We start from the raw sequence: 105,137 nt of genomic DNA on the forward strand, positions 1-105,137 counted from the left end.
GTTATATTTTAAGTGGGTATTCGCCTGTTTTCAAATATTCTGCATATTGATTAGGGGAGAGCTTTGCTAGTTTCCATTGGTACCGGTCATTATTATAGTAATCTATGTAGTTATCAACCTCCTGACAGAGCTCCGTATAACTACCACAGTTTTTCAAATTGATTTCATCCTTCATATGTCCGAAAAATGATTCCTGCGGTGCGTTGTCCCAGCAGTTACCACGTCGGGACATGGATTGTCTAAGTTCTTTATCTTTTAACAGTTGCCGGAAAGAGATGCTTGTATAATGACATCCTTGGTCAGAATGGACGATGGCATCGGTTTTTAAGCTATCACCGTGGGTTTCTAGTAGGATTTTGATTGTTTCTAATACAAAATTGACTTCAAGTGACTCACTTGGAACATATGCCAGCACCTGTTTTGTGAAGCCATCCTTTATGACGGAGAGATAAGCCTTACGGCCATTATTGTAATAAAGATATGTTATATCTGTAAGGAGTATTTTCCCGGGACCATGCTTTTCAAATTCCCGATTTACTATATTTTCTGATATGGTATCTGTCTTCAATGCTTTAGCCATTCTTCTATAGGGGTTCGCTTTTCTGATTGGACAAAACAAATTGAACCTTTTCATTATGCGGCTGATTTTCTTTTGATTCATCCTTATGCCCATATGCAGAAGGCGCATATATATACCGCGTCTACCTTTGTCATATCCACGAAATTGATAAGCTTCCAAAATTAATTCAAAGTCCTTTTTATCCTGCTCATCTTTATTTCTGCGTTTATCTGCGGATTTAAGCCAGTTGTAATAACCACTTCTAGACACACCTGCCATTTCACAAAGCCAATTGATATTAAGCTCATTATTATCTCGCAGAGTCATTTCTTCGATGAGCCTGAATTTTTCTTCTGGCGTTGCTTCTGATTTACCTTCCATTCTGCCTGTCTGTCTAAAAATTCTGTTTTTTTTAGAAATTCATTCTCTTGTTTTAGGTACCTTATTTGATGTTCCAAACGTTTTATTCGATCTGTATCTGATAATTCCTTAATGGAATGACGACCAGAATTTTTACCTCTCATGTCTTGATAGCCATCTATTCGTTCTTCATAAACATTAACTCTTCGAACTAAACTGTCCTTTCTCCTTTTACCTAAAAGAGTCGGATCAATTCCCATATCACGCAGAATAGCCGATGGTCCCTTTCCAAGATGATATTCCTTATAAAAACGTTCTTTAAATTCTTTTGTGTAAGTAATACTTGTTTCACTAACTTTCTCGATGAAAGGATTGGACCTTAGCTGTTTTTGTTGTTCTTCTGAAAATTTATTTTTCCCCATTTTGCAACCTCACCTGTTTGAATACTTAAAATATAACAAAAAAAAGACCCTGTAAAACAGAGTCAGTTCAAAATTAAAGGGCAAGCCTCTTTTTTAAAACTGTCTATTTTACAGGGTCCATTTTATAAAAGGATTGTGCTTTTTTATGGTAAATATATTCCAGTAAATATTTGGGTTATTGTGGTAAAATTAGTATGTTATTTTAATCTTTAACTTAGAAGGTGAGGCTATAACGTTGGAAAATAGACTTACGCTCTTAGAACAAATTTGTTCTATTGCATAGCTTGGATTACGTTATGCAAATAATCCATATGATATAGAAAGACATGAGGAACTTTTAGTATTCGCATCTAAAGAATACTCTGAGATAAGTACTATATAAGAAAGTTTAATTATTGAAAAATTCAAGGGTGAACTAGGGCATATAACTCCTAAAGTTGGTGTAAACGGAGTAGTCTTTTCTGCAGATCGAAAGATATTATTAGAACGTCGTGGATGAATACGCCCTATTGTTTTGTTGGAATAACTTTTAAAGAAGAATGAAATACCAAAATGATATTATTTAAGATTTGATTTTTAAAAGAGAAAGGATGATTTTATGAAATATATATTGGATAGGTCGTATGCAAAAGAATTACTCGAGTGGGCATATCAACAAAACCCAGGTCCTTGGTTCGAACATTCAATTAATGTTGCCAATGCAACTGAAAAAATTATTGTAGAACTTATCAAAAATGGGTATGACCTAGATACTGACATAGCATACAATGCTGCTCTGCTTCATGATATAGGAAGGTATAAAGGGGTTACTAAGTCTGTCATTCATTCCTATGATGGTTATATTTATATGAATGATTTAGGATTTACAGGAAACGCCATTATTTGTGTCACTCATTCGTTTCCTTGCAAAAATGAACACATTGATATTGCTGCAGATTGGAGCCTTGTTCCCGATCATATGGAAAGTAGGTTGGTTGAAATATTGAATGAACATAGTGATTATGACTTATATAATAAAGTGATTACCCTTTGCGACGCTATCGCTGACGCAGAAGGCTTTACTACTCTTGAAAAAAGATTGATTTCAGTTGGTTTACGTCATGGAACAACCACCCACACAACTTTACATTGGAAGGGATTCTATTCAATTAAGAAAGAATTAGAAACTTTAATTGGTAAGAGCATATACACACTTCTCCCTGATGTAGAAAATTCAATATATACCAATATCCAATATTAAAATAAACACACAAAAAAATAGTGCCTTTCTGGAGGGGTTACAGCTTTTTCTACTTTAAAGCCAGAATTGGAATAGAACAATTAGAAATGGAAAAGAATTGTGAAGTGTTTAACATAACTGGCAGGTTAGATAAAAAGATCTTTATTAATAAGGCAAATCAAAAGGAGGAGAGAGTTATATTAGTCAAGAGTTTTAGAGAAATAGGTGTAATGAATTGTATTTTAATAGCAACAATTATATTTTTGTGGATTAGTGTTTTTTTATTAATGGCTTAATCGGTGCTTATGCTTGGGCTTTACTTAAAATGATACTTCCTATTTTATTTTAGGGATCTGTGGTGTATTTATAAATATCTTTCTGTTTATTTTTTGTCTTGTAAAAAGGAAAAAATATAATAAATTATTAGTGAATTTCATTTTGAATTTGGTATTAATTTTCCCTATTCTAATGACCATGAATATTATCCAATTCATCTATCCCATTGATATAGAGCGTGTTGAACCTTCTATTACAATAAAATGGCCATTTGCTGAAGAAACCATTGTCGTTTGGGGTGGTGATTCGATCAAAGATAATTTGATACATGTCACATGGCCCTCGGAAAGATGGGCTTACGATTTAGTAATGGAACCTTATGATATAGGGAGTAAAAATAACGAGGAATATGGGATTTGGGATAAAAAGGTTTATTCTCCTATTTCGGGTGTTGTGATTGCTGCTTACGATGGTGAAAAGGACATCGATCCTGGTTCAGAAGATTTCACTTTACTAGAAGGTAACCATGTTTACATCAAAGTTGATGAAACCGGTACGTACCTTTTACTCAATCATTTAAAAGAAGATAGTGTGACTGTAAAAGAAGGGGATCGGGTAAATCCAGGGGATGTAATCGGACGTATAGGAAACAGTGGCTCAACATCAGAACCTCATTTGCATATTCATCATCAAAGACAAGACCCCACAAAAGTCCTGCATCCTATTTTAGCAGAGGGTCTGCCATTATATTTTGAAGGGATTAATGGAGAGGCTATGCCGAAAAAAGGAGATATTATATTACCTGATACTCTGATAAATTAGTTGGAATTATAGAAGTATCACTAGTATTGGAGGTTTAGTTATGCTAAAAGAAAGAGCGACATTAAAAGAATCAGGTATTGTTGATGCTCGTACATTAAAGACTTCACATAAAAGGTTGGCGGAAATATTACAACCTGGAATGACTGTGCTCGATGTTGGGTGTGGAACAGGGGCTATTACTTCTGGAATTGCAGAAATGGTAGGTCCAAATGGGAGTGTAATCGGAATCGATAACAATCCAGAGTTAATTGAAAAGGCCCGTCAAAAATATAAAAATATTCCAGGACTAACCTTTGAGATTGCTGATATTTATAATCTTCCATTTTATAGTGAGTTTGATATAGTTACTTCCGCAAGGGTTCTTCAATGGCTTGAAAATCCACAAACTGCTTTACATCAAATGGTTAAATCAACGAAACATAATGGTCAAGTTTTAGTGCTTGATTATAATCATACAAAAATATCCTGGGAACCCAAGATTCCTTAAACTACGCAAAGCTTTTACGATGCATTTTTACAATGGCGTTCTGATGCAGGTATGGATAATGAAATAGCTGACCATCTTTCAAAGATGTTTGAAGAGTCTGAGCTTACAAATTTAAAAGTTACTGATCAAAGTGAAACGACAAAACGTTCAGATAACGACTTTCAAACACATATTACAATCTTGGCTGGAGTTGCTTCATCTATCACTGAAAGCCAACGGGCAAGAGCTGAAGGTGATTTTAGGAAATGGATATATGAAAGTGCAAAATCACAAACTATGTATTTATTAGCTGTAGAAGGAACTAAAAAAAGTAATTGAATTTAAAACTATCAAGTGAGTTAGTTTTTACCAAAAGTAATAAAGCGTGTTTGGATGATCGCGCTTTTTTACATTTACATGTATCTGATAGGAGATGGTAAAATAAGTATATAATAATAAATGTTAGGGGGAGAGGTTAATTTATATAAAAATAATGAGCTTCATAACTTTATATATAGTTGTAGGTTTAGGATTATCTTTTCTTCTATCATACAATCCTGACTCAGCTCCACTCGTTTTTTGGGGAGCAGTAATATTATTGGGGATTTGCTTTGGGTATTTAATAGTCCATTACGGAACAATAATTAAAAGAAAGTTAACTAGATAACACATTTGTTATGTAGTCTGTAACAGGAGAGCTAACAGAAAGAAAGGATTAGAGGTTAAGTATGAATAAATGGAAAACATTAAAATCAAAGTATATACATAAAAGCCCTTTCGGAAATATCAGAAAGAATCATTGTAAATTGCCAAATGGTATAGTTATAGACGATTATTATGTTAACGAATATTCTGATTAGGTAAATGCGGTTGTCATATAAAAGAAAATAAAATTGTGTTGGTTGAACAATATCGACATGCAGGTGAAGGGTTTTTCTTGGAAGTTCCTGCTGGAAAAAGGGAAGGTAATGAAACACACGAAGAAGGACTGCTTAGAGAAGTTAAAGAAGAAACAGGTTACATCTCATTAAGTAAACCGATCTTACTAGGTGAATTTATGGTTAATCCAGCAACGCAAAATAACATGGTAAAGACTTATTTAATACAAGATGCATTTAAAAGGCATGATCAAGACTTAGATGATACAGAAGATATAAAAGTGAAGTTATATGAATTTGATCGTTTCGGTGACTATATACTAACGAATAAAATAAAAACACAATTATTTACTGTTAATGCTTATTTATTGGCAAAAAATTTCATCTTAGAAAAACAACAGCTGTAGAATATCAATAAAACTTATACAATCTTAACAAACGAAGCGTTGTTCTTGAAGAATTACGCTTATTAGGTTGAATCTTGAGCTTCCACACAGGGATATACTTTTTAAACAAAGAGTTGGAGGTAGAGTTATGTTTTACGATTTACAAGGTAATACGGATATGACACCAATCGTGGGAATGTTATTTTCAGCTGTAAAAGAAAATAGTCAAAGGCTACAATATATAACGAATGGTATGTCACAAGAAGAAGTAGATTACAAGGGTCCAAATGACAAATTTAACAGTACAGCTCAGTTGATAAAACATATCATGTATGTTGATCTTAATTGGGTTTATAGAATAAAAGGAAAACCACTTCCTGCTTCTTTAGAAAAACAATTTGGTCCAATGATAGATGAAAATGATAGGCTACCGATGATCAAAGGAAAGTCTTTGGACACACTTTTGGATGACTATCAAGAAGTATTAAATATGTTGAAAGATATATGTGCACAATTAACAGATGACGATTTAGATTTGATTGTCTCTTTTGGACATGAGAATGAAAAGAAAGCAACCATTCGATGGGGACTTTGGCATATGGCTGATCATAATCGCTATCATCAAGCTCATATCAATCAACTAAGAAAATGGTATAAAAAAGAATAGATTTAATTTCATTGTCTAACTTAAAATAAAGCGCTGTTAGCTGCTTTATAAATATAAGGCAATATTGCGGAACAACAACCGGTTGGATTGATAAATGATCTGAAGAAGGAACTTGGCAGGGAGAGCTTAATATTAAGCAAATATGATGAAGGGCTCAAATTTAAAACAATAACGTAAATAATAAGATAATCCGTGAGTCTAGATTGCTTGCGGTTTTTTGTTATTTTTAAAGATTAATATCATGAAAACCTAAGGAACGCTTACGATCTTATATTCAACACAGATGAATTATGTATATGTTACTTACATAGTTTTCCGGTTGAAATATTTGAAAGGGAAAGTTATAAAGCATTTGTTTGTTGACAATTTGCATAATTTGGTATATTATAGTATTGATTTAATATTCGATAGATGTTTATTTTACATTCTTACAATAATGATGGCTTTAGCATTCTTTTAATATTTTCATATTGATTGGATGAAAAAGCTTTATAAAGTATATGGACGAAAAAGTAACGTAAATCGTTATATTTCATAATTTAGGATGTAAGATTAGAGATATACCGATTTTTAAAAAGAAGAATAATTATAAGTACAATTTATTTTTGAACATAAAAAAGGTAGTTCTTCAAAAAACTTCGTTGAAGTTAGTTGAAGTAAAACCGACAATTTTCAAGATTCAATGATTTTAAATCATCATTGAATCTTGAAGTTGTCGGTTTTTTTTATTTAATAAATACAATTTATTCAAATAATCGTAAAGAGCAAATAAAATGTATAACTTTTTAGGAAAAATATATGAAAATACTTTAATGACTTTTAATAAATCATTTTTATATTTAGGGGAGAATTTTTTATGTTTGTTTCACTGAGTTTATCATCATTGTTAGCATTATTTTTTATTATGCTGATTGCCTCTGGTCTAAGTGGACTATTGTTTTTACACCCACGAGTACCATTGAATTTTGTTCGCATTCATATCGGTATCGTTGCTTTACCTCCTTTAGTTTCTTTATTGGCTCTCGTTAATACTAGTGGGAATGAAGTTGTTGGGCTTTGGTACCTAGACACTTTAGCTTGGTTAATGGCTTTCTTTGTTCTTTTAATTGGTTTCATCATTCAGCGTTTTTCTGTACGTTACTTATTGGGAGATCGTTCTTATCGTAAGTATTTCACACTATTTACATTCACTACAGGTGTTGCTTCAATAGCATGGTTAAGTGGCGATCTCCGCTTGATGATCATTTCTTGGGGAGCAACTCTCGTCGGGTTAACCCTACTTATAAGTTTAAACAGTGGGTGGAAAGTAGCTAGTGAAGCAGCCAAGGTTTCTGGTCGCTTATTTACATTAAGTTGGTTTTCATTATTATTCGCTGTGATTTGGCTTTTTCAAGGTACAGGTCAATGGCAGTTATCATTTGCTCTAACAAATGAAAATTTAGCTCAACTTGAAGCATGGGAGAGAACAGGGATTAATTTATTGATTGTATTAGCAGTGATAATTCCTGCAGCTCAATGGCCATTTCAAAGGTGGTTAATTGAATCTGTTGTTGCTCCGACGCCTGTTTCTGCGATTATGCACGCAGGTTTAGTAAATGCAGGTGGGATTATGTTAACTCGATTTTCACCCCTTTTTAGTGGTGATCTAGCTTCAATTATTTTACTTATTCTTGCAAGTATTTCTGTATTGATTGGGTCTGGAATTAGTTTAGTCCATGTTGATTATAAACGTCAGCTAGTAGGCTCAACAATTGCACAAATGGGGTTTATGCTCATTCAGTGTGCTTTAGGTGCGTATTTAGCAGCCATAATTCATCTTATTTTACATGGTTTGTTCAAAGCTACGCTGTTTTTACAGGCTGGTTCGGCATTAAGTAGTTTCAAAGTATCGACTCGCGTTAATGAAAGGTCATCTTATTTATGGATCATGGCTGGGCGTACTTTAGGCTTAATTGTAGGAGTTGCTTTTTGGATCATGGCTCCTGGAGAAGGTTATCAATTGATTAGTGCGCTCATCTTAGCGTGGTCATTGTCCGTTTCTTGGACACAGCTCATAGCTTTAGGAGAGGGGAGAATTGGTCGAATTGCCGGCTTATCATTTTTAGGAGGAGCTGCCATCGTATATTTTATCATTCATAACCTCTTCTATGAGTTGTTGCATACAACTGTTTATCAAAGTGTTCAGCCTCCCATGTCAGTTGTGGTCCTTGTCGTATCTCTCTTACTACTTGGAAGTGCTATAGGTATGTGGGCTGCCCATAATCGTTCATCTGTTTCCTTCGCAGTACTCTATCTTTGGTTAGTACAATTAGGTGAAGCAAAAACAAAGTCAGTAGAAAGTCATCCAAACTACCTTAAACAATATTTATCTCAAGGAGGTAACCAGTGATGAGCAGAACATCTGTCTTAACAAAAGATAATGAAAAACTGGAAGATATGAATATTAATCTTCAAAAAAGTGATATTAACACTTTAATTGAAGCTGCTAGCCGAGTAATTGCACCTCTTTGGCCTATTTCTACATTTGCAGCACGTAATCCGTGGATGGGACTTGAAAATCAATCTTTTGACCAGGTTGCAGGTTGGTTAAAAAATAATCGAGATGTTGATATATACCCTAGTGCGTCTATGATCCTGTCAGCAAAGAGTAAGGGTGAGATTGATGAAGATTTTGTGAAAATGAGTCTACATCGTTGGCTTGATTCACATTCCTTTCATATCCCAAGGGACGTCCAGGAGCGATTTTGTCATAATGCACTAAAATTAGATCCAGTACCTTCTAACCTCTTTTCATCACATAAGCTGGAAAAATTGACACATGAACTTAGTGGACTGAATACGGACAGCATCGAGAATACTCCAATGCAACCATTAAGTTCGCATATAGAGAATCAGGATGGGGAAAGGTTAGTCAATATACTCGATCATCATGTCATCAAGTGGTGTAAATTATATCTTGATGACTCTCAGGCAGGTTGGACAATGCCAAATCGTGAGGAAGGTTTTTATCGTGCGTGGCAGCGTCTTATTCAATATGATCCGGCACTGAGTAAAAAGCAACGGAAAAGTTTAAAAGGTTGGCCTAAAGATGCACATATGGCTTTACAAGAAGCGTTATCCGCACTAGAAATCCCTGAAACAGAAATCCAACCTTATCTTGAAGGTCATTTGCTCTCCTTACCTGGGTGGGCCGGGATGATGCTTTGGCGGTCCCAACAATCTAGCCATGAACATGCACTCCTAACAGAATATTTAGCAGTAAGGATTTCCATGGAGTGTGCTCTTATAAAGCCTTATTTGCCTCTGACCAATCAACAATCTGAGAAAAAAGTTTCGATTACTCCTCTTTTAGCATCATGGATTCATTGTGGGGAACTTACAATTGAGGAATGGTCACAGATGTCAGCTGCTGAACAAAACGAATATTTATCATTTGCCTACAGCTTTGATGAGAAGCTTTGTAGGAAGCTTTGGTTAGAAGCTTGGGAACAAACACACACAGATCGATTAAGCCAGAAGATTAACTCTAAACAACAAGAGACCAAAGATAAAAAAACGGTATTAGCTCAATTGGCATTTTGCATTGATGTACGATCAGAACCTTTTCGTCGTCAACTTGAAAAAGAAGGTCCATTTGAAACGATCGGAATTGCTGGTTTTTTTGGCTTACCGATTGCGACTAGTGAACTCGGGAGTAGTAACAGTCATGCTTCCTTGCCGGTTATACTAAAGCCTCAGCACAAAATTAAAGAGTCCTCAGATGAAAATGAACTGAAATTATATCAACAACGTAAGCAGGCAGTAGATTCCTTAAGTAATACATTTAAAACGATGAAACAAAATGTACTTGCGAGTTTACTTTTACCTGAGCTAAGTGGACCTTGGCTTAGTCTACAAATGGTAGCACGTAGTTTTGTACCAAGAGGAACCGGTCGTTTCATGCGTCATCTTCGTGAGAATTGGTTACGTAAACCTAATACAAAGCTCTTGCTTAATCATGTTCATAACACAGAAGCGGAGATACCTGTTGGTTTTTTTGAAGAAGAAAAAGTGAATTATGCGCACCAAGCTCTAAAAATGATGGGGCTAACAGAGAATTTCGCACCCTTAGTCGTCATATGCGGACATGGTAGTCAAAGTACTAATAATCCTTATGCCGCTGCTCTCGACTGTGGTGCCTGCGGTGGAGCGGCAGGTGGATTCAATGCAAGGGTTTTAGCTACATTATGTAACCTTCCAGAGGTTAGAGAAAGGCTATCTTTTGAAGGTATTAAAATCCCTGAGGACACTGTTTTCACAGCCGCTGAGCATAAAACAACGGTGGATGAATTACATTGGATTTATGTTCCTGAACTTACCAAATCTGCACAAGAATCATTTGATCGTATTGAAGCTATTATGCCGAACGTAAGCCAAAATGCAAATGCGGAACGTCTAGTCCAATTACCGAATGTTCAATCGCAACTTAAAAATCCTAAGGCAGAGGCACACCGATTTGCAGAAGATTGGAGTGAGATACGTCCGGAATGGGGATTAGCTCGTAATGCCGCTTTTATTATCGGCCAACGTGAACTAACTCAGGATTGTGACTTGGAAGGAAGAGCTTTCCTTCATAATTATGATTGGAAGCAGGATGAAAGTGGTGATCTTCTAGCTAACATTATTGCGGGACCAGGAACGGTGACCCAATGGATTAATCTACAATACTACGCTTCAACGGTTGCACCTAATTATTATGGTAGCGGAAATAAAGCAACTCAAACTGTTACAGCAGGTCTCGGTGTTATGCAGGGAAATGCAAGTGACTTGTTAGCCGGACTACCTTGGCAATCCGTCATGAAAACAGATTTTGAGGCTTATCATTCTCCTCTTCGTTTGCTAATTGTCATTCAAGCACCTAGAGAATATATAGAACGGTTATTAAATAATGATTCAGCATTTCGAGGAAAAGTTCAAAATGGATGGGTTCGACTGGCTAGTGTTGATCCAGAAGGACGTTGGGAAAACTGGTAACTTCTAAAAATAACATTTATCAAATGATTTGTTACTAAATCAATGAATTCATAAAAATAAAGAAGGGGTGTACGATATGAATTTAGATGAAAATAAAAAAGCATTATTTTTAACGGACATTGAAAACAGGTTGGAACCTATTTTACAAGAAGTGACTAATATTCAACCAGAAAATATGTTAATGTTACAAAGCTATGGTACCGTAATCTCACATCCTTATGGAGATATAATGAGGTCTGTTATTACTGCCATTTATCATGAAAATGTTGAGGAAATTTTTGTTGTAGGAACAAAAGATAATCGGACACCCAAAATTAATGTTCAAACTCAACTTGAATCAATGAAAGGCAAAATAGAAACATTGGATTATCTTTTTCAAAATTGCAGACCTGAATTTTCAGGTGGTACGGTCAATGAATGGCTAAATGGAAAAGAATATGGTAGTGACAATATCCAAAATAGTGTTAATATCATTCGTCATCATCCATTAGTGCCGTCAGATGTTAAAGTTCAAGGTTTAATGGTAACTAATAAAGATGGAAAAATCTCAAATGTTGAGGTTTTTAATAACTAAATCAGAGTCAAACTTTACCTAATAATCACTTGTCATTTTGGAATGGAAGGTAGGGCATTCAATGCACCTTAATATATAAATAGTTTTCAACTTAGGTGAACAATCTTTTCTATTTGAATAAGGGGGATGAGGTTTATCCTATTTAAAGGAGAGTTTAATGAAAACTAATTTAACTGATTTTGTCATTGAAACAATAAAAGAAATTAGTAATTTTGATTATGAAAATGTAGAATGCATTAAAAGAGTAATTAGAAAAGCAATTGATATTTATCATTTAAAATCTTATGAAGAAGTTGAGGAAACTCAAACAGGTGTTATTAGATTTTTACATATACACTCAATGTTGGAAGAAAACATTTTGTCCAAAATTGTAGAGGTCTCAAGAAACAGTGAAACTACATTGGATATTGAAAGTGTGTATGAAGGTCATGTGATTAGAGATTATTAAATTTAAGCTAGAAAAATTAGTCTTGTCTATCTAACCCATGTATTTAGTGGATTTTTTTTGAATGGAGGATTTACGACTGGCACTAATTTTTTAAGAATAAATATCGTCTCACATATTAAAAGCATATGGGGATAAACTAATTTAATTGTTTGCTAGGAGATGTATTAAATATGAAAATATCTAAAGGGTCTTGTGAATCCGAGATAAGTAGGGCAATTACACAATGGGAAAAGGACTTTCTAGGGCGTGGATCTGTATCAGTTAAGACAGATATAGTACGGGATATGATAATTGTAAATCTACAAGGGGTTTTAACACCAGCTGAATATGCCGTTTGTGAAACAAAAGAGGGAATGTTAACGATAAAGAAAACTCGTTCAGAGTTAGTTGAGTCAGGTATAGAAGATCTTATAGATATTATACTAACTATAACTGAAGAAAAAGTGAAAAGTTTTCATACTGATATTAGCACCCGTACAGGTGAACGAGTGATGATATTTAAATTATTTAATGATCTCGAGAAAAAATTTTAATATAAAAAAATCAATAAAGGGAGATCTTTAAAAGACTTAGGGTCAGTTAATTAAAAAAACCGACAATTCAGGATCAGTGGTTTAAAGCCACTTTAATTCCGAATTGTCGGTTTTTTAATTAGGCATTGCAATATGTAAATCAGAGTCACTACAGTTAGTGACTGAATATTTTGTTGCATTTACAATAAAAGTTGGTATATAGTTAAGGTAACCTATATTTGTTGCATTTACAATAAAAAATAAGCTAAGGAGTATGTTATGAAGGAAATTCTTCGTGAAATTGGAATGATAGCAAGAGCTTTAGATTCTATAAGTAATATAGAATTTAAAGAGTTTGAGCTTACAAAAGGGCAATACTTGTACCTTGTGAGAATATGTGAAAGCCCAGGAATCATTCAGGAAAAGCTAGCTGAAATGATAAAAGTAGATAGAACAACAGCGGCACGTGCTATAAAAAAACTTGAAATAAATGGTTTTATTGAAAAGAAGAACGATGAACATAATCAAAAAATAAAAAAACTTTTTCCAACAGAGAAAGGGAAAAATCTTTATCCCTTTATAAAAAGAGAAAATGAACATTCTAATAGTGTTGCATTAGAGGGGTTTTCTGAAATTGAAGTGGAGACTATTTTTAATCTTTTACAAAGAGTAAGGGAAAATGTGGAAGTTGATTGGGAGTTCGTTAAGAAAGGAAACAAGAGAAATTATTGACATAAGGAGCGATACATAAATGACTATAAATATAAAAAAATGCACCCTTGAAGATCTACGTACACTTAAAGAAATATGTTACGAAACCTTTAATGAGACTTTTAAGCATCAGAATACACCCGAAAATATGAATGCTTATTTGGAAAAGGCATTTAACTTTAAACAGCTAGAAAAAGAGTTAGCTACTATTTCTTCACATTTCTTCTTTATTTATTTTAATCATGATGTGGCAGGATATTTAAAAATTAATACCAATGATGCTCAGTCTGAAGAAATGGGTGATCATTCACTTGAAATTGAGAGAATATATATCAAGAGCAAATTTCAGAAACATGGGCTTGGTAAATATCTGTTAAATCAAGCTTTGGAAATTGCAGTGGAGCTAAATAAACAGAATATCTGGCTAGGTGTATGGGAGAAAAATGAAAATGCGATAGGTTTTTATAAGAAAATGGGGTTTGTTATAACGGGATCACACTCTTTTTATATGGGGGATGAAGAACAAATGGACTTGATAATGACCAAAACACTCAAATAACATTTCTTGAAAGGTGGCTTACGATGTATATTCCAAAATATTTTAAGATTACAGATGAAAAGATGGCTCACGACGTTATAAAAGAACATAGTTTTGCGACTCTTTTTTCTCAACACAATGGAATGCCATTTGCAACACATTTACCGTTAATTTTAAACAAGGATAATTCTTACTTATATGGGCACTTTGCTCGTCCAAATCCTCAGTGGCAGGATATTAAAAATCAAACAGTTTTAGCTATTTTTCATGGTCCTCATTGTTATATCTCACCATCTTGGTATGAGACGAATAAAGCAGTACCAACATGGAATTACGTGACAGTTCATGTATACGGAGAAGTTGAACTATTAGAAGATGATAATGAGTTAATAGGTTCTTTACATGATATGGTATTAAAATATGAAACTCCTGAAAGTACATATAGATTGGAGGATGTAGATGCTGAGTTTCTTGCTGGTATGAACAAAGGAGTTCAAGGTTTTAAAATAAAGATCAATAGGATAGAAGGAAAAGTTAAACTAAGTCAAAACCATTCATTACAGCGACAAGAGCTAGTTATTAATCAACTTGAACAAAAATCCAATACAGATGAGCAACAGATCGCTAAATTAATGAAAGTAAATGTAAAAAATTTAGATGTTCAATAACTAACTTCAATAAGGCTCAATAGATGAAAAAGATGTGCTATTATGGCTGTTTTGTTCTTTATTTTCTTCAGCTAATCGCAGAATAGTTTAATAAGTCTCTTTTTCAGCCTATAGCTCGATCAAATTGCCAAAGAGTGCAGCGTACACAATTAATAGAAGGAAAGGTTGGGCAGGATTTCCTTTGATTTTAAGTGCTCTTTACAAATCTCGAAATGCTGCCTCAACGATACTACTACTACCTAGCTCAGCTTTTGTACGTCTTTCACATTTAGTAAGCAGTAAATACAAGCGAACGAAGAATAATTTTCTTTCCATCTGCATCTTTAAAAGAATCTCACATTAAAATGAGATATGAGCAAGTATAAACAATAGCCGCTTCTTTATTTCTTTTTTGTTTTAGCAATTTCAATGTTATCAATGGAAGAAGGCGGCTTTTCAATCCATTTATGTTCAATCATAATATTTGCACCATCCTCCGCATATTGAACAGCTTCCATCGTAATACGCATAAATTTAGAACCTAAATCACGTCTTGAAACCGTACCTAAAGCTACACCATAATATCCAAGTGACATTCCAGATAATAGGGATACTTGAAACATCATGAGTTTATCTGAAAAAGGAGGAGTGGTTGATTTTAAGACGTCTGAATCCATCGTTGGCGTTTCTGAAAGATTTTCTTCAGATAGGATATGAGCCATAAACTCTACAACTTTGCTTGCAATATGAGCACCTCTAACCATAAAGTTTCTTACTTCTTCTAAGCTAGCTGTTTGAGCAAAACCTAGCAACAATGCTTTGCCAAGGGCATTTCGCTCCATATTGTTATAGAAATGCATAATTTCAATAGCATTCATCGGACGTCTTTCTCCGAACCATCCTGTTAAATAGCCCTGTTTTTCTATAAACTCCACTTTATCGGGTATTGGAATAGAAGCAGCTCTGGAGTATAATCCTTTTTCTAATAACACACTTAATGACTTGTTATATAAATCTCTTGTCATGTCAATTGCTTTGGAGTTAAGTTCCTTTACATCTGAACGAGCACATCCAGCGAAAGATGCTCCGTAGGATGTCATCCCGTGTCTTGCCATATTATGAACAAACTTCAGATGGAATGTATCCGAATATAGTGCAGGTGCATTAAGGTTTAAATCTTCTTTCTCGTTAAAACCAACAGGTATAGCATGGTTTTCTTTTTCGTAAATTTCTGTTATATCTTTAATCATTGTTTCTGAAATTTCTATTGCAAGATCTAGTACTGAACTAATTTCTGTATCTTGTGTTTTTGCTTTAAAATATTTTAGTACGCATTTAGACATACTGTTATTCATATATGCTGTCCAAAGTGAAGCTAATTCTGATGAAGTGAGACGAATATTGTGGTTAATTACCATAAAAATAACCCCCAACTATTAATTGATATATCTAATTTCTCCTAAAGTAAGAAAAATATAAATGTAAGTGAAGAGTGGAATTATTATTACTAGGGGTAGCGGTGGTTTATATCGAAAAAGATTGGTAAAAAGCAATAGGATACTTCTCCATAGTAATGGTTAATGGTAGCTACATAATATTTGTTTTAAAGTCGATCACTTTTGTATGATCCGTTTAACGTTTTTGACTGAATAAGCGTAACAAGATGGTGAAAGAAATGTAATTTTTAGTAAGTAATACACTATTGAAACATAAATACTTAATGTACCTTCTCATCTTTGGAGCTAACATAAGTACCAATTAACATAAGTAAAATCATGAGTATTCCTACTGTGATCATGGGCATTGGGATATATCTACCATATAAGACACCAAATGTCCCTACTAAACCAGATAGACAAAAGTAAAAAGCAGAGTTTTTATTATATTTTGCTTCAGCATTTATAACTGAATCATATATAAAAAACACATATAACCCTGGATAAAATAAAACATATTCATAATTAAGAATTTGTAAGGCTTCCTGATGGTTTCCATTAAAGCTAAGCATGAGTCCTGTATTTAAATGGGAAAGACGGTTTATTGTATGTTCGATAAATAGCAAGACAATAGCTTTAAAAAATTGTTTGTTAAACAGCTGTCCTAATCCAGGCATAAGAATTGATAAAATAGCAGCACAAAACCTATTTTTCACATTAAACACTCACTTACCTTTTTAGAATTTATCAATAAAGTGACGTATTAAACCAAATCTCCTCGTTTCGATATTTTCAGAATAATATACCTTAAAGTGAATCCAAGAATTAATCCAGGTATGACAAAGAGCATAGGCATAAATACTGGTCCAATTAAATGACCAAATAACTTTAATTTACTACAATAAAATAACCCCACTGTAACCAAATAAGCTGAAAAGACGAATGGAAGAAAAGAAAGCTGTTCTTCTGGAGGCATTGCGGTTCTGTAACCATCCCACATCGCAAAAAAGTATAAACAAGAATAAAATAATAACCACTGATAATTTGTAACTGAGTATGCCTTTTCGAATTCCCCTAAGAAACTAAACATAATTGCAAGATTAAAATGACTATTAAGGTTAATGATTACTTCTGAAAGAATAAATAAAATGCCTTTTATATAATGGCCAGTTAGTATTTGGCTGAATCCAGGCAATGCTATATTCCACATAATTGATTCTAACTTCCCTACATTTTTCATGTCTCATCCATCCTTATAGCTGATAAAGCTAGTTTGTTTAAGGGAGTTAAAATTAATTCATAAAAGATTTAGGTTTAATAAGAACCTTTATTTTTTTCGTTTGAAAACGATGTAGTAGGTTGAACAGGGAGTTAATCGTAATTAACAGAAGCATATTATTTTTTAGCAAAGAAGATATTATAGATAAGCTTTGTTATTATAATTGGGCTTGCAGTTATCATTTTTATTACAAGTATGTACAAGAAAAGTGACCCTACTTCTTGAGTCAGTAATACAAGTACTCTATGTCATAAAATAACCAAATAATTAATCAATAGTGATTTTCATATAATCATAGCACCCTGTATCGTAGATGGTTGGGTGTGTCATAAAAGGAGGTTGTTATATTTTGAAGACTAACAAATGGAGCTTGAGGTTAATGTTTATAGTACCTTGGTTATCGTCACCACTACTTGGCCAAAAAACTTGAACATAAATGAAAAATTGGATAAACAAATACCTCAACAATTATTTAATGAAGGTATATCCTGTGGTATTGATGAATGTTAATTGATTATATAAATAAATTTAAGCATACATATATATGTTTTTGAATTTGTAAGGCGTTTAAATTATGCAAAAAAAATTTCTTATGCACGCAGGGGCATTGTCACTAGGGAATCGCAATTGAAATGAATAAATGATAAAGGTGGAGAGGATTAAAATGAATGGAATGTTTGATTTAACTGGAAAAGTAGCAATCATTACAGGAGCAGGTAGAGGTATTGGAAAAACACTTGCTGAAGGTTTGGCTAGAGCTGGAGCAGATGTTGCCTTAGTTGCTCGAACAGAAGAAGAAGTGAATAATACGGCAAGTGAAATCACTAAAAGCACAGGTCGTAAAACACTAGCAATAGTGTGTGATGTTACAGAAGCAGAATCTGTGCATAATACCGTGAACAAAGCGTATAAGCATTTTGGACATCTTGATATTTTAATTAATAATGCTGGGACAAGTGTTCGAGAAACAACCTTAAATTTATCCGAGGAAGACTGGGATAAGGTTGTGGATGTTAATTTTAAATCAGTATTTTTAATGTCCAAAGCTGTTGGGAAATATATGATTGAACAACGTTCTGGAAGAATCATTAATGTGGCATCTGTGGCATCTGCATTAACGTTATCATCCGGAACACCATATGGGCCGAGTAAAGCAGGTGTCGTTCAATTAACTCGTCAAATGGCAAACGAATGGGCGACAAAAGGTATTACAGTTAATGCTATAAGCCCTTGGTTTTTTAAAACATCATTAAATGCAGCTGCGTTAGAAAACGAGGAATTCCGTAGCTTATTAGAAAGTAGAACACCTATGAAACGCCTCGGTCAATTAGAAGAACTTATTGCTCCGGTTGTTATGTTTAGTTCAGATAGTGCAAGCTATATTACAGGTCAAAATCTTTTTATTGATGGTGGAGTAACTAATTATGCTTTTTAATCTTGGATCTAAAAGAAAGGTTGGTAAATATTTAAAATAAGCAAATGTCCCATTTCATATAATGAGGTGGGGCATTTATTCGTTTATCAAGTCAGTTTATTTTTTAAAACAGCGTAATGTTGCTAAACTAATTGTAATATAACAAGTACAGATTGGGGCTACTTATTATGAATAAAGCATTGTTTACGCTTTTCGTAACCATTACTACAGGTTTAATGGGATCCTCTTTTGCAATAGGTAAGATTGGTTTGAACTATGTTTCACCCTTATTTCTAGTCGGATTGCGCTTCACGATTGCTGGTTTATTAATGAGCGCTATTGTTATTCTATTAAAAAGGTCCCATCCAAGAGCTCCGAAGGAATGGCTTCAAATCTTAGTTGTTGGTATTTTTCAAACAACTGGGGTTATGGGTGCTATCTTTTTGAGTTTACGAACAATCACAGCAGGCGAGTCCTCCATTTTGACTTTTACCAATCCTTTGCTGGTTGTTATTTTTAGTACATTATTCCTTGGAACAAAATATCGTTTAGTTCAATGGTTAGGAGTCTTAGTTGGATTCTTTGGTGTATTTATTACGCTGGGTGCAAAATTAGATATACAACAATTTGGCACCTTTTTGGGTATTTTCAGTGCCGTCTCTTGGGCAATTGCAACATTATTATTAAAAAAGTGGGGTTCTTCTTTTGATACTTGGGTCTTAACTGCTTATCAAATGCTTTTTGGAGGTATTTTACTACTATTGGGTAGTCTGATGTTCGAAGAAGTAAAACTTAATTTAACTGCCTTATCAATTTTTATTATTTTATGGTTGGCAATTATGGCTTCTATTGTCCAATTTGCCATTTGGTTTTTTCTGTTACAAAAAGAAGATTCAGGCAAGGTTAGTTCCTTTTTATTCCTCGCACCATTCTTTGGCGTAATCTTTGGATGGATTTTACTAGATGAAACACTACATTTATCGACATTAATAGGTGGGTGTCTCATCTTAGTGGGGATCTATTTAGTTAATAAACCGAAAAAACAATTTAAAAATCAAACTAAATAACCGCAAAGATTTTAAGGGGGAATTTTATAGTAAACCAGAAAGAAGTTGCTTCTCCCCTGAAAAAATAATCTCGTTGCAGAATCAGAATCTACTTATCTTAATAGGACAAAAAAAACTAACCCCACAAGTTAAGTTAAAGAGGAGAGCTAATAACCTTATAGTGGATTTAACTACTGAAAGTACCAGGTTATCACTCAAAGCGCTATTTATAATTAGAATATGCCTCTTTATCCAAATCTAAGGCTAGATTATTAATTATATATATTACTATTTATTTGTATGAATATTAGTATTTATGTATTATTATTCTGTTGAGGGGTGATGAAAATGGTCATTCGTTTTGCTACAACTTCAGAAGCAGCAGTAGTTCATGATTTAATGATTAAGGCATTTATCGAATATAACAATGAAAGCCCGCCATCAAGTGCTTTAGATGAAACTGTTCACTCAGTTTTAGACGCATTAGAAAAAGGGGAAAAAGCACTTATTGCTTTTGATGAAAATAGACCTGTTGGTATGGTGCGATTTCAACTTAAAAATGAAGGTTTATATTTTTATCGTCTATCAGTTATACCAGAAAAACAAGGAAAGGGTATTGGTAAAAAGATATTAAGCTCCATAGAGGACTATGCAAATAAAGTTGGTGTATCTACAATTCTATGTAAAGTCCGTATGACAGTACCTAAGAATATAAATTTATATAGTTCCATAGGTTATAGTGTTTATGATGAAGAGGTTGTACATAAACCCAATAGTGTAAATGTTAAGGTTCTCTCAATGAAAAAAGAGCTTTGGTCATAATCGAAAGTAAAGGATATCTATAGTTCTATAAATATACGTATTTCATTATGGAGGAATATATGATGCTAGAGGACGATCAAACACTTTGGATAAATAATGATGGATTTACTATAAGTACAAATAAAAGTTATCTGGATATAGAAGTGATTCATGATTTCCTTAGCAAGGAATCATACTGGAATAAGGGTATTGCTAAGGAATTAGTAATAGCATCAATTGAAAACTCAATTCTTTGCTACGGAATCTACGAAGGGAACCCTACTGACGGTTCTGCTAAAATGGTTGGTTTTGCACGTGTTGTGTCTGACCTTGTAAGATTTTCTTGGCTAGGTGATGTTTTCGTACTTACTGAATACAGAGGACGTGGACTTAGCAAATGGCTAATACGTGTAATCACCGACCACCCTAAATTATTAGGAACGAGTTTTCAACTTGCTACACAAGATGCTCACTCTCTTTATGAACAATATGGTTTTAAGTCAATAGGGCAAATTGAAAATAGAATGGCTAGACCTCTTGATTGGGAAGCGGTATATAAAGGGTATAAACTAAGCAAATAATCACCTAGTCTTAATCAATAACTTTTATGATCTTCAGCAACAATAAAGGCTTAATTCATACAAATGAATTGAGCTTTTTTGCAGTTAAATAAAGGAATTAGAAAAACAAAAAGCGAATAACATCTAATCTAAAAAAACAAGGAGAAATTTAATGGAGATTTATTCATTTAAAAAAAGTGTCGAGAAAAGAATAAACCAATTTCATTCTGACTTTATTATGTCACGTGTTATTAACACACTCAAACCTGCTCATATAGGAGGTATGTATTTAGAGGAGAATGGTGTAATAGGATTTCATCAAGCTGTGATTCCTCAACTTTTAATTATTGTAAACGGCAAGGGTAGCGTTAGAGCTAATAATGAAGAATACATTGAAGTACAAGCAGGAGAAGCTGTGTTTTGGACAAAAGGAGAATGGCATGAAACCAAGTCTGAGACAGGATTAACGGCGATTGTCATTGAGAGTGAAGAATTGACCCCAGGATCTTTCATGGCATTAACACCGAGATAATTATAACATTATTTAATTGAAGGAGAAGGTTATGAAAATAAGAGCTGCTGAAATAAGTGATGTTATTCCTATGTCTAGGGTTCATATAGATAGCTGGAAAACAACATATAAAGGCTTGTTATCAGATAAATACTTAGAAAGTCTATCATACAAAAAGAAGGAACAATTATGGAAACAGGTTATCCCTAACGGTGGAGTATTTGTTGCTGAAAATGAAAGTGGGGACATTATTGGTTTTGCTTCTGGAGGCAAAGAAAGAACAGGAAATTATGATCAATTCAAAGGAGAATTGTACGCTATTTATCTACTTGATCAGTATCAAAGAAAAGGAATCGGCAGGAAACTTTTCAAAGCAGTAGTCCATTTTTTGCAAGTCCAACATATAGATTCTTTAGTTGTATGGGTAGTAGAAGGAAATAAATCCTGTTTATTCTATGAAGCAATTGGCGGTATAATTCTAGATTCAACTGAGGTGGAGATGGGCGGAGCTAAGGTAAAAGAAATTTTGTATGGTTGGAATGATATAAAATATCTCTAACTAATAGCTATTAGCATATTTAGGAGGATAGAATCCATGGTGTTACAAGAAAAAGAGATAAAAGTTGTTCTTGGAGCGGGTGAATATAATAATAATCCAGGATGGATACATACTCAGGAAGATCAACTAAATTTATTGGATCATTCCACGTGGGAAAATAGCTACAATGAAAATTCTTTATCAGCGATTCTTGCGGAACATGTTTGGGAACACCTTACTTATGAAGAAGGAATTGCTGCAGCAAAGCTTTGCTATATGTATCTTAAAACAAATGGATATATTCGTTGTGCAGTTCCAGATGGATTTTTTCGTGATGATGAGTATCAAAATATAATTAAAATAGGTGGTCCTGGTCCAAAAAACCACCCAGCTGCTAGTCATAAAATCGTTCATAATTATAAAACTTTATCTAGAATGTTTGAATCAGCGGGATTTGAGGTTAACATTCTTGAATATTGTGATATTAATGGTATTTTTCATTGTAAAGATTGGGATGGATCTCAAGGAGTCATTTTTCGTTCTAAAAAATATGATCCACGAAATCAAGGAGAAAGAATGGTTTTCCCATCTTTAATAGTCGATGCGATAAAGAGGTAAAAATAAACAATCATCAACAATCAAAGCACTATCTTGAATAAAGGTAAGTGCTTTGATTGTTGATGACCCAACTTGCCAAAATCCAATTTCAATGAATTGAAGGTTCTGTAAGAGTACACTTCAACAATCGAAAGTTGAATCCAAAGGGTGTAACAATATTTGGATAATTATGTTAAAATTTCGAATAGGGCATTTTATAGGAGATATAAAGATGACACATAACAAATGGAAGTTTGGTTGCTTTTCTATTTTATTTGGATATTTTTATGGGCTACTTTATCTAGGTTACATCCTTTTTATTAGTTTTGCACATTCTTCGTATAGTTATATAAGTGTTCCTGCTATTCTCATACCATTTATTCTATTTCTCTTAACTATATTCATTATAAGGAAACGAGTCGATATAAAAAATGATAGGAAAGCAAAGCAGAACCTCAACTTTATAATAATTATGGGTACTATTCCTTTTATCGTCTGTACGGTGATGTTAGGGATAAATGAATATAAAACGAACTTCACAACAAAAAAATGGGTTGGAAGTATGTCAGAAAGAGTGTACATAGTTGATGACTTACTAAGCACGTATAATTTAAAAGGAATGACTAAAAGTGAAGTTATAACATTGTTAGGTCCGCCAACTGACACAGAATATTTTAAAAATGAGAAAAATATTGTGTATTATCTTGGAGATGAAAGAGGGATTATTTCTATTGATAGTGAATGGTTAGTCATTGATTTTGATAAGCATGAAAAAGTAACGGATTATGTTGTGCGTACAGATTAGGAGGTTATGTTTTGGGTCAATAAGAATCATCAAAGGAGTTGTCTTTGAGGCAACTCCTTTTGGCAAAGGGTATATTATCATTCGATATCAAACTCTAGCTTATTAGAATATATATGATCCAGTTTATATTTTTCGATATACCTTTTTTTCTACTTTGTTTAAGAAGATACTAGAAAAGGTAATCATATATATAATAGAAATTAAAATAACAATCATTCCTAGGACTGCGAAGATGTTACTATAAATTAAACCCTTTGAATTGATTAAAAGAGGATTTAACTGAATAGTATCTGTTTCTTTTTCAACTGCTACACTAATCAAAGTAGTAGCAATGGAACCCGCAATAAAATTTGTCATCATAAAAATTCCCATCCCAATGCCAGATTGATCTTTAGACAGGGTACTAGATACAGTATTCGCAAGACCTATTTGTATGAAAGTTTGGCCTGTACAAGCAAATACTAGGACAAGCATTATAAAATAGGTTGATAGCCCAGAAAGTGTGGAAAGAAAGCAGTATCCGATGAAAAAACATGATAATGCTGTGTATATTAAGTATGTATTGCCTTTATAGTCAGCTAATTGTCCGCCCTTCTTTCCTAATAATGCTGCTGTAAGCGCTCCGGGGAACATAATTAATCCACTCATAAATGGAGAAATTCCGTTAACATTTTGTAAAAGTAGAGGTGTTAAATAAGGAATTCCAAAGCCTATACCAGTACTTAATGCTGATATTAATATTGCTATTGAGTACTCCTTGTTTTTAAATACTGAGGTTTGGATAAATGGTTGTTCTGCTTTTCGTATTCTCCAAATAAACAGAACTAAAAATATTATACCAGTGGCTGCGAACAATACTGTTTTTTGTGTAATAGTTAGAAGAAGTAGTGAGAGTGTACCAGCAAGTAAAAAAGCTCCAAGCATATCGGTTTTTACATGTGGTTTTTGTATTTCGTCTTTTAGATATTTTCTAAATAAGGGCAAAGTGATTAATGATAAAAGTGAAATAACAAATAAATACCGCCAGTTGATAAAGCTTGTTACAAGCCCTGCTACTATAGGCCCGATTGCAGTTCCTAAAGCTGTACCAGCTGATACAATTCCTAAGGCACGCCCCCTTGTTTCGGGAGTGAAGTACCTTGATGGAATGATCAGGGATGTAGCTGGCATCACAGAAGCACCGGCTGCTTGCAATATTCTGCCGAAAACGGTGATTTCAAAATTGACTGCAGTAAACCCAATGATTGAGCCAATCGCAAAAAGACTTAGTCCAAACGTTAGCAAATTCTTCAACTTAAATTTGTCAGAAAGCTTGCCGTACATAACTGTTCCAATTGCATAGACCACTATATATCCTGTTATAATCCATCCTGCTTCAGAAGGCTGTAAGTTAAAATCTCTCGTTATCGTAGGGACTGCCATATTAAACATAGTAGAATTCATAACTGAGATAACTAATGTAAAAGAAAGCAAGAAAATGAGCTTCTCGCTATCTGAACCTTTAAGTCTAATCATATGTACCTCCATTTATTTGGCTATGGAAGGGAGGGGTGAAATCACATTTTCCCTTCCAGTAATTCGTATCTTTAGTTAAATTGACAGATCCTTAGCGATCTTTAAATCTAGCATGTCAATATTTTGTAATACTCGATCAAATCTCAAGGGTTTAGGTTCACTAGGGAATATATGATGCTCATAAGGGTCACCTAAAATTCGGAAAAAAGGTTCAAATAATCCAGAAGCTAATAACCCAATCACTTTCGTATAATGAGAATCTAATCTATAAGAGTGGGTAGTAAAAGCAGGTACATGTAGGAAATCACCTGGATTCATTCTTATTTCCTCTCCATTTGCCCACATAGTCATCTGACCTTCAAGACAGAAAAATGTCTCAGTATGATGCTCGTGATAATGATCTACAATTCTTTCACCCATAGGACCCTCAGAGGAAACTAAAATAAATTGTCCATCAGTATTCTTTTGAGTTGCAATAATCCTATGTAGCTGATCACCAGTCAATAGGCGATCTCCTTCTCCGTTTTCTAAAACATATGGAGCCAACTTACTAGGAACTACATTATTCTCCACAAGCTTTGCATTTCCACCATGTTTCATCTCAAAGAAAAATTCAATATCAGTCATTATCGTAGCGTCTTGAAATTTTTCATTTGGAATTTCACTTTTTACATGTGGTGGATATTCAACCTTGTCATATGGTTCACCAATAATCGAGTAAATATTGGCAAGATTACCTTTTGTAGTATAGGAGACAAACTTTGTTCTATGACTCTTCATGCAATAACTATGTATTGTATTAGGCGGAATATGAGCATAGTCACCAGGCAATAGGAGATGCATTTCATCATCAATTGAAAGTTCAAGTTTCCCTTCTAGTACTAATATACCTTCAAAAGTTTTATTGTGTTTGTGGAAAGGGAACGTATCTCCTTTTCCTCCAGAAAGTAAGACCATCTCAAAAATGTGATCTGTACTTAGAGCATCTGCCATCACAGTAGCAACTTGTCTTCCAAACAAATATCTTTTACCTTCTCCATTTTTTAACAAGTAAGCAACTTTTTTTTTTGGTATTCCTTGAAATAATTGTGTAGTCATTATTGTTTCTCCTCTCGTTAACTAAAATAGACCGGTCTGTCTAATTGTAGGGTAAAGAGGGAGAACATTCTACAGGACATTCTACCCCTTTTTTGAGAAAAGTAATGGGATTGCTTCTGCTATTGCTATAAGTGGGCGAGGGTCCTTGTTTGTAATGGATTGCATAATACCGCCCCCAGTTAAAGAATTAAAAAGAATCCCAGCTTTCTCAGCTAACTCCTGCTTATAACCCGCTTCTTTAAACTTATTCACAATCAATTGCTCCCAGTTATGAAATGCGTTCATACATGCTAGTCTTAAAGGCTCATTTATTAAAGCTGTTTCACATGCAAGTAAACCGATAGGAATGCCTTTAATGTCCTCAGGTTTCCTAAACTGGTTTGCAGTATCAATAATAAAAGATTGCATAGCCGCTATTGGATCTGACTCATTTTCAAAAAAAGATATAATTTTTTCCTCAATATACAAACTAGTATATTTTACAGCTTCAATGGCCAATTCTTCCTTCCCGTTAGGAAAATGATGATAAAGTGAACCTTTTGGTAAGCCACTTTCTTTTATAATTTGGTTTAAACCTGTTGCATGATACCCTTGTAATTGAAAAAGCCTTGAGGCAATTTCAAGGATTTTTTCTTTAGAATCTTTTTTTATCATATATAGGAATGCCTCCTAAGTTTTTTATTAAATTATAAAAAATATAGTTAAAAAATATAGGTAGTATGGAACTGTACACTTCTACTTAACTATACCATTTTAAATTGTATAGTAGCTATTAAATGGTGTAGTCAGTTTCACACGCATTAGGGTATGGGGAAAAGCAATCTTTTTTTAGTAAAATCCAAAGAAGAATAGGATATATATGGTAAAATATAATTGTGAGAAATTTTGAGATAAAGTAGACACGGAAGGATGACTATGGAATTTTTTATTATTTTTTGACATGAATCTTCGTTACTACTATTCATGAACTTGGTTATGCTCTGATAACTATTCTATTATTTAATTTACATTGTGCCTTTTAGGGTAACTAGATAGGATGTGTTGAATGGGAATTAAGAAATTACGTCTAATTTGTTTGCTAATCGTATTATTTATTTCTATATTGATTGCCTATTCAGCGTATACCATATGGTCTTTTAGTCAGGAGGATCAATTGGTTCATTCTGATGCAGCTATTGTACTGGGTGCAGCTGTGTGGGGAGATCAACCTTCACCAGTATTCAGAGAGAGAATAAATCATTCTATTTCGCTTTATAAGAATGGATACGTTAAAAAAGTTATATTTACTGGTGGTAAAGGAAGTGAAAATGATTATACTGAAGCAGAAGTTGCTAAAGATTATGCAATTGAAAATGGTATAGAAGAAAAGGATATTTTAATAGAAACAAGATCGAGAATTACCGAAGAAAATCTTATATATGCCTATGATATTGCGTTATTTAACAAACTGAAAACATTTACTATTGTAAGTGACCCATTACATATGAAACGTGCTATCTTTATAGCAAAAGATATTGGTATGCAAGCATATTCCTCACCTACCCCAAGTACGCAATATAAGTCCTTTAAAAGCCAAGCCCCTTTTTTATTTAGAGAGGTATTTCTTTATATTGGATATATATGTAGTTCACCATTTAGAAATAGTCATATTTGAGCATGTTCAAAGCACAAATGTGTAATGTGTTTTAGTGTAACAGGCAAAATTGCTGATCAAAGCAATCTGTTAATTTGGATATATATGTTAAAGTATAATAAGTATTATAAAAGATAACCACTAAAATCAACTTGGTAGAAGAGTTTATGTTATAGGGGAATTGGGGTGTAAATTCTGATGGATAGAAAAACTAAAACAAGTAGTCATTCTGTAATTTCCTTATCCATAGGTATTCTTTCCATACTTTTACCATTTCTTGGCTTAGTGTTGGGGGTTATCGGGATTGTTATAGCAAGAAAGGCTCTAAAAGAAATAGAAAAAACAGGTTACATCGGAGGAGGATTAGCAACTTCGGGTTTGATTTGTAGTTCAGTTGGATTTATTATTCAATTGTTTGGCGTGTTAGGGATTATTTCTTTTTATTCTGTATCTAACGTAGGTTAAAAACATTAGGATATTAGAAAAACTTATTTGGAAATGTACATAGACCTTAAACGGTCAAGATAAAATGCAAAATGAAGTGGAGGTTAATGATGAAAGAAACTTCAAATTTAAATAGGTTTGATTTTATGTTAGGTGCTATTAACAATCTTACAGAAGAGGATGCTGAAAATAACTTATGGTTTTGTTAATACAGCTATTACGGGAGAAGGTGGGAATGAAGTTAAATTAGAGATTTTAAATAAGCTATCAGGTATTTATAAGCATATTCCTGAATTAAACGATTTACGTAATAATAACAATAGCTGATTAGTATATGATATTTGAATAAGTAGTTTCTTAAATAAAGGGGTTGCTTTACCTAAATCACGATCACAGATAACAAAAGAGTGTATGTTCAGTGAAAGAATATAACAGTCTACTTTTGAATTAAGTGTATATTAGAACTTAATCGTTTTTTTAGGTGTTTTGTTTGGAATATCTATCAGTCTTGCAACTTTTTTACCTTTATTAAACCTTACTTTGTTAAGCCAATACACAAAAGCATCTGCATTGAAACAAACTCCATAAAACTCATTTCCCTCTTCGTCTATATAAGCTAATTCCCAATAAGGATGATTGCATTCTCTGTTATATAGCCATTTATCAAAATCACTTTGTAATTTTCGGAGGTTTTTCCCTATTTTTGAAGGGCAAGTCATATACTCTGTATCGGTTTCATAATTAAATTCAATTTTAACAATCATTCCTTTCACCCTTTCACTTTTCGGAGTCTTTGTACTTTGTCTAATCAAATTTATACTGTTGAGTGAAACTACCTGTTCAAGATTTTTGGAGGTTGCTTTTAATAGGGTATATGCAAAAAATGACACATGGATAATTATGTTAAAAAAAGGATGAATTTGTGAAGAAATACAATTAAACTTCCGGGCGAAGTAAATAAGTTGAAATTAGAGTTATTAAACTAATTATAAACATACGAGGGGACTGATTACCAATATGTTTGTAAAGAGCATTAGCTTTCCTTTAGTACATTTTGTAATCTTGACTACTTGGCAATTAATAGTGAATAAAGAGATTAAGTGGATAGACAATATAGGTATTTGTTTTATCATGTTCTTGATTTTTTTGTTTTATTATTGGGCGAAGGAACCATACGAATATAAGAAGGAAAATAAAAAATAATACGATCTTACAAAAGTTGCTATGTACTGAAGAATTGCGTGGACAGATAGTAACAGCAATACTTAACAATGGGAGAGAAATAAATGATTATTGCATCTCTATATAGGCTGGTTTTTAATGCCTATATTGTGCATCATATTTTGTTTGAATTTAGTAACGATAATGAAAAAGGTTCAGAATGAAGAAAAAACTGCGGTTAATACATTTTGGCTTACGATTTCTTTTACACTTATTATGTGGTGCATAGCCGTAATAGCATCGGCAAGTGTTTATTAAGTTAATGGTTATAATTGTGAGGTAACAGTTTTATTCATGATGGTTTTTTAAAAGTGTATTTTTTGAGGGGGGATTGATACCCTCAAGAATTCATATCTTTGAATGCAGGATGTTCTTTTAAAAAGCTTTCTAGGGGGGATATTCTGAAAACTAGAAAAGGTCGTCTCATTTGGCTGAGTTTATATTTCTTAATCTTCCTCATATTAACTTGCCTTTATTATTTATCTAATGATTTTTTTACATTAAAACAAAATTCCCAGATGAGTAATTTAATACAATATGTATTTTTAACATTCGTAATCGTTTTGTTGGCGGAGTGGTTCGGTACTTTTGATAAGAATAGCCCAAGGTATAAGATCTGCATTTTTGGAGGAATATCAGTTCTATGGTTCATATTTTTGTACGTATTTTTTGGTGGTTTTTTAAACATTTTTTGGCTAAGTTAGTTTACATCCTGAGTAATCTGAAACAGAAAAGTTCATTCTTTTCCATGCGACAATATCAGCAGTTAACTCTTTAACTTGATCCCACGTTCCTGCACTTTGGCAGCAGTACTGCATCAGACACCCAACCGAATAAAACAACTTCCTTTTTTTACGGTATTTCATCAAGTTGCTCATTTATATTTATCTGATTTATAGATTAAGTATCGTTTTGTGTCAATAATATACAAGTAAATAGGAGAATCTAAATATTGTTGCTAATTACTTAAGCTAAAGGGTGATATTTATGGTTTTTGCTATCTATTTTTTTGTATCTTGGATTATAACGTTCATTTTCGTGCTCATGCCAAAAAACCTTTCGTTTATGCAAAATTCTTTTGTTTTTCTCCTTACTTTAATAATCAGTATGAATTGGTCTTGGATTATATATGAGGAATTGAAACTAATTAAGCTGTCAACTAACCCAATGGACTATACATCATTTCTAATTAATAGAAGCATAGCTGTTCCATTAATTGTTGTTATCACGATGAATTTGCTTAAGAAATCAAAATCTTTCAATCGATTTATACTCGTCTTATTTTCATCCACTTCATTTTTATCACTACTAGCTTTGGGCGGGATTTATTTTCATGTGACTAAATATATGAATTGGAATTTTGCATTTGATTTCATTTACTTTTTCTTATTAAACATTGTTGCTTATCTATATTTAATAGGCGTAAACGTAATGGAAAATAAAGAGGGGACAAGTTAATGATGCTTTGGGAAAGCTTTGATAAGAATGAAGTCTCTTTACTTTTATTTAATTTACTTGCCTATCTAATTATTTTTTTATTACCTAAGAAATTCACACCAAGGGCAACCTTATTAAGTCTATTCTGGGGTGTTACGATCGGTATGCTGTTCGATTTTACCATTGGTGGGGGCTTGCTTGACTTTTATAGAGTAAGTGATTCAAACAGATACGAAGTATTTGATCTTGTTTATTTCCTACTTTATGCTCCATTTGGCTATTTGTTTTTTTACTTTTATGAAGGTTTAAACATAAATAAGAAAACCGTAGTCATCTACATACTAGGATGGGCACTAATTGGGGTCTTCTTCCAATGGATTTTTGTGAAAATGGAGATTATAACATTTCAAAAAGGATATAAACTTTCATATTCGTTTCCGGTATTTTTAGTTACACAGACAATCTCTGGGATCTATTATGAAAAATTGAGGAAAAATGAAAAAATATTGCGTTGATTTTTAGCTTCAGGTATCTAATGGATCCGCACGAAATTCTAAATTTATTTGTAGCAAGTGCTGTAATTAAAAAAAATTTCCATATTTAATGATCATTTGTGAACAAAGAGCTGATACGATTTCTTGAGAATAGGACAAAACCTACACATAACAACTGAATAAATGACAATAAAAATGTTAAAGTAGCACCATAACGCAAATGTGTCATAGCATTTGCATTTTTTTTCGTTGTTAAAGTTAGATTGAAGAAGGTCCGTTCATTCTGTAAAATAGTATTGTAAAAAACAGGGAACAATTCAATATCCTAGGTCTGATTTAAAGGTGAAACCAAAATGGATAAAAAAATAATAATTGAAGATTACACTATTAATTGGTCTAAGCAGTTTGAAGATGAAAAAGTTAGACTACATGAAATATTAGATCACAATGTAAAGTCTATTGAACATATAGGAAGTACGTCTGTTGTAGGATTAGGTGCTAAGCCTATTTTAGATATAGCTATAGGAGTATATGATTTAGAAATAATTAAAACTTACGTTGTACCATTACAACAAGTAGGATATGAATTTGTGAATCATACAGATTTTCCAGAAAGACGCTTTTTCAGAAAGGGACAGTGGAGAGCTGGTACACATCACTTGCATTTTTATCAGTTTGAGGGGGAACATTGGAACAATCAAATTCTGTTTAGAAACTATTTGAGAAATAATCATGATGTATTAAAACAATATCATCAATTAAAGCTTGATTTGGCAGCGCAATATCCATTTGATAGAGTTTCTTATACAAAAGGTAAGACAGATTTTGTTCAAGGAGTACTTCGTGAGGCCAAAGCAAAAGGGTTCTTTTGCTAACGAAGCAGGAAAGCTTATGATTTGCTACAAATAAAAGAATGTTAATTTACTAAGAAGTGAGTGAGGTATATAAATGATAAAGAAACCAAAGGTCATGATTCTTATCATTCTGTTTTCTACTAGCCTAGTTTTAAATCTCTATTTAGGAATTAATAGCTATATTAAAAGCACCTATGCCCCTAATTTAGATGACCAACAGATTTTGGGAGAAATGACACAAATGGTATTAGAAAATGAGCAATACAAAGAAATTGCCTCAAAAGAGAACGTTTATGCGATAAAACAAGGGGTTAGTAGATTCAATGTGGCTGACCCAGCGTCTATTTTTCACTATGAAATTAATGTTCAAACCGAAAAAGAATCCTATATATTTACATGTATTGATGAGAATTGTACAGATGTCTCAAATGAGGGTTGGACGTATTCAAGATATAGTGAGCATGAGCCCATACTTCCTATAAATAAAGAAAATTAATTATATGCTTACATTCCTTTACGATTTTCCATAATTGAAAGCGCAAGATTTTAATATTAGCCAAAAATGATAGCAATATTCAACAAACCAAGCGCCATTCTTGAAAAAAATAGCTTATTCCGAAAATCTATTGTGTAAAATGGTGATTTTTGGAATAATTAGTTTTGTATAGTTGATCATTTCTAATTAAAAACTGCAACTAAAATGAGTGGTGGGTGTTTGAATGGACAAAATTACTGGCACAGGTAATTGGATTGAGATCCTTTCTCTAATACTGATTGTACTTAGTTTCTATTTCAGCTTATCCTTTTTCTATTACTTAAAGTTAGGGGATGAACGAGCTATTAAACAGACGAAATTGGCTGCAGTCATTTGCCTAGCTTTGAGTTTATTTATTCCTGCAATAGTTAACGGATATAAATAATAAGAAGATGAAATAAAGGCATTGTTTTGCGGTACTATGGGGTAGTAAAAATGTTATCTGAGGTGAAATAAATGATTTTCTTTATCACAATAATTCTAATAGTATTTCTTTTCGATTTTACGAAAATGAGAAATCAAAACGATACATTAATCGAGCAAAACAAAAAGATCATTTCGTTATTAGAAGAAATTAAAAATAAGTAATATGATAAGTTGTTTTGCACTAATAAACAGTTTCAGGCAAATAGCGCAATAGATAAAGAAAGGATCGTTATGGCGATGCTTTTTCTTACAAAAAAACATTATATTGTACGGGATGGATATGGATTATTATGGTAAAATCATTAGGGGAAGGGGAGGATATTTTGAAAAGATTTATATATATCATCGTCTTAGTTTGCATTTTAGCTGCATGCGGGTCAGATCCCGTTACTTTATCTGATCTTTACCAAAAAGATATTGAAGATGTAACCAAAATAGAAATTATTGATGGAAGTACTGGAGATAAAAAAGTTGTTAATGATAAACAAATTATAGATGCCCTTTTATATAAAATACAAGAAATAAACTTCATTCCAGATGAAAATCAAGAGAGTAGGACTGGTTATTTATTTAATGTTTCTCTCTTTCAAGAAGATGATACTTTTACCTTTTCGCCTAATCAGATTAATGATAATTATTACACTACTGAGCCAAATATCGAACCTATTCTGCAAGAGTTCTATGAAAATCTTAATGAATAGTAAGAATATACTTCTTTAAACTAAAGCAACTTTATTGAACAATGAAAGGTGCGCATTTCAATGTTTTTAGACCAACTCTTGGCAAAAAAGTGAAGCAAAGATTGTGTGGAATGCACGATTTTAAATTGATGCAAAAAAAGCCCTAAAACCTTTGGTTTCTACCTTAGGTTATAAGGGCTATTCTTATGAAATTGAGTATATTAATTTACTTTTATAACAATCTAATTTAAATTATACGATAGCGTTTTCAAAGAAATGAGCAAAACGATTACTCATTTGAATCATTTTTCATTTTTGCTATTTCTAGACGATATTTTTCAAGAGGATAATACTTCATACAAACCACAATAATTAAGCAAATGATAGCAGGGATCCCAAAGCGAACGAAATTTAATGTGAACATTGTTGAATCAGGCTGCTGTCCAATAGCTCCTGGAATGTATCCTGATACCGCAAGCAAAGCTAAAATTCCTGAGTTTGTAATAGTACTTCCACATTTTTGGGCAAAGCCTTTAAGGGAAGCGATTGAACCGTTTAATGACGTTTTTTCTTTTAAATAAATAAAGTCAATTGTATCATTTACTAAAATATTCACCAATGCATTTGACATGGCACCAATAGCTGTAGCGATAAATGAACATACATATAATACGATTAAGTTATCACCGAAAATGAATGCGATTGCATAAAAAACAAATGTAATCAATTGAGTCACTAACATAGCTTGATGACCCGTTTTAAAGATTTTTAAGGCAATTGGCATAACGACAACCATAGAGACGAGTGCACCAATTGAAATGATCCCCATGTAAAATGAAATCAAATCTGGTCTACCAATATAGTACATCATAAAGTACACAGAAGAAGCGAACATAAAACCATATCCTACTGATGCTAAACACCATACTAAGATTAGTGGATAAATTTCTTTATGCTTAAACAATTTCTTTAAATCTGCTGTAAATGGAATTTTTGCTGACGTTGTAATATATTTTTCTTTTGATGTAGTAAACAATCCCCAAAAACATAAGATTGTGATAATACCATAAATCAGCATTAATGGAGTATAACTTCCTCCGAATAATCCAGTAAGCTGTGGTGTAAAGGTTGATCCAATTGTAAAGGCAATAGCGGTAAATGCTGCACCTAAAGTAATGACACTGTTACGCTCTTTATCATTTTTCGTAACAGCAGGAAGAACAGCCATTTGAGGCATGGTTAAAGCTGTTGTACACATATTTACTAAAATATACAAACCACCAATATAAACAATTTTACCAGTTGTATCTAATCCAGTTGGATTTATGAAAAGGAATACACTACTAATAGTAAAAAGAATTGGAACAAATAAAAAATAAGGTCGATAACGTCCCCATCTCGAATTCGTTCGATCGGCAATCGTACCCATGATCGGGTCATTAATTGCATCCCAAAGGGTAGCAACCAACATGATCCCAGCAGCAGCTCCAGCTGATATACCGACTGTATCCGTCATGTAAACGGAGAAGTAACTAGCAATTGTGGCTAGTACCAGCATGTGGCCTCCATTAAGGGATGTAGCATGGAACCATTTAAAAGCAGTTGTTACCTCTTTTTTAGCTGGTTGATTTATTTTTACCTCAGATGTTCTAGTTACATTCGTTTCAACTGACATCATTTCACACTCCTTATCATGTTTATCTGTATAATTTTTCAACAAGCGCTTGTAAGTTGTTAATCGTATAGTAGCAAACGCTTACACAGAAAACTATAGTCAAAACAAAGATGTGTTTTGCTCTAATCGAAGATCTACACATTATACTCTAGATAATATTAATATAGGAAAATAGATAAAAATTTAGCAACTCAGGATAAATCTTTGATTCGAGCAGTACATTACTTTTATTTTACTATTAATTCCTTCTATTTGTTTTGATATGATGGAATCAAATAGAGTAAGAAAGGAACGAAAATAATGTTGAAAATCAGTCATTTAACTTGCGAATACCAACCATTTCTTTTAGGAACAGACATAACGAAACCAAGATTTTCTTGGATGATTGAATCAGATAAAAGAAACACAACACAAGCTTCCTTTCAAATTAAGGTAGCATATGATGAGCAGTTTACTAGAATTGTATGGGATTCAAATGAAGTAAATAGTGATCAGAGTACTCATATCCAATACGAAGGGGAACCTTTGACATCATTCACACGATATTTTTATAAAGTAAGAATTTCAGATAACTACGGAAGATCTACTGATTGGAGTACTACAAATTGGTTTGAAACTGCTTTTTTAAAGGATGCTAGTTGGAAAGCAAAATGGATTTCACCGAAAAATCAGGAAGTGGAGGAAGATGTCTTTGCCCTTCGAAATACGTTTTTCTTAGAACAAGACATTAGCTCAGCACGAGTTTATGTGACGTCCTTGGGACTCTATCAACTCAATATGAATGGTAATCAAATTGGAGATGCCTTATTAACGCCAGGATGGACTAGTTATCATCACCGCTTACAATACCAAACATATGATGTTACTGATCATTTAGTAAAAGGAAACAATGCCCTTGGAATTCTTTTATCTGATGGCTGGTATAAAGGTATGGGCTTTGATAAGCCATATTACTATGGAGAAAACCTATCAGCTTTACTTGAATTACATGTAGTCTATCAAGATGGTAAAAAAGAGATTTTTACAACAAACGAAGAGTGGAAGTCTGGTAAAAGTGCTTTTGTATCATCAAGCATTTACAACGGAGAAACATATGATGCAAGACTTGAGAACAACTGGAGTGAATCAGCTTTTGATGATAGCAGTTGGGAAACAGTAGAATGTCCTCTTAAACCTTCAGCTGATCTAGTAGCACAAGAAAACGAGCCTGTTCGAGTGACAGATACGATTAAGCCGATCCAATACATCGTAACTCCAAACGGGGAAAAAGTCTTAGACATGGGACAAAACATGGTTGGTAGGATGAAAATGCGTGTCACAGCACCGAAGGGAACAAAGATTACGTTAAAACATGCGGAAGTTCTTGATAAAGAGGGAAATTTCTATACAGAAAATCTTCGTACAGCGAAGCAAGAGGTTATCTATATCACAAAAGGTGACGGAGAAGAAATCTATGCACCAACTTTCACGTTCCAAGGGTTTCGTTATGTAAAAGTAGAAGGATACCCAACAGAAGACTTACCATTAGATTCATTTGAAGGACAAGTTCTTCATTCTGATATGGAAAGAACCGGTGAATTTATCACAGATAATGAATTAATAAATCAATTGCACAGCAATGTCATCTGGGGGCAAAGAGGAAATTTTGTTGATGTACCAACAGATTGTCCGCAACGAAACGAACGACTTGGATGGACGGGAGATGCGCAAGTATTTATTGGAACCGCTCTTTATAACTACCAAGGAGCATCTTTCTTTAAAAAATGGCTATTAGACTTAAAAGCAGATCAAAAACCTGACGGACAAGTACCGTTTGTCATTCCTGACATTATACCAGGAGATCAAGTAGCTTCAGGTTGGAACGATGCTGCCACGATTATTCCTTGGACTTTATATCAAGTGTATGGAGACAAGCAAATACTTGAAACGCAATATGAAAGTATGAAGGCTTGGGTGGAAAAAGTAAGAAGCCTTGCAACAAATGAAACAGTATGGGAAGCAAAAATTCAGTTCGGTGATTGGTTAGCACTTGATGGAGACCCACATTCACCAGTTGGTGCGACTCCAATTCCGTTGATTGCAACGGCATATCATGCTTATTCTACACACATTTTAGCAAAAGCAGCATCTGTTTTAGGATTTGAGAAAGATGCAGACGAGTACTTTGCTTTATATGAAAGAATTGTTGCAGATTTTCAAGCGGAATTTACAACAGTAAACGGAAAGGTGATTGGTGGTACTCAAACAAGCTATATTATCCCACTTGCATTTAACCTGTTAAAAGGCAATGCCGCACAAAAAGCAGCACACGAACTTCACCGTATGATTGTGGCGAATGATTATCACCTAACAACTGGATTTTTAGGAACGCCACATTTGTGTTCAGTATTATCGAAATATGGATATCATGAAACAGCGTTAAGATTATTGCTACAAGAGGATTATCCTTCGTGGTTATTTGAAGTGAAAAGTGGTGCAACAACAATTTGGGAACGCTGGAACAGTATGAATCCTGATGGTACGTTTAACGATTCTGGCATGACATCCTTTAATCACTATGCTTATGGGGCGGTGGCTGAGTGGATGTACAATACAATCGCAGGTATTTCTTTTGATGAAACGACACCTGGTTTTAAGAAAGTAACCATTGTACCTAAAATCAGTTCACTAGGTATGAGCGAAGTCAAAGCGAGCTATAAAACACTTTATGGAGAAGTCATGAGTGAATGGAAGCTTAAACAAGATGAGGTCACTTTGAAGGTTACCGTGCCAGTTAATACAGAGGGGGACATCATCTTACCTACTCAAGCTACGAACGTAACATTAGATGGAGTCGAAAAACAAGGTTCAACGTTTACTCTCGGATCAGGTGACTATTTCTTTACGTTTCAGTTAGCCCAAGTAGATCAAAAGATATTTACTCATGAAAGTGTCCTTGGGGAGTTAATCTACTATCCTGAAGCAAAGGCCTTATTAGAGCAAAATTTAACGAACTTTATGCACGGTGAAATGCCACCACATGTTGCTTTCCAAATGATGAAGGGAATGACATTTGGAGAATGCAAAGTAACTCCTGAGACGGGTATTACTTCTAGTCAAGTCGATGAAATTCTTGAAGATATCAACAAACTCGTAAATAACCAGCTAGAAAGTAATGCGGTTACGATAAATAGCTAAATATTGGTTATAATGAACTTCTTTTCTAATTAAGTTGCAATAGTCGAGGACGATACTTTATGAATATGAACAATAAAGTATCTCCTTTCATCGAAGTATCTAATAGTTTTTAAGCGGAGATTTTCCGGTTAGGACTGAAGAATGGATCTCGGTTGGGGGATATAAGCGGAATTTTTCCTGTTAAGCAAAGCAAAATGGTCCATTTTCATCTTTTTCGATTAAATAAAAGGAATATTTCCGTCTATTTATACTATTTTTCTTGCTTTTTCCTCATTAAGAGGAATTTCTCCGCTTATTCTTAAGTAGCTTATTTTCTGGCGATTCTTGAAGATTTGTAAATCGTATAATTGGGTGCATATCTTTGTGTGAAAATGCTTGGAGCATATATATGTCTCCAAGCATTTTTCTTTGCTAATATACTTGCCAAATTGGTTTTCAATCCTATTGCGAGTTACTATCTGAAAAGCAATGTTAATTCGTATTTTGCATTCAAAACCGTACCTGTAAGTATAAACTGTACGGTTTTTTGTCGTTTATATAGAGGGTTAAATTTAATGGTAGAGATTAGAATGATGTTATTTATAGAAATAAATTCCTTTGCTATAGATCATAACAAACAAATATAATAATAGAATATATTAACGTTTGCATAGATAGTTAATAGTGGAAGACTATGTAAAATTAAAGGTGGATCATTCAATCATGTTACAACGAAATATACTCGAACAACCTGGTGCAATTCCGCTTCTTTTTGATCATCATCCAGATGGTATATGTCTTGTTGATGTTGATGGTTCTATTTTATACGGAAATACCTCAATATCAACTATTTTTGGATATACCAAAAAAGAGTTGGAGCAAAAATCATTACAGCAGTTATTTCTTACAGCCGGTGTTAGCGATGATTATTCAGAGGAAGGCTTGAAGGACCAAGCAAAACTAGCAATTCAACATCGAAACGGTCACGTTGTATATGTAAAGGTGACAATTGTTCCGCTTATTAGTGACGAGAAGGAAATGGGAAGTTTGATTAGATTTGAAGATATATCGGAGCAAATTGGATTAAAAAATGAAATATCAGATATTCAAGAAATCTTCACATTAATATCGGAAAAGTCTCAAAACATTATATCTTCTATGTCTGCTGACGGCATATTTACATATATTTCCCCAACCGTTAAGGCATTACTTGGCTATACTCAAGAAGAGGTGATTGGAAAACCAGGAGCATCTTTTAACCCTCCAGATACTAATGATAATTTTCATAAGCATCGCAAGTCATTGGTTATAGATCAAGATACAGTTCGATTTACTGGTAGAGTCCGACATAAGAATGGTGAATATCGATGGTTTGAAACAACAGCTGAGTTTATTCGTGATCAATCTGGAAAGATCATTCAAACGATTGGGGTCGGGCGTGATATTACAGAGCGTAAAGAAGCAGAAGAGAAAATAACGTATTTAGCCAACCACGACACTGTAACAGATCTGCCAAATCGACGTTATTTTAAGGAACAAGTAGGGCAGCTACTAGAGGAAGTAAAAGACAAACATCACGCTCTAATGCTACTTGACTTGAATGGGTTTAAATACGTAAATGACACGTTTGGACATGACGTTGGAGATCAACTTCTGATTGAAGTAGCTAAAAGGATGAGAGTTGCTGTTGGAGACGAAGGCATTGTTGCTCGCTGGGGTGGAGATGAATTCACGGTTCTTCAAATGAATATAGAAACAAGAGAAGAAATAACGTCGCTAATGAACCGAATTGAGTTTGTCATTTCCGAACCAATCATCATCATGGGGCATCCAATTTCTATTATGGCAAGCATAGGTGCCGCATTTTCGAAAGAAGATGGAGAAACGGTAGAGGATCTCATAAATCATGCTGACGCTGCAATGTATCGTGCTAAATTTAAATTGGGAATGGATTAAGCTTTCTAAAATGTAAAAAAGCACTCACAAAGATTGAATTATGAATGCTTGTGAGTGTTTTTTTCTATTTTTTCCTATATTTTAAAAGTTTCCCCGGGAATCTGTTCCACTTTTCCTTTCCTAGCCTTCACTTTCATACTTGTTAAATAAACCCCCATAAACACCAAAACACCACCAACAACTTGAACAACTGAAATGCTTTTGCCAAGAATTAAACCTATGATTGCTGTAAAAACTGTGATTAAATTCAAATAAATTCCGGCCTTACTAGCATCAATATGTCTTAATGAGATATTCCAAAATATAAAAGAACAAACAGAAGGGAACATTCCCATATACAAAATTCCGATTAGTGCTTGATGACTTAGATTTAAATTAAAATCACTTCCGTTAACCGCAATCATTGGAAGCAGCATTATTAACGCAAATATAACTGAAACAGAGGTAGCAGCGATAGGGGGAATATTTTTTGTTTTTCTCCCGATTATAGAATAAATTGTCCAAACGATAATAGCAAAGATCATTAGGATATCGCCCTGATTATAGTTATTATGGAAAATTAGATGTAACTGTCCTTTGGTTAACACTAGAAGTACACCTAATAATGAAATCATTAATCCAATCATATTTTTAAGCTGAATTTTTTCTTTAAGAAATAACACTGAAAATAAGACGATAACAGCTGGATTAATAGAATTGACTAAAGCCGCATTTAGTGAAGTGGTATACTGTAAAGCTTCGTATAATAGAAAGTTATAACTTATGATTCCAAGTACAGCTAACACAAGGAGAGTTTTCCACTCCTTCCAAACACTTTTCCAATTTGGCCGCTCGATAAAATGTGCTAAAGGTACAAGGAGAAAAACAGCGATTAACCATCGGAAAAACGTCATTTGCAAAGGAGTCATTTCAGCAACTAAGTATTGACCAAATACATAATTACCTGCCCAAAATAAATTAGCTAACACAAGAAACAGTAAAACAGAATATTTCTTCAATGACATCACTCTTTCAATATTTATAAAAAAGTTGGTATATTTATTCTACTAATATATCAAAATGGAAATAAATGAGCAATTCAATCATGAAAATATTTATATTTTAAAAAAATAAAATTTTATTGTATGTAGAAAAGGCAAGATAATTGAGAACTATAAAAATGTCATATAAACTAATTACTCAACACGATTTAAGAAAAGCGGTGTAAGAAATGAAACTCAGCGTTCTCGATCAATCTGTTATTAGTGAAGGGCAAACTGCTATTAATGCTCTTCAAAATACGATTGAGCTAGCAAAAATTACAGAGGAATTAGGCTATACAAGGTTTTGGGTAGCTGAACATCATAACTCAAATGGAATGGTTGGGACCTCTCCAGAGATACTTATGTCACAAATTGCTGCAAATACAAAAAAGATACGTATCGGCTCAGGAGGTGTACTTCTTCCACAATATAGTCCATATAAAGTCGCAGAAAACTTTAAAATGTTAGAAACGTTGTTTCCAAATCGAATTGATGTTGGGATAGGGCGATCACCAGGTGGTTCAACCATAACTCGTTTAGCATTAACAGATGGGATAAGAAAAAGTATGAATGAGTTTCCAAGACAGGTTGCAGACCTTCAAGACTATTTATTCGACACTAACTCTCAACCATCTCACAATGTCAAAGCTTATCCAAGCATTCAAACATTTCCTGAAATGTGGTTATTAGGTGTAACACATCGTGGAGCCAGATTGGCAGGAGAAATGGGGACATCATTTACATTTGGCCATTTCATACATCCAACAAACGGTTTATATGCAATGGAAACCTATAAAAGGAATTTTCAGCCATCAAAAACACAATCAGGCCCTAAAACGAATGTATGTATTTTTGTTGTATGTTCTGATACACAAGAAAAAGCAGAAGAAATTGCCGTGAGTCAAGATTTATGGCTTTTAGCCGTTGAAAGAGGACTAGATACAAGAATTCCATCACCAAAACAAAAGAAGCTTTCACCAAGAGATAAAGAAAAGCTCATGGAAAATAGAAAAAGGATGATTGTAGGAACCCCTCAGAAGGTAAGAGAGGAAATACAAAGACTAAGCGATTACTATCAAACAGATGAATTTATGATTATTAACAATACTTTTCATTTTGAGGATAAAGTACGAACCTATCATTTGTTGGCTGAGGTATTACTTAAATAATTTTACACAAACATAGCCAGTATCTATGATTACTGAGAAATCAAAGATACTGGCTATTTACCGTAAAAAATTCTCATTAGTTTTTCTAATAAACAACAACCGGCTCATAAGTTTCGAGATTATTATAAACCTCTTTCATAACGTTAGGAGGGACATTCACGCACCCACCGGAGCCTGCTGTCAGATAAGCGTTGCTTGACCAGTTATTTCGCCAGCCTGCGTCGTGAAATCCTTGCCCGCTGTTTGTGAAAGGAGCCCAATAGTCAACTTCTATTGAGTAATTAGGATTACCCGCAGTGCTACCAGTTAGAGTGTATGGACTTCTTTTATAGAGAATATACCATACTCCAGGAAGAGTATCTTGCTGCGTACTATGCTTACCAGTAACCACATGTGTTGATAGAATAAGTTTTCCATCCTTATAAAGCCAAATCCGCTGTTCTTTAATCGATACTTCAGCATAAGTATCGCCAATGCCGTTGTTTGTGAGCGTGTTATAGCCATAGCCCTCATTGCTCCAACCATTTCCGATAATATTAGTTGCAGATAACGCTTTTTCTCCATTTTCGAAAGCACTTTTAACAAGGGCTGCTTCTTTTTCAACATCTAGTGCCCAACCGTAGCCTTGACCCTTAACAGAAATGACTTTCCCTGAATGGGTTTTAAAGGTGAAATGTTTACCTAATGTGGATTGAGAGTTATCGATTTCAGTTATTTTATTTGTGATATTCGCAGGATCAATGGATACGTCCAAATCTTTCGAGACTGTGGCATTTTTTATGAGCTCACTTGCTTTTAAAGAATACACCTGATCTTGTACCTTATACTCAACAGTACCCTGTAGAAGCTGCTGAAGCTTTTTTTCTTGATTTTTTACAATCTCGCTGTCTTCCTTAATCGGAAGAATAAATGAAGAGTCGAGATGAATCTCGCTGATATATTCCTGTTTATCATAATTATTTAATAGAGTAGTAACATCGTATTGAGTGCCATCTCTACTCTCTGAAATGATTATTTTTCCATCTTTCAAAATGGCTTGTGCATCTTTTGGTGCTTTTAATTGCTGATTCATTGAAATGAGTTTTTGTTCAAATTCTTCTTTAAGTGTTTCGCTACGATATTTGTCTTTGGTTTTTGGCATTAAGAAATAGTTTTTTGATTTAAATGAAGGGAAAAATGTCCACTGGCTTTTTAAATGCTTTTTGATTGCTGGTAGATCATCTTCTGTAAATTCCATCTTTGTATCTTTGCCATCGAAAATTAGTTCATTTCCAATATAAACTTCGTTAGTCAAAACGGATGATTGTAATTGCTTTAATGCCTCTTCAACGGTTAAGTGACCAACATTTACGTTATTAATCGTAATCTTGGCATTAAAATGATTTGCCTGATAGTAAGTCAATCCAATCACAATAAGTATAAAAATAATACCGATACCGCTTGTGATAAGCTTCCAATTTTTATACCACTTAACAGTGTGATAGTCGTGCCTTTGTTCAATCGTTTGTGCTGCAGTGTTCCTCATAACATTTCCCCCAATAATACCTTTACATGTAACTTTTCTAATGTTCATTTTACAAAGTTTACGATTATTTTATTAATATTAAACGATATCTACAATTTTACTAAAAAACTTTGTGTAATTTTGTCGTATTTTGCAATTTATTTATAGTTTTATCTATTTATTTTTTTAGTATAAAGTTTATTTTATTAGATTAGTTGGATTCTATATTGAGAAAATTATCCTATTTTTTCGTTATTGAATGAAAAAATTCTTAAACTTTGTGTAAGTATTTTTTTAATAGTCCATCGCATTATTGTTTTGACTAACCATAGAAAAATTTTACAATATATTTACAAAAAATATGCTACTCTGACGATTTTTTTTCGTATATAAAGTGTGAAAAAAATTAAGGAAGGAATTTATTATGAGTTTAAATTATGCTGAATTTATCGTAACGGGTTTTGAAGAGATGAGTATCGCTGAAAAAGCATTTTTAGGTAGTTTAATGAAGGCAGATTACCTGCTAAAGGATACGGTCGTTCAACCTGAACAATTAGCAAGTACTCGCCATCAAGAATTAATGCGAAGGATGGTGGAATGGAATCGTGAAGGGAAAAATATTGACTTAATTTCACTCACAACTTTACCAGACCTTGAAAACTTTGGTGGGATGTCATATCTTGCGGAATTGCTTTCCTTTGCAGATCTAGAGAGATTTGAAGGAATGGAAAAACTTATCCTCGATTCTTGGAAGGAGCGGGAAAAGAGAAACATCTTATCAGTTGCGGCTCATAATGATTGGGAGATTGCTAAGGTTATTGCTGAGTTGGATAGAATTAACCAAAGCAAAGTTGACGATCATACTTCCTTACAACAAGCACTGTTAACTATTTATGAGGCACCTTGGGAAGAACAAACTATTTTGCAAGCTGCAACAACTGGTATTAATAAGCTTGACGAGATGACAGGAGGATTTCAGGAAGGCGAAGTAACGATTATTGCTGCAAGACCATCGATGGGAAAAACGGATGTGATGCTTCATTTTGCAAAAATGTCAGGGTGGGCTGGCTATTTACCACTAATATTTTCCCTAGAAATGCCGGAAAAGCTAATTACTAAGCGATTAATTGCATCAACAGGTGGTTTTAACCGTTCAAAAATGCGCGATCCTAAAAGATTGCTAAGTGAAAATCAGAAGAATAATTGGGCGAATGTAATCGGTCATCTTAACGAAACTCATATACAAATTTTTGATGGTTCTGGACAAACTGTAGCGGAGATGAGAGCAAAAACGCGTAAAATGATGAATCAATATCCAAATAAAAAACCGATTCTTTTTATTGATTATTTAACACTCATTCAACCAGGACAAATCTACGGTGGTAATTCACATCAACAAGTAACAGAAATCTCCAAATCTCTCAAAACAATGGCAAAGGATTTTAAATGCCCTGTTATTTGCTTGGCACAGCTAAACCGATCGGTCGAATCACGAGCAGATAAACGGCCAATGATGTCAGATATTCGGGAATCAGGAAGCGTTGAACAAGACGCCGATGTGATTTTGTTCTTATATCGTGAAGCCTATTACGATAAGGAATCTCAAGACAATACTCTTGACATCATCGTCTCGAAAAATCGAAATGGCTCTGTAGGATACATCTCAGTGAATTACAACAAATATACAGGAGAGATTGTGGAGTAAAATTACTTTTTTCACTATATTTTACATAACCATATTCTTACTAAGGAAATCAAATCATACTAATAAATTTACTTTTTTGTAAAAAATAGGATATATTAGTTATAGTTTAATGGTATAATAGTTCTATAGGAGTGAGGTTTACATTAGTTCTTTTTACTCATACTCCTAAAAGCGACAAAGTATAAATACCATGAAAAGGGGTAAATAAACATGAACAAGGAGCAAGGAAAACCAACTTATTACGATGGTTCAGGTAATTCAAGTTTAACTCCAACAGTACTTTCGTCCAATACATACTTTATAAAACCGGAGTATGATAAAAAGTCTCTTATTAAATATCCTTATTTTCCTTATATGGGTAAGGGGTAAGGATGAGAAGAAGCTAATCACTAATATCGATTACAAAAACCTGATTGCGAGATTATCGTAATCAGGTTTTACTTTGTTCACTTGGAAACGTATTGAAAGTCAATAGTCCTCTTTGTATATAAGAACAGACTTAAGGGGGCTGTTTTGTCTGAAAAAATCATCCATAAGGTGAAGTTTTATCCAATACTAATAGAAATTACTTCGAAAAAATATATTTAGTCTTCTTAAATTGAAATGTCTAAATGCATGATATGTTGTTCGCCAATTGGTCCTAAGAAGGTTTTATTATGATCTACAAAACCAGTCTTTTTGTATAGATTGATTGCAGCTGTATTTTTCTTATTAACACCTAGTACTATTTCATCAACATTTTCTAAAGTCTTTTTTACAAAATGGGGTAATAATTGAAGACCTTTTTTAGCGAAGCCATTACCTTGAAAGGCATCATTAATGGAGAATGCAGTTAATAATCGAGCATTCTTATTTTTAGTATATTTCAACACTTTTTCTCCAGTTTCTAAGGCGAAATAGCCAACCGGAATATCTCCATTCAGTAATAAAACATGAATGGTTTCTTTTGACAGATTAGGATTATTGATTTTTTCTAGAGGATAACAGGTAAATTGTAGTTTGTCAGGAGGTAAGTAGAAAGCTGAAAGATACGGGTCGTATTTTTTTGTATATTTAATAAGTTGTACCAAATTAGAGTCCATGATCATTCTCCTTAATTTATATGTATATGTAAATTATAGAATAAACCCCAAAAAGAAACAAGTGTTCGGTTTTTAGATATATTTAATGAGGAGATAGAAAGCTGTAGTATGTTTACATATTCATTGTAAACTAAAAAATAAAAGTTTTACCTACAATTTGAGGAAGTTACCACATTTATTTACAAAAGTCCTTTGCTTTAAGAAAATTTGTGGCACACTAACGAGAGTAGTTACTTTATAAATAAAATATTTATTATTGGATGTGGAACTATGCAAGAACTTGATTTGAGTGGAGCTACTCCGATTGTTTTTATTATAGTGGTCATTATTGGCGGTTATGTTCTTTTTGCAATTCTTATGTCTCATTTTTCAGACAGAAAAGAGAAAGAGAAAGAAACCTTAAAAGAATTCATGGAAAATAAGGATGAAATTGTAGTGAAGAATCAAGATGAATTACCTTAGTCAACATCATTTAATGTTGACTTTTTAGTGATCATATTAGAAAAGACCTCTGCTTAGGAAAGAGGTCTTTCGAAATTTATATTTATGGAGCTGAACAAAAGATGATTTATTTAAGCCAAACCTTTATTAGGTGTTGAAGATTAATCATATATGATAGCTTTTCCTTGTTCACGTAACTTCTTTAAAGCTGTATGCATTTGATTAATTTCTTCATCAGAATGTCTTTCCCATGTACTTAATTCAGCAACTATTGTTAAAGGAGATTTAGACCTATACGAACGTGTTGGGTTTCCAGGGAATTTTTTGTCAGTTAAGTTCGGATCATTCTCAAAATCACCTAATGGTTCTATTATGTATATTCTTTCTTTTGATTCAGCTGTTGCTAATTCAGCACCCCATTTAGCTGCATCTAATGTTGCAGTGAAATAGATGTAGTTAGATTTTTTGTCTTGGTAATTTGAAAAATGTTGCGGTTCTAAAAGATCTCCGATTTTTAGTTCTGCTTTAGTACCATGAAAGAAAGGACCATTATCTAAGACCTTTTTTTTGTCAGTCATTGAAACACCTCATCATTTTTTGATTTGTTTATAACAGTATAGGCTATGTATTTTAGAAAATGCAGTCTATAAATAGTTTAAAATTAGTTGTAAAATATAAGTAGAGAGAACGAGTTGAGTTTTATACCTTATGTACGTTTTAATTTATTTTTTTGTTAATGCTTTTATGAAATAACATATGGTTTAAAAAAGGATTAATGAACAATCAGACGCAAATGTGTACTAACATTTGCGTCTTTATTGTTAGACTTTTATAGACATTATTTTGTTTGGTATGGTTTTGAACTTGTATAGGACGGGGAAGATTGAATGGAATTAACAAGTATTGCTAAAGACACTCTTTAGTATTATCGTTATTAATATCGTAATAAAGATTCTTAACAAAAAGGGAATTTCTATAAGTAAAATGAATTACTCGTTGAAGATTTTCCTTGGGTTCATTCTGCTGGGGAGTTTTATGAGCTTTAGCTTTCTATATGCCGAGCATGAATATGCTTTTAAAGAAATAACCGAACCAATTGTTGCTATAATAATTATTTATATAATTCTGGCATCATTAAATCAAATATTGGATAAGCCTAAAATTAATGATTTTGTTGGAGGACTACTTATTGCAGGCGGTATTATTTCTTTTATAGCAATAATTCTATCTACTATCTAGTTTACATAGCTGTAATATGTAAGTTGTCATGACAAAAAAACTGATCATACCCTTAGTTGTTCTTTGGAACTAGAGTATGATCAGTTTTTCTAACTAACGTAAGAAAGTTATAAAACTTAGATAAATATTCCGGACATTTCTAACCTAATTAGCTTGTTCACACTCAATAGAAAGATTTAGCTTAAGGAACAAATATTAATCTTTATTTCTAAAAAGATAAATCCACATCAGTATATATACTGAGAACAACAATAGTAAAAAAACAGGTGTTGTTATTTGGTCACTTGCCATAAAATCACCATCAATTATTTTAAATCATTTAGGGAAGGGTGGAACAATGTTAATAGAATTGCAATTATAGGTATTGATACGATTAATGCTGTGAGAGGGCGTTTATAATGGATTCTGACCATAGTAAAAAGAATCAAGTTAAAGACACCAGACCAGAAAAGGTTCCAATTATTTTCGTATATAAAAAGTCCCTTTTTATAAAAAAGGTATTCAATGATTGTAAAGTAAGCAATCCATATTCCTATATATAAGTATTGTTTTTTCCCTTTAGGATAATATCTTAAATAAATCATAATAACGACTGGTACAATGAAAAATGAAAAGGTAATATCTATTAAAGTATGATTTAACCAGTCAACAGTTACGGCATTATATCTCCATAGGGTATGATTATAAAAAATGACATTATATAACAAATTACAAATAATAAAGAATTGAATTGTTGGATAATACTTTTTCCAGTTTTTCCAATCAACAAAGTAATAAGCAAAGATAATATAAACAATGACAACTAATAATAAATACATTTAAAAATTAGCCTCTTTAATTTTTTTATCAGTCTTCACATTAGTTTATGTTGATAAACATGCAAGTCGAAGTTTTGTTAGTTCCTATAGTATCGTATTGTAAGAGGAAGTAAACCAAACCTTATACTAATGGGAGTACCACGGTTTCTTTAACTCATTTCGTGAACACTCAACAATCAAAGCGCCTTATTGAGATAAGGAAAGGCGCTAATTTCAGTTTAAGGCCAGTTCGAGTGATACTATGGTAAAGAGGATTGTGGTGTTTGAAGGGAATAAATGAATAGTAGAACAAAAAATGTAGAGCGCATAAGTATTACTTGTTATTAATTTTAAAATACCATTTATAAAAATACCAAGATAATAATAAAGCAGCGTAAACAGATAACCAAGTGATATACCAATCCCATTTTATATATTTAATAAGCTGTGTATACCTTTCAAATATGGTTTCAGGGATGGTTATTCCTGTACAAAAAGCACTTGTGTATAAAAACTTTCTCATAAAACTCTTTGTATATGGAAAATATATACAAAAGAATATGCTGATTATAGGAAATACTAAGAACTCGAAAAGAAAACTTGATTTATTTATATTTGAAAGTTCCCTTACAGGGTATTCTATTAGATGCAATTCGACTACAAGCAATCCTAAAAACCAGGTAGCAAACTGTTGAAACAAGAAAATAATACTTGCTTGTTTCAATTTGTTTTTTGGTATAAAAGCAAGCGAAATAAATGTACAAGCATATATAACATATAAAATTGTGTGCTCAATTTTCATATTATTTGATCACTCTTATTATTATTTTTATTTATTATCCATAAGACATATTGACGTGACAACCAGAGCTCAATAATAAAATTAAAGAAGCTCATTATTAGATGATTATTGTTAACATCCATTATGTCTGTGAACTTCCCTATTAAAAAGATAAAAGAAACAATGATCCCAACCCAAAGTAGATAGTGAAGTAATCTTCTTGGGTAATTTGAATGATTAGGAAATTTCAATTGAAACCCTACAGCTAGTGCTGGGAATACTAAATATTCCATGGTGAAATTTAGTTTTGTAGCATACTTAAAGAGTCTAATTGGAGATTCAAGTGTATTCGTATAGCTTAGCCCAATACTAAACAACCATGTTAACATTTGAAAAAACAAAAAGGTAGCGATGGCTTCTCGTAGACGATTTCTTGGGACCATCTTATACAATATAAACGGGAAAATAATCCATAATAATAACAAGACAAAATAATCAACATTCAAATAAATCCACCTCATACCTATTATGAGAATTGATGAGAAAATTCATCCACATAATGGATAAACTAGCGAAGTAATGCTAACTGTTCAACCTCCCCATTTAAAGTTGCTTAAATGATTTTGGCTAGTTCCCCAAATTATTATTCAGAGTATCATTTTTATTTTATTAATAGCTGCAAGTATAGATTGGTAACAATAGTATACATATAAATAGGAAAATTTAATCTTAAATGCTACATATTCTTAATAAGTGTCGAGCGCAACTAATTAAAGTCAAAGGATGATAATTATGGCTTTTGCTGTCTGTTTTTTTGTATCTTAGATTATAACGTTCATTTTCATGCAAAAAAAACTTTCATTTATGCAAAACTCTTTTGTTTTTCTCCTTACTTTAATGATTAGTATCAATTGGTCATAGATTATTTATGAGGAATTGAGTTTATCAAGCTTTCAACTTAGGCGATGGACTATACTGCTTTTATGATCAATAGAAGTATCGCGATTCCATTAATTGTAGTCATCACAATATTTACTTACGGTATCCAAGTCTTTAAGACAGTCTATACTCATTTGCATTTGGGTAACAAATTGTACATTATGAAATGGATGAAGGTAAAATATTATTTAAACATACAAAAATTTTTTTCCACCCCGTATCTTTTCGTTTTCGTTATCCGTTTATACAGTAGAGACGTGCTGAAGGAGTGATTGTGATGCAGAGAAGCCGTGTGCACGGTGCAGAGAATTTATTAAATGAGGAAGACTTTCAAGAGCTTTATCCTAAGCTGAGACGATACTGTCTGGGACTAGCAAAAAATCAATGGGATGGCGAGGAACTGGTTCAGAATGCGATGATGAAGCTTTGGCTCTATTATGGGGACCAATCTTCAATTCCAGCAGCTTTAGTGAACAAGATGGCGCACAATGCTTGGGTTGATACGATCCGAAAGCACAATAAGGAGTGCTTAGAAGCCGATCTTAATGAACTGAATTCGGATGATTCGACTAGCAATATTGCGACTCGTTTTGAGATTATTCAACGTTTGACGACCAAATTAACACCGAAGCAAGTCGTTATGCTTGTCTTAAAAGAAGGGTTTCGCTATCAGCTCACTGAAATTGCAGACATCTTTTTGACATCTGAGACAGCTGTAAAATCAACCATTCATCGAGCCAAACAACGCTTAGCGAAACAGATGAATCAAGAAGGAAGTCCGCTCATTGACCTTTATTGGGAGAAAGAAGAACGTGAGCAAGTGGAACATCTCCTTCATGTCTCATTTAAGAGACAGGATCCAACGATTCTGATCCAGTCGATACCGTTATTGCGCTCATTAGTGAAAGATCAGCGTCCAGCAAGCTCTATGCACTGCACACTCGCTCACTCTCGTCCTTCACGCACTGTCCTAATGGCGGCATAAATGGGGTTTCCGCCTAAAAAAGGAGGAAGCGAAATGAATGTGACACCGTATGTTATCGAGCAATCTAATCGCGGGGAGAGGTCTTATGATATTTACTCACGATTGTTAAAGGACCGGATTATTATGGTTGGTGATGAAATCACTGACGGGCTTGCAAATAGTGTTGTAGCACAGCTGTTGTTTCTTGCAGCTGAAGACCCTGACAAGGATATATCGATGTACATTAACAGCCCTGGTGGGTCAGTAACTGCTGGCTTTGCGATATTTGATACGATGCAATACATCAAACCAGATATTAGAACGATTTGCATGGGGATGGCTGCTTCATTTGGAGCAAACCTGTTGCTGGCTGGTACCAAAGGAAAACGCTATGCCCTGCCCAACAGCGAGATTATGATTCATCAGCCGTTAGGTGGTGCTAGAGGGCAAGCGACAGATATTGAAATATCCGCCAAACGGATCATCAGCCTGCGCGAGCATATTAATCAAATTATCGCAGAACGCACCGGTCAACCAATTGAAAAGGTCGCACAAGATACGGACCGTGATTATTTTATGAGTGCCGAAGCTGCAAAAGAATACGGCATCATAGATGACATTATTTAGAAAAGAACGTGAAAAAACCACTGAAGAAGGTGAATGACCTTTTTTAGTGGTTTTATTAGTATATTGGACATTATTATATTCCAAAATCTAATACCAACATCTCGAAACTTTCATTGTATTTGTTCGTATATATAGAGAGAATTATAGTGGGAGGTCAAGTTGGTGCAAATACAACAGCAAACATCCAATAACGTTGAGATCGTGACAAAAAAGAAACTCAATACGAAAAGAGTATTAAATTTATATGGACTTTTTACCGTAATTGCACTGATATCATCTTTATTTACAATCCCAATTTCGGTTAATGAAAACTTGCAACTGTTCTATAATAAAGAATTACTATTAGAAACATATAAGGTAAAGGAATTTTTACAATTTATTTTTGTAAGTGCTTTGTTCTTTTTCTTTTTAGTAAATATATATGCAAAAGGAAGAGTTTGGAGTAAGGTATTTTATGTAACACTTATTCTTTTATTTGGATATAGCTTGGTGATGGCTATTTATCTAGTAGTATATTCTATGCCTCACTAAAACTCGAAAATAACTTACTTTTTACGAAATAAAAACGCTGATTAAGAACGCGTCCTCTTCTTTTATTCGGTAAATGAATGCGGAGTAAATAGGCGACGATTTATACGGAGAGGCTACACAAATTAAATGTGAATTGAGTTAGGATAGGAGTTAAAGATTATATGATTATCTTAAAAAATGTTCAAGCTACAGATTTAGAACAGCTCTTACTTATTGAAAATGAGGGATTTCCTGTAGAAGAAGCTGCCACGAAAGAAGCATTTGAGGAGAGAATACAGCTGATATCTGATACCTTTATAGTGGCAAAAAAGAAAGGGGAGATTGTTGGTTATATCAATGGACCTATCATTAATCAACCTTACATTACTGATGATCTTTTTGAGAAAATCAAAAGAAATCCGAATAGAGGCGGATATCAGAGTATTTTAGGTTTAGCTGTGTCCAAACAGGCAAGAAATCGAGGAATTGGTACGATGTTAATCGAGAAAATGGAAGAGCTTGTGAAAGAAAATGAAAGAAAAGGCATTACTTTAACATGTAAACAGGAGTTAGTTTCCTTTTATGAAAAATGTGGATTTATTAATCATGGATTGTCTCAATCACAACATGGTGGAGTCAGCTGGTATAACATGGTGAAAGTAAGAGAGGGTATGGATTGATAACGGGATAAAAGAGAGAGAATGATTAAGCGTTAATCAGAAATAATGAAATAAATATAGCTAGATAATCCAAAAACTATAAATATCAAAGACAGAATTAATGCAATTTCTCTCCAATCCTTATTAGGAATTTTTAAGAACCGTAAATAAGAAATAAATCCTAATATAACGAATAGTATGCTACCAATTAGGTTTAGAGCTGTGAGCATAAATGTATACACCTCAAAAAACATATAATAATGATAAATTACCAAATTTGTCATTATTATACAACATACTTATTCATATGAAAATAAGAAAATCTTCTTCGACTATCAACATAATTTCTTCGTTCTCAGACTGGAGAAGAAAAAGGATAAGTTCAAAACAGAACTTATCCAAGTTTCTTTGTCATAAAAACGCTATTTGGATCTTCCTTATAGTCTGCAAAAGGCTCACAATAGTCAAAGCCGAAATTTTCATAGAGCTTCCATGCTGGTTCAAATTCAATCATTGATCCCGTCTCTAAACTCAATTGTTCATACCCTCGCATTATAGCTTCGTCTAGGATGTGCTGGAGCATTTTTCTGGCAACACCCTTTCTGAGATGTGACGATGAAGTTCTCATTGATTTAATTTCACCATGAGAGATGTCGAGTTCTTTTAAGGCTCCCATTCCGGCTAATTCATTGTCTTCCCATGCAGTCCAAAAGGTAATATTTGATTGTCTTAGCTTCTCTAAGTTTAAAGCATGGATGCTTTCAGGTGGTGAATTCAACGTCATGGCATGAAGATGCTCTCTTATCAATTCAGCTACTTTGTCTCCAGTTAAATCATCTTTTTTTATCTCCATAAAAACAACCTCCAAAATAAATATAAGTTTTATCCCACTCTTTTTTCAATCATCATGTAAGAAAATCTGACAATTAGTTTAATGAGAAGCTATTGTTTTACAACCAATTCTAGTAACTGAGGGGTAGTTCTTAAAAAAGACAGCTCCTTATTAGTATTATAGAGTCAAATGAAGGATAATAGTGATTTGTGGTGAATGATATTGAATAAACTAATAGTTTATTAGGTTTTATAAATTTTTAGTGATCGAGGGTGTATCTTTTGGAACAAACAATAGCGGTTATTTCAGATATTCATGGAAATAATTTGGCATTAAAGGCTGTCCTGCAAGATATTACAAATCGCGGTATTGATAACATATTCAACTTAGGAGATAGTTTATATGGTCCTTTAGACCCTTTGGGTACTTATAAACAATTAATTAAGCATAAAATGGTTCATATCATGGGGAATTGCGATCGTATGTTACTTGAAGCAGTAGACAATTATTCCCAATCTACCCTACATCATATTAAGCAAATGTTGACTGAAGAACATCTCGATTGGATAAAGCAACTTCCTTCTTCGGTAGTTATAGATGATATTCTCCTATGCCATGGTACACCTGATTCTGATGAAGCTTATCTCTTAGAAGAGATGACGGAAGCGGGAGGAACCTTAAAGAGTTCACTAGAAATCATGAAAAGTCTTCAACACGTAGAACAGAGCGTGATATTGTGTGGACATAGTCATATTCCTAGAATTGTCTATTTACCTAATGATAAGTTGGTCGTTAACCCAGGAAGTGTAGGGCTTCCAGCATATAAAGATGATTTACCTATCCCTCATAAAATGGAATCAGGATCACCATATGCAAATTATACTATTATGAAAAAAGAAGCAAATCAATGGTTAATCGAGCAAATTAATGTGCCTTATGACTGGGAAAGAGCATCTAAAGTCGCAATCCAAAATAATCGGAAAGACTGGGCTAAACCTCTAATGAGTGGAAGAGCTTAGAAATATTTCTAGAACACTACAAGACTACAGTGACTAGAGGTATCATTTATTTTTCTTTAGTCTTTTGAGAAGGATAGTGACAATATATTAGTTCTATATAACAATAATTAAAGGAGTGTAGGATGAAGAAGCCTATTTATATCTACATTTTTGGTTTAATGATACTTTTCTCCATTTCATGTTCATCAGAAACGGAACAGTCCATAGAGTTAATTGATTCAAAGGTTGAGATCATCTCAGATAAAGAAAGACTTGGTTCGTATGGATTTAATGAGGAGGGTATAGAACTTATCCCTACATCTTTATATTATGAGTTTTCACTTAAAAATGATGATAAAGTGAAGATTGGCGAATTGGTAAATGATCCCCTAAAAATAGAAATAGAACCAAATGACACCTTAATAAACGCTTCCAATGAAGTTATCGGATTCAATGTCTTTAACCCATTTTATTATAATAATACTGGTTTGGGTTATGGAGGATCATCAACACCTGTTTTAAAACCAGGAGAAGAAGGTCAATTCATCCTTACTTTTGATCTTGGTGTAAGTCATGAGAATAATCATATTAAAGTGATGGTACCACCAGTTGAAAACTTAAAATTCTTGAGGACAATGCATTGGATGCTACATTAATTATTTCAACAAATGTTGGTGAAATTGCTCGGTTTGACCTTCTTAAATAAATCAAGTGATTGGTAATTTTGATTGGAGTAGGAACAGACATTTCTTAATAAATAAATGGGTTGTTAGAACTAATGAAATTAATTAGGTTTAACAAACAGATGTGGAATAGGTGCTGCAAGTCGTAATAATATGTTGAATTGAGGATTTGGTTTTTAGACAGGAGTGACTTATATGAACAAACTCTTGACATTATTTGTAGGAATGCTTTTTATTTTTGCATTAACTGGCTGCTTTGGCGAGGATTATGATGTTGGTGTTCCTATTGCTCATTTACATTTAGAAAAGGGTTTACAAAATCAACAAATACAATTAACAGAAGCTAATGTTAGTTGGAGTTCATCGAGTGGAGAAGTAAAGGAAACAGTAGATAATATCGAAAAATTTGGATTATCACAAGATGTGATTAGTGTTTCTCCAAACCAAAAAGCTTCTTTGGAATTTAAAGAGAACGAAGATAATGGTGGAGATATTTGGAGAGACCCTACGATAACAGCTGTACTTTGGAAACACGGAGAAAAAATTGATTTGGAATTGAAAGATAATAGGGAATTTCAATTTCCAACAAACGAAGGGGATTATGTATTAGAAGTTGAATTTATTAATTCAGTTTCTGTTAACAGAGCTCAATATGTTGGGAAAATAGTGATCAAAGAAACAAATGAGCAAATGAAAATAAGCGATGGAAAGCTTCCAGAATTCACATTTATGGAAATACCTGAAATTAAAAAATTCAAATCAACTGAATCAGTTGGTGAGTTATTTGATTATGGGTATGCTGAAGTATGCTGGAATAATTGTAGTAAAAATAACATATATAACTTTCCTGACATTCACTCTGGGGACGTTGAAATAGGTGATGTCATACAGATTGATTGGCATGAAATGAGACCAAAGCCTACTGAGATAAACTTACTTCAAATTAATACAGACAATTATGAAGTAATAAAAAAGAAAAATATAAACGTTACAAATATACCCTTAGACATTGAAGTTGATGAAAAGAAAATTGGTGCACAGTATGCTTTAGAGTTTTTATGGAAGGATGGAAATAAATTGATAGGAAGAAGTATGTTGAACTTTAGACTGGAATAATATTCCTTAATTGAATATTATTCATTTATTACATAGGAATACAAAATATGTATTTTAGTGTGCAAGTTTGTTTATTTTACACAATAAAAAAACTGCTATTTACAAGCAGTAATTAATAACGCTTTTATAAGAAGAGAAATGTCTTGGTGAATGTATTCTCGGACTTGGTCATCATTACAGCTTTTTAATTCATTCTGTAAACGTCCAAGTTCTCTAAGAAATAGTAAGTTTTCAGCCTTACTAAGCATAGTGTATTCGCTCCTTTACATAGGAAAAAACACTATGTTACATAACACTACCATTATTATCAATAATTCACAATGAGTTAACTCTCTAGAGAGACTTTAAAGCAGGGGACATGCTTTTATGATTAAAAGCTGTTTACTGTGATGTTAGGTGGGAAGTTGTGGAGTTATGTTGAGAAGGCTGGGTAATTTAGAAGATGCCTTACAAAAATATTAATCAAGCAAAGATCACGTTAATTAGTGACCTTTGCTTCTTGTGAAAGGTTATGATATTGTTTCTTCTTCATCCTTTCTCTCTTTTGAAAGAAACCATCCTAGGACAGCAATTAGTAATAAAACAGACCAAAATGTTATTTTCCATCCAGCAGATTTAGCAAATCCTTTTGGCAAATACGCCAAATCAGGATGAGATAATGTATAAACAGCTAGTTTTACGCCAACCCAACCTACAATTAGAAAGGCAGCTGTTTCAAGTCCAGGCTTTTTGTGAAGGATACCGACAAAGAAGTTAGCAGCAAATCTCATAATAACGAGTCCGATGATTCCACCAGCTAAAATGACTAAAAATTGCCCACCATCTAAGCCTCCAATATGAGGTAATGGAGTTTCTGGTAATGCAACAGCGAAAGCAACTGCAGCGAGAATAGCATCTACTGCAAATGCTAAATCTGCTAATTCTACCTTTAGTACGGTCATCCAAAAACCAGAGCCTTGTTTTTCATCACCTATTTTCTTATTTTCTCCTTTTCTTAGCACAAATTTCTTGAAAATGTGGTTAAAAGAGATAAACAATAGATATAAGGCACCGATTGCTTGAACCTGCCATACATCGACTAAAAAAGAAATAATGAAAAGGGAACCAAATCTAAAAACAAATGCACCAGCTAGGCCATAAAACAATGCTTTCTTTCTCTTATCTTCTGGTAAATGCTTAACCATTATGGCAATAACTAATGCGTTATCAGCTGCCAAAATTCCTTCTAAACCAATTAAGACGATTAAAACCCAAAGGTATTCTAGTATAAGAGCTGTATCCATTAACCTTCTCCTTTAATAACTATGCTAATGATACTTTGGCTAATAGAAGGATTTTATATTCGATTTTAGTTTAATTTTTAGAAAAAGTTAGATTTTGGACAATCCCTACAAAGTGAAACATGAGGTAAATAAATGATGAAAAGAAGATTATTGTATGTACTATTAATATTCATTTTAGGTGCTTGTAGCCAACAAGAAGTAGAAGAGAAGTCGTCTAAAACAAACGACATTACTTTAGAAGATGTAGAAACTGTCATAGCAGAGCAAGGTTTTGAATTGGAAAATACAGAGTTATCAAGTGAGGATTTCTTTATGCAAGAATTAAACGAGATGACACCTGAAGTATATATTTTAGAAGGTCATACATTATCAGTTTATGTTTTTCCTTCAGAGGGTGAAAGAGAAAAGGGAGTCCAAAGGTTTGAAGAAATAACTGCAGCAGCAGAATTAGTAGAACACAAAGCATATGAAATAAGTAACTTATTAGTCTTTTATGTAAGTAATGATGAAAAGGTACAAAATCGATTGCTTGAAGCATTAAAAAACTTAGATGTTTCAACATAATATATGACCAATGATGAGTTCTTTCTGGAAAATGTTGAGGTTCTGTTTTTTAGGAATCTCTGCAAAATTAGTGGTTAATAAAAGGAAATATTTACATAAAAAAGGTCCACTTCATCATAACTTAAGCTATAATGTTATCTTAAAGGGGGTGCTTACATTATGGATAATCACATAAGATTGTCTGGTACTTCTTCCACTCATGCAAAGCCTAAAATTGGAAAGGCGATACTTTGTATGGGGCGAAATGATAAAAAATCGCTGAATAAGCTTTTCTAATATATTGGCTTTGCACCTTATTTTTATTAAAAATAAATAAGGAGCGAGCAAAGTGAAGTATATGAATGCAAAAAAAGTTTTACCTGAAAAGCTAATTGTGGAAATCCAGAAATATGTCCAAGGAGAAACCATTTACATTCCTAAGCCAGAAGCGGAATATCAGAAATGGGGAGCTTCAAGTGGTGGACGACAGTTGCTTGATTTGCGTAATGCAACTATTCGAAATGCTTTTACTAGTGGCAGTAGTATTCAACAACTTTCCGAAGAATATTACCTCTCAATTGAATCAATCAAAAAGATTGTTTATTCACATAAAAAGTAAAAGAAGTCACTGGTGAAACATATTCATCAGTGATTTTTTATGTAAAAAACGTTTCTAAATCATTTTGTACCTTTTATAAGTTACATGCACTTCTTAAAATATTTCATAAGGATAAAAAATGATAGGAGTGTCATATGATGACTGAAAAATTTTTGAAAAATGAACACTACAATTTTATTAAAAAGCAGGTGCTTTTAATTAAAGATAGCTCCAAAAAGAATTTGCCTTCTTCGGTTTTTACTTCTTTAAAGGACTTAAGTAATGCCAAAATCTTAAATCTAATTCCTAATATTTCATTAGATCAACAAAAAATATTGGATCTATCTCGTTTGAAAACTGATGAGGAATACCAACAATATATTCAACATCTTACTGAGTTTTTGTTGCCGTTTCCAGAAATCACCGAACAGAAACTGAAAAAAATGTTTCCAAAGACTAAGAAGTTAAAGCTGCCTGATTTATCAAACGTTGATCATAGTCAGTTAACCTATTTAAGTTGGAACGATTTAAGGTCGAATAGAAAGTATATTATATATGAGCTGGATGGAGAATTGGTGGGCATTGAATGTAAATTCTCCCCGACATCTAAGAAAAATATTTGTTCCTTGTGTAAATGTACTAGTGAGGTTTCCTATTTTTCTGCTGTAACAAAAGTGAAAAAGTCTAACAATCCGGATTATTTTAAGTCTATTGGCAACCTTATTTGTAAAGATAGTAGCGAGTGCAATAAAAAAATCACTAGCTCTTTATATCTTGAAAATATTCTTAGAGACTCCTTAGGAATGTAAAGGACCCTTATCATGTCACACACCAAAATGTCAGAAATGAACAATCAAAGTACGTTTTAATAACGTGCTTTTTTCATATTTACTTTTACCTGAAAAATAATGGTAAAATAAGTAAGTGGTCGTAAATAAAAGGTAGAGACTATATTTCCTATTAATCATACTACAGGATTTATAGCAGCCAAAATATATAAGAACGGTAGATGAGGAGAAGTTGAGTAAAATCATTCTTAAAACAAAAATATATTATTATCTATCACTATCTCTTTTCCTTTTCGGTGTTATTTCGTGGGTTCCTTATCTGGTGCTTACTATGCAAGACCCTTATGGAATGTTAACGTTTATTTTTAACCCCATAGGTTTTTATTTTGCTTGGGTAGCAAAAAATAGACTTCTAGCTTTATGTAATTTAGCTATGATATTTAGTTTTGTCCCTGTAGCTATATATGTTTACATAACAAAAGGATATATACCTATGTAAGTGTTTAATAAGGTACAAATTATATATTTCTATTTACGTTGTTGAGGGGAGCTTTAATCCTATGAATAAGAAATATAGTAAATGGTCTGCACTATTGGTTGTCATTTGCACATTAACTTTAATTGTTACATATGCAATTGCTACAGATCAGCCTAAGGGTGTAATGGTTATTTTGTTAAAAGGATTGTTTTTCACTTCAATTCTTTCGGGCATTCTAAGTTTAATTCTTAGTTATCTCAGCTATAAAAACAAAGAAGGTGGATTCTTAAAGAAGGTAGCACCTATAATAATATTATGTATTTTATTACTATTTACCCTTTCAGTTATCGGTATCATAGTAAGTATAGGTGATTTATTCTAAAATAAAAAATTGTACGGCCTAAGTTTATTTAAAAACTTTGAGACATTAAAAGACTATTACCCAGCGATCGAGTAATAGCCTTGTTGGAAAGAAGAATAGGTTTTTCGTTTTTTACGTTGAATATACAAATAAGTGAATTACTATATTTAATGTGTTGTTCTAAGAATCAAAATATAGAAATACTAATTCAATAGTTATTGCCATGAGTCTTTGTGCTTTAACAGATTTAGAACCAGAAATACGACATACAAGCAAGTACTTGTTCATGGTTGGTTCTAGAAAGGGGGAGATATATTGTGATTCGTGCATAATTACCTCCAATGGGAAAAGATTCACTTAGTGAATAATTTATGCAGCTATTATCAAAAGGTGCAGATATTTATCGCAACTAAAAATGGCTTTGTATAAAACATTTGTGCTTTTCAGTGTATTTTTCTTTTTCTGCTTTCAATTTGTTGGTGTAATTTTCACGATAACGGGTAAAATTTTTCTCTTTCCCTTTAATTGTTTCAAGTATTGTTGAGGAATGGGGATATAATGTGTTTTCAAATTGATTTATAGATAAAGCAAAATCAAAGCCTTTTGAACGGTAAGCAATTTGAATAAATGGAGTAAAGGCCGCTGCAGATAAAATATTAGCGTGCAGTTTTAAGTTGATTGAAAAGTGACATTTACCTAAGAATGAGTAAATTTGTGACGAACTACAAACCTCAGGAATGAATGTAACAGAATCTTTGTTGTTCAGACGGTGGTAAAGATTCCTGCATGATTCAATATCTTGATCCCACATTGGATAAATGACAATATGGTAACCTTTAGATATCAAGTAGAAACAGCTTTCAATAAGTTGGTCTTCTACAAATGCTTCATTATATCCGAAAAGTTTATTAAATGTAGTTCCCCAGTTAATTGCGATTAGTGGTGCTTGAACAGGAAATAAATAATGATTCAAGATATGATGATCAGAATTTGGACTATAAATAAAGCCTGAATCACCAATTATCTCAATAGAAGAGTTAACGGGTGATAAACCTTTAATAAATTGAAAGGTTAACGGACCTCTTACTCCAGTATATGTTAACGACTCAACTAATTTTTTTATCCGACTTGTATTGATTTGCCGATTATCAAAAAAAGATGATGGTTGAAAAGACTCTCCAATTATATATTTAGACATGGTGTCCTCTGTTAGATAATCTATTCCAGTACCATAGCTATATAAGGGTATTCCCAACTCGATTGCTTCCTCGGCAAGTGTTAAAAAAATATCGCCTTGAAAAAGTGAACCTCCACCTAAGATTACAGCATCGATTGTTTCTTTGTTTAATATATTCTTTATTCCTTTGTTTTCCTTAATGTCATAAGCAATGACTTTGTCTACAGAGTTAGACCATCTGTTGATAGATTGAATAAATGATTCATAACAGACTTCGTCTCCGACATTATTAAATCCTAGATAACCGATATATAACAACTTCATCTTAATATTCATCTCCTTTCCAATTTTATTTCTTTTTTGCTTTTACAATTTTTTTTATTGTTTTAACTAAAAATTTCGCTCTTGTGCTGACAGAATGTTGTTTGCGAACCATATTATATCCATTTTTTGCGATTTCTTTTCCAATACTTTCGTAGTTTTCTAGATAATAAATAGCCTTTTCATAATAGTTTTCTGTATTGATTTCCACAAAGTGAACATTAGGAATAAACCCTAAGTCTTCTAGTTCTTTTGAATGGGAAGCTAATAGAAGGGTATTACTGGCAAGCACTTCATAATATTTCATAACTGGATATTTATATATGGAATCACAGGTAAAGAAAATTTTGGCTTTATTAAGTTCTTTTGCATACCTCCGTCCTACAAAATATTCCTTTTCGTCATATTTGCCTTTATCATATCCTGGATGTTCGTGAAAGGTGAAATTTGGTAGATCTTTCATCCCATCTAAAATAGCTGCTCGTAATGGATAGATCGGAGGGTATGTTGAGCCCATTAGTAGAAAATCCATTTCTTTTTCTTGTTTATAATCTTTGAAAACTTCTGTATGAACATAATGAGGAAACCAGATCATTCTATCCTCATATTCCGGAAACCATTCTAAAAACTTATCCCGATAATGTGTAAAAAGATATAGAATGTTGTTTTCTTCAATAAATTGCTTTCGATAACTCGTTTCGTACTGCAAATCATGCATAATCATTCCTATAGGAATATCACATGTTTGCAATCCTTTTATTTCGGGGCATCGTGATGGGCGTAAATCGTTTAAAAGAATAAAATCAGGTATAAAATCAAGAGAAGATAGAATATCGTTAATATTTCCTGGTTCTTCCCAAATAGTTAATTTAGTCAGCTTTTTTAACGATTGGGAGAGATAGTAATTATTTCGTTCGATTCCGCTAGACCAATCCTTCGTAATAAATAGTAGCTTTAACTTCTTAAACAACAAATCTTATCCCTCCTATTTTCAAATTAGAAGAAATCGTACATTAATAACATATGAACTTGTATATATATCGGAACAAGACAGATTCATTAATTTCTTCTAAATCTAGAACACTAGTATATTTGTTTACGTACATTAAAATTAAAAAATAGGAGAGATAATATGAGGAAAATTCTATTATCTGGATATTACGGTGAGTACAACACTGGTGATGATGTGTTATTAGCATCATCAACTTGGGGATGCAACCAATTCCTTAAATCTAATGAGATCCTTGCGACTTCAGTTCATATACCTAATTTTGAAAAGAAACTACCTGTATTACCCTTGTATGTAGAACGAGAAAAAGTTAAGAGTGAAAATTTAATCAGATTATATTACCATGCTTTAACATCAAATATAATTGTTTTTGGTGGAGGATCTGTCTTTCATTCCACGGATAAATTGACCCGCGACTCAGACTTAATTGATTTAAGTAGAGGAGATTGTGCAATTGCATTAGGGGTTTCTTTTGGGCCATTTAGAGATAGTGGAGCAGAACTAGCATGTAAGAAATTTATAAATAAACTTTCCTATATTGGTGTACGTGATGAAGATAGCTTCAACATAGCTAAAAGTTTAGCACCTGATCTAAATATTGAGAAAACATTCGACTTAGCTCCACTTTTTCCATATTCACAACAAGATAATAGCCCTTATAAAAGTTCTTCAAAAAGAAGAGGACTAGCCATTTCATTATGTCATTACGAAAGGTATATTGGCTTAAATACTGAGATTGAAAAAAGAAGATTTGAAAAGATCTTAAATGTTTTAAATCGTTTAACATTAGAAGATGTTGAAGAACTAATTTTTATTGATTTTAACGGTCACCGGGTATTTGGAGATTTTGATATTCACAACGAGATGATAAAACGACTTAACATACAGATTCCTGTTTCACGAATAGCTTATCAGCATAATCCAGCTGATGTATTAAACTTAATTTCAAGATGTAGAGGGATTGTTGGGATGAGACTTCATAGTTGTATTTTTGGTTATATGACAGAAACTCCTACAGTGATCTTATCTTACCATCCAAAATGCATGGGTTGGGCAAATGAGATTCAGGCAAACCCAGATTTTACAATTGATTCAACTCATTTTGAAGAGGAGCAGTTGTATTCTTCTATAATGAATATTTTGCACAATAAGTACATTCCACCAATATTAACCCTTCCGAATGCTCAAAAATTAGCAATGAAAAATTGGGAGGGAGCACTATGTTCGATGTCACAGTAGTCATTCCACTTTACAACAAGGAACACTATATAAAAAGAGCGGTACAATCTGTTTTAAGTCAGACTGTTCAAACATTCGAAATTGTGATTATCGATGATGGTTCAACGGACAATAGCTATAATAAAGTTGCGGAAATTGGAGACCCGCGTATTCGAGTGATTCAACAAAAAAACGCAGGAGCTTCTGCGGCTAGAAACAGAGGGATTGAGGAAGCAAAAACGGACCTAATCGCATTTTTAGATGCGGATGATGAATGGAAACCAACATTTCTTGAGACTATTTTTCGTTTAATAGAGAAATATCCTGAAGCTGGAGCATATGCTACTGCATATCAAATCATCTTAAAAAATGGACGGAAAATTACACCAATAATTGAATCAATCCCCAAAACCCCATGGGAAGGTCTAATACGTCAATATAGTAAATGTGTTCTTAGAGACCTTCCAGTTATCTCTTCTGGAGTTATTGTTCCAAAGAAAACGTTTGAGAAAGTAGGTCTTTTTGCGATTAATCATCACCATGGGGAAGACCAAGATATGTGGTTCCGAATAAGTATTCATGATCATATTGCATATAGTCATACAAATCAAGTTACTTACTATCGCGGACTACCAAACAGCATGTGCACAATTCTCTATACACCACAACCCTATCCAATAATTGAAACGATAAAAAACATTATAGAAAGTAAAGAGGTAGTGGCATCAAGTGAACTAAAGGAATATTTGGTTAAATTAGAACTGGACTATGCTGATAGACTTATAAAAACGAACCGTTTTAAAGAAGGGTTAAGTCTTGTTAAAGGTATTAGTACAAAAAGATATAAAGTGAAAAAGCTAAATATTTTCTTGTTATATCTAAAGCAGAAACTGCTCAAAGCATTAGGTCGAGATATACAAATGACACAAAAGTAACGGGAAGACTCTATTAGCCCTTAGTAAATTAGAAAGGTATAAACATTAAAAAGGGGACAATATTTCCTGTTTTCAAATAAATATTGTATGTCAATCACCTACTATTACTAGTTTGTTAGTAGGGTTTTTCTCTCTTTTAGTATATGTACCTCATACAATAAAGTAAAAAACGGAATAGCATATGCAATAAATAGATAGAAAAGGGTGATGATAATGAAAGTTGTTATTTTGTGCGGTGGTAAGGGACTTAGAATGAGAGGATTGGAAGAAAATATACCAAAGGCATTGGCACGAGTGAATGAGAAACCTATTATTTGGCATATTATGAAATTGTATAGTCAATATGGAAATAATGAATTTATCTTGCCACTTGGATATCAAGGGGAAAAAATTAAAGAATATTTTATTGATTACAAGTGGAAGGAAAGTGATTTAGAGCTAGTATTAAACGAGAACAAACCTATTCCACTTACTAATATTGAAGATTGGTCCATAACATTTGCAGATACAGGTTTAGAAACAATGACTGGCGCTAGAATAAAAAATATTGAGAAATATGTTGATGATGATATCTTTTTGCTCACTTATGGGGATGGATTATCAGATATTAATATTGATAAATTGATTCAGTTTCATAAGGAAAAAGGAAAAACAGTGACTCTTACAGGAATAAGAAAACAAAGTCAATACGGAATACTGGAAGTAGAAGATGGGATTGCAACAAAATTTGTGGAAAAACCTGAGATGAACTCAATTATTAATGGTGGGTTCTTCGTATGTAATCGAGACTTTTTTCATTATTTAAGTGATGACCCAGAGTGTGTTCTTGAGGAGGATCCTTTAAAGAATCTGATTAAAGATGAAGAGCTAGCAATCTATGAACATGATGGATTATGGATGTCGATTGATACCCCGAAAGATTTAGTTGAAGCTAATGAAATATGGAAGTCATAGGAAGGAGGGGAAATATTCAAAATGAGTGATTACATTGGGAAATTAGTCAATAATTTCAAGTTATGGTGGAACAACGAAAGTGAAGAAAAGGTAAGTAATGATGTTTCAAGTAACAGTTTCCACCGTTATGACGAACTTGAGGAACCTATGATTCTAACTAGTCATCAAATGAAGGATACATTAGAACATACAAATGACAATATGTATGATCAGTTATCTAAAACAAAAGTGAAGTTAGAAGAACCAAATATAGAAAGTAAACCATATAACTTTTGTGTAATTTCTGGGAAAGAGTATATTTTTAAAGTTCTTGCTTTATATGAATCAATAAAGAATTTTACTAATGAATTTCATTTATTTGTTTGTTGTATCGATGAGGCGACCTATTCGATTTTCAATAAACTATCTCTAGAAAATATGGTTTTAGTTAAAGTGCAAGATTTGGAAGATAACAGACTAAAGAAGGTGAAAAAAACCAGACAAACGAATGAATATTGTTGGACTTTAAAGGCACCGCTAATGGAATATTTGCTAGAAAGCTACAGTTTACCTTCAATTGTATATGTAGATGGAGATTTGTTTTTCTTCTCAAATCCCGAACCTATTTTCAGGGAGTGGGGAGAAAAATCAATTTATTTATGTCCTCAAAGAGATTTAGAGTGGGTTGAGGAAAAATACGGTAAATTTCAAGCTGGTCTAGTAGGATTTAAAAACGATCATTATGGTCGTGAGGCACTTAAGTGGTGGAAGGAAAAATGTATAGAATGGTGCTTTAAAGAATCTTCTAATAATAGATTTGGTGATCAAAAGTATTTAGATGATCTAACAAGGTTTTTTGCTAGAGTTAAAATATCAACGCATTTAGGGATTGATGCAGCACCTTGGAATACAATTTACAATAATAATTATAAACTTACGACAAAAGAAAATAGACTTTATATCGAAAACGATCCATTAATTGTCTTTCATTTTGCATGTCTTTCCATTTACAATTTTACAGAATTTGATTTATGGTCATTAAATACTTTACAAATAGACCGCACGATTATGAATTATGTGTATGTTCCTTATCTAGAAGCGATTCGTAAAAGTATAAACAAAATTGCTCAAATTGATAAGAATATTTTAGAACAGGGATTACAGAAAGAAGACCCATCAAATGCAAAAACTTATTATAAATATTCTAAATTAAGTCGCGAAATAGATCAGTGGGATCATTTTATGAATTTTACAGCGATTATCAGTAAGGAATATATAATAAAAGGGTTGGCATTATATGGGTCAATTCATCAAAAAATGCGAAATTTTCACATGTGGATATTAACAATAGACAATACAACTCACCAAATATTAAGTGATATGAATTTACAGCATGTTTCCCTTATTCGATTAGAAGAGTTAGAAGATGAAAGACTACTTAAAGTGAAAAATGAACGTGCTATAAATGAATATTGTTGGACGTTAAAAGCCCCGTTATGTCAGTATGTTCTAAATAATGTTAAAGAAATAGACCACATTATCTATTGTGATAGTGATATTTATTTCTTTAATAACCCAATGGAATTAATGAATGAATGGGGAAGTTACTCTATTTTCTTAAGTAAACAAAATGGTACAAAGGAATTAGAGAATATTCATGGACAGTACCAAGCAGGATTGATTGGATTTAAACGCGATAATATGTCTTTTATGATTCTTGATTGGTGGAAAGAGAAGTGTATTGATCATTGTTCGAACGAATATAATCCTCAGTATGATAGTTGGGGTGATCAGAAATATTTAGAATCAATACCAAAGCTTTTTTCAAATATCAAAATAATTGATCATGTTGGAATTAATGTTGCTCCTTGGAACTTAGTTATGAAAAATGAACATACTGTTTCTAAAGAGAATGGTACATTAACAATAGACGGAAATCTATTAGTTTCTTATCACTTTGGAAGTATGATCATGATAAATGAAAAAAATTATGATCTTTGGAAACTTGAGAAGTTATTATTTTCTGAAGAAGTCTTAAATTATATCTATATACCTTATATTTATCATTTAATAAATATTAGTGAAAATTTAAGAGATATAGCAGGAATTTATGATCTCAAACCTTTCTACACTCCAGCTTCTACAAACTATACTGCAAAAAATCCACTACATGTAAGTAAATTGCAAGGGGCTTAGTTATGATTCAAAACACACTTGCCAATAAAAAAATACTTGTAACAGGTGGATATGGTTTTATTGGTTCTCACCTTATAAGCAGACTTTACAAAGAATGTGAGGTTGCCGTCTTTACAAGAAAAACCTCAAACCCATGGCGATTAAGAAATGCTTTATCTCAAATCTATCAATTTACAGGTGATATATCTAATTATTCTGATATAGAGAATGCTATTAAGCAATTTCAACCACATGTTATTTTTCATTTCGCTGCATATGGGGTTAACAGTAGGAATGACAACTACCTAGATGCTATTCGAACAAATATAGAAGGAACTGCCAATCTCATTTTTTCAGCACAATACAGTAAAAATCTTGAAAAAATTATTAATCTTGGCTCTAGTTCAGAGTATGGTGAAACTGATGAAGCTATTCATGAGGAAATGATGCTAAAACCAATAGATGTATATGGTAGTACAAAAGCATCAGCCACTTTAATTGCCCATCAGTTAACTACTCAGTTAGGGATAAATATTATTACATTTAGGCCGTTTAATTTGTTTGGAGAATCAGAAGAATCTCATAAGTTATTTAGTTATGTTATTCAACAAATCTTACAGAACAAAGAAGTTTTGTTAACGCCATGCGATCAACTAAGGGATTATTGCTATATTCAAAATATAATTGATGCATTTATACTAGCTGTAGTAAACCCAGAAACTAAGAATGAGATTTTTAATATTGGAAGTGGTCAAGTATACCCAATTAAATATTTTGTTGATACTATTTTTTCTCATATGAATACAAACCTACAACCACAATATGGGGCATTGAAATATAGGGAAAATGAACGAATGACACCACAACCCAATATCTCTAAAGTTAAAAATCTATTAGGTTGGCAACCTAACATATCTTTAGAAGAAGGGATTCTTCGCACAATAAATTGGTATAGACAAAACGAATATGGAATAGGAGGGGGATTGATCAATGACCATTAATTTTGTGGACACATTTAAAGATCGGACAGTTCTTGTGACAGGTCACACAGGCTTTAAGGGTACATGGCTAACGATATGGTTAAACATGCTTGGTGCTAAAGTGATTGGTTATTCCTTAGATCCATTAACAAATCAAGACTTATTTGTTCTATCAGGTATTGAAAATAAGATAACTGATATAAGAGGGGACATTAGAGATCAACATGCAATAGAAAATGTTTTTCAGCAATATCGGCCAGAAATAGTTTTTCATTTAGCGGCGCAACCTTTAGTGAAATATTCGTATAGCCATCCTAAGGAAACGTATGACGTAAATGTAATGGGGACAATGAATATTCTTGAGGCGATTAGAAAAACGGAAGAAACAAAAATAGGTATCTTTATTACAACAGACAAATGTTATGAAAATAAAGAATGGGTATGGGGGTATCGAGAAATTGATCCAGTAGGAGGGTATGATCCATATAGTTCCAGTAAAGCTTGCTGCGAACTATTAGTAGCTTCCTATCGAAATTCATATTTCAATGAGAAGAATTTTAGTGAACATGGAAAGATCATCTCAACAGTTAGGGCAGGCAATGTGATTGGAGGAGGAGATTGGGCAGAAGATCGAATTGTTCCGGACAGTGTACGTGCAATAGAAAAAGGGAAACCGATTTCCATACGATCACCAAAATCAATTCGTCCTTGGCAACATGTGTTAGAACCATTGAGCGGATATCTTTTATTAACATCACAAATTCTTACACATGGCCCGGCTTTTTCTGGGGCTTGGAACTTTGGTCCTGGAGAAGAAGGAAATGTTTCGGTAGAAAATCTTGTAAGCTTATTAGTGGATATTTGGGGAGAAGGAACGTGGGAAATAAATCAACAAGCAGATGTTCATGAAGCAAACCTTTTAAGCTTAGATATAAGTAAAGCAAAACATCAATTAAACTGGTCTCCAAAATGGAACATTCATGAAACTATTGAAAAAACCGTTCATTGGTATAAATCCTATAAAAATTGTGATATATACAATTTATGTACAAATCAAATAGTGGACTATTGTCGAGAGTAAGTTTTTTAACTTTTTAATTTACTATTGCCAATCTAACCTCCATATTTAAAGAACACGAATGTGTCATAATAGCGGGTTCGGTTTTGAAGTGAAAAATTAGTAAAAGCAGTACTGTTTATGACGGTAATTTGCACTTGAATTAACAGATAATTTGATAGGCAAAAAAGCTTGGAACATTGTGTCTCCAAGCCTTTTTTACTTTATCTTGTACTGTATAGTGAAGCATAAACGTAAAAATTCCGTTTAAATTGGAAAATACCAACATTCCCCACAAAATAAAAGGAGTTTTTCCGCTTATATGAACATAATCTTTAGATTTAGTTATAAATATAGAAGTTAAACGGAATATATCCGCTTATTTCGGCTTTTTAAGCACCTACTATATACTTTAAGCGAAATTTTTCCGCCTATTAATTGAAGCAACAAAAGGAAGACTTAAAATCTTTGTTGAAACAAAATATATTAAAGCAAAAAGAAACCATTAGAGCAGTGGCTAACAAGGTGGAAACTACTGTGGAAGATGCGAATGAGCAAGTTCAAGAAACGATTGAGGATGAAGAAAGAGCTGATTAATAAACAAATGGTTATAAATAAGTTAGTTCAAATTTTATTAATTTTTAGTTGAAATAGGACAATTAGAGTGTTAATTGGGCTTCTTTAGGATTCAAAGTGCGTTTTCATAAAACGTGCTTTTTTCGTATTTACATATATCCTATAAATGACGAATGATTTAATAAGTAATTATAAAGACAGAATACGATTACCTGAACATAAGAATACTAAAAGCTATGAAACGTATAATCTTACTGTTGCTATTTGTATTTATATATTCTAATCATGAAAATGTCTATGCGAGTGAACTATTAAAGATAAAGTTAAAAAATTACATAGGAGACAAAGAGGAACTGACAATACAGGTTAAAGGTAGATATACAACAATGAATGGTATTGAAGAGTTTAGAGAAGGAGCTAAATTCATAGTAACTGCAAAAAAAGGTTCTATTTTATTGACAAATCAAAATGAAAAACTAACATTTAAAGATTCCTTAGTATTAATACCAGATCAATATGACCAAGACCATATTATAACAGTGAATGATAAAAAATACCTTGGTGCAATGGAATTTATGATTGAAGATGGTAAATACATCAGACCTATTAATCAAATCCCTATAGAGGATTATTTAAAAGGTGTTGTTCCGTTTGAGGTATATCCATCGTGGAAACTAGATACCTTAAAGGCCCAGGCACTTGCTGCCAGAACGTACACTATGACACATATGGACAAGGAAATGGATGATACCATTCAATTTCAAGTCTATGGAGGGTATGAGTGGTTCGAACGGGCTTCAAAAGCAGTTGAAGAAACAAAAGGTGAAATCATTACATTTGAAAATAAGCCCATCAATGCTTATTATTCGGCAAGTAACGGTGGTGTTACTGAGAACAATAAGAATGTATGGGGAGAAACAGCAAAAGCTTATTTTCCAATAAAGAAAGACCCGTACGATCCTATTCAACCATGGACACTTACTTTACAGAAAGAGCAGCTATTTTTGAAAAATATAGACGCTTCTAAGATGAATTGGTGGGATATGTTAGAAGAAAAAGATCCTTCTATAGCAGAACCCATGAAAAACAGGCTGAAGAAACAAGGGTTTGCAGGGGATTTAAAAATCTTATCCATTTCAAATCTGGATATATTACCAGATTTAAATGAATCAAATCGTGCAAAAAAAGGTTCAATCAAAATAGAATTTTTAAGACGTTTAATCGAAGGAACCATTCTGTATGAAGTTGTTGAACTCAAAGATACGGAAATTGATCGAATAAGGCCTCTAATAGGAGGATCCTCCTTTAAAAGCTACTTAATTGATACATTTGAAGAACATGATCGTTATTATGTGATAAAAGGTAGAGGATTTGGTCATGGTGTAGGAATGAGTCAATGGGGCGCAAGTATAATGGCTGATAAGGGATACACTTATAGAGAGATCATCGATCATTATTATCCAGGAACAACGATTAAAAAAATAGATGATATACAAAAGGACGAGGAGAAAATAGGGGAGACGAGTAAGAGTAGTGAAGGCAATAGTGGAAGCTGATTTGTTCTAAACATAATCAAAGCCAAACTTCTCGGTGTGATCATCGAGAAATTTGGCTTCCTTAGATTGTAATGTATTCACTTCTTATTTTGGTTTCGTGAAAATTTTCCCATTATTTAATTCACACCAATCTTCTAATTCATCATATGAATCCTTATTTCCGTATTTCCCTAAAAAATCTTCTTTAGTTTCGAATACTTCCATTAAATCATTTTCTAGTAATGTGATCATTTGGAAAGGATTAAGATGGAAAACCTTAGAGACGGCTATTAATTCACCTATATGAACAGTGTTAGCGATGTCTTTCATCATTTCATCTCCTTTTTCAGTTAGAGATCTTTCATGTTTTTTACACGTACTTGTCGTTTCATTGTTGGTTAGATTAGAGCTTCCATCAAAGTAATGCAGAGTCGGGAAAAATTCACAAGAAATTAGAATTTTAATAATAGTACCTCACTGGTATTATTTTCAGTTTTTATCATACTATGTGTTCCTTCACTAACTCGAATTTATTCAAGAAGCAAAGTAATTACGAATTATCAATGTATGATCGGGCATACTGATATAAAAAAAGGAATTATGATGATCTTACTATTTACTTCAATAATCATCTTTAATTTTGTAGCATTAAAATTTCACAAAATACCAGTCAAGAGCCGAATTGTAAGTATATGGACTTTTACAATAGCATTTCAGGTTCTATTTGACTTAATCATTGAATTTAAATTTCATGGGTATTGGTATTTTGATAAAGGAATTGAAGTGTTAGGATTCCTTGCTCATACTGTTTTAATTCCCCCAGTTAATGTGCTGCTACTAAGCTTTTACCCATATAACAAGAATCTATTTAAGCAATCTTTTTATATGATCGGCTGTACAGTGGGGATTATGATTTACGAAGCAATAAGCTTACTTCCAGAACCTTGGGGGTTTTTCCATCTAGGTTGGTGGAACATATGGTATGATTTGTTTGTAGTCCCAATTCTTATCTTTATTTTGCTAGGATATTATAAGTGGATTTGTAAGTTAGAAACTGTTTAGCGGAATGAATCGAAGTATTGTTACTCAATGACAATGATCTAAACAAGGAAGTAATTTTATCTATTATTTGGGGTCTTTCGCAAATGAGAGCACTGTTCTATTATTAAGAACAGTGCTTTTTAATGTAACAATGAATGTGATTTTTTGGTAACATAAGATTACTAAGAGAATCAAGAGAGGAGTTAAAATGAATAAATATAAGGTTATTTTATTTGATTTAGACGGCACACTTTCAGACCCCAAGGTAGGAATAACTAAATCCGTTCAATATGCGTTAAATAAAATGAATATTGTAGAGGGAGATGTAGATAAATTAGAGTGTTTTATAGGACCACCATTACATGTTTCTTTTTCTGAATATTACAATTTTAATGAAGTGGATACGCTAAAAGCGATAGAGTTTTATAGGGAGCGTTTTAAAGAGAAGGGTATGTTTGAAAATGAATTATATCCAAATATCCCCTTACTATTAAAATCTTTACGTGAACAAGGTTTTACTTTAGTTGTTGCAACTTCTAAGCCTACTATTTTTGCTGAGCAAATAGTAAAGTACTTCAAACTTGATCAGTTCTTTGAACTTATTGTGGGAAGTAACCTAGATGGAACAAGATCCTCAAAGGCTGAAATTATTCAATACATACTAGAAAAATATAATGAACACGATCTTAATGATTTTGTTATGATTGGTGACAGGAAACACGATATGATAGGAGCGAATCATACTAAAATTGACTCAATAGGGGTTACTTATGGATATGGGTCATTTGAAGAGTTAAGACAGACTAGCCCGACACATATTGTAAAAAGTGTGGAAGAGTTAAAAGATATATTGATAGGAAGTAAAGTGAATAAATAACTTTTACTTATATAGATTTGGTATTTAATAAGGGGCTCTTTACTATGGGAGGACAATTATTTGAAAAAACAAATGTACGTTTTCTTTGGAACAGCCTTACTTGCTATGCTTCTTTTAGTGGGTTGTACTGAGAAGACAGGAACGCAAACCAAAGATACAAACACACAGGCAATTGAAGCTGTATTAAAAAAGAACCTTACTGGTCCCGACGATGAATTAATACGAATAGTTAACAATATCAGCGAGGATAGCATAGAAGCTCAAATTAAATATGAAGAAAACCTCTACAAGGAATATTTTGCAGATGATGCTGCCTTTCAAGAATTTGTTTCCTATTACGGTACGACATTATTGATAGGACCGATTAAAAATAATTACAAATTAAAGGTGAAAAACATTGAATTTGAAAAAACAGAATCTAAAGAGATTATTTATAACTTCAAAGTAGAATTAGAATACAAAAAAGAAGGAAGTGACAAATCAGAGATTGGCATCTTGGATGGGCAAGCCAACTTAAATGAAGAACATAAAATAGAAATAATAAGAATTCGAGTTAAAGAGTTTTGGAGCACATTTGATAAATAATTGTAATGAACATTCGATTTGGTCAGGAGTGATAATAATGAATATGATTTGTGAGTCTGAAAATATAAATGATTACTTACTAGAAATGAATGAAGTGAATTACTCTCATCCAAAAATAAAAGAGAAAGTGAGTGAGCTTTTTCATGAATATCAGTCGGATATTGAAAAAGCAAAAGTTGCTTTTGAATATGTTCGTGATGAAATTTCTCATTCCTGGGATATTCAATCAAAACGAGTTACGTGCTATACTACTGAAGTATTACAATTGAAAGAGGGAATTTGCTATGCAAAATCTCACCTCTTGGCGTCTTTATTGCGTTCACAGGGAATACCTACAGGGTTTTGTTATCAACGGTTGATGTTGTTTGATACTCCTGAAAAAGGGTATTGCATTCACTCTTTAAATGCTATTTTCTTAAAGTCAGTAAATAAGTGGATTAGGATAGATGCTCGTGGGAATAAAGAAGGAGTTAACGCCCAATTTTCAATTGAAGAAGAAAGACTTGCTTTCACAGTTAATGAAGAACTTGGTGAGAAAGATTATCCTATAATTTATAGTAAGCCTCACCCCAAAACATTTATTGTTTTAGAAGAACATACAGATGCACTAGAGATGTACAAACATTACTTACCAGAAAGTTTGTAGGAATTCTCTTAATGCAAATAAAATTAGTTATTTTATCATCAATGTCACAATTTATTGAGTTTGTAATAGAGAGAAAGTGTAGGGAGTGATTCCCTACACTTTTTTCTTATATTTAAAGAATGTCAAGGCTAACGACTAATGATACTAGTATTTGCAACATGGCTTGAATTGAAATTGCAACATCCGTATCTGTTGTTTTTACTTTTATATCTTTAGAATTTTCTATAACAAGATTTTGTTTATTTATTTGTTTGATATCTGCTTCTTGGAGTAATTGTTGGGTGGCTTTTTCTGCACGGTCATTATCTGCGATTGTTAAGTTTACGACTAGAGCAATCGCTGCTTGTATGGCAATCTGTAAAGAGGCAGCTACTTGTGTATCAGTAGAAGTAACCTCTATATCACAAGAATCTCTAACTATAATTTTTTCAGACGAAACTTGTTCTGTTTCATTTACCTGATTACCACCTTGTGTACCGGCTCCATTGTCTTTAAAGAAGTTATCAGAACTTAAATCCAACACCTCTTGGTAAGAATCATTTTTGTTAGTATGACATGAATTTGAGTCTGCTTTTACCCATTCATATGGTATAGCTCGCATGATTCATTCCTCCTTTCGGTGTAGTATAGTAAATGTTTATTTAGACAAATCGTGTAGTATAAATATCTTGATATCTCGGCCCAGTTTTTTTATTTAGTGGTATTAATGGAATTATTGTTTGTGATCTCACTAAGGGGACATGTTAGGTACAAGCTTTTTAGAATAATCGAAAAAACAAGGAATGAACTTCCAAAATTTAGGCAACCTAACATTATCATCTTAGGGAGGATTGTGTATACCAGAACAAGCATCCATCACATCACCTGAATTAGGAACGTTGTGGCTTACATAAAAAGAAAAGACAATGATATTCCGAATGTTAGAGAATTTTATAGAAAAAGCAGATGACGAAAAAGCCAAGGATATTATGACTAATTTGCATGCTGAGCTTGAATTCAATGTTGGATCATGATTAAAAATGGTTGGATGGAAGAGCCACCTCAAATGGAGGATCGTAAAGAAAAGATGAATTGAGTGATAATGGGTGAGCAATTATAAGAAACCTACTAAACATGAGGCACTATTATGGAGTATTGCATTACCAGGGTTTGGTCAGTTCTTAAATAGAAGATACTATAAGGGAAGTATCTTTATCCTTTTGGAATTTCTTGTAAATGTATTCGCTAACTTTAACTTAGCGATTATCTATTCCTTTACAGGAGAAATACAGAAAGCCATTAATGTGACAAATTTTCAATGGCTTATGTTCTATCCTTGTTTATATATGTTTGCCATGTGGGATGCATATAGAGAAGCAGAAGGAGAAACAAATTCATATTCGTATCTTCCCTTCGTATTTGGTACCTTTTTTGTAACAATTGGTTTAATTTATTCAACAAAACTAAAGATAATGGGAGTCCTATTGGGGCCCGTCATCTTACCAATTCTTTTTTTATTACCAGGTCTAACAGTTGGGCTTATCATCTATTATATTCTTTTAACAACTAAAGGTAAGAGAAAATGAACTGGTATAAGTTATCTTCTCCTAAAACTCTGAGACTCCTTTACTACATTGGGAAAAGGGGTCTTACATTTCTTGAATCTCTACACAATCCCTAAGATGGACTTTTGCCTTTTTCAATTATTAAATAAATTGTTAAAATTTTGTATCTGAGCTTATATCAATGACTTTTTTCTGAATAAGATCGACTGCATATCGTCCATTAGTAGAAGAATGACCTGATACTAAGGTAGAATATCTTACAAGTATATAATCATTTATTGTTCCATCATATTCTACAAAGTTGTTTTTATCTTCTATTAATTCGTTTCTTTCACGCAAATATTTTTTGGTAAGAGAAATAGCCTGATGTTGTTCTTCTGTTGTTGCTGTATCTTGGATGGTTTGATCGTCAGTAGTGTTTTCTTCCATTTTTTGATCTTCATTTTTGTTTACATTGATTTCTCCATCAGATATATTTTTCTCAGCCTCATCTTTTACATATGATTCATTGTTTTCATTTTGCATTACAGTGGAATCTTTATTTTCTTCATTTCTTTCCGTATCATCTGTCTTAAAGTGTGTTGAGTTTTCTGTTAATGCTTCGTTGGAATCACTTATTTTTATATTTTTTGTTGACTTTGATTGTAAAGTAGACTCTTGCTCCGTATCTTCTGTATTTACTTCGTTCACCTCGCCAGTACAACCGACGAGCAAAAAAACAAGCAATAAAAGGGCAGTGTGAGCATAATAAATCTTTATTAGTTTCTTCATTTATTTCCATTCCTTTTCAAAAAAGCAGCTTTTGGTAGGCATTTTCTAATTACCATTTTACCATATTATTGAATTTTTAGCAGAAACTTGTGTGAGGAAGAAGTGATGTTAATAGGGTAAAGAATTCAACCTGTAAAAGATTTAAGAATGGTAGGGAGCAGTTCAAATATTGAATTCAACGTATGCATATTCATAAGAAATTTATGATAAAGGTCAAATTAAGTAGAGGAAAAAAGCCTATGATTATTGAAATGATAATAAAGCAATTTATTAGGAGGTTAAAATGAACATCTTTTCAAACAGTATTGGTGGTGTCTTTATTCCGGTTAGTAATATTGAAGCAGCACGTGATTGGTATTGTGATATTTTAGATTTGCCTACAGATGGAGAAATATTCTTTGGACATATTTATGTTCTTCCGTTAAATGGACCAAATATAGTACTAGATAGTAAGATTTATGCTCCAGAAAATAGATATAAGGTTCCAGCTTTTCAATTGCAAACGGATGATATAAATAAGTCATATGAATACTTGAAAGAAAAAAATGTTCAGATCACAACAGAGATCGAGAATGGACATTGGTTCAACTTTAAAGACCTAGATGGGAATATAATAATGGTTTGTAAAAATTAAGAATGCCAGTTTTGCGTTCATTTTCGATCGTCCAATGATCATTTATAAGAGTTTACACAATTTTGTGGTGGGTGATAGGGAGGTGTAAGGAATTTATTTTGTAACAAAAACACACCGAAATAGATAATTAAATCGGTGTGTTTTTGTGAATTCAATTTTTTAACTATAGCATTAATCTTCCTTTTTGCTAATTTCAACAATATCCAGTTTGTTTGAGATTTCTTTAAGAACAACATTCCGTTCTTTTTGGGCTTTTATAAGGCTAATGGCAAACCAAATGGTAAAACCAATAACTCCTATATAAATAATTCCTATAAATAATATCGGTAATAATGCTAAGGCTTCCATTCATATTAACCTCCAATCACATTTACGTTTCACCTTCAGAATATGGAAACAATCCTATAATTATGCATTTTGCTTTCATTCAATGAGTATCCATTAAAGCTGTTTTAGGATGAATGAGAAAGAATTTTATACTTCTATAAAAATGAAATGGATATTTTTAACTATCGAACTGCCGATTACGTCTCGAATCATTGTACCTGACTCACGCACTATTAACCTTTAAATCTACCATAATTTTCTAAAGCGAATTTTCTGCTGATGATACTCGATTTCCAATGAATCATCCGCAATCGAAAGAACCTGTATTTTAATTTTATCCGGATGGTTTACCGGCTCCCAGGAAATATTTTCAGCATCGTCTACATTAAATGTAATGAGCTTTGCTTTCTCGTCATACTCCCAGCTACCATAATAAAATATTCCTTCTTCACCCTTAATTTCTCCCAAATTGGCTAAACCCGTTTCGGAAAAAAGGAATGACATATACTCATCCTCATTTGTATACTCCCATGAACCAGTCACCCGATTGTTAATTACCGTTGGATCTGCATGTTTAACCGATACGTCTGATTGAATTTGTCGCTCTTCTAATATATTAAATTTCCTAATGATTTTTGTGTGTGGCAAATAGTTAATTTTCACTTTATCTCCTATAGAAAACGTCTCATGATGAGATAAAACATAGCTCACATTATTTATTTCAACTAAAGTATATGGAAGTGATTTTCGACCTGAAACCTCATCATAATGTGATACGTAGCCGGTCACAGTTTCTGTTTTGCCGAAGAGATAGGCTGGAAAATCAAGCAGAAAGGAACCTCCAATGGCAAAAGCTCCTATCGGGATTCCTAAAAAGATACAAGCCGCCAGCACCCAAGAGAAAACGTTAAAGAGCTTTTCTTTTACTATGCTTTTCCATTTTTGGTATGCTGACAATTTACGCAGACTTTTTACTTTCTCGTTTCGCTTTCTTTCTTTATAACTATCCATTTTCTTCTTATAGGAAGGATCTGTCCTTAGACGATATTGTTTATACATCCCGTCCCAGACAATTTTCCAAAAAAATATCGCGAGGATTCCAATAGAGCAAACGGAGAAGGTTAGAAAATAGAACAAATAATAAGAAAAAAATGATGTCAATAACCATAATGCAATTAATGCAAAAAGTATGTATAACATTATACTCTCCTTTCTGTCTTTATTATAAAAGAAAAATCGGATGATGGATGATTTTTATAGTAGTTACCCAATAAATATTCCCTTTACCTTATCCAGGATTAAAGAGAATGATATGTATTAAGTTTCAGATTTAGTTCAGAACAGTTATAGTTATTGGATTATGGTCTAATTATTCGTAATAATCGTATCTTATTAAAGAATAAAACGAATATGAGGTGAGTTGATGAAAGCGATTGTGTATAGTAGGTACGGTCCCCCAGATGTCCTTGAAGTGAAACAGGTAAAAAAACCTATTCCAAAAGATAATGAAATTTTAGTGAAAGTAAAAGCCACAACTGTAACGGTTGCAGATATTCGGTCACGGAGTTTTACTGTTCCACCTGCTTTTTGGCTACCTGCACGGATAACGCTTGGTTTGAGACAACCCAAAAAAGAGATATTAGGAATGGAGTTAGCAGGAGAAGTTGAATTGATTGGTAGAAATGTTAAAAAATTTAAGAAAGGAGATCAAGTTTTTGCAGCTACCTTAACTGATTTTGGTGCTTATGCAGAATACAAATGTTTAAAGGAAGATGGACCTGTAGCTATAAAGCCGTCCAATATATCCTTTGGAGAAGCTGCTGCTATTCCTATTGGAGCTCGAACAGCACTGTATTTTCTTAGGAAAGCAGGTATAAAGAGTGGTCATGATGTCTTAGTCTATGGTGCTTCAGGTAGTGTAGGAAGCTATGCAGTTCAGATTGCGAAATATCTCGGAGCAAACGTTACAGGGGTATGCAGTACCAGTAATTTGGAGTTAGTAAAATCTTTGGGAGCTGATAAAGTCATTGATTATACCGCAGAGGATTTTGCTAATATAGACGAAACATATGATGTCATCTTTGAAGCTGTAAACAAGAGCTCTTTTTCAGTCTGTATTAAATTGTTAAAGAAAAACGGTACCTACATAAATGTCACTGATCCGCTACCGAATGCTCAAATGCTATGGACTAAAATGACTACCAACAAGAAACTATTGCTGAGCCGTAATTCACCGGAATCTTCAGAAGCATTAAACTTCCTTAAGGAACTTGTAGAAATGGGGAAATTAAAAGTACTTGTTGACAGATATTATTCGTTTGATGAGATTGTGGAAGCTCATAGATATGTAGAGAAAGGTCACAAAAAAGGAAATGTGGTTATAAATGTGGAAGATAATAACTAAGATTTACCAAAGTTTATGAAAACCTATAATAAGGGGCTTCATAAAACTCATACTCATAAAGTTTTTCTATCTCCATAGTAAGTGAGTGTTTTTATCTAGGTTAATAGTATGATGTCTTTTATATTTAGTTATAATTAACTATATTATTTCCAATTCATTTATTTATAATACTAATGTATGCAGAATGCATAATTATGACAAGGGTATTAATTATTCACTATATAAGAGGAACTAATTGCATGAGGGAGAGTTTACTTTTTGGAATTCATAAACATTTTACCTTTAATTTTAATAGGTTCTATTTATTTTATCCCAAGTTTCATAGCCAGTAAGAAAAACAAGTATAACAAAACACTCATTTATTTTATAAATATCTTCTTAGGCTGGAGTTTGTTTGGTTGGCTAGCTGCTTTATACTTAGCATTAAAAAAAGATCAACGTGATCATTTTTCAGAACATAATAAAGGTCTTCGTATGTAAAAGGAGTTATTTAATAATAGCAGGAAGCCTTTGAAAAAGTTTTTGACTCTGGATACGAGTATGATATGAATTGTTTATTCATTCCTCGTGTCAATTTGAGTTTAGTATCTATAACTCTAAAATATATTTATTTAAGTGGGCTATAGTATTTATAAAAGTATACGGGAGGGGTTACATTGTTAAACAATAAAGAAGGAATGCTAGAAAAAAATGAACCGGAGGAACATAAAATCGAAATAAAAAGAGTGGAGGGTGAGCCAACTGCTGCTTTCAAGGGGGCTTCTTGGTCAGCATTATTAATTGGTGTAACGGCTTATTTGATTGGCCTATTCAATGCAACAATGCAATTGAATGAAAAAGGGTATTATTTTGCCATTTTAGTATTTGGATTATATGCAGCAATATCCTTGCAAAAGGCAGTAAGAGATAAAGATGAAGGAATACCTGTTACTAACATTTATTATGGTATTAGTTGGTTAGCATTGGTTATTGCAATATCGTTAATCGCAATTGGACTATACAATGCTACTAGTATCACACTTAGTGAAAAGGGTTTTTATGCTATGGCCTTTGCACTTTCTTTGTTTGCTGCGATTACCGTACAAAAAAATATTAGAGATACACAACGAGCAAGAGAGAGGGAATAATAAGTGCTTACATGATTGAGTATTTTTAAGAGTAGGAGTGTTGTAGTTGAGGATACTTGTTACTGGTTCAACAGGTCATCTTGGTTCTGCTTTACTTAATCAATTAAAAGGTTCCGATTATAAAGTTAAAATAACTTCTAGAAAAAAGCCTAAAGGAAATGAGCATTTCGAGTGGATTTATAGCGATTTATTTTCAGGTGAAGGCTTAGAAGAAGCAGTAAAAGAGATGTGGATGTTATTATTCACTCAGCTACAAGTCCGAATAAGCATACAAAGGTTGTTGAGGTTTCAGGTTTTAATGAGTTATTAAGAAGAGCAAAACACATAAAACATTTTATTTATCCTTCAATTGTTGGGATAGATGAAATACCATTAAACTATTATAAACATAAACTTGAAGCAGAAACTTTGCTGCAAAATAGCTCGATCCCACATACGATTGTACGTTCTACTCAGTTTCACCATTTCATTGATGATTTATTTCTATCAAGATCTGTTCTTAAAAGATATATTGTTCCAGGTAACATTAAATGTCAAAGCGTGGATGTAAATGAATTTGCAATCATCTAATAGGTATAGTCGATAAAGGTCCTCAAGGTAAAATAGAGGATTTCGGTGGTCCTGATCTTGTAACATTAAAAGAAATGGCTGACTTAAAAATCAAAATAAATAACGAGAATAAGAAGGTGTTAAGCATATCTTTTCCAGGAAAACTTTTTAAGGCTTTTTCTGATGGGGAGAATACCAATTCTCTTCGGAAAATGGGCAAATTTACATTCGAGGATTATCTTAGAAGTAAAATTAAATGAGAAAATGGAGGTGTCTGTAGATCTATATTAATAACAGATACCCCACCTATAATTTTGAAGGATTAAAAGGGTTGAATAGAGATTTATTTTATTTGTTTGTTTCTACATATTTTTTAAAATTATTTAAGATCGCTTGCCATCCTTGCTGTTGTACCTCAATGGAATGACTAGTTTCTGCATCAAAAGTTTCAATTATTTCAGTTTCACCTGCTCTGTCCTTAAAAGAGATTCTTACTTTTCTGCCATCCTCCATTGTATAAGCGATTACCTCATGTAATTTTATTTCATCATAAACTCCACCAAAATCAAAGCCAAAGCTACCATCTTTTGCTTCCATTCTTGAAGTGAATTTTCCACCTTCTCTTAAATCGTTTTCAGCAAAAGGAGAGTGCCATTCATCTGAAGCAAAGTTCCATTTTGTAATATGTATTGGATCTGTCCAAAACGTCCACACCTTTTCAACGGGCGCTTGAACGTTTGTTTCTACTGTAATTTCCTGTTGTATTGTCATTTTATCTACCTCCTTTTAGGGTGTGATCGCAAGTGTTTTTATACACAAACCTTTTTTATTATAAGTTATTTTAAAAAGAAAATCTATTCTGAAAATTCCTTAGTTACAGGAATATTTATTATTTTATAAGAATGAATGAATATGATATTTTTCCTTCAATAACGAGTAACAAAAAAAGAGGTATCTCCTTTAAAATATGGAAATTAATTTATATTAATTAAAATATTTTTAGAGAAAGAAGGAATTGCAATGCCTAGAGTAATTGGATTTGAATTAAATAGTCAAGAACCTGAAAAAGCAGCTGACTTTTATTCTAACGTTTTTGGCTGGGAAGTTGCAGACCCTCAATGGGATTATTGGAGTATGACAACAGGAAATAATGATGTACCTGGAATTAATGGCGGAATTGCGAGGGGACCCAATGATTTTCCTCATGGAACTCGAATACAAATTGAAGTAGATTCAATAGACGATGCAATAATGAAAGCTAAAAACAATGGCGCTGTCATTGTAAGGGATAAAATGGAATTTGATCACTTTTATCTAGCCTACTTGATAGACCCTGTTGGACTGAGTTTTGGTCTAATACAGCAAAAAAGCGATAGTGTATAAACCGAAGTGAACTTTCGATGGTAAGATTCCATTATTTAAATAGGTAATACTTAATTATAGGTTTAATTTTAGACAAATTAGCGTAATCTAAATAGGACTAAAAATAAAAAAGGATAAGATTAAAGATACTGAAGAAGAATGAATGGAACAGGACTAGATTGATGATGACTAAAATATTATTGAAAACAATCACAACGGAAAAATGTTAGGTTGAGAGTTTTCAAACTCAGGGGACAACCTTTATCATTCAAGTACCATTATAAATAAGATTTAATTTTTATCAGATAAAAGCACCAATCCCAGAAGGTGGGATTGGTGCTTCTTTCCGTTTAAGATGTAGAAATAGATGAATTTAACTTAGAGGCAGGGGCATGTAAGAACAAATTTATAGATATAACTGAATGCTTTTGTTTTTTTCTTTAATCGTCACACTTATTTCTTCCCAAGCTTTTTGAAATGGATAATAGGGGAAAGCACATTTTAGCTTTTTGTTTAGAGTGATTTGAATTACTTTTTCGCCATTTATTTTTCCATATTCGCACTTTTCGATATCATGAATGGATATTTTATATCGATTCCATCCAAAAATGGTAAGAATTAAATGATCTTCTACTAGTATTAACTTTTGACTTTTAATTGCCCAATATAAAAGAAAACAAATAATAAGATAGATGAAACTTGTTTTCGTGAAGAAATAAAAATTTCCTTGTGTTAACTCACCTCTTAAATAAAAGGTAAGTATTCCTACTGAAAAGGTAAGAATGTAGATCCATAACATAAATTTTATTATTCCGTGTGTATGTGCTTTATAATAGAATTTTTGATTTGAGTTCATATCCTTATTTTTACCTGATTTTTATAAAGATATACAAAATTACATACGAAGATGCAAACGACAACTCTAAAACAAAAAAGCTCTTAAGAATTAACAATTGTGTCAAAAAAACAGGGTGTAGGTTCATGCTTTTAGTCATCAGATATTATGTATCATTCTATTGATTACATTAGAAATCTCACTAATTTCATCATAACTTTTTGTACAATCGGTTTCCAAATTAGTTATTTCAAAACGGTTCGATTTTTCATTAAATTTAATGAGGTGATTTTGAATTCGATGTGTAATTTCACATTCTTTATATTTTCTGAGTGTTTCTAACATAGTTATGATCTGCTCATCATTCACTAGTGTTCCCCTCACTTTCTTTATGTCTGAAGGAAATAGTAAAAAATACTTATTAAATAATACGATAACATGGTAAGGTTTGTGGGGAGTTTTAGAAATTTTTGGATAGAATTTGTTAAAAAACACAAGTTCTGAATGATGTAGCATAAAGAATGTTTTTAGATTATCAAGTGAGATTCTATCATTATAAATAGGCAATGGAGAATGTTTTAGATAAAATTCTCAATAATACAAACTTTTTTAAGGTGGTCTTCGTCTAAGATGTAAGTAGGGGGGACAGATGTGCAGGAAATAATAGTAGAAAGTACTCAAAATGAGAATGTAGACGAAGTGATTGATGAGATGATGAAAAGGTACGGCCAGGAAATATTACAACTCGTCTATTCTTATGTAAACAATAAAGCAGTAGCTGAGGACCTAACACAGGAGATTTTTATTAAATGTTATAAGGCTTATCCAACATTTAATAAAAAATCAAAGCTAAGAACTTGGATATGGAGAATTGCCATTAATCATTGTAAAGATTACCTGAAAAGTTGGTACAACAAAAACGTAATTGTTGCAGAAGAGAAATCAATAGAAACGTCGAGCAATAGAGAAACAATTGAGCAAACACTGATACAAAAAGACGAAGATCATAGACTCGTATCTGCAGTGATGAACCTGCCAATTAAATATCGAGAAGTGATTTATCTCTATTATTACGAAGAGTTATTGATTAAAGAAATTGCCTTATTAATAGAAATAAAGGAAAGCACTGTAAAAACACGTCTCAAAAGAGCCAAGGAACTATTAAAAGACAGTTTGGAGGAATAAAAAATGGAAGATCGTTTAAAAGGGCTTCGAAAGTCAATGGAGAAAACGGCGTTTAAACAGTTGGAATTTACAGAAAAACATCAACATAATGTTCGAAATAAAATGAAGAAACTAAATAGTAGTGATGATGAAGTGTTCTTAGCTGTTATGCAGCTTCTTGTTCATGAAAAAACGGGATATGATCTATTAAAGCACATACGAGGACGAGGTATCCTTAAATTTGAGGACAATGAAGGATTTATTTATACTCTGCTGCATCGTTTAGAACATAATAATTGTTTAATAACTAGATGGGATGACTCAGAAGGAAAACATTATCAACTGAATAATAAGGGTAGAAAACTGTTACAAAAGGCTGAAAAAAACAGCGTAAAAAAAATTGTTGTGTTAAGAGAATTATTAGAGGGGTGAGGGAATTTGAAAAATAAAAAACATATCTTCTTAAGTGAAGTCACCACTCATATTAAATCAAAGGAAGCAAGAGAATATGTTACCAAAGAGCTAGATTTTCATTTAACACAAGGGAAGAAAGGATGGATGGAAAAGGGAATAGATGAATCAGAAGCTGAAGAAATGGCCATTGAACAGATGGGAAGTCCGATTGAACTTGGTAGACAATTTAATAAAATTCATCGACCGAGAGTAGATTGGTTGAGTATTATTTTGTTAGTAACAACTTTATGTTTAGGTTTTTTACCATTATTTCCACTAGGTTATATGGACGAAGGACATTTTATTACATATAAGATCGTCTTTACTTTTCTTGGAAGTTTAATAGCTATAGGTCTAATGCTATTTGATTATAAAAAGTTAATCAAGCTAGGATGGTTCTTCTATACACTAGGTATTTTGATGCTTTTCTCAATGTTGACCTTCACAAACACCACTATTGGTGGGCTTCCTGTTTTAAGAATTGGACCTATTACACTAGAAAGCTTGATGGCAGTACCATTTTTTTTCTTTGCATGGGCTTCATTTTTTCATAATAGAAAGTTAAAGGTGTGGCATTTTTCCTTATTATTTTTTGTTTCTACCTATTTGTTTCTTATTGCAAATAGTATAGCTACAACCTTCATATACATTGTCATGGTCATCTCTATGCTAGGATGGAGTAAATTTAATCGAAAAACAATCTACATTATTTGGGGAGGTATGATTAGTTTTTTATTTATAATAGCAGGATTATCCTGGAGATATATGCCTTTATATCTAAAAGATCGGATATTGGGATTTTTAAACCCTGAAAAATATGCAACAGGTGCTGGTTATCCTTATTTATATGCAAAAGAGTTCATTTATAATGCAGGCTGGTTTGGAAACTCAACAGGAAGTGAGTTTATTCCTCAGGCTCATACAGATTTTGTTTTTGTTACCTTTACTTATTATTACGGCTGGATGTTTGCCATGATCCTTGTCATTATTCTCTCACTATTCGTAGCAAGGATTGTCGTGGTTTTTCATCAAATAAATGATTCATATGGCAAACTTCTTCTTGTAGGGGCGGTAACACTTTATGCAGTGCAGTTGTTTTGTAATATCGGAATGGTATTTGGGATATTCCCTATGACTTCAATGTCCCTGCCGTTTATTAGCTACGGATTCATGCCAACTCTGTTTAATGCTGTTTTAATAGGAATTGTATTAAGCGTATATCGTCGTAAAAGCATGGTCACAAGTAGTTAGAGTTGAAGATTTATCAACGAGATTTGACTTAATTTTCTGCATGAGATGTAACGAGCTGTATTGGTTGGTGTAAAATAGAGGAAAGAACTCAAAATTAGGAGAAAAAACTCAATGGAAAAAGTATCATTTGAAGATATTTATACGCTTGGAAAAATAGTGGCTGAAAATGATTTATATAGACACTTTCATTATCCTGAGATGTTAGTTAGGTATGATAGTAATTTTATAGAGTTTAAGAAATTACCAACATTACCTGAATTTAAACCAGTTGAAAAGTACCTAAGAGAATATCATCAGAATAACGGTCAAAAGCATGTTAAGTTTTATTTTCCTGCTAATCAAAAACCAACAACAGAACTTAATGCTTACCTGACGGATGAAGGCTATGAGATTGGGTTTATAGAATTATTTGCTATTCTACCAAAAGACTTCCCAGCATTAACGAATAATCCTGATATACAAATTGAAGCAGTGACAGAAAAAAACGTAGAATTATATCTTGCTCTCCAGTATAAGCATGATTTAGAGTATGGAAGTGAGTTTGCAAAACAAAAAAAAGACCTTATTAAGCGTCAATTTAAAGAACCCCATATTCTGCAGGTCTTGGCGTATTATAAAGGAAATCCAGCAGGCTATGTTGATATCATTATCTCAAGTGAAACGGCAGAAATAGATAACCTAGCTGTTGAAGAAGAATTCCGAAACAAAGGAATAGCAAGTAGACTACAAAAATTTGTAATGGAAAGATTTCCCGAAAAGACGGTAATTTTAATAGCAGATGGAGAAGACACTCCGAGAGAAATGTACAAAAAACAAAATTATCAGTATTGTGGATTTAAATATGAAGCTCAAAAAGTATACCAAGATTAGTTTTAAATCATGACATAAATGTTTAGGGAGCATTAATCTGAATTCAGGGATTAACGAGCCATACACACAGAAAAGAGTAGTATCTATGAAAATACTACTCTTTTTCATATTAATTGTCAGGATCATTTAAATATGAGAGATTATGAAGGATGTCAAATAGTAGGCTTTATGATTGAGGGTTGAGGGAAAGTAGTTCAACGCTATATGAAAGAAAGGCGTATTTTACCAAATGTTGTTATACTTTTAGTGTATCAAAAATTAAAATAATGAGAGGTATTACAATGTTAATAGGTTATATTAAAGAAATTATTCGCCATCCTGTAAAATCCTTTTATGGAGAGAATGTACAAGAAACACAAGTTATGGAATATGGTTTATACGGCGACCGTAGTCATGCCTTTTTAGATAAAACGAGACAAGGGAAGTTTTTAACGATCACGCAGTTTCCTGAAATGGCTAGATATAAAGCAAGATTTGTTGGAGAGGAATCGCAAGAAGATTATCCAAATGTTGAAGTAATTACTCCGCAAGGCAAGGTGTTTAGCTGGGGAAATGAAGAACTCACGAAAGAAATAGAAGAAAAATCTAAGTGTAAAATTTCACCGATTACGTTTACCCCGTCACACGTACCATTAGGAGCAATCGAAGAAGAACATATTCAGCTGGTAACGGATGCCTCCCTAAATAGATTAAAGGAAATGTGGGGAAAAACAAATGTGGAACACAGACGTTTCCGACCGAATTTACTAATAGACTTGAATGAAAAAATTCCGTTTATTGAAGAGGAATGGTTTAACAGACAGATAAAAATTGGAAATGAAGTTGAAATAAAATTAAAAAGGCATTGCGAGAGATGTATGATTATTACAGTTAATCCTGAAAATGCTGAAAAGGATGCCACATTACTTAAAACGGTTGCAAAAGAAAGAAATAATCATTTTGGGGTTTATGCTTCTGTTACAAAAACAGGACGAATTCAAGTAGGTGATGAAGTCTTACTTTTAGATTAGGGATAGAGGTATGACATATACATAGATTAGTATACGCTGTCCGTAGACGAATAGTTGGGCAGGATAAGAGTGATCTGGTTTAAGAGAGTTTGTATATTAAATTAAAATTAAAGAATCTATGGATTAACTAGGGTGTTTTGTAAGGATAGATTTCATCTTCATTAGGTGTAATGATCATGTATATTAGTGTATAATAATAGGGGAAATTTTCCAGTGGAAAAGGGTGGGAGGATCTATGGAGAAGATAGAATATGAATGGGTCAAACAAACACGTCAGATTTTGTTAGATCAGTGTAGAGAACTGAATAAAGAGGATATGACGAAAGAGTTTGATTTTGGTTTTAAGAGTATTAGAGATTCTCTTGTTCATGTGGCGGGCTGCTATCATGCTTGGTTAGGCTCTTTTGTCCTTTCAGAAACATCATCTCCTTTACTTGCAAAGGAAACTATTTATAAAATGAAAATAGATGATATTCAACGCTATTTTCAACAAGCTGATAACTATGTAGAAAAAGTTTTCGAACAATTCAAAAACAAACTTGATGAGTTTATTGAAAAAGAGCCTGCCTGGAAAGCTGGCAGTGGGGCTATAAGCAAAACTCCCCATCAATTACTTTTCCATTCAATTACACACGAATCGCATCATAAAGGAAAAATAGTTGCAATGTTACGTCAGCTTGGTCATGTTCCAGAAAATACAGACATATTAGGATTGCCTGAAAAAGAATTCTCTATATAAAAATTAAGAAGGTTTGGCTGCAAAATAGGAGGATAATAATGGGAGTATCTATTAAATTGCCTCTATCTGACGAGGAAAAATCCCAGCTTAGAAGAGTAAAAGTTCGTGTAAATGAGTTATATACTTTTGATACAGAACAAATTGCTCAAATGTTGAATATATCGAACACAAGAGCTAAAGCTTTAAAAGGTTTAGCAGAATTTCAAACTGTACCCTCTATTGGTTACAAATTAGCTGAAAAATTGGTTTATAAATTAAATATTTTTTCATTAACAGAAATCAAAGATAAAAATCCTGCTGCTCTTTTTGATGAACAAGAACAAAAGTTAACTGTATGGACTGACAGCTGTGTTGAAGATCAAATTCGCTGTGTTGTTCACTATGCTAATAACCCGAAATGCCATAAGCAATGGTTTGATTTCACTGAAGAGAGAAAAGCATATCGAGAAAAAGTGGGTTTCCCTGAAAACAGACCTAAAAATGCTTGGTATACGTAATAAAAAAACGATCATTTTTCATAAATGATCGTCTTCTTTATGTAAACAAAGTACTCATTAGTTACATCGCGTCAATTGATAAAAATCCTATTCTTCTTCTTCTCCAATGTCATTTACGGTTTTCATTACCATTTTAATCATTTGGTATCCGCGGATCATTTGATTTGCGTCTTTTGGTGTGATTCCTTCTTTTTCTAACTGCTCAACTAATTTAATCCATTCATTACTCAATTCTAATCATTCCTTAAAATTTATCAATATATGATCGTCAAAAATCGTTATAGATGCCAAAATACAAATAAAACTTTAGTATTTTATATAACGATATGCTTCAAAATATCAGTGCTTATTGGACAATTACTATTTCTCTTGAACCATTGGCTAGTTTGTTCAAATCACTTTTAGCCTTCTCGTAGTCAGTAGTAAGATGGATGATAAAGTTCATGACATTATCATATTCTCCACGTTTACGAATTTCATAGAATACTTCTGGCTTTTCATGTTTAATGATTGTCACAAATGAGACTAAACAAATTTCTGATGCTGTGCTTTTCACTCTTAGAAATTGTTTAAGAAAATTAGTGAAATAAAATGATGATTCCTTTGAATCAGGGTACCTCATTAATAATTGATTAAATTTTTTTATTGCAGCTTGTATCTCAGTATCCTTCATAATAATCCCCCCATTAATAAATGGGTTACCAATCAATCATTATATAATCTATAAACTATTGGCAACCCGACTGTCATAGTCTTTAAGACTTTAGACTCGTAGCTTTGCGTCCTTACCTTTCGATAAGTTTGCCTTTATCAACTATATATAGGATTTTAAAGACTTTTATCCTATATTTCAACAAAATTCTACAAAATTATTATTTCTTATTTACTATATCTTACTAACATAGCTTTATGTTAAAAAGAAAGGGATTAATTGGTAAAATGGCGAATGTAAATATCGAATAGCATGATTATTTTTTGGATATCAAAGTTAATTTTACAAATTTTTATAGGGGTTTTTAGAATGAATGAAAAAGAAATTATTTCAATTGTACAACAGGATAAATGGATGATGGAGATCTTAAAATCTGTAAGAATGTTAGGCTTACCGGATTGGTGGATATGTGCTGGATTTATTCGCTCAAAAATATGGGACACGCTTCATCATTTTAATGAAAGGACGAGACTTCCAGATGTTGATGTGATCTACTTTGATTCTACTAATATAAATGAAGTAGAGGAAAAGATGCTTGAGGAAAAACTAAAAACCATAATGGCAGATGTACCTTGGTCGGTAAAGAACGAAGCAAGAATGCATTTAAAAAGTAATTTACCTCCATATTTATCTTCTGTAGATGCGATATCAAAATTTCCAGAAACAGCTACATCTCTTGGCTTAAAGTTAGATGAAAAAGGCCATATAAAATTAATAGCTCCACACGGAATTAATGATGTTGTAAATTTAGAAGTCAAGCCAACACCTTTCTTTCTAGAATCTAAAGAACGTGTAGAGGTTTATGAAGATCGAATAGCGAAGAAGAATTGGCGATCTATTTGGTTTAACTTAAAGATACACCATATTAGGAACGATTAAATGTTTTTATCTGATATTGAGTCTTAACTTAAGCTAAAACAGAGTATAAGTGATCTTAAATTGATTAAAAGAGGGACAGTTATGGATAAGTCTTATAAGATAGCTATAATTGGTGGGACGGGGAAGGTAGGACGTTATCTTGCTTCTAGAGCGTTAGAAAACGGTTATCAAGTCCGTATGCTTGTTAGAAATCCAGCAAAGTTAAGCTTCAGAGACGAAAGGATTGAGATAGTAGAAGGAAATGTGCAAAATTTGGAGGATATTCAAAAACTACTAATAGATTGTCAAGTAGTTATTAATTCTTTTGGCCAGCCAATCAGAGAGAAACCGATTTATAGTAATTAACGGAAATGATACTTGAGGTAATGGCTGAATTACAAATTGATCGTTATATTGGGGTTACAGGTGGCTCTTTAACTATTAATGGAGATAAAAAGAGCTTTATGAACAGAGTGGGAGCAAAGATGTTTGAATGTATCTATTCTAATATGATGACCGATAAGAAAAAGGAATGGCAAATTCTTAGCCGTAACACGTTAATTAAGTGGACACTAATTAGGCTTCCATTTATAGTTGATGGCATGGAAAAGGGATTTATAAAAGAAAATCTATTAGATATGCCGGGTACTACAATAACAAATCAAGATATAGCGACTTTTATCATTAACCAAGTTAAAAGTCTAGAGTACATACAAAAATCACCCTTTATCTCAAATTAATAAAACCGGGTATACTGATTACTTGCGAATTTAGTGTCACGAAAAAGCTACATCAAAAATGGTAACTTTCTTATTTTTGTAAAGGTGGGCTATAAAATGAATGCAATTATTCGTTGGATTGTTTTTATTTTTCTTATTTTCATTGCTTTTCAGTTGGTAAACAAAGGACTAGAATTAAGGTCGTTTGGAACAAATATTGATGGTGATGGTATCGGAATCCATTTTTTAGGATTAGAGATTAATGATAGAGTATCGGAAGAGAATATTTCTACATACGCAGTGGGCTTCTTTGTTAGTAGTATGATTACGTTGCTTGTTGCCTTTGTTTTTCTAGGAAAAACAAGTAATTATAATGGTCGAAAAGTAAACAAGACCTAAAAACAAAGTACCTCTGTTATAAAAATCCCAGAACCTACACTCCGACTTTTGGACTGTTTACTCATTAACTGAATCCTCAATGGATACTCATTCGTATAAAAGGGGAAGGGGGTATCATCTTTGATAATAAAGATAAGGAAATCTTTTGGTGTCCTTTTGTTGATCATCTCAGTCATTTTTGGCGCTGTATCAATTGGAATGGGTTATGGAGAACCCATTGTTATAACACTTATTATGTATTTAATATTAGGGATCTTCCCCTTAATTCTTGCACTTTTAATATTTAAAGGAAAATCAGCTATTAAATTTAAGGTATCTAATTTACGCTCTTTGTTTGTTAATCAAAGAGTGCGAGTATATGTATTATTGACCATCATAACCCCGATTTTACTTAATTTTGTAGATTCATTGGGTCGCAATAAACTGGAGCGACTAGCAGGTCCAGGGAATATTTATTTTGCAAATATTTCAGAAGGATGGTTAGGTTATACGATTGTATTTGTTTCACTTATAACATTTATGTCATTCGCCGGCATTTTTGTGTTAGGTTGGAAGAACAGTAAACATTCACTCAGATATACGTTTATTATTAATCTTATCTTTACCATCCTCATTTCAGTGATGATAAATGATGATTATAAAGCGATTAATCAAGATGAGCTCATTATCAGTACCTTAGGAAAAAAAGAAAAAATTCCATGGTCTGATGTAAAACATGCCTATTTAAAAGGGAAAATAACTAGTGATGGTTTTAAAAAATCATCCGGCAGCAGCTTTAAATGGAAGTTTGAATTTGTTTTGAAAAATGGTGATACTGAGGAATTTGGGCCATTTACTTACTTTAAGTATAACCTTAAAGACTCCTTAAATATTAAAAAGCTTTTAGCAGACAAAAATATATCCTTAACGATAGATCAATTATTAGATGAGGAATGGGAATATGTTCAAATTGATATGGAGTATGAAGAAGAAGTAAAGCCAGAAGATTTTTACTCCCTATTTCAGTACGACCCTAAATCAGGACAGTACTACTATATTCACTACTAAAAATGTATTTTTAGGATCGAATAATCGCCTTATTTTTACTGATTTTGGTTATTTTTACATATTAAATTTTAGCGAAAGAGGAGATCTGTAAAATGACGGAACAAGTAACTGGAAAATTTGTTGAGCGTATTGATGCTGTATTTCTTCCTGTCAGGAATCTTGAAGAATCATTATTATGGATCAAGAAATATTTTCTTTTGATTTACGTTGGAAAAACGATAGAATGTGCGGGCTTTCAATTGCGCCGAATTGTGGTTTTCATCTTGTCCAAATTCCTGACTTTCAACCTATTACGACATACACCCCATTTAATTATGTTGTAAAAGATGTGGAAGAAGTTAGAAATATGCTTATTGAAAAGAAGGTCGTTGTATCTGACTTAAGAACAGGTGAGCCTAAGCGTTTTGATTTAACCGACATAAATGGAAACATGATCAGCGTTATCGAATGATAAAGGACAAGAAAGGAATTAGTTTTTAAGCTGATTCCTTTTTTCTATTTCATACTAATAGATCTTTTTTTATGTTTGGTCTTATCAGGATGAATATTCGTATATAAATTAGTTTTTGGCTGAAACTATCTTGGTAAATAAATATCTACTAAGGAGAGCTAAAAATGAAAATAAGAGGTTTAGTTGTAACGGCAGTTATTGTATTGCTGATCATTGGTACAATCACCCTTAGTAATACAAGAAAGGATCACAATCAATCAAGCAATAATCTTACCTCAAATCCTACTATTGAACAATCAAATTACAAGCATCTTAATACAAACACGGAGAATCAGATAAATAAAATTGATTCAATTACATTGAATGAGACCCTTGAACAGGAACTGAATAATCATCCCGCTATTTTAACCATTAATCACAGTCCACGGTTACGCAGCCATTTTTATCATGATGAAGTTACGGTTAAATTTAAAGCTTCCCTTTCTGCACAAGAGCTGGCGAAAATTAGCCGAGATATTAACGGAAAGCTTCAAAGTAGCCATCATACCTCTTATATTTTTAAATCTGATCTTAAAAGTCCGTTTGATTTAGTTTCTTATTTTTCTAAAAGAGACGATGTTATTTATGCTGAACCAAATTTTTTATACATGCAGAATCAGCAGCCAAATGATTTGCTTTACCGAGATTATCAATATAATTTACCGATGATTCAAACTGAAGCAGGCTGGAACATCTCCACAGGAAGTGACGAAAATATAATTGCTGTTATAGATAGTGGCGTGGATTTGAACCATCCTGACCTAAGACATAGACTAGTGGATGGCTATAACGTGTTGGATGAAAATAGTCCTCCAAATGATGATAACGGTCATGGAACACATGTTGCAGGAATTATCGCATCAGAGACAAACAATGGACTAGGCGTGGCAGGAATCACTTGGTTTAATAAAATTATGCCAATTAAAGCTATGAATGCAGATGGATATGGAAGTTCCTTTGATATTGCAAAAGGAATTGTTTGGGCGGTTGACCATGGGGCAAATGTTATAAACATGAGCTTAGGAAATTATCAGTACTCAGATATTATGAGAGATGCAGTAGCCTATGCGTTCGAAAAAGATGTGATGATTGTAGCTGCAACAGGAAATGACCATACAGATCAAACGGCCTTTCCAGCTGCTTACCCTGAAGTTTTTAGTGTATCAGCAGTGAACAACATCGGGAATTTTGCCGAGTTTTCAAACTTTGGAACGTATGTTGATGTCGTCGCACCTGGCGTTAATATTCCTAGCACGTATATTGGTCATCAATATGCCGCTCTTTCTGGAACATCAATGGCTGCTCCCCATGTAAGTGCACTAGCAGGCTTAATTCGATCCACAAATCCTGCCCTTACAAATGATGAAGTTATGACCATTATAAGAAAGACAACAACTGACCTTGGACAACCTGGTAAGGATGTTCTTTATGGTGATGGCTTAATTAATGTAGAAGCTGCGCTTAAGCAAGCAAAAGAGTAATAAGTAAAACAAAATGGTTTAAGATAGACGAATGAGTATACTGTTTTACTTATTAATGCATTAAATGATGAAATAAGCCAAATTTAATTTGTGATGTAAAAGTTGCTATACCTTAAGTAATGCAGAAGCGCCATTCTTAACAGAAGGCGCTTTTTGATTGAATACAGACAAGGATTGTTATGTGGAGTAAGTCGCATTTACTATCAAAAATCTGCTCAAATATTGAATTGATATAAATTTTTGTCAAAGTTATGGTATAATTTAACATTGTAAATAATTAGGTGATTCTTTTAGGTAACTAGAATACTAGAAATAAAAGGTTGGGTTCATATTGAAAAAGGAAAAAACAATTTCTGAAGAAAATAGAAAGGTAAAAAGGTCCACATATATAAGAACGAACATTTTCTTCTTTCTTATTTTTATGATGTTCGTCGCATTAATTGTTCGACTTGGAGTGGTGCAAATCGTCCAAGGAGAGACCTTTTCAAAAGAGGTGTCACGTACTGAATCTGACTATGCAAATTTACCAGCTCCTCGTGGAAAAATGTATGATCGATATAATCGGATTGTCGTGGATAATAAAAGTGTTCCAGCGATTACGTATACAGTAGACAAAACAACAAAAACCTCTGACAAACTCTCAACGGCTATTAATTTAGCAAAATATATTCATTATGACTCTGACTACTTAAAGAAAGAGCTTAAAGAGCGTGATATACGTGATTACTGGTTAGCTTCTCACCCTAAAGAGGCAAAGAAACTGCTAAAAAAAGAAGAGTTAGAATTAGAACCATCGCAAACTTACAAATTACAAGTTGATCGGGTGCCTAAAGAGGAAATAAAGGCGATTGAAGAAAACGTGGATCAAAAAGAACTCGCCTATATATTCACTCGTTTCTCGTCTGGTTATCAATATGAACCACAGGTCGTTAAGTCTTTAAATTTAACAGATAAGGAATTAGCTAGAGTGGCTGAGCACCTTGAAGAATTACCAGGGGTAGATGTGATTACAGATTGGGACAGAGCGTATCCCTATGAATCTTTAAAAACAATCTTTGGGAAAGTAACCTCACCAGAAGAAGGTATTTTACAATCCCGTGAAGATTATTACAATGCACGAGATTATGCTAGAAACGAGCGTGTTGGAAAAAGTTATCTTGAATATCAATACGAAGATTATCTGAATTCTAAAAAAGCGAAAATTGAGTACATATCAGATAAAAATGGAAACGTTATTTCAGAAGAAGTTGTACATGAAGGAAGTAGAGGTTATGATTTAAAGCTATCTTTTGATATTGAACTTCAACAGAAGGTAGATGAAATTCTAGAAGAAGAATTACGTGCTGCTAGAAGATCGTCTGGTAATTTCTTAATGGATAGAGCCTTTGTTGTTATGATGGATCCTTATCAGGGAGATGTTTTAGCAATGGCTGGAAAACAAATTGACCCTGAAAATACTGGAGAGATGTTGGACTTTGCATACGGAACATTCTCTACACAATATGAGGCAGGCTCAACAGTAAAAGGGGCAACGGTTTTAGCAGGATATCAAGACGGAATGTCTCACGGAAAAGGATATTTTGATAAAACCTTATACTTTAAAGGAACTCCACCTAAAGGATCTTATAGTCAGCTAAACTATGTAAATGATTTAGATGCCTTAAAACGCTCATCAAATGTCTACATGTTTTATGTTGCGATGAGAATAGCGGATATAAAATATGTAGAAAATGGTCCATTCAATGCTTCTAATGAAGATTTTCAAAAGTTAAGAAATTACTTTGCTCAGTTCGGCTTAGGTGTGTCAACAGAAATTGATCTTCCTCAAGAGTCTTCTGGTCTTATAAATACTCCAGATAATGCAGGTAAATTACTTGATATTGCAATAGGACAATTTGACACATATACACCTCTACAGCTGGCCCAATATGTTGCGGTTATCGCTAATGGTGGTTACCGTGTACAGCCAAGAATCGTTACAAGTATTCATAGTCCTATAGAAGAAGCAGGATTAGGACCGGTGGCAATAGATAAGGAGCCGGAAATTTTAAATAAAGTAAATAACTCAGAGGAAGACATTAACCGTGTTCAACGAGGATTTAAACTAGTGGTAACTTCAGGTACGGCTAAGAACATGTTTGATTACGATGTTGCTGGAAAAACAGGAACATCTCAAACTCTTTACTATGGTCCTAAGCGAGCTTATTGGGGACGAAAAACGAATAATCTAAATTTTGTTGGCTACTATCCATCTAATAAACCTGAGATTGCATTTAGTGTTGTTGTTCCATGGGCAGGTACGGAGAAATATCCAGTTAACAAAAAGATTGCTAATCGTATCGTAGGTGCTTATGTTGACTTGCAAAAGAGATATGCAAATGAGGTGAAATAGTCTTAATGACTAGCTGATAGAAAATTTTCGTATGTCATTAACTGAAGGGTAAATTATATTTCTAAAAAGCTAACCTGTTAAAGAGAACTTGGAGGAAACATCATATGAAAAAAATATATGTTGTGAGACATTGTGAAGCACAGGGACAAGATTCGAATTCAAAAATAACTGAAAAAGGATTGATTCAATCAAAATCCTTATCTGATTTTTTCTCGACTACTAGAATAAATAGAATCATATCAAGTCCTTATATACGTGCCATTCAGTCAGTAGTTCCAATAAGTAAAGAAAAAAACATTAAGGTGGAAATTGATGAACGTTTATCCGAACGCATACTTAGTACAAGGAATTTGCCTGACTGGCTTGAAAAACTTAAAGAAACATATGAAGATTTGGACCTGAAATATGAAGGGGGAGAGTCAAGTAAAGAAGCTATGGACCGAATAGGGCAGCTTGTTGATGAACTATTTAAAAGTGAAACGGAAAACACATTAATCGCAACTCACGGAAATTTACTCTCTCTACTACTAAAAAACTATGATAACAGCTTTGGTTTTCATTGCTGGAAGGATCTTACTAATCCAGATGTGTTTCTATTAACCTATAAAAATAATGAAGTAACAATTGAGCGTTTATGGAGAGAGCTTTAAAAATACGGTTTTTCGTATCTTCAGAAGGAATTACCGAGCTTTAAATGGAATGTATATTTTAAAACTTTCTAGGAGTGTTTAAATGATTCATTCACCTATGGAAACAATACAAGAGTTAATAAATAAAGAGCAATGGGTAGAAGCGTTTCCGATTATGAAACAGTTGCGTACAGATTTAACCCAAGAAAATGAAATAAGACCTATGAAAGGTCTTTTGTAGGAGTATTGTCATTTGTCTTTTGAGTGTTTTGCTTTTCCATAAATTTTTGAAAACCATAATTTAAAAGAGCTAGTGCATAAGAAATCATAAAAAGAGTGGTTGAATTGAACTTTTTTAGCTTATAATGTCCAATTTTTTGAAAAAAAATATTTAATGGATAAGCAAAAATAAGATCCATAAATAAATTACATATAGCATATAAAGGGAATTTTCCATATGTAAAATGAAAAATCCAAAGATTAGTTGTAAAAAAAAGCCCAAAAATAAAGGTTAAGGCGTCAAAAACTAAATTTTTGGTACCTCCTTTTACTTTCCACCATTTATATACCATGCTTAGGAGTGTTTCTATTAATAATAGGCACGAGCAAAATAGTGAAACAGGCAGATACCTTTTTAAAGATTGTTTTGGTAAAAAAAGAAAGACAATACCCCACATGACAACTGGGGTGGCCATTCTGAAAATGTTGGTAATCATCAATATAATCACTCCAGAAAACATTTCTTGTTTTTAGGTTTTACATAATAGTAGATAATATTCGTCTCCTAATCATTTCAAGAAGTGTTGAAGAAATAGTATTTTTCACACAGAAATTTCTTAAAGCACAACTTGTTAAAAGAGGTGTGCTTCTTTGGTATATTCTGTAAAATGGATAAAAAAGGTCTGTGAGGTTTATCGTGATCGCAAAACATAAACATTCGAAAAAAGTTATAATCGTTATTCATGAAATTTATGGGTTAAATGACCATATAAAAGGGGTGTGTGATTCCTTCTTTCAACATGGGTATGATGTGATTTGTCCTAATTTAATCGAACAAGAGGAGCCTTTTACATATTTGGAAGAAGATATTGCTTATCGTCATTTTATAAACAACATTGGCTTTGATAAAGCTACAGGAATGATTCATTCTTTACTCTCGGAAGTTAAGGACAATTATTCAAAAATTTTCATTGTCGGTTTTAGCGTTGGAGCAACGATTGCATGGTTGTGCAGTAATCATGAATCTATTAACGGAGTTGTTGGATATTATGGTTCGCGTATTAGAGACTACTTAGACCTTGTACCGTCTTGTCCTACATTATTATTTTTCCCTCAAGAAGAAATTTCGTTTGATGTTGATTCATTGATAACAAAACTAGAAGAAACAAGTGTAAACGCACTTATGCTTAATGGATTACATGGATTTAGCGATCCGTTTTCTAAGAATTATCATCTAGAATCTACAAAAAAAGCATATCACACTATGATAGAATTTCTGAGTGATCATTAATTGATTTGTTTATTCTGAATGCAATAGAGAGTGAAAAGGTAGTCGCTGACGTTCAATGAAGGGGGATTGAAAGATGAAAATTGAATTTCTTGGAACTGGTGGGGCAATCACCATACCACGACCATTATGCAATTGTCACGTTTGTTCAGAAGCTAGAGATAAAGGGGTGCCTTATAGTAGAATGGGTCCGAGTATTTTTGTTCATGGTCCTAATCTATTAATTGATACACCAGAAGATATTTATCATCAAATAAATCGCTCTACGATCAATGAGGTTAGTGGAATTACTTATTCACATTGGCATCCAGATCATGTAATGGGCAGGAGAATTATTGAATCGTTAAGTGCAGATTGGATTAATGAACCTCCTCAGCATAAAAAAATAGACATTTACCTTCCTGATCAGGTAGAAAAGGATTTCAAAACATTTCTTGGTAGTGGAGACCATTTAAATTTCTTTGCCTATCAAGGATTTGCTGATATAAAGAAATTGAGAGACGGTGAAAGTTTTTCGTTAAATGGGACAAAAATTTCTCCATTTCGTTTGGCGGAGGATTATGTGTATGCGTTTATACTTGAAAGTGAAAATAAAAAAATACTTATTGCTATGGATGAATTAAATAATTGGAAACCCGAAAAAGAGGTATTAGATGTTGATCTTGCCATTTTACCAGTGGGGATTTTTGAATTTCATCCATTAACGGGTGAAAGGCTAATGCCTAAGGATCATCCCGTTTTCAAGGAAGAAGCAACTTTTACAGAGACGTTAGAAGTAGTCAAGATTCTTAATGCAAAAAAGGTATTATTAACACATATTGAAGAGCCTAATGGATTAAGTTTTAGTGATTTCAAAGAATTAGAAGCACAGTTACAAGATTCTGGTATAAATGTTGAGTTTGCACATGATACTCAAATAATAAAAGTATAAAAGCCTAGATAAACTGAGCTCAAGCGGCATGTCTCTAGTCTTGGAGGAAACTTTAATGAGTCAATACGAAAACGAAAAGATGCTAACCGGAGGAAATGTCTCAAACGTATATCGTTCCGGAGATACGGTTCGGCGTGAGGTAAAGCCAGAAAGCACGAAAATTCACAAGCTATTAAAGCATTTAGAAAACAAAGGGTACAACTATTCACCAAAGTTTTTAGGTATTGATGAAAAAGGAAGAGAGATTTTATCATTTATTGAAGGAGAAGCTGGCAACTACCCCTTAAAACAATATATGTGGTCTGATTATGTACTATCAGAAATTGCGAGAATGCTCCGACTTTATCATGATGCCGTTCGTGATTTTCCTCTTGAAGAAAGCAGGCAGTCAATGGATCACACACCTGAACCATTTGAGGTCATGTGTCATAATGATTTTGCAATATATAACATTGTGTTCAATCATAAAAAACCAGTCGGTATAATCGACTTTGATGTTGCGGCTCCTGGCCCAAAAATTTGGGATATCGCATATACACTTTACACTTGTGTTCCATTAAGTAGAGTTTATCAAGCTGAAGCAGGAGAGCTAGTTCATTATCACTCGTCACAGCATGCCGATCGTATCAAACAAAGAGTTAAATTATTTTTTAAATCGTACGGTGAAGCTATCGAAGAAGGATATTTAGACATGGTCTTGCTGCGATTAGAGGGATTATGTGCCTACATGAAAAGAAAAGCGAGTGAAGGTGACACCGTTTTTCAAAAGATGATCGATGAAGGACATTTAGACCATTATGAAAAGGATCTTGCATTTATCCGCCAATATGGTTCTGAATGGGTATAAACATGTTTTATAAATAAATTTTTTTGGAGGAAAAATGCTTACATTAATCGTGTATGTGATCCCATTAATAATACTAGTAACTGGCTTAATATTGTATTTCACTGGCCGTTCGAAAAATAATGCCTTATTAAGAGGAATTGGCATTGGAGTCATTGTGTCTTTGTTAATCCTTGAGACTCCAGATATGATTCAGGGCTTTATTGAAGGGTTTAGCGATGGATTGAATTCAAATATCTAAAATGGACCTATTATATCGGTCCATTTTTTGTTGGCTCTGTGGGAGATGAACGACAGAAGTGATACGGAGGGAGTAAGTTGTGTCGTTCATTAGCGGTATGAACGACAAAAGTGATACGGATGGAGAGAGTAATGTCGTTCACAAGCGGTATGAACGACAAAAGTGATACGGATGGAGAGAGTAATGTCGTTCATCAGCGGTATGAACGACAAAAGTGATACGAATGGAGAGAGTAATGTCGTTCATAAGCGGGATGAACGACAAAAGTGGCAGGAAAAGAGCGAGTAATGTCGTTCATAAGCGGGATGAACGACAAAAGTGGCAGGAAAAGAGTGAGTAATGTCGTTCATCAGTAGTATGAACGACAAAAGTGATACGAAAAGAGAAAGTAATGTCGTTCATTAGTAGTATGAACGACAAAAGTAATACGAAAAGAGAGAGTAATGTCGTTCATCAGTAGTATGAACGACAAAAGTGACAGGAAAAGAGCGAGTAATGTCGTTCATAAGCGGGATGAACGACAAAAGTGGCAGGAAAAGAGTGAGTAATGTCGTTCA

The 105,137-nt window shown here is 33.0% G+C and carries 123 protein-coding genes and 1 riboswitch; of the genes, 90 read left to right on the forward strand and 33 right to left on the reverse strand.

Annotated elements, in window-relative coordinates; genetic code table 11:
- Position 1: 1 nt before the first annotated feature.
- On the reverse strand, positions 2-940 hold the full coding sequence (locus ACEWK1_RS01800; RefSeq protein WP_212136943.1) for an IS3 family transposase: 939 nt from the start codon (positions 938-940) through the stop codon (positions 2-4).
- Positions 883-1,341, reverse strand: a complete 459-nt coding sequence (locus ACEWK1_RS01805; RefSeq protein WP_212136941.1) for an HTH domain-containing protein — start codon at positions 1,339-1,341, stop codon at positions 883-885. Before ACEWK1_RS01805 ends, ACEWK1_RS01800 begins: the two co-directional genes overlap by 58 nt.
- A 598-nt stretch (positions 1,342-1,939) precedes the next feature.
- Between ACEWK1_RS01805 and ACEWK1_RS01810 the strand changes: the two genes are divergently transcribed.
- The 14 genes from ACEWK1_RS01810 (at position 1,940) to ACEWK1_RS01875 (ending at position 14,519) form a co-directional block, all read left to right on the forward strand.
- Positions 1,940-2,581, forward strand: coding sequence for an HD domain-containing protein (locus tag ACEWK1_RS01810; protein WP_212138317.1), 642 nt, complete (start codon positions 1,940-1,942; stop codon positions 2,579-2,581).
- A gap of 417 nt (positions 2,582-2,998) precedes the next feature.
- A complete protein-coding gene (locus ACEWK1_RS01815; RefSeq protein ID WP_232273391.1) occupies positions 2,999-3,658 on the forward strand; it encodes a M23 family metallopeptidase in 660 nt (219 codons plus the stop codon).
- Positions 3,659-3,698: 40 nt separating this feature from the next.
- Positions 3,699-4,145: a class I SAM-dependent methyltransferase gene (locus ACEWK1_RS01820; RefSeq protein ID WP_416635432.1), complete on the forward strand. Its 447-nt coding sequence runs from the start codon at positions 3,699-3,701 to the stop codon at positions 4,143-4,145.
- 51 nt (positions 4,146-4,196) lie between these two features.
- A complete protein-coding gene (locus tag ACEWK1_RS01825) occupies positions 4,197-4,463 on the forward strand; it encodes a hypothetical protein (RefSeq protein ID WP_416635434.1) in 267 nt (88 codons plus the stop codon).
- A 598-nt stretch (positions 4,464-5,061) separates the two neighbouring features.
- Positions 5,062-5,409 (forward strand): NUDIX hydrolase, encoded by a 348-nt coding sequence (locus ACEWK1_RS01830; RefSeq protein WP_416635439.1) that lies wholly within the window; start codon positions 5,062-5,064, stop codon positions 5,407-5,409.
- Positions 5,410-5,536: 127 nt separating this feature from the next.
- Complete coding sequence (locus ACEWK1_RS01835) at positions 5,537-6,055, forward strand: DinB family protein (protein WP_416635441.1); 519 nt, start codon at positions 5,537-5,539, stop codon at positions 6,053-6,055.
- An 856-nt stretch (positions 6,056-6,911) separates the two neighbouring features.
- The gene (locus ACEWK1_RS01840) at positions 6,912-8,444 is read left to right on the forward strand and encodes an NADH dehydrogenase subunit 5 (RefSeq protein ID WP_416635443.1); all 1,533 of its coding nucleotides are present in this window, start codon (positions 6,912-6,914) and stop codon (positions 8,442-8,444) included.
- Positions 8,444-11,068 carry a DUF2309 domain-containing protein gene (locus ACEWK1_RS01845; protein WP_416635445.1) on the forward strand — a complete coding sequence of 875 codons (2,625 nt, stop codon included), beginning with the start codon at positions 8,444-8,446 and terminating at the stop codon, positions 11,066-11,068. The genes ACEWK1_RS01840 and ACEWK1_RS01845 overlap by 1 nt, the downstream gene beginning before the upstream one ends.
- 76 nt (positions 11,069-11,144) lie before the next feature.
- Positions 11,145-11,642: a carbonic anhydrase gene (locus tag ACEWK1_RS01850; RefSeq protein WP_416635447.1), complete on the forward strand. Its 498-nt coding sequence runs from the start codon at positions 11,145-11,147 to the stop codon at positions 11,640-11,642.
- A 157-nt stretch (positions 11,643-11,799) separates the two neighbouring features.
- The gene (locus ACEWK1_RS01855) at positions 11,800-12,090 is read left to right on the forward strand and encodes a DUF6407 family protein (RefSeq protein ID WP_416635449.1); all 291 of its coding nucleotides are present in this window, start codon (positions 11,800-11,802) and stop codon (positions 12,088-12,090) included.
- A 170-nt stretch (positions 12,091-12,260) separates the two neighbouring features.
- The gene (locus ACEWK1_RS01860) at positions 12,261-12,623 is read left to right on the forward strand and encodes a DUF2294 domain-containing protein (protein WP_121662112.1); all 363 of its coding nucleotides are present in this window, start codon (positions 12,261-12,263) and stop codon (positions 12,621-12,623) included.
- Positions 12,624-12,881: 258 nt separating this feature from the next.
- On the forward strand, positions 12,882-13,334 hold the full coding sequence (locus ACEWK1_RS01865) for a MarR family winged helix-turn-helix transcriptional regulator (RefSeq protein WP_212138307.1): 453 nt from the start codon (positions 12,882-12,884) through the stop codon (positions 13,332-13,334).
- Between the two features lie 19 nt (positions 13,335-13,353).
- Positions 13,354-13,872: a GNAT family N-acetyltransferase gene (locus tag ACEWK1_RS01870; protein ID WP_416635452.1), complete on the forward strand. Its 519-nt coding sequence runs from the start codon at positions 13,354-13,356 to the stop codon at positions 13,870-13,872.
- Positions 13,873-13,895: 23 nt separating this feature from the next.
- Positions 13,896-14,519 carry an FMN-binding negative transcriptional regulator gene (locus tag ACEWK1_RS01875; RefSeq protein WP_416635454.1) on the forward strand — a complete coding sequence of 208 codons (624 nt, stop codon included), beginning with the start codon at positions 13,896-13,898 and terminating at the stop codon, positions 14,517-14,519.
- Between the two features lie 380 nt (positions 14,520-14,899).
- On the opposite strand, the gene ACEWK1_RS01880 is transcribed toward ACEWK1_RS01875, so the two are convergent.
- The 3 genes from ACEWK1_RS01880 to ACEWK1_RS01890 all read right to left on the reverse strand — a co-directional run bounded on the left by ACEWK1_RS01880 (position 14,900) and on the right by ACEWK1_RS01890 (position 17,174).
- Complete coding sequence (locus tag ACEWK1_RS01880) at positions 14,900-15,916, reverse strand: DUF3231 family protein (RefSeq protein WP_416635456.1); 1,017 nt, start codon at positions 15,914-15,916, stop codon at positions 14,900-14,902.
- Between the two features lie 299 nt (positions 15,917-16,215).
- Positions 16,216-16,650 (reverse strand): hypothetical protein, encoded by a 435-nt coding sequence (locus ACEWK1_RS01885; RefSeq protein WP_212138303.1) that lies wholly within the window; start codon positions 16,648-16,650, stop codon positions 16,216-16,218.
- 47 nt (positions 16,651-16,697) lie between these two features.
- Complete coding sequence (locus ACEWK1_RS01890) at positions 16,698-17,174, reverse strand: hypothetical protein (RefSeq protein WP_416635458.1); 477 nt, start codon at positions 17,172-17,174, stop codon at positions 16,698-16,700.
- A 703-nt stretch (positions 17,175-17,877) separates the two neighbouring features.
- Here ACEWK1_RS01890 and ACEWK1_RS01895 point away from each other — a divergent pair.
- From ACEWK1_RS01895 to ACEWK1_RS01930, 8 genes are all read left to right on the forward strand, one after another.
- Positions 17,878-18,648 carry an SDR family NAD(P)-dependent oxidoreductase gene (locus ACEWK1_RS01895; RefSeq protein WP_416635460.1) on the forward strand — a complete coding sequence of 257 codons (771 nt, stop codon included), beginning with the start codon at positions 17,878-17,880 and terminating at the stop codon, positions 18,646-18,648.
- Between the two features lie 167 nt (positions 18,649-18,815).
- Positions 18,816-19,694: a DMT family transporter gene (locus ACEWK1_RS01900; RefSeq protein WP_416635462.1), complete on the forward strand. Its 879-nt coding sequence runs from the start codon at positions 18,816-18,818 to the stop codon at positions 19,692-19,694.
- 327 nt (positions 19,695-20,021) lie between these two features.
- Positions 20,022-20,495, forward strand: a complete 474-nt coding sequence (locus tag ACEWK1_RS01905) for a GNAT family N-acetyltransferase (RefSeq protein WP_416635464.1) — start codon at positions 20,022-20,024, stop codon at positions 20,493-20,495.
- 62 nt (positions 20,496-20,557) lie between these two features.
- On the forward strand, positions 20,558-21,055 hold the full coding sequence (locus ACEWK1_RS01910; protein WP_416635466.1) for a GNAT family N-acetyltransferase: 498 nt from the start codon (positions 20,558-20,560) through the stop codon (positions 21,053-21,055).
- A 151-nt stretch (positions 21,056-21,206) separates the two neighbouring features.
- A complete protein-coding gene (locus ACEWK1_RS01915) occupies positions 21,207-21,566 on the forward strand; it encodes a cupin (protein WP_416635468.1) in 360 nt (119 codons plus the stop codon).
- 31 nt (positions 21,567-21,597) lie between these two features.
- Entirely contained in the window at positions 21,598-22,104 is a 507-nt protein-coding gene (locus tag ACEWK1_RS01920) for a GNAT family N-acetyltransferase (protein ID WP_416635470.1), read from the forward strand.
- Positions 22,105-22,140: 36 nt separating this feature from the next.
- Positions 22,141-22,701 (forward strand): class I SAM-dependent methyltransferase, encoded by a 561-nt coding sequence (locus ACEWK1_RS01925; RefSeq protein ID WP_416635472.1) that lies wholly within the window; start codon positions 22,141-22,143, stop codon positions 22,699-22,701.
- A 211-nt stretch (positions 22,702-22,912) separates the two neighbouring features.
- Positions 22,913-23,485, forward strand: a complete 573-nt coding sequence (locus tag ACEWK1_RS01930) for a hypothetical protein (RefSeq protein ID WP_416635474.1) — start codon at positions 22,913-22,915, stop codon at positions 23,483-23,485.
- 123 nt (positions 23,486-23,608) lie between these two features.
- Here the strand turns inward: ACEWK1_RS01930 and ACEWK1_RS01935 are convergent, their stop codons facing one another.
- The 3 genes from ACEWK1_RS01935 to ACEWK1_RS01945 all read right to left on the reverse strand — a co-directional run bounded on the left by ACEWK1_RS01935 (position 23,609) and on the right by ACEWK1_RS01945 (position 26,752).
- Positions 23,609-25,000, reverse strand: coding sequence for an MFS transporter (locus ACEWK1_RS01935; RefSeq protein ID WP_416635476.1), 1,392 nt, complete (start codon positions 24,998-25,000; stop codon positions 23,609-23,611).
- 75 nt (positions 25,001-25,075) lie between these two features.
- Entirely contained in the window at positions 25,076-26,098 is a 1,023-nt protein-coding gene (locus tag ACEWK1_RS01940; RefSeq protein ID WP_416635478.1) for a quercetin 2,3-dioxygenase, read from the reverse strand.
- 81 nt (positions 26,099-26,179) lie between these two features.
- Positions 26,180-26,752, reverse strand: coding sequence for a TetR/AcrR family transcriptional regulator (locus ACEWK1_RS01945; protein WP_416635480.1), 573 nt, complete (start codon positions 26,750-26,752; stop codon positions 26,180-26,182).
- Positions 26,753-27,143: 391 nt separating this feature from the next.
- On the opposite strand from ACEWK1_RS01945, the gene ACEWK1_RS01950 reads away from it, so the two are divergent.
- Positions 27,144-27,752 (forward strand): YdcF family protein, encoded by a 609-nt coding sequence (locus ACEWK1_RS01950; RefSeq protein ID WP_416635482.1) that lies wholly within the window; start codon positions 27,144-27,146, stop codon positions 27,750-27,752.
- 177 nt (positions 27,753-27,929) lie between these two features.
- Positions 27,930-28,196, forward strand: coding sequence for a DUF4190 domain-containing protein (locus ACEWK1_RS01955; protein WP_121662094.1), 267 nt, complete (start codon positions 27,930-27,932; stop codon positions 28,194-28,196).
- A gap of 437 nt (positions 28,197-28,633) precedes the next feature.
- On the opposite strand, the gene ACEWK1_RS01960 is transcribed toward ACEWK1_RS01955, so the two are convergent.
- Together ACEWK1_RS01960 and ACEWK1_RS01965 are read right to left on the reverse strand one after the other, a co-directional pair.
- A complete protein-coding gene (locus tag ACEWK1_RS01960; RefSeq protein ID WP_212138293.1) occupies positions 28,634-28,939 on the reverse strand; it encodes a hypothetical protein in 306 nt (101 codons plus the stop codon).
- A 1,152-nt stretch (positions 28,940-30,091) separates the two neighbouring features.
- On the reverse strand, positions 30,092-30,262 hold the full coding sequence (locus ACEWK1_RS01965) for a hypothetical protein (RefSeq protein ID WP_212138292.1): 171 nt from the start codon (positions 30,260-30,262) through the stop codon (positions 30,092-30,094).
- 271 nt (positions 30,263-30,533) lie between these two features.
- Here ACEWK1_RS01965 and ACEWK1_RS01970 point away from each other — a divergent pair, with 271 nt between their 5' ends.
- From ACEWK1_RS01970 to ACEWK1_RS01995, 6 genes are all read left to right on the forward strand, one after another.
- Complete coding sequence (locus ACEWK1_RS01970; protein WP_416635485.1) at positions 30,534-30,854, forward strand: hypothetical protein; 321 nt, start codon at positions 30,534-30,536, stop codon at positions 30,852-30,854.
- The gene (locus ACEWK1_RS01975; protein ID WP_121662089.1) at positions 30,854-31,348 is read left to right on the forward strand and encodes a hypothetical protein; all 495 of its coding nucleotides are present in this window, start codon (positions 30,854-30,856) and stop codon (positions 31,346-31,348) included. The genes ACEWK1_RS01970 and ACEWK1_RS01975 overlap by 1 nt, the downstream gene beginning before the upstream one ends.
- A gap of 332 nt (positions 31,349-31,680) precedes the next feature.
- Positions 31,681-32,202, forward strand: coding sequence for a GrpB family protein (locus ACEWK1_RS01980; protein ID WP_212138290.1), 522 nt, complete (start codon positions 31,681-31,683; stop codon positions 32,200-32,202).
- Positions 32,203-32,275: 73 nt separating this feature from the next.
- Positions 32,276-32,677 carry a hypothetical protein gene (locus ACEWK1_RS01985; RefSeq protein ID WP_212138289.1) on the forward strand — a complete coding sequence of 134 codons (402 nt, stop codon included), beginning with the start codon at positions 32,276-32,278 and terminating at the stop codon, positions 32,675-32,677.
- Positions 32,678-32,900: 223 nt separating this feature from the next.
- Positions 32,901-33,101, forward strand: coding sequence for a hypothetical protein (locus tag ACEWK1_RS01990; RefSeq protein WP_121662086.1), 201 nt, complete (start codon positions 32,901-32,903; stop codon positions 33,099-33,101).
- Between the two features lie 331 nt (positions 33,102-33,432).
- On the forward strand, positions 33,433-33,843 hold the full coding sequence (locus ACEWK1_RS01995; protein WP_416635488.1) for a hypothetical protein: 411 nt from the start codon (positions 33,433-33,435) through the stop codon (positions 33,841-33,843).
- Positions 33,844-34,111: 268 nt separating this feature from the next.
- Here the strand turns inward: ACEWK1_RS01995 and ACEWK1_RS02000 are convergent, their stop codons facing one another.
- The gene (locus tag ACEWK1_RS02000; protein WP_121662085.1) at positions 34,112-35,497 is read right to left on the reverse strand and encodes an MFS transporter; all 1,386 of its coding nucleotides are present in this window, start codon (positions 35,495-35,497) and stop codon (positions 34,112-34,114) included.
- A 300-nt stretch (positions 35,498-35,797) separates the two neighbouring features.
- On the opposite strand from ACEWK1_RS02000, the gene ACEWK1_RS02005 reads away from it, so the two are divergent.
- Both ACEWK1_RS02005 and ACEWK1_RS02010 read left to right on the forward strand, forming a co-directional pair.
- On the forward strand, positions 35,798-38,674 hold the full coding sequence (locus ACEWK1_RS02005; protein WP_416635491.1) for a family 78 glycoside hydrolase catalytic domain: 2,877 nt from the start codon (positions 35,798-35,800) through the stop codon (positions 38,672-38,674).
- A 702-nt stretch (positions 38,675-39,376) separates the two neighbouring features.
- A complete protein-coding gene (locus tag ACEWK1_RS02010) occupies positions 39,377-40,609 on the forward strand; it encodes a diguanylate cyclase domain-containing protein (protein ID WP_121662075.1) in 1,233 nt (410 codons plus the stop codon).
- 74 nt (positions 40,610-40,683) lie between these two features.
- On the opposite strand, the gene ACEWK1_RS02015 is transcribed toward ACEWK1_RS02010, so the two are convergent.
- Complete coding sequence (locus ACEWK1_RS02015) at positions 40,684-41,613, reverse strand: DMT family transporter (protein WP_162987360.1); 930 nt, start codon at positions 41,611-41,613, stop codon at positions 40,684-40,686.
- A gap of 206 nt (positions 41,614-41,819) precedes the next feature.
- On the opposite strand from ACEWK1_RS02015, the gene ACEWK1_RS02020 reads away from it, so the two are divergent.
- Positions 41,820-42,800 carry an LLM class flavin-dependent oxidoreductase gene (locus ACEWK1_RS02020; RefSeq protein WP_416635494.1) on the forward strand — a complete coding sequence of 327 codons (981 nt, stop codon included), beginning with the start codon at positions 41,820-41,822 and terminating at the stop codon, positions 42,798-42,800.
- Positions 42,801-42,885: 85 nt separating this feature from the next.
- Here the strand turns inward: ACEWK1_RS02020 and ACEWK1_RS02025 are convergent, their stop codons facing one another.
- On the reverse strand, positions 42,886-44,325 hold the full coding sequence (locus ACEWK1_RS02025; RefSeq protein ID WP_373995097.1) for a L,D-transpeptidase: 1,440 nt from the start codon (positions 44,323-44,325) through the stop codon (positions 42,886-42,888).
- A 403-nt stretch (positions 44,326-44,728) separates the two neighbouring features.
- On the opposite strand from ACEWK1_RS02025, the gene ACEWK1_RS02030 reads away from it, so the two are divergent.
- Together ACEWK1_RS02030 and ACEWK1_RS02035 are read left to right on the forward strand one after the other, a co-directional pair.
- Positions 44,729-46,009 (forward strand): replicative DNA helicase, encoded by a 1,281-nt coding sequence (locus ACEWK1_RS02030; protein ID WP_416635496.1) that lies wholly within the window; start codon positions 44,729-44,731, stop codon positions 46,007-46,009.
- Between the two features lie 210 nt (positions 46,010-46,219).
- Entirely contained in the window at positions 46,220-46,378 is a 159-nt protein-coding gene (locus ACEWK1_RS02035) for a hypothetical protein (protein ID WP_212138275.1), read from the forward strand.
- A gap of 224 nt (positions 46,379-46,602) precedes the next feature.
- Here ACEWK1_RS02035 and ACEWK1_RS02040 read toward each other — a convergent pair whose 3' ends face one another.
- Positions 46,603-47,091 (reverse strand): GNAT family N-acetyltransferase, encoded by a 489-nt coding sequence (locus tag ACEWK1_RS02040; protein ID WP_212138274.1) that lies wholly within the window; start codon positions 47,089-47,091, stop codon positions 46,603-46,605.
- Positions 47,092-47,361: 270 nt separating this feature from the next.
- Between ACEWK1_RS02040 and ACEWK1_RS02045 the strand changes: the two genes are divergently transcribed.
- On the forward strand, positions 47,362-47,553 hold the full coding sequence (locus ACEWK1_RS02045; RefSeq protein WP_212138273.1) for a hypothetical protein: 192 nt from the start codon (positions 47,362-47,364) through the stop codon (positions 47,551-47,553).
- Between the two features lie 140 nt (positions 47,554-47,693).
- Here the strand turns inward: ACEWK1_RS02045 and arr are convergent, their stop codons facing one another.
- Positions 47,694-48,110, reverse strand: coding sequence for an NAD(+)--rifampin ADP-ribosyltransferase (gene arr, locus ACEWK1_RS02050; protein WP_212138272.1), 417 nt, complete (start codon positions 48,108-48,110; stop codon positions 47,694-47,696).
- A 457-nt stretch (positions 48,111-48,567) separates the two neighbouring features.
- On the opposite strand from arr, the gene ACEWK1_RS02055 reads away from it, so the two are divergent.
- Positions 48,568-48,771 carry a hypothetical protein gene (locus ACEWK1_RS02055; RefSeq protein WP_212138271.1) on the forward strand — a complete coding sequence of 68 codons (204 nt, stop codon included), beginning with the start codon at positions 48,568-48,570 and terminating at the stop codon, positions 48,769-48,771.
- Between the two features lie 305 nt (positions 48,772-49,076).
- Here the strand turns inward: ACEWK1_RS02055 and ACEWK1_RS02060 are convergent, their stop codons facing one another.
- From ACEWK1_RS02060 to ACEWK1_RS02070, 3 genes are all read right to left on the reverse strand, one after another.
- A complete protein-coding gene (locus ACEWK1_RS02060) occupies positions 49,077-49,589 on the reverse strand; it encodes a CBO0543 family protein (RefSeq protein ID WP_251405559.1) in 513 nt (170 codons plus the stop codon).
- Positions 49,590-49,902: 313 nt separating this feature from the next.
- Positions 49,903-50,370, reverse strand: coding sequence for a CBO0543 family protein (locus ACEWK1_RS02065; RefSeq protein ID WP_121662062.1), 468 nt, complete (start codon positions 50,368-50,370; stop codon positions 49,903-49,905).
- On the reverse strand, positions 50,367-50,855 hold the full coding sequence (locus ACEWK1_RS02070) for a CBO0543 family protein (protein WP_212138269.1): 489 nt from the start codon (positions 50,853-50,855) through the stop codon (positions 50,367-50,369). Before ACEWK1_RS02070 ends, ACEWK1_RS02065 begins: the two co-directional genes overlap by 4 nt.
- A 710-nt stretch (positions 50,856-51,565) precedes the next feature.
- Between ACEWK1_RS02070 and ACEWK1_RS02075 the strand changes: the two genes are divergently transcribed.
- The 4 genes from ACEWK1_RS02075 to ACEWK1_RS02090 all read left to right on the forward strand — a co-directional run bounded on the left by ACEWK1_RS02075 (position 51,566) and on the right by ACEWK1_RS02090 (position 54,069).
- Positions 51,566-52,273, forward strand: coding sequence for a sigma-70 family RNA polymerase sigma factor (locus ACEWK1_RS02075; RefSeq protein WP_416635501.1), 708 nt, complete (start codon positions 51,566-51,568; stop codon positions 52,271-52,273).
- A gap of 33 nt (positions 52,274-52,306) precedes the next feature.
- Positions 52,307-52,879, forward strand: a complete 573-nt coding sequence (clpP, locus tag ACEWK1_RS02080; RefSeq protein WP_121662059.1) for an ATP-dependent Clp endopeptidase proteolytic subunit ClpP — start codon at positions 52,307-52,309, stop codon at positions 52,877-52,879.
- A gap of 162 nt (positions 52,880-53,041) precedes the next feature.
- Positions 53,042-53,410, forward strand: a complete 369-nt coding sequence (locus ACEWK1_RS02085; protein ID WP_251405552.1) for a hypothetical protein — start codon at positions 53,042-53,044, stop codon at positions 53,408-53,410.
- A 161-nt stretch (positions 53,411-53,571) separates the two neighbouring features.
- Positions 53,572-54,069, forward strand: a complete 498-nt coding sequence (locus ACEWK1_RS02090) for a GNAT family N-acetyltransferase (RefSeq protein WP_416635504.1) — start codon at positions 53,572-53,574, stop codon at positions 54,067-54,069.
- A gap of 373 nt (positions 54,070-54,442) precedes the next feature.
- On the opposite strand, the gene ACEWK1_RS02095 is transcribed toward ACEWK1_RS02090, so the two are convergent.
- On the reverse strand, positions 54,443-54,901 hold the full coding sequence (locus tag ACEWK1_RS02095) for a GNAT family N-acetyltransferase (RefSeq protein ID WP_416635507.1): 459 nt from the start codon (positions 54,899-54,901) through the stop codon (positions 54,443-54,445).
- Between the two features lie 260 nt (positions 54,902-55,161).
- Between ACEWK1_RS02095 and ACEWK1_RS02100 the strand changes: the two genes are divergently transcribed.
- From ACEWK1_RS02100 to ACEWK1_RS02110, 3 genes are all read left to right on the forward strand, one after another.
- Positions 55,162-55,899: a metallophosphoesterase family protein gene (locus tag ACEWK1_RS02100; protein ID WP_416635509.1), complete on the forward strand. Its 738-nt coding sequence runs from the start codon at positions 55,162-55,164 to the stop codon at positions 55,897-55,899.
- A 122-nt stretch (positions 55,900-56,021) separates the two neighbouring features.
- Positions 56,022-56,534 carry a hypothetical protein gene (locus ACEWK1_RS02105; RefSeq protein ID WP_416635511.1) on the forward strand — a complete coding sequence of 171 codons (513 nt, stop codon included), beginning with the start codon at positions 56,022-56,024 and terminating at the stop codon, positions 56,532-56,534.
- A gap of 222 nt (positions 56,535-56,756) precedes the next feature.
- Positions 56,757-57,677: a hypothetical protein gene (locus ACEWK1_RS02110; RefSeq protein ID WP_416635513.1), complete on the forward strand. Its 921-nt coding sequence runs from the start codon at positions 56,757-56,759 to the stop codon at positions 57,675-57,677.
- A 95-nt stretch (positions 57,678-57,772) separates the two neighbouring features.
- Here the strand turns inward: ACEWK1_RS02110 and ACEWK1_RS02115 are convergent, their stop codons facing one another.
- Together ACEWK1_RS02115 and ACEWK1_RS02120 are read right to left on the reverse strand one after the other, a co-directional pair.
- Entirely contained in the window at positions 57,773-57,925 is a 153-nt protein-coding gene (locus ACEWK1_RS02115) for a hypothetical protein (protein WP_416635515.1), read from the reverse strand.
- 261 nt (positions 57,926-58,186) lie between these two features.
- Positions 58,187-58,960: a TerC family protein gene (locus ACEWK1_RS02120; protein WP_212138264.1), complete on the reverse strand. Its 774-nt coding sequence runs from the start codon at positions 58,958-58,960 to the stop codon at positions 58,187-58,189.
- 132 nt (positions 58,961-59,092) lie between these two features.
- Between ACEWK1_RS02120 and ACEWK1_RS02125 the strand changes: the two genes are divergently transcribed.
- The 5 genes from ACEWK1_RS02125 (at position 59,093) to ACEWK1_RS02145 (ending at position 61,749) form a co-directional block, all read left to right on the forward strand.
- Positions 59,093-59,524 carry a hypothetical protein gene (locus ACEWK1_RS02125; RefSeq protein WP_416635517.1) on the forward strand — a complete coding sequence of 144 codons (432 nt, stop codon included), beginning with the start codon at positions 59,093-59,095 and terminating at the stop codon, positions 59,522-59,524.
- Between the two features lie 328 nt (positions 59,525-59,852).
- Positions 59,853-60,122 (forward strand): CD3324 family protein, encoded by a 270-nt coding sequence (locus tag ACEWK1_RS02130; RefSeq protein ID WP_416635519.1) that lies wholly within the window; start codon positions 59,853-59,855, stop codon positions 60,120-60,122.
- A 137-nt stretch (positions 60,123-60,259) separates the two neighbouring features.
- Positions 60,260-60,910: a FusB/FusC family EF-G-binding protein gene (locus ACEWK1_RS02135; RefSeq protein WP_416635521.1), complete on the forward strand. Its 651-nt coding sequence runs from the start codon at positions 60,260-60,262 to the stop codon at positions 60,908-60,910.
- 211 nt (positions 60,911-61,121) lie between these two features.
- Entirely contained in the window at positions 61,122-61,388 is a 267-nt protein-coding gene (locus ACEWK1_RS02140; protein WP_416635523.1) for a hypothetical protein, read from the forward strand.
- 61 nt (positions 61,389-61,449) lie between these two features.
- A complete protein-coding gene (locus ACEWK1_RS02145; RefSeq protein ID WP_416635525.1) occupies positions 61,450-61,749 on the forward strand; it encodes a hypothetical protein in 300 nt (99 codons plus the stop codon).
- Positions 61,750-62,137: 388 nt separating this feature from the next.
- On the opposite strand, the gene ACEWK1_RS02150 is transcribed toward ACEWK1_RS02145, so the two are convergent.
- Together ACEWK1_RS02150 and ACEWK1_RS02155 are read right to left on the reverse strand one after the other, a co-directional pair.
- On the reverse strand, positions 62,138-63,229 hold the full coding sequence (locus ACEWK1_RS02150; protein ID WP_416635527.1) for a polysaccharide pyruvyl transferase family protein: 1,092 nt from the start codon (positions 63,227-63,229) through the stop codon (positions 62,138-62,140).
- 25 nt (positions 63,230-63,254) lie between these two features.
- Positions 63,255-64,199: a glycosyltransferase gene (locus ACEWK1_RS02155; RefSeq protein ID WP_416635529.1), complete on the reverse strand. Its 945-nt coding sequence runs from the start codon at positions 64,197-64,199 to the stop codon at positions 63,255-63,257.
- A gap of 159 nt (positions 64,200-64,358) precedes the next feature.
- On the opposite strand from ACEWK1_RS02155, the gene ACEWK1_RS02160 reads away from it, so the two are divergent.
- The 8 genes from ACEWK1_RS02160 to ACEWK1_RS02195 all read left to right on the forward strand — a co-directional run bounded on the left by ACEWK1_RS02160 (position 64,359) and on the right by ACEWK1_RS02195 (position 73,665).
- Positions 64,359-65,474, forward strand: coding sequence for a polysaccharide pyruvyl transferase family protein (locus ACEWK1_RS02160; protein WP_416635531.1), 1,116 nt, complete (start codon positions 64,359-64,361; stop codon positions 65,472-65,474).
- Complete coding sequence (locus tag ACEWK1_RS02165; RefSeq protein ID WP_416635533.1) at positions 65,456-66,388, forward strand: glycosyltransferase family 2 protein; 933 nt, start codon at positions 65,456-65,458, stop codon at positions 66,386-66,388. Before ACEWK1_RS02160 ends, ACEWK1_RS02165 begins: the two co-directional genes overlap by 19 nt.
- Before the next feature lie 213 nt (positions 66,389-66,601).
- Positions 66,602-67,342 carry a sugar phosphate nucleotidyltransferase gene (locus ACEWK1_RS02170; protein WP_416635535.1) on the forward strand — a complete coding sequence of 247 codons (741 nt, stop codon included), beginning with the start codon at positions 66,602-66,604 and terminating at the stop codon, positions 67,340-67,342.
- Positions 67,343-67,363: 21 nt separating this feature from the next.
- The gene (locus tag ACEWK1_RS02175; protein ID WP_416635537.1) at positions 67,364-69,517 is read left to right on the forward strand and encodes a glycosyl transferase; all 2,154 of its coding nucleotides are present in this window, start codon (positions 67,364-67,366) and stop codon (positions 69,515-69,517) included.
- 2 nt (positions 69,518-69,519) lie between these two features.
- Entirely contained in the window at positions 69,520-70,497 is a 978-nt protein-coding gene (locus ACEWK1_RS02180; protein ID WP_416635539.1) for an NAD-dependent epimerase/dehydratase family protein, read from the forward strand.
- Complete coding sequence (gene rfbG, locus ACEWK1_RS02185) at positions 70,487-71,557, forward strand: CDP-glucose 4,6-dehydratase (RefSeq protein ID WP_416635541.1); 1,071 nt, start codon at positions 70,487-70,489, stop codon at positions 71,555-71,557. Before ACEWK1_RS02180 ends, rfbG begins: the two co-directional genes overlap by 11 nt.
- 444 nt (positions 71,558-72,001) lie before the next feature.
- Positions 72,002-72,130: a hypothetical protein gene (locus tag ACEWK1_RS02190; RefSeq protein ID WP_257536008.1), complete on the forward strand. Its 129-nt coding sequence runs from the start codon at positions 72,002-72,004 to the stop codon at positions 72,128-72,130.
- Positions 72,131-72,345: 215 nt separating this feature from the next.
- The gene (locus tag ACEWK1_RS02195; protein ID WP_416635544.1) at positions 72,346-73,665 is read left to right on the forward strand and encodes a SpoIID/LytB domain-containing protein; all 1,320 of its coding nucleotides are present in this window, start codon (positions 72,346-72,348) and stop codon (positions 73,663-73,665) included.
- Between the two features lie 84 nt (positions 73,666-73,749).
- On the opposite strand, the gene ACEWK1_RS02200 is transcribed toward ACEWK1_RS02195, so the two are convergent.
- Complete coding sequence (locus ACEWK1_RS02200) at positions 73,750-73,974, reverse strand: hypothetical protein (protein WP_121662035.1); 225 nt, start codon at positions 73,972-73,974, stop codon at positions 73,750-73,752.
- A 273-nt stretch (positions 73,975-74,247) separates the two neighbouring features.
- Here ACEWK1_RS02200 and ACEWK1_RS02205 point away from each other — a divergent pair, with 273 nt between their 5' ends.
- From ACEWK1_RS02205 to ACEWK1_RS02220, 4 genes are all read left to right on the forward strand, one after another.
- Positions 74,248-74,706 carry a hypothetical protein gene (locus ACEWK1_RS02205; RefSeq protein ID WP_212138257.1) on the forward strand — a complete coding sequence of 153 codons (459 nt, stop codon included), beginning with the start codon at positions 74,248-74,250 and terminating at the stop codon, positions 74,704-74,706.
- Between the two features lie 187 nt (positions 74,707-74,893).
- The gene (locus tag ACEWK1_RS02210) at positions 74,894-75,562 is read left to right on the forward strand and encodes an HAD family hydrolase (protein WP_416635546.1); all 669 of its coding nucleotides are present in this window, start codon (positions 74,894-74,896) and stop codon (positions 75,560-75,562) included.
- A 60-nt stretch (positions 75,563-75,622) separates the two neighbouring features.
- A complete protein-coding gene (locus ACEWK1_RS02215; RefSeq protein ID WP_416635548.1) occupies positions 75,623-76,147 on the forward strand; it encodes a hypothetical protein in 525 nt (174 codons plus the stop codon).
- Between the two features lie 37 nt (positions 76,148-76,184).
- On the forward strand, positions 76,185-76,793 hold the full coding sequence (locus ACEWK1_RS02220) for a transglutaminase-like domain-containing protein (RefSeq protein ID WP_416635550.1): 609 nt from the start codon (positions 76,185-76,187) through the stop codon (positions 76,791-76,793).
- Between the two features lie 112 nt (positions 76,794-76,905).
- Here the strand turns inward: ACEWK1_RS02220 and ACEWK1_RS02225 are convergent, their stop codons facing one another.
- Positions 76,906-77,394: a spore coat protein gene (locus ACEWK1_RS02225; RefSeq protein WP_416635552.1), complete on the reverse strand. Its 489-nt coding sequence runs from the start codon at positions 77,392-77,394 to the stop codon at positions 76,906-76,908.
- Positions 77,395-77,878: 484 nt separating this feature from the next.
- Here ACEWK1_RS02225 and ACEWK1_RS02230 point away from each other — a divergent pair, with 484 nt between their 5' ends.
- Positions 77,879-78,358: a hypothetical protein gene (locus ACEWK1_RS02230; RefSeq protein ID WP_416635554.1), complete on the forward strand. Its 480-nt coding sequence runs from the start codon at positions 77,879-77,881 to the stop codon at positions 78,356-78,358.
- A 132-nt stretch (positions 78,359-78,490) separates the two neighbouring features.
- On the opposite strand, the gene ACEWK1_RS02235 is transcribed toward ACEWK1_RS02230, so the two are convergent.
- Positions 78,491-79,108 (reverse strand): hypothetical protein, encoded by a 618-nt coding sequence (locus ACEWK1_RS02235; RefSeq protein WP_416635556.1) that lies wholly within the window; start codon positions 79,106-79,108, stop codon positions 78,491-78,493.
- 283 nt (positions 79,109-79,391) lie between these two features.
- Here ACEWK1_RS02235 and ACEWK1_RS02240 point away from each other — a divergent pair, with 283 nt between their 5' ends.
- The gene (locus ACEWK1_RS02240) at positions 79,392-79,742 is read left to right on the forward strand and encodes a VOC family protein (RefSeq protein WP_251394542.1); all 351 of its coding nucleotides are present in this window, start codon (positions 79,392-79,394) and stop codon (positions 79,740-79,742) included.
- Between the two features lie 171 nt (positions 79,743-79,913).
- Here ACEWK1_RS02240 and ACEWK1_RS02245 read toward each other — a convergent pair whose 3' ends face one another.
- Entirely contained in the window at positions 79,914-80,090 is a 177-nt protein-coding gene (locus ACEWK1_RS02245) for a hypothetical protein (RefSeq protein ID WP_162987355.1), read from the reverse strand.
- 225 nt (positions 80,091-80,315) lie between these two features.
- Complete coding sequence (locus ACEWK1_RS02250) at positions 80,316-81,269, reverse strand: hypothetical protein (RefSeq protein ID WP_416635558.1); 954 nt, start codon at positions 81,267-81,269, stop codon at positions 80,316-80,318.
- Positions 81,270-81,492: 223 nt separating this feature from the next.
- Between ACEWK1_RS02250 and ACEWK1_RS02255 the strand changes: the two genes are divergently transcribed.
- The 5 genes from ACEWK1_RS02255 (at position 81,493) to ACEWK1_RS02275 (ending at position 84,170) form a co-directional block, all read left to right on the forward strand.
- On the forward strand, positions 81,493-82,473 hold the full coding sequence (locus ACEWK1_RS02255; RefSeq protein ID WP_416635560.1) for an NAD(P)-dependent alcohol dehydrogenase: 981 nt from the start codon (positions 81,493-81,495) through the stop codon (positions 82,471-82,473).
- A gap of 258 nt (positions 82,474-82,731) precedes the next feature.
- On the forward strand, positions 82,732-82,953 hold the full coding sequence (locus ACEWK1_RS02260; protein ID WP_257536006.1) for a superinfection immunity protein: 222 nt from the start codon (positions 82,732-82,734) through the stop codon (positions 82,951-82,953).
- Between the two features lie 197 nt (positions 82,954-83,150).
- The gene (gene yiaA, locus ACEWK1_RS02265) at positions 83,151-83,600 is read left to right on the forward strand and encodes an inner membrane protein YiaA (protein WP_121664984.1); all 450 of its coding nucleotides are present in this window, start codon (positions 83,151-83,153) and stop codon (positions 83,598-83,600) included.
- A 46-nt stretch (positions 83,601-83,646) separates the two neighbouring features.
- Complete coding sequence (locus tag ACEWK1_RS02270; protein ID WP_416635562.1) at positions 83,647-83,910, forward strand: NAD-dependent epimerase/dehydratase family protein; 264 nt, start codon at positions 83,647-83,649, stop codon at positions 83,908-83,910.
- Complete coding sequence (locus ACEWK1_RS02275) at positions 83,829-84,170, forward strand: SDR family oxidoreductase (RefSeq protein WP_232273408.1); 342 nt, start codon at positions 83,829-83,831, stop codon at positions 84,168-84,170. The genes ACEWK1_RS02270 and ACEWK1_RS02275 overlap by 82 nt, the downstream gene beginning before the upstream one ends.
- A 327-nt stretch (positions 84,171-84,497) precedes the next feature.
- On the opposite strand, the gene ACEWK1_RS02280 is transcribed toward ACEWK1_RS02275, so the two are convergent.
- A complete protein-coding gene (locus ACEWK1_RS02280; protein ID WP_121662024.1) occupies positions 84,498-84,920 on the reverse strand; it encodes an SRPBCC family protein in 423 nt (140 codons plus the stop codon).
- Positions 84,921-85,169: 249 nt separating this feature from the next.
- Between ACEWK1_RS02280 and ACEWK1_RS02285 the strand changes: the two genes are divergently transcribed.
- Positions 85,170-85,532, forward strand: coding sequence for a VOC family protein (locus ACEWK1_RS02285; RefSeq protein ID WP_251405466.1), 363 nt, complete (start codon positions 85,170-85,172; stop codon positions 85,530-85,532).
- A gap of 385 nt (positions 85,533-85,917) precedes the next feature.
- Here ACEWK1_RS02285 and ACEWK1_RS02290 read toward each other — a convergent pair whose 3' ends face one another.
- Positions 85,918-86,310, reverse strand: coding sequence for a hypothetical protein (locus ACEWK1_RS02290; RefSeq protein ID WP_416635565.1), 393 nt, complete (start codon positions 86,308-86,310; stop codon positions 85,918-85,920).
- Positions 86,311-86,997: 687 nt separating this feature from the next.
- Between ACEWK1_RS02290 and ACEWK1_RS02295 the strand changes: the two genes are divergently transcribed.
- The 7 genes from ACEWK1_RS02295 to ACEWK1_RS02325 all read left to right on the forward strand — a co-directional run bounded on the left by ACEWK1_RS02295 (position 86,998) and on the right by ACEWK1_RS02325 (position 92,330).
- Positions 86,998-87,531: a sigma-70 family RNA polymerase sigma factor gene (locus tag ACEWK1_RS02295; protein ID WP_416635567.1), complete on the forward strand. Its 534-nt coding sequence runs from the start codon at positions 86,998-87,000 to the stop codon at positions 87,529-87,531.
- Positions 87,532-87,534: 3 nt separating this feature from the next.
- Complete coding sequence (locus ACEWK1_RS02300) at positions 87,535-87,942, forward strand: PadR family transcriptional regulator (RefSeq protein ID WP_212138246.1); 408 nt, start codon at positions 87,535-87,537, stop codon at positions 87,940-87,942.
- A 6-nt stretch (positions 87,943-87,948) separates the two neighbouring features.
- Positions 87,949-89,214 carry an FtsW/RodA/SpoVE family cell cycle protein gene (locus ACEWK1_RS02305; protein ID WP_416635569.1) on the forward strand — a complete coding sequence of 422 codons (1,266 nt, stop codon included), beginning with the start codon at positions 87,949-87,951 and terminating at the stop codon, positions 89,212-89,214.
- Positions 89,215-89,325: 111 nt separating this feature from the next.
- Entirely contained in the window at positions 89,326-90,084 is a 759-nt protein-coding gene (locus ACEWK1_RS02310) for a GNAT family N-acetyltransferase (RefSeq protein WP_416635571.1), read from the forward strand.
- 281 nt (positions 90,085-90,365) lie between these two features.
- Positions 90,366-91,094, forward strand: coding sequence for an MOSC domain-containing protein (locus tag ACEWK1_RS02315; protein WP_121662016.1), 729 nt, complete (start codon positions 90,366-90,368; stop codon positions 91,092-91,094).
- A gap of 235 nt (positions 91,095-91,329) precedes the next feature.
- A complete protein-coding gene (locus tag ACEWK1_RS02320; protein WP_416635574.1) occupies positions 91,330-91,833 on the forward strand; it encodes a DinB family protein in 504 nt (167 codons plus the stop codon).
- Between the two features lie 38 nt (positions 91,834-91,871).
- A complete protein-coding gene (locus tag ACEWK1_RS02325) occupies positions 91,872-92,330 on the forward strand; it encodes a helix-hairpin-helix domain-containing protein (protein WP_416635576.1) in 459 nt (152 codons plus the stop codon).
- A gap of 87 nt (positions 92,331-92,417) precedes the next feature.
- Here the strand turns inward: ACEWK1_RS02325 and ACEWK1_RS02330 are convergent, their stop codons facing one another.
- The gene (locus ACEWK1_RS02330) at positions 92,418-92,561 is read right to left on the reverse strand and encodes a hypothetical protein (RefSeq protein ID WP_162987354.1); all 144 of its coding nucleotides are present in this window, start codon (positions 92,559-92,561) and stop codon (positions 92,418-92,420) included.
- 115 nt (positions 92,562-92,676) lie between these two features.
- The gene (locus ACEWK1_RS02335; RefSeq protein WP_416635578.1) at positions 92,677-93,003 is read right to left on the reverse strand and encodes a hypothetical protein; all 327 of its coding nucleotides are present in this window, start codon (positions 93,001-93,003) and stop codon (positions 92,677-92,679) included.
- A 57-nt stretch (positions 93,004-93,060) separates the two neighbouring features.
- A riboswitch (cyclic di-GMP riboswitch) is annotated at positions 93,061-93,146 on the reverse strand.
- Between the two features lie 205 nt (positions 93,147-93,351).
- Between ACEWK1_RS02335 and ACEWK1_RS02340 the strand changes: the two genes are divergently transcribed.
- The 10 genes from ACEWK1_RS02340 to ACEWK1_RS02385 all read left to right on the forward strand — a co-directional run bounded on the left by ACEWK1_RS02340 (position 93,352) and on the right by ACEWK1_RS02385 (position 101,298).
- A complete protein-coding gene (locus tag ACEWK1_RS02340; RefSeq protein ID WP_251394514.1) occupies positions 93,352-93,921 on the forward strand; it encodes a nucleotidyltransferase family protein in 570 nt (189 codons plus the stop codon).
- 81 nt (positions 93,922-94,002) lie between these two features.
- Positions 94,003-94,266 carry an NAD(P)-dependent oxidoreductase gene (locus ACEWK1_RS02345; protein WP_416635580.1) on the forward strand — a complete coding sequence of 88 codons (264 nt, stop codon included), beginning with the start codon at positions 94,003-94,005 and terminating at the stop codon, positions 94,264-94,266.
- A 20-nt stretch (positions 94,267-94,286) separates the two neighbouring features.
- Positions 94,287-94,640: a hypothetical protein gene (locus ACEWK1_RS02350; RefSeq protein ID WP_416635582.1), complete on the forward strand. Its 354-nt coding sequence runs from the start codon at positions 94,287-94,289 to the stop codon at positions 94,638-94,640.
- A 96-nt stretch (positions 94,641-94,736) separates the two neighbouring features.
- Positions 94,737-95,018 (forward strand): hypothetical protein, encoded by a 282-nt coding sequence (locus tag ACEWK1_RS02355; RefSeq protein ID WP_251394512.1) that lies wholly within the window; start codon positions 94,737-94,739, stop codon positions 95,016-95,018.
- 120 nt (positions 95,019-95,138) lie between these two features.
- Complete coding sequence (locus ACEWK1_RS02360) at positions 95,139-96,065, forward strand: hypothetical protein (protein ID WP_416635585.1); 927 nt, start codon at positions 95,139-95,141, stop codon at positions 96,063-96,065.
- A gap of 175 nt (positions 96,066-96,240) precedes the next feature.
- Positions 96,241-96,516 (forward strand): hypothetical protein, encoded by a 276-nt coding sequence (locus ACEWK1_RS02365; RefSeq protein ID WP_416635587.1) that lies wholly within the window; start codon positions 96,241-96,243, stop codon positions 96,514-96,516.
- Positions 96,517-96,680: 164 nt separating this feature from the next.
- Entirely contained in the window at positions 96,681-98,036 is a 1,356-nt protein-coding gene (locus ACEWK1_RS02370) for a S8 family peptidase (RefSeq protein WP_416635589.1), read from the forward strand.
- A 421-nt stretch (positions 98,037-98,457) separates the two neighbouring features.
- Complete coding sequence (locus tag ACEWK1_RS02375) at positions 98,458-100,428, forward strand: peptidoglycan D,D-transpeptidase FtsI family protein (RefSeq protein WP_416635650.1); 1,971 nt, start codon at positions 98,458-98,460, stop codon at positions 100,426-100,428.
- Positions 100,429-100,532: 104 nt separating this feature from the next.
- Complete coding sequence (locus ACEWK1_RS02380; protein WP_416635591.1) at positions 100,533-101,078, forward strand: histidine phosphatase family protein; 546 nt, start codon at positions 100,533-100,535, stop codon at positions 101,076-101,078.
- Positions 101,079-101,160: 82 nt separating this feature from the next.
- Positions 101,161-101,298: a hypothetical protein gene (locus ACEWK1_RS02385; RefSeq protein ID WP_416635593.1), complete on the forward strand. Its 138-nt coding sequence runs from the start codon at positions 101,161-101,163 to the stop codon at positions 101,296-101,298.
- Here the strand turns inward: ACEWK1_RS02385 and ACEWK1_RS02390 are convergent.
- The gene (locus tag ACEWK1_RS02390) at positions 101,279-101,773 is read right to left on the reverse strand and encodes a hypothetical protein (protein ID WP_212138231.1); all 495 of its coding nucleotides are present in this window, start codon (positions 101,771-101,773) and stop codon (positions 101,279-101,281) included. The two genes, ACEWK1_RS02385 and ACEWK1_RS02390, sit on opposite strands and share 20 nt — an antisense overlap.
- A gap of 200 nt (positions 101,774-101,973) precedes the next feature.
- On the opposite strand from ACEWK1_RS02390, the gene ACEWK1_RS02395 reads away from it, so the two are divergent.
- From ACEWK1_RS02395 to ACEWK1_RS02410, 4 genes are all read left to right on the forward strand, one after another.
- The gene (locus ACEWK1_RS02395) at positions 101,974-102,567 is read left to right on the forward strand and encodes a dienelactone hydrolase family protein (protein ID WP_212138230.1); all 594 of its coding nucleotides are present in this window, start codon (positions 101,974-101,976) and stop codon (positions 102,565-102,567) included.
- 73 nt (positions 102,568-102,640) lie between these two features.
- Complete coding sequence (locus tag ACEWK1_RS02400; RefSeq protein ID WP_121662005.1) at positions 102,641-103,495, forward strand: MBL fold metallo-hydrolase; 855 nt, start codon at positions 102,641-102,643, stop codon at positions 103,493-103,495.
- Positions 103,496-103,550: 55 nt separating this feature from the next.
- Positions 103,551-104,342 (forward strand): phosphotransferase, encoded by a 792-nt coding sequence (locus ACEWK1_RS02405; protein ID WP_416635596.1) that lies wholly within the window; start codon positions 103,551-103,553, stop codon positions 104,340-104,342.
- A gap of 34 nt (positions 104,343-104,376) precedes the next feature.
- Entirely contained in the window at positions 104,377-104,580 is a 204-nt protein-coding gene (locus ACEWK1_RS02410; RefSeq protein WP_121662003.1) for a hypothetical protein, read from the forward strand.
- Positions 104,581-105,137 lie beyond the last annotated feature (557 nt).

Origin of the sequence: Metabacillus sp. YM-086 (genome assembly GCF_048059995.1) — a bacterium.
Lineage (GTDB): Bacteria > Bacillota > Bacilli > Bacillales > Bacillaceae > Metabacillus > Metabacillus litoralis_B.

What these genes read in the sequence shown, in the direction of transcription:
- ACEWK1_RS01800 (WP_212136943.1), bottom strand. Translation starts at nt 940, where the DNA reads ATGGAAGGTAAATCAGAAGCAACGCCAGAAGAAAAATTCAGGCTCATC.
- ACEWK1_RS01805 (WP_212136941.1), bottom strand. Translation starts at nt 1,341, where the DNA reads ATGGGGAAAAATAAATTTTCAGAAGAACAACAAAAACAGCTAAGGTCC.
- ACEWK1_RS01810 (WP_212138317.1), top strand. Translation starts at nt 1,940, where the DNA reads ATGAAATATATATTGGATAGGTCGTATGCAAAAGAATTACTCGAGTGG.
- ACEWK1_RS01820 (WP_416635432.1), top strand. Translation starts at nt 3,699, where the DNA reads ATGCTAAAAGAAAGAGCGACATTAAAAGAATCAGGTATTGTTGATGCT.
- ACEWK1_RS01825 (WP_416635434.1), top strand. Translation starts at nt 4,197, where the DNA reads ATGGATAATGAAATAGCTGACCATCTTTCAAAGATGTTTGAAGAGTCT.
- ACEWK1_RS01835 (WP_416635441.1), top strand. Translation starts at nt 5,537, where the DNA reads ATGTTTTACGATTTACAAGGTAATACGGATATGACACCAATCGTGGGA.
- ACEWK1_RS01840 (WP_416635443.1), top strand. Translation starts at nt 6,912, where the DNA reads ATGTTTGTTTCACTGAGTTTATCATCATTGTTAGCATTATTTTTTATT.
- ACEWK1_RS01845 (WP_416635445.1), top strand. Translation starts at nt 8,444, where the DNA reads ATGAGCAGAACATCTGTCTTAACAAAAGATAATGAAAAACTGGAAGAT.
- ACEWK1_RS01850 (WP_416635447.1), top strand. Translation starts at nt 11,145, where the DNA reads ATGAATTTAGATGAAAATAAAAAAGCATTATTTTTAACGGACATTGAA.
- ACEWK1_RS01855 (WP_416635449.1), top strand. Translation starts at nt 11,800, where the DNA reads ATGAAAACTAATTTAACTGATTTTGTCATTGAAACAATAAAAGAAATT.
- ACEWK1_RS01860 (WP_121662112.1), top strand. Translation starts at nt 12,261, where the DNA reads ATGAAAATATCTAAAGGGTCTTGTGAATCCGAGATAAGTAGGGCAATT.
- ACEWK1_RS01865 (WP_212138307.1), top strand. Translation starts at nt 12,882, where the DNA reads ATGAAGGAAATTCTTCGTGAAATTGGAATGATAGCAAGAGCTTTAGAT.
- ACEWK1_RS01870 (WP_416635452.1), top strand. Translation starts at nt 13,354, where the DNA reads ATGACTATAAATATAAAAAAATGCACCCTTGAAGATCTACGTACACTT.
- ACEWK1_RS01875 (WP_416635454.1), top strand. Translation starts at nt 13,896, where the DNA reads ATGTATATTCCAAAATATTTTAAGATTACAGATGAAAAGATGGCTCAC.
- ACEWK1_RS01880 (WP_416635456.1), bottom strand. Translation starts at nt 15,916, where the DNA reads ATGGTAATTAACCACAATATTCGTCTCACTTCATCAGAATTAGCTTCA.
- ACEWK1_RS01890 (WP_416635458.1), bottom strand. Translation starts at nt 17,174, where the DNA reads ATGAAAAATGTAGGGAAGTTAGAATCAATTATGTGGAATATAGCATTG.
- ACEWK1_RS01895 (WP_416635460.1), top strand. Translation starts at nt 17,878, where the DNA reads ATGAATGGAATGTTTGATTTAACTGGAAAAGTAGCAATCATTACAGGA.
- ACEWK1_RS01900 (WP_416635462.1), top strand. Translation starts at nt 18,816, where the DNA reads ATGAATAAAGCATTGTTTACGCTTTTCGTAACCATTACTACAGGTTTA.
- ACEWK1_RS01905 (WP_416635464.1), top strand. Translation starts at nt 20,022, where the DNA reads ATGGTCATTCGTTTTGCTACAACTTCAGAAGCAGCAGTAGTTCATGAT.
- ACEWK1_RS01910 (WP_416635466.1), top strand. Translation starts at nt 20,558, where the DNA reads ATGCTAGAGGACGATCAAACACTTTGGATAAATAATGATGGATTTACT.
- ACEWK1_RS01915 (WP_416635468.1), top strand. Translation starts at nt 21,207, where the DNA reads ATGGAGATTTATTCATTTAAAAAAAGTGTCGAGAAAAGAATAAACCAA.
- ACEWK1_RS01920 (WP_416635470.1), top strand. Translation starts at nt 21,598, where the DNA reads ATGAAAATAAGAGCTGCTGAAATAAGTGATGTTATTCCTATGTCTAGG.
- ACEWK1_RS01925 (WP_416635472.1), top strand. Translation starts at nt 22,141, where the DNA reads ATGGTGTTACAAGAAAAAGAGATAAAAGTTGTTCTTGGAGCGGGTGAA.
- ACEWK1_RS01930 (WP_416635474.1), top strand. Translation starts at nt 22,913, where the DNA reads ATGACACATAACAAATGGAAGTTTGGTTGCTTTTCTATTTTATTTGGA.
- ACEWK1_RS01935 (WP_416635476.1), bottom strand. Translation starts at nt 25,000, where the DNA reads ATGATTAGACTTAAAGGTTCAGATAGCGAGAAGCTCATTTTCTTGCTT.
- ACEWK1_RS01940 (WP_416635478.1), bottom strand. Translation starts at nt 26,098, where the DNA reads ATGACTACACAATTATTTCAAGGAATACCAAAAAAAAAAGTTGCTTAC.
- ACEWK1_RS01945 (WP_416635480.1), bottom strand. Translation starts at nt 26,752, where the DNA reads ATGATAAAAAAAGATTCTAAAGAAAAAATCCTTGAAATTGCCTCAAGG.
- ACEWK1_RS01950 (WP_416635482.1), top strand. Translation starts at nt 27,144, where the DNA reads ATGGGAATTAAGAAATTACGTCTAATTTGTTTGCTAATCGTATTATTT.
- ACEWK1_RS01955 (WP_121662094.1), top strand. Translation starts at nt 27,930, where the DNA reads ATGGATAGAAAAACTAAAACAAGTAGTCATTCTGTAATTTCCTTATCC.
- ACEWK1_RS01960 (WP_212138293.1), bottom strand. Translation starts at nt 28,939, where the DNA reads ATGATTGTTAAAATTGAATTTAATTATGAAACCGATACAGAGTATATG.
- ACEWK1_RS01965 (WP_212138292.1), bottom strand. Translation starts at nt 30,262, where the DNA reads ATGAAATACCGTAAAAAAAGGAAGTTGTTTTATTCGGTTGGGTGTCTG.
- ACEWK1_RS01975 (WP_121662089.1), top strand. Translation starts at nt 30,854, where the DNA reads ATGATGCTTTGGGAAAGCTTTGATAAGAATGAAGTCTCTTTACTTTTA.
- ACEWK1_RS01980 (WP_212138290.1), top strand. Translation starts at nt 31,681, where the DNA reads ATGGATAAAAAAATAATAATTGAAGATTACACTATTAATTGGTCTAAG.
- ACEWK1_RS01985 (WP_212138289.1), top strand. Translation starts at nt 32,276, where the DNA reads ATGATAAAGAAACCAAAGGTCATGATTCTTATCATTCTGTTTTCTACT.
- ACEWK1_RS01990 (WP_121662086.1), top strand. Translation starts at nt 32,901, where the DNA reads ATGGACAAAATTACTGGCACAGGTAATTGGATTGAGATCCTTTCTCTA.
- ACEWK1_RS01995 (WP_416635488.1), top strand. Translation starts at nt 33,433, where the DNA reads ATGGTAAAATCATTAGGGGAAGGGGAGGATATTTTGAAAAGATTTATA.
- ACEWK1_RS02000 (WP_121662085.1), bottom strand. Translation starts at nt 35,497, where the DNA reads ATGTCAGTTGAAACGAATGTAACTAGAACATCTGAGGTAAAAATAAAT.
- ACEWK1_RS02005 (WP_416635491.1), top strand. Translation starts at nt 35,798, where the DNA reads ATGTTGAAAATCAGTCATTTAACTTGCGAATACCAACCATTTCTTTTA.
- ACEWK1_RS02010 (WP_121662075.1), top strand. Translation starts at nt 39,377, where the DNA reads ATGTTACAACGAAATATACTCGAACAACCTGGTGCAATTCCGCTTCTT.
- ACEWK1_RS02015 (WP_162987360.1), bottom strand. Translation starts at nt 41,613, where the DNA reads ATGTCATTGAAGAAATATTCTGTTTTACTGTTTCTTGTGTTAGCTAAT.
- ACEWK1_RS02020 (WP_416635494.1), top strand. Translation starts at nt 41,820, where the DNA reads ATGAAACTCAGCGTTCTCGATCAATCTGTTATTAGTGAAGGGCAAACT.
- ACEWK1_RS02025 (WP_373995097.1), bottom strand. Translation starts at nt 44,325, where the DNA reads ATGAGGAACACTGCAGCACAAACGATTGAACAAAGGCACGACTATCAC.
- ACEWK1_RS02030 (WP_416635496.1), top strand. Translation starts at nt 44,729, where the DNA reads ATGAGTTTAAATTATGCTGAATTTATCGTAACGGGTTTTGAAGAGATG.
- ACEWK1_RS02035 (WP_212138275.1), top strand. Translation starts at nt 46,220, where the DNA reads ATGAACAAGGAGCAAGGAAAACCAACTTATTACGATGGTTCAGGTAAT.
- ACEWK1_RS02040 (WP_212138274.1), bottom strand. Translation starts at nt 47,091, where the DNA reads ATGGACTCTAATTTGGTACAACTTATTAAATATACAAAAAAATACGAC.
- ACEWK1_RS02045 (WP_212138273.1), top strand. Translation starts at nt 47,362, where the DNA reads ATGCAAGAACTTGATTTGAGTGGAGCTACTCCGATTGTTTTTATTATA.
- arr (WP_212138272.1), bottom strand. Translation starts at nt 48,110, where the DNA reads ATGACTGACAAAAAAAAGGTCTTAGATAATGGTCCTTTCTTTCATGGT.
- ACEWK1_RS02055 (WP_212138271.1), top strand. Translation starts at nt 48,568, where the DNA reads ATGAGCTTTAGCTTTCTATATGCCGAGCATGAATATGCTTTTAAAGAA.
- ACEWK1_RS02060 (WP_251405559.1), bottom strand. Translation starts at nt 49,589, where the DNA reads ATGTATTTATTATTAGTTGTCATTGTTTATATTATCTTTGCTTATTAC.
- ACEWK1_RS02065 (WP_121662062.1), bottom strand. Translation starts at nt 50,370, where the DNA reads ATGAAAATTGAGCACACAATTTTATATGTTATATATGCTTGTACATTT.
- ACEWK1_RS02075 (WP_416635501.1), top strand. Translation starts at nt 51,566, where the DNA reads ATGCAGAGAAGCCGTGTGCACGGTGCAGAGAATTTATTAAATGAGGAA.
- clpP (WP_121662059.1), top strand. Translation starts at nt 52,307, where the DNA reads ATGAATGTGACACCGTATGTTATCGAGCAATCTAATCGCGGGGAGAGG.
- ACEWK1_RS02090 (WP_416635504.1), top strand. Translation starts at nt 53,572, where the DNA reads ATGATTATCTTAAAAAATGTTCAAGCTACAGATTTAGAACAGCTCTTA.
- ACEWK1_RS02095 (WP_416635507.1), bottom strand. Translation starts at nt 54,901, where the DNA reads ATGGAGATAAAAAAAGATGATTTAACTGGAGACAAAGTAGCTGAATTG.
- ACEWK1_RS02105 (WP_416635511.1), top strand. Translation starts at nt 56,022, where the DNA reads ATGAAGAAGCCTATTTATATCTACATTTTTGGTTTAATGATACTTTTC.
- ACEWK1_RS02110 (WP_416635513.1), top strand. Translation starts at nt 56,757, where the DNA reads ATGAACAAACTCTTGACATTATTTGTAGGAATGCTTTTTATTTTTGCA.
- ACEWK1_RS02115 (WP_416635515.1), bottom strand. Translation starts at nt 57,925, where the DNA reads ATGCTTAGTAAGGCTGAAAACTTACTATTTCTTAGAGAACTTGGACGT.
- ACEWK1_RS02120 (WP_212138264.1), bottom strand. Translation starts at nt 58,960, where the DNA reads ATGGATACAGCTCTTATACTAGAATACCTTTGGGTTTTAATCGTCTTA.
- ACEWK1_RS02125 (WP_416635517.1), top strand. Translation starts at nt 59,093, where the DNA reads ATGATGAAAAGAAGATTATTGTATGTACTATTAATATTCATTTTAGGT.
- ACEWK1_RS02135 (WP_416635521.1), top strand. Translation starts at nt 60,260, where the DNA reads ATGACTGAAAAATTTTTGAAAAATGAACACTACAATTTTATTAAAAAG.
- ACEWK1_RS02145 (WP_416635525.1), top strand. Translation starts at nt 61,450, where the DNA reads ATGAATAAGAAATATAGTAAATGGTCTGCACTATTGGTTGTCATTTGC.
- ACEWK1_RS02150 (WP_416635527.1), bottom strand. Translation starts at nt 63,229, where the DNA reads ATGAAGTTGTTATATATCGGTTATCTAGGATTTAATAATGTCGGAGAC.
- ACEWK1_RS02160 (WP_416635531.1), top strand. Translation starts at nt 64,359, where the DNA reads ATGAGGAAAATTCTATTATCTGGATATTACGGTGAGTACAACACTGGT.
- ACEWK1_RS02165 (WP_416635533.1), top strand. Translation starts at nt 65,456, where the DNA reads ATGTTCGATGTCACAGTAGTCATTCCACTTTACAACAAGGAACACTAT.
- ACEWK1_RS02170 (WP_416635535.1), top strand. Translation starts at nt 66,602, where the DNA reads ATGAAAGTTGTTATTTTGTGCGGTGGTAAGGGACTTAGAATGAGAGGA.
- ACEWK1_RS02175 (WP_416635537.1), top strand. Translation starts at nt 67,364, where the DNA reads ATGAGTGATTACATTGGGAAATTAGTCAATAATTTCAAGTTATGGTGG.
- ACEWK1_RS02180 (WP_416635539.1), top strand. Translation starts at nt 69,520, where the DNA reads ATGATTCAAAACACACTTGCCAATAAAAAAATACTTGTAACAGGTGGA.
- rfbG (WP_416635541.1), top strand. Translation starts at nt 70,487, where the DNA reads ATGACCATTAATTTTGTGGACACATTTAAAGATCGGACAGTTCTTGTG.
- ACEWK1_RS02195 (WP_416635544.1), top strand. Translation starts at nt 72,346, where the DNA reads ATGAAACGTATAATCTTACTGTTGCTATTTGTATTTATATATTCTAAT.
- ACEWK1_RS02200 (WP_121662035.1), bottom strand. Translation starts at nt 73,974, where the DNA reads ATGAAAGACATCGCTAACACTGTTCATATAGGTGAATTAATAGCCGTC.
- ACEWK1_RS02205 (WP_212138257.1), top strand. Translation starts at nt 74,248, where the DNA reads ATGATCTTACTATTTACTTCAATAATCATCTTTAATTTTGTAGCATTA.
- ACEWK1_RS02210 (WP_416635546.1), top strand. Translation starts at nt 74,894, where the DNA reads ATGAATAAATATAAGGTTATTTTATTTGATTTAGACGGCACACTTTCA.
- ACEWK1_RS02220 (WP_416635550.1), top strand. Translation starts at nt 76,185, where the DNA reads ATGAATATGATTTGTGAGTCTGAAAATATAAATGATTACTTACTAGAA.
- ACEWK1_RS02225 (WP_416635552.1), bottom strand. Translation starts at nt 77,394, where the DNA reads ATGCGAGCTATACCATATGAATGGGTAAAAGCAGACTCAAATTCATGT.
- ACEWK1_RS02235 (WP_416635556.1), bottom strand. Translation starts at nt 79,108, where the DNA reads ATGAAGAAACTAATAAAGATTTATTATGCTCACACTGCCCTTTTATTG.
- ACEWK1_RS02240 (WP_251394542.1), top strand. Translation starts at nt 79,392, where the DNA reads ATGAACATCTTTTCAAACAGTATTGGTGGTGTCTTTATTCCGGTTAGT.
- ACEWK1_RS02245 (WP_162987355.1), bottom strand. Translation starts at nt 80,090, where the DNA reads ATGGAAGCCTTAGCATTATTACCGATATTATTTATAGGAATTATTTAT.
- ACEWK1_RS02250 (WP_416635558.1), bottom strand. Translation starts at nt 81,269, where the DNA reads ATGTTATACATACTTTTTGCATTAATTGCATTATGGTTATTGACATCA.
- ACEWK1_RS02255 (WP_416635560.1), top strand. Translation starts at nt 81,493, where the DNA reads ATGAAAGCGATTGTGTATAGTAGGTACGGTCCCCCAGATGTCCTTGAA.
- yiaA (WP_121664984.1), top strand. Translation starts at nt 83,151, where the DNA reads ATGCTAGAAAAAAATGAACCGGAGGAACATAAAATCGAAATAAAAAGA.
- ACEWK1_RS02280 (WP_121662024.1), bottom strand. Translation starts at nt 84,920, where the DNA reads ATGACAATACAACAGGAAATTACAGTAGAAACAAACGTTCAAGCGCCC.
- ACEWK1_RS02285 (WP_251405466.1), top strand. Translation starts at nt 85,170, where the DNA reads ATGCCTAGAGTAATTGGATTTGAATTAAATAGTCAAGAACCTGAAAAA.
- ACEWK1_RS02290 (WP_416635565.1), bottom strand. Translation starts at nt 86,310, where the DNA reads ATGTTATGGATCTACATTCTTACCTTTTCAGTAGGAATACTTACCTTT.
- ACEWK1_RS02300 (WP_212138246.1), top strand. Translation starts at nt 87,535, where the DNA reads ATGGAAGATCGTTTAAAAGGGCTTCGAAAGTCAATGGAGAAAACGGCG.
- ACEWK1_RS02310 (WP_416635571.1), top strand. Translation starts at nt 89,326, where the DNA reads ATGGAAAAAGTATCATTTGAAGATATTTATACGCTTGGAAAAATAGTG.
- ACEWK1_RS02315 (WP_121662016.1), top strand. Translation starts at nt 90,366, where the DNA reads ATGTTAATAGGTTATATTAAAGAAATTATTCGCCATCCTGTAAAATCC.
- ACEWK1_RS02320 (WP_416635574.1), top strand. Translation starts at nt 91,330, where the DNA reads ATGGAGAAGATAGAATATGAATGGGTCAAACAAACACGTCAGATTTTG.
- ACEWK1_RS02325 (WP_416635576.1), top strand. Translation starts at nt 91,872, where the DNA reads ATGGGAGTATCTATTAAATTGCCTCTATCTGACGAGGAAAAATCCCAG.
- ACEWK1_RS02335 (WP_416635578.1), bottom strand. Translation starts at nt 93,003, where the DNA reads ATGAAGGATACTGAGATACAAGCTGCAATAAAAAAATTTAATCAATTA.
- ACEWK1_RS02340 (WP_251394514.1), top strand. Translation starts at nt 93,352, where the DNA reads ATGAATGAAAAAGAAATTATTTCAATTGTACAACAGGATAAATGGATG.
- ACEWK1_RS02345 (WP_416635580.1), top strand. Translation starts at nt 94,003, where the DNA reads ATGGATAAGTCTTATAAGATAGCTATAATTGGTGGGACGGGGAAGGTA.
- ACEWK1_RS02350 (WP_416635582.1), top strand. Translation starts at nt 94,287, where the DNA reads ATGGCTGAATTACAAATTGATCGTTATATTGGGGTTACAGGTGGCTCT.
- ACEWK1_RS02355 (WP_251394512.1), top strand. Translation starts at nt 94,737, where the DNA reads ATGAATGCAATTATTCGTTGGATTGTTTTTATTTTTCTTATTTTCATT.
- ACEWK1_RS02365 (WP_416635587.1), top strand. Translation starts at nt 96,241, where the DNA reads ATGGATCAAGAAATATTTTCTTTTGATTTACGTTGGAAAAACGATAGA.
- ACEWK1_RS02370 (WP_416635589.1), top strand. Translation starts at nt 96,681, where the DNA reads ATGAAAATAAGAGGTTTAGTTGTAACGGCAGTTATTGTATTGCTGATC.
- ACEWK1_RS02375 (WP_416635650.1), top strand. Translation starts at nt 98,458, where the DNA reads ATGATGTTCGTCGCATTAATTGTTCGACTTGGAGTGGTGCAAATCGTC.
- ACEWK1_RS02380 (WP_416635591.1), top strand. Translation starts at nt 100,533, where the DNA reads ATGAAAAAAATATATGTTGTGAGACATTGTGAAGCACAGGGACAAGAT.
- ACEWK1_RS02385 (WP_416635593.1), top strand. Translation starts at nt 101,161, where the DNA reads ATGATTCATTCACCTATGGAAACAATACAAGAGTTAATAAATAAAGAG.
- ACEWK1_RS02390 (WP_212138231.1), bottom strand. Translation starts at nt 101,773, where the DNA reads ATGATTACCAACATTTTCAGAATGGCCACCCCAGTTGTCATGTGGGGT.
- ACEWK1_RS02400 (WP_121662005.1), top strand. Translation starts at nt 102,641, where the DNA reads ATGAAAATTGAATTTCTTGGAACTGGTGGGGCAATCACCATACCACGA.
- ACEWK1_RS02405 (WP_416635596.1), top strand. Translation starts at nt 103,551, where the DNA reads ATGAGTCAATACGAAAACGAAAAGATGCTAACCGGAGGAAATGTCTCA.
- ACEWK1_RS02410 (WP_121662003.1), top strand. Translation starts at nt 104,377, where the DNA reads ATGCTTACATTAATCGTGTATGTGATCCCATTAATAATACTAGTAACT.